The organism is Chryseolinea soli, from assembly GCF_003589925.1.
GTDB lineage: Bacteria > Bacteroidota > Bacteroidia > Cytophagales > Cyclobacteriaceae > Chryseolinea > Chryseolinea soli.
In genome coordinates, this window is sequence record NZ_CP032382.1 from 5,590,232 (window position 1) to 5,705,574 (window position 115,343).

General features: G+C 52.8%; 86 protein-coding genes (2 of these 86 running past the window's edge). 56 read left to right on the forward strand and 30 right to left on the reverse strand.

Annotated features, from left to right (window positions below):
• On the forward strand, nucleotides 1-823 hold the 3' portion of the coding sequence (locus D4L85_RS23570; protein WP_119756619.1) for an SAM hydrolase/SAM-dependent halogenase family protein. 83 nt of this gene lie to the left of the window's left edge; the window shows 823 of its 906 coding nt (coding positions 84-906); the start codon falls outside the window, past its left edge; the stop codon is at nucleotides 821-823.
• A 57-nt stretch (nucleotides 824-880) separates the two neighbouring features.
• Here the strand turns inward: D4L85_RS23570 and D4L85_RS23575 are convergent, their stop codons facing one another.
• Nucleotides 881-1,432: an NADPH-dependent FMN reductase gene (locus D4L85_RS23575; protein WP_119756620.1), complete on the reverse strand. Its 552-nt coding sequence runs from the start codon at nucleotides 1,430-1,432 to the stop codon at nucleotides 881-883.
• A 240-nt stretch (nucleotides 1,433-1,672) separates the two neighbouring features.
• Here D4L85_RS23575 and D4L85_RS23580 point away from each other — a divergent pair, with 240 nt between their 5' ends.
• The 7 genes from D4L85_RS23580 (at nucleotide 1,673) to bcp (ending at nucleotide 12,115) form a co-directional block, all read left to right on the forward strand.
• Nucleotides 1,673-3,691, forward strand: a complete 2,019-nt coding sequence (locus D4L85_RS23580; RefSeq protein ID WP_119756621.1) for a T9SS type A sorting domain-containing protein — start codon at nucleotides 1,673-1,675, stop codon at nucleotides 3,689-3,691.
• Between the two features lie 87 nt (nucleotides 3,692-3,778).
• On the forward strand, nucleotides 3,779-6,712 hold the full coding sequence (locus D4L85_RS23585) for a SusC/RagA family TonB-linked outer membrane protein (protein ID WP_228450598.1): 2,934 nt from the start codon (nucleotides 3,779-3,781) through the stop codon (nucleotides 6,710-6,712).
• A 3-nt stretch (nucleotides 6,713-6,715) separates the two neighbouring features.
• Nucleotides 6,716-8,035, forward strand: coding sequence for a RagB/SusD family nutrient uptake outer membrane protein (locus tag D4L85_RS23590; RefSeq protein WP_119756623.1), 1,320 nt, complete (start codon nucleotides 6,716-6,718; stop codon nucleotides 8,033-8,035).
• A 30-nt stretch (nucleotides 8,036-8,065) separates the two neighbouring features.
• Nucleotides 8,066-9,415, forward strand: coding sequence for a PKD domain-containing protein (locus D4L85_RS23595; RefSeq protein WP_119756624.1), 1,350 nt, complete (start codon nucleotides 8,066-8,068; stop codon nucleotides 9,413-9,415).
• Between the two features lie 10 nt (nucleotides 9,416-9,425).
• A complete protein-coding gene (locus D4L85_RS23600) occupies nucleotides 9,426-10,559 on the forward strand; it encodes a PKD domain-containing protein (RefSeq protein ID WP_228450599.1) in 1,134 nt (377 codons plus the stop codon).
• A gap of 78 nt (nucleotides 10,560-10,637) precedes the next feature.
• On the forward strand, nucleotides 10,638-11,480 hold the full coding sequence (locus tag D4L85_RS23605) for a cyanophycinase (protein WP_119756626.1): 843 nt from the start codon (nucleotides 10,638-10,640) through the stop codon (nucleotides 11,478-11,480).
• A gap of 158 nt (nucleotides 11,481-11,638) precedes the next feature.
• On the forward strand, nucleotides 11,639-12,115 hold the full coding sequence (gene bcp, locus D4L85_RS23610; RefSeq protein WP_119756627.1) for a thioredoxin-dependent thiol peroxidase: 477 nt from the start codon (nucleotides 11,639-11,641) through the stop codon (nucleotides 12,113-12,115).
• A gap of 227 nt (nucleotides 12,116-12,342) precedes the next feature.
• Here the strand turns inward: bcp and D4L85_RS23615 are convergent, their stop codons facing one another.
• Complete coding sequence (locus D4L85_RS23615; RefSeq protein ID WP_119756628.1) at nucleotides 12,343-12,681, reverse strand: ArsR/SmtB family transcription factor; 339 nt, start codon at nucleotides 12,679-12,681, stop codon at nucleotides 12,343-12,345.
• 400 nt (nucleotides 12,682-13,081) lie between these two features.
• Here D4L85_RS23615 and D4L85_RS23620 point away from each other — a divergent pair, with 400 nt between their 5' ends.
• From D4L85_RS23620 to D4L85_RS23630, 3 genes are all read left to right on the forward strand, one after another.
• Nucleotides 13,082-14,161 carry an efflux RND transporter periplasmic adaptor subunit gene (locus D4L85_RS23620; protein ID WP_119756629.1) on the forward strand — a complete coding sequence of 360 codons (1,080 nt, stop codon included), beginning with the start codon at nucleotides 13,082-13,084 and terminating at the stop codon, nucleotides 14,159-14,161.
• Between the two features lie 80 nt (nucleotides 14,162-14,241).
• Entirely contained in the window at nucleotides 14,242-17,331 is a 3,090-nt protein-coding gene (locus D4L85_RS23625) for an efflux RND transporter permease subunit (protein WP_335621948.1), read from the forward strand.
• A gap of 30 nt (nucleotides 17,332-17,361) precedes the next feature.
• Nucleotides 17,362-18,696 carry a TolC family protein gene (locus tag D4L85_RS23630; RefSeq protein ID WP_160143949.1) on the forward strand — a complete coding sequence of 445 codons (1,335 nt, stop codon included), beginning with the start codon at nucleotides 17,362-17,364 and terminating at the stop codon, nucleotides 18,694-18,696.
• Nucleotides 18,697-18,856: 160 nt separating this feature from the next.
• On the opposite strand, the gene D4L85_RS23635 is transcribed toward D4L85_RS23630, so the two are convergent.
• Nucleotides 18,857-19,825, reverse strand: a complete 969-nt coding sequence (locus D4L85_RS23635) for a sugar phosphate isomerase/epimerase family protein (RefSeq protein ID WP_119756632.1) — start codon at nucleotides 19,823-19,825, stop codon at nucleotides 18,857-18,859.
• 243 nt (nucleotides 19,826-20,068) lie between these two features.
• On the opposite strand from D4L85_RS23635, the gene D4L85_RS23640 reads away from it, so the two are divergent.
• From D4L85_RS23640 to D4L85_RS34650, 7 genes are all read left to right on the forward strand, one after another.
• Nucleotides 20,069-22,165 carry a glycoside hydrolase family 20 zincin-like fold domain-containing protein gene (locus D4L85_RS23640; RefSeq protein ID WP_119756633.1) on the forward strand — a complete coding sequence of 699 codons (2,097 nt, stop codon included), beginning with the start codon at nucleotides 20,069-20,071 and terminating at the stop codon, nucleotides 22,163-22,165.
• A gap of 15 nt (nucleotides 22,166-22,180) precedes the next feature.
• Nucleotides 22,181-24,586, forward strand: coding sequence for a sialidase family protein (locus D4L85_RS23645; RefSeq protein ID WP_119756634.1), 2,406 nt, complete (start codon nucleotides 22,181-22,183; stop codon nucleotides 24,584-24,586).
• 14 nt (nucleotides 24,587-24,600) lie between these two features.
• Nucleotides 24,601-27,015 (forward strand): beta propeller repeat protein, encoded by a 2,415-nt coding sequence (locus tag D4L85_RS23650; protein ID WP_160143950.1) that lies wholly within the window; start codon nucleotides 24,601-24,603, stop codon nucleotides 27,013-27,015.
• Nucleotides 27,016-27,097: 82 nt separating this feature from the next.
• Nucleotides 27,098-27,445, forward strand: a complete 348-nt coding sequence (locus tag D4L85_RS23655) for a hypothetical protein (RefSeq protein WP_160143951.1) — start codon at nucleotides 27,098-27,100, stop codon at nucleotides 27,443-27,445.
• A gap of 39 nt (nucleotides 27,446-27,484) precedes the next feature.
• A complete protein-coding gene (locus D4L85_RS23660) occupies nucleotides 27,485-30,649 on the forward strand; it encodes a SusC/RagA family TonB-linked outer membrane protein (RefSeq protein ID WP_119756637.1) in 3,165 nt (1,054 codons plus the stop codon).
• A gap of 19 nt (nucleotides 30,650-30,668) precedes the next feature.
• Complete coding sequence (locus D4L85_RS23665) at nucleotides 30,669-32,114, forward strand: RagB/SusD family nutrient uptake outer membrane protein (protein ID WP_160143952.1); 1,446 nt, start codon at nucleotides 30,669-30,671, stop codon at nucleotides 32,112-32,114.
• Nucleotides 32,115-32,210: 96 nt separating this feature from the next.
• The gene (locus D4L85_RS34650; RefSeq protein ID WP_174236169.1) at nucleotides 32,211-32,708 is read left to right on the forward strand and encodes a hypothetical protein; all 498 of its coding nucleotides are present in this window, start codon (nucleotides 32,211-32,213) and stop codon (nucleotides 32,706-32,708) included.
• On the opposite strand, the gene D4L85_RS23675 is transcribed toward D4L85_RS34650, so the two are convergent.
• The 4 genes from D4L85_RS23675 to agaR all read right to left on the reverse strand — a co-directional run bounded on the left by D4L85_RS23675 (nucleotide 32,668) and on the right by agaR (nucleotide 36,913).
• The gene (locus D4L85_RS23675) at nucleotides 32,668-33,558 is read right to left on the reverse strand and encodes a Nif3-like dinuclear metal center hexameric protein (protein ID WP_119756639.1); all 891 of its coding nucleotides are present in this window, start codon (nucleotides 33,556-33,558) and stop codon (nucleotides 32,668-32,670) included. The two genes, D4L85_RS34650 and D4L85_RS23675, sit on opposite strands and share 41 nt — an antisense overlap.
• A 185-nt stretch (nucleotides 33,559-33,743) precedes the next feature.
• Nucleotides 33,744-35,126 (reverse strand): Gfo/Idh/MocA family oxidoreductase, encoded by a 1,383-nt coding sequence (locus tag D4L85_RS23680; protein WP_119756640.1) that lies wholly within the window; start codon nucleotides 35,124-35,126, stop codon nucleotides 33,744-33,746.
• Nucleotides 35,127-35,178: 52 nt separating this feature from the next.
• Nucleotides 35,179-36,039 (reverse strand): DMT family transporter, encoded by an 861-nt coding sequence (locus D4L85_RS23685; protein WP_119756641.1) that lies wholly within the window; start codon nucleotides 36,037-36,039, stop codon nucleotides 35,179-35,181.
• A 94-nt stretch (nucleotides 36,040-36,133) separates the two neighbouring features.
• Entirely contained in the window at nucleotides 36,134-36,913 is a 780-nt protein-coding gene (gene agaR / locus D4L85_RS23690; RefSeq protein WP_073129828.1) for a transcriptional repressor AgaR, read from the reverse strand.
• A gap of 320 nt (nucleotides 36,914-37,233) precedes the next feature.
• On the opposite strand from agaR, the gene D4L85_RS23695 reads away from it, so the two are divergent.
• Nucleotides 37,234-37,830: an RNA polymerase sigma factor gene (locus D4L85_RS23695; RefSeq protein WP_160143953.1), complete on the forward strand. Its 597-nt coding sequence runs from the start codon at nucleotides 37,234-37,236 to the stop codon at nucleotides 37,828-37,830.
• A gap of 308 nt (nucleotides 37,831-38,138) precedes the next feature.
• Here the strand turns inward: D4L85_RS23695 and D4L85_RS23700 are convergent, their stop codons facing one another.
• Complete coding sequence (locus D4L85_RS23700; RefSeq protein WP_119756643.1) at nucleotides 38,139-41,249, reverse strand: DUF5107 domain-containing protein; 3,111 nt, start codon at nucleotides 41,247-41,249, stop codon at nucleotides 38,139-38,141.
• A gap of 331 nt (nucleotides 41,250-41,580) precedes the next feature.
• Here D4L85_RS23700 and D4L85_RS23705 point away from each other — a divergent pair, with 331 nt between their 5' ends.
• From D4L85_RS23705 to D4L85_RS23750, 10 genes are all read left to right on the forward strand, one after another.
• Nucleotides 41,581-42,741, forward strand: coding sequence for an SIS domain-containing protein (locus D4L85_RS23705; RefSeq protein ID WP_119756644.1), 1,161 nt, complete (start codon nucleotides 41,581-41,583; stop codon nucleotides 42,739-42,741).
• 59 nt (nucleotides 42,742-42,800) lie between these two features.
• Entirely contained in the window at nucleotides 42,801-43,748 is a 948-nt protein-coding gene (locus D4L85_RS23710; protein ID WP_119756645.1) for a carbohydrate kinase family protein, read from the forward strand.
• Between the two features lies 1 nt (nucleotide 43,749).
• Nucleotides 43,750-44,571 carry a class II fructose-bisphosphate aldolase gene (locus D4L85_RS23715; RefSeq protein WP_119756646.1) on the forward strand — a complete coding sequence of 274 codons (822 nt, stop codon included), beginning with the start codon at nucleotides 43,750-43,752 and terminating at the stop codon, nucleotides 44,569-44,571.
• A gap of 9 nt (nucleotides 44,572-44,580) precedes the next feature.
• On the forward strand, nucleotides 44,581-45,657 hold the full coding sequence (locus D4L85_RS23720) for an amidohydrolase family protein (RefSeq protein WP_119756647.1): 1,077 nt from the start codon (nucleotides 44,581-44,583) through the stop codon (nucleotides 45,655-45,657).
• 31 nt (nucleotides 45,658-45,688) lie between these two features.
• Nucleotides 45,689-47,176 (forward strand): hypothetical protein, encoded by a 1,488-nt coding sequence (locus D4L85_RS23725; RefSeq protein WP_119756648.1) that lies wholly within the window; start codon nucleotides 45,689-45,691, stop codon nucleotides 47,174-47,176.
• Between the two features lie 53 nt (nucleotides 47,177-47,229).
• Nucleotides 47,230-49,362, forward strand: coding sequence for a pyrroloquinoline quinone-dependent dehydrogenase (locus tag D4L85_RS23730; RefSeq protein WP_228450601.1), 2,133 nt, complete (start codon nucleotides 47,230-47,232; stop codon nucleotides 49,360-49,362).
• A 121-nt stretch (nucleotides 49,363-49,483) separates the two neighbouring features.
• Entirely contained in the window at nucleotides 49,484-50,386 is a 903-nt protein-coding gene (locus tag D4L85_RS23735; RefSeq protein WP_119758912.1) for a sugar phosphate isomerase family, read from the forward strand.
• On the forward strand, nucleotides 50,383-51,420 hold the full coding sequence (locus D4L85_RS23740) for a carbohydrate kinase family protein (protein WP_119756650.1): 1,038 nt from the start codon (nucleotides 50,383-50,385) through the stop codon (nucleotides 51,418-51,420). The genes D4L85_RS23735 and D4L85_RS23740 overlap by 4 nt, the downstream gene beginning before the upstream one ends.
• Nucleotides 51,421-51,423: 3 nt before the next feature.
• Nucleotides 51,424-51,735 carry a hypothetical protein gene (locus D4L85_RS23745; RefSeq protein ID WP_119756651.1) on the forward strand — a complete coding sequence of 104 codons (312 nt, stop codon included), beginning with the start codon at nucleotides 51,424-51,426 and terminating at the stop codon, nucleotides 51,733-51,735.
• Between the two features lie 72 nt (nucleotides 51,736-51,807).
• Nucleotides 51,808-52,788 carry a glycoside hydrolase family 43 protein gene (locus D4L85_RS23750; RefSeq protein WP_119756652.1) on the forward strand — a complete coding sequence of 327 codons (981 nt, stop codon included), beginning with the start codon at nucleotides 51,808-51,810 and terminating at the stop codon, nucleotides 52,786-52,788.
• Between the two features lie 33 nt (nucleotides 52,789-52,821).
• Here D4L85_RS23750 and D4L85_RS23755 read toward each other — a convergent pair whose 3' ends face one another.
• On the reverse strand, nucleotides 52,822-53,649 hold the full coding sequence (locus D4L85_RS23755; RefSeq protein WP_119756653.1) for an MBL fold metallo-hydrolase: 828 nt from the start codon (nucleotides 53,647-53,649) through the stop codon (nucleotides 52,822-52,824).
• 283 nt (nucleotides 53,650-53,932) lie between these two features.
• On the opposite strand from D4L85_RS23755, the gene D4L85_RS23760 reads away from it, so the two are divergent.
• Genes D4L85_RS23760 through D4L85_RS23790 form a run of 7 tightly spaced genes read left to right on the forward strand, consistent with a single transcriptional unit; the run spans nucleotide 53,933 to nucleotide 60,658 of the window.
• Complete coding sequence (locus D4L85_RS23760; RefSeq protein ID WP_119756654.1) at nucleotides 53,933-54,547, forward strand: TetR/AcrR family transcriptional regulator; 615 nt, start codon at nucleotides 53,933-53,935, stop codon at nucleotides 54,545-54,547.
• A gap of 47 nt (nucleotides 54,548-54,594) precedes the next feature.
• A complete protein-coding gene (locus D4L85_RS23765) occupies nucleotides 54,595-55,863 on the forward strand; it encodes a TolC family protein (RefSeq protein WP_119756655.1) in 1,269 nt (422 codons plus the stop codon).
• Nucleotides 55,864-55,881: 18 nt separating this feature from the next.
• Nucleotides 55,882-56,766: an HlyD family secretion protein gene (locus D4L85_RS23770; RefSeq protein ID WP_119756656.1), complete on the forward strand. Its 885-nt coding sequence runs from the start codon at nucleotides 55,882-55,884 to the stop codon at nucleotides 56,764-56,766.
• 5 nt (nucleotides 56,767-56,771) lie between these two features.
• Nucleotides 56,772-57,683 carry an ABC transporter ATP-binding protein gene (locus D4L85_RS23775; protein WP_119758913.1) on the forward strand — a complete coding sequence of 304 codons (912 nt, stop codon included), beginning with the start codon at nucleotides 56,772-56,774 and terminating at the stop codon, nucleotides 57,681-57,683.
• 1 nt (nucleotide 57,684) lies between these two features.
• Nucleotides 57,685-58,425: an ABC transporter ATP-binding protein gene (locus D4L85_RS23780; protein WP_119756657.1), complete on the forward strand. Its 741-nt coding sequence runs from the start codon at nucleotides 57,685-57,687 to the stop codon at nucleotides 58,423-58,425.
• A gap of 11 nt (nucleotides 58,426-58,436) precedes the next feature.
• On the forward strand, nucleotides 58,437-59,543 hold the full coding sequence (locus tag D4L85_RS23785) for an ABC transporter permease (protein WP_119756658.1): 1,107 nt from the start codon (nucleotides 58,437-58,439) through the stop codon (nucleotides 59,541-59,543).
• Entirely contained in the window at nucleotides 59,540-60,658 is a 1,119-nt protein-coding gene (locus D4L85_RS23790; RefSeq protein ID WP_119756659.1) for an ABC transporter permease, read from the forward strand. The genes D4L85_RS23785 and D4L85_RS23790 overlap by 4 nt, the downstream gene beginning before the upstream one ends.
• A gap of 18 nt (nucleotides 60,659-60,676) precedes the next feature.
• On the opposite strand, the gene D4L85_RS23795 is transcribed toward D4L85_RS23790, so the two are convergent.
• The 3 genes from D4L85_RS23795 to D4L85_RS23805 form a co-directional block, all read right to left on the reverse strand.
• Nucleotides 60,677-61,504 carry an SdiA-regulated domain-containing protein gene (locus D4L85_RS23795; protein WP_119756660.1) on the reverse strand — a complete coding sequence of 276 codons (828 nt, stop codon included), beginning with the start codon at nucleotides 61,502-61,504 and terminating at the stop codon, nucleotides 60,677-60,679.
• A gap of 153 nt (nucleotides 61,505-61,657) precedes the next feature.
• Nucleotides 61,658-62,425 carry a phosphatase PAP2 family protein gene (locus D4L85_RS23800; protein WP_160143954.1) on the reverse strand — a complete coding sequence of 256 codons (768 nt, stop codon included), beginning with the start codon at nucleotides 62,423-62,425 and terminating at the stop codon, nucleotides 61,658-61,660.
• A gap of 222 nt (nucleotides 62,426-62,647) precedes the next feature.
• Nucleotides 62,648-63,520, reverse strand: coding sequence for a glycosyltransferase family protein (locus D4L85_RS23805; protein ID WP_119756662.1), 873 nt, complete (start codon nucleotides 63,518-63,520; stop codon nucleotides 62,648-62,650).
• 690 nt (nucleotides 63,521-64,210) lie between these two features.
• Here D4L85_RS23805 and D4L85_RS23810 point away from each other — a divergent pair.
• The 3 genes from D4L85_RS23810 to D4L85_RS23820 all read left to right on the forward strand — a co-directional run bounded on the left by D4L85_RS23810 (nucleotide 64,211) and on the right by D4L85_RS23820 (nucleotide 66,517).
• Complete coding sequence (locus D4L85_RS23810; RefSeq protein WP_119756663.1) at nucleotides 64,211-65,023, forward strand: phytanoyl-CoA dioxygenase family protein; 813 nt, start codon at nucleotides 64,211-64,213, stop codon at nucleotides 65,021-65,023.
• A gap of 6 nt (nucleotides 65,024-65,029) precedes the next feature.
• Entirely contained in the window at nucleotides 65,030-65,809 is a 780-nt protein-coding gene (locus tag D4L85_RS23815) for an SDR family NAD(P)-dependent oxidoreductase (protein WP_119756664.1), read from the forward strand.
• A gap of 63 nt (nucleotides 65,810-65,872) precedes the next feature.
• Nucleotides 65,873-66,517 (forward strand): phosphatase PAP2-related protein, encoded by a 645-nt coding sequence (locus D4L85_RS23820; protein ID WP_119756665.1) that lies wholly within the window; start codon nucleotides 65,873-65,875, stop codon nucleotides 66,515-66,517.
• Between the two features lie 54 nt (nucleotides 66,518-66,571).
• Here the strand turns inward: D4L85_RS23820 and D4L85_RS23825 are convergent, their stop codons facing one another.
• The 6 genes from D4L85_RS23825 to D4L85_RS23850 all read right to left on the reverse strand — a co-directional run bounded on the left by D4L85_RS23825 (nucleotide 66,572) and on the right by D4L85_RS23850 (nucleotide 72,064).
• Complete coding sequence (locus D4L85_RS23825; protein WP_160143955.1) at nucleotides 66,572-67,030, reverse strand: hypothetical protein; 459 nt, start codon at nucleotides 67,028-67,030, stop codon at nucleotides 66,572-66,574.
• Complete coding sequence (locus D4L85_RS23830) at nucleotides 67,003-67,476, reverse strand: Dps family protein (protein ID WP_119756667.1); 474 nt, start codon at nucleotides 67,474-67,476, stop codon at nucleotides 67,003-67,005. The genes D4L85_RS23825 and D4L85_RS23830 overlap by 28 nt, the downstream gene beginning before the upstream one ends.
• A gap of 96 nt (nucleotides 67,477-67,572) precedes the next feature.
• Nucleotides 67,573-68,253, reverse strand: a complete 681-nt coding sequence (rpiA, locus tag D4L85_RS23835) for a ribose-5-phosphate isomerase RpiA (RefSeq protein ID WP_119756668.1) — start codon at nucleotides 68,251-68,253, stop codon at nucleotides 67,573-67,575.
• A 190-nt stretch (nucleotides 68,254-68,443) separates the two neighbouring features.
• Complete coding sequence (egtD, locus tag D4L85_RS23840; RefSeq protein ID WP_119756669.1) at nucleotides 68,444-69,439, reverse strand: L-histidine N(alpha)-methyltransferase; 996 nt, start codon at nucleotides 69,437-69,439, stop codon at nucleotides 68,444-68,446.
• A gap of 15 nt (nucleotides 69,440-69,454) precedes the next feature.
• Nucleotides 69,455-70,615, reverse strand: coding sequence for an ergothioneine biosynthesis protein EgtB (gene egtB, locus D4L85_RS23845; protein ID WP_119758914.1), 1,161 nt, complete (start codon nucleotides 70,613-70,615; stop codon nucleotides 69,455-69,457).
• A gap of 60 nt (nucleotides 70,616-70,675) precedes the next feature.
• The gene (locus tag D4L85_RS23850; protein ID WP_119756670.1) at nucleotides 70,676-72,064 is read right to left on the reverse strand and encodes a mercuric reductase; all 1,389 of its coding nucleotides are present in this window, start codon (nucleotides 72,062-72,064) and stop codon (nucleotides 70,676-70,678) included.
• A 335-nt stretch (nucleotides 72,065-72,399) separates the two neighbouring features.
• Between D4L85_RS23850 and D4L85_RS23855 the strand changes: the two genes are divergently transcribed.
• Together D4L85_RS23855 and D4L85_RS23860 are read left to right on the forward strand one after the other, a co-directional pair.
• Complete coding sequence (locus D4L85_RS23855) at nucleotides 72,400-78,825, forward strand: HAMP domain-containing protein (RefSeq protein ID WP_119756671.1); 6,426 nt, start codon at nucleotides 72,400-72,402, stop codon at nucleotides 78,823-78,825.
• A 9-nt stretch (nucleotides 78,826-78,834) separates the two neighbouring features.
• Nucleotides 78,835-80,079: an ATP-binding protein gene (locus D4L85_RS23860; protein ID WP_119756672.1), complete on the forward strand. Its 1,245-nt coding sequence runs from the start codon at nucleotides 78,835-78,837 to the stop codon at nucleotides 80,077-80,079.
• On the opposite strand, the gene D4L85_RS23865 is transcribed toward D4L85_RS23860, so the two are convergent.
• Both D4L85_RS23865 and D4L85_RS23870 read right to left on the reverse strand, forming a co-directional pair.
• A complete protein-coding gene (locus tag D4L85_RS23865; RefSeq protein WP_119756673.1) occupies nucleotides 80,080-80,475 on the reverse strand; it encodes a response regulator in 396 nt (131 codons plus the stop codon).
• A gap of 215 nt (nucleotides 80,476-80,690) precedes the next feature.
• Nucleotides 80,691-81,806, reverse strand: coding sequence for a sensor histidine kinase (locus D4L85_RS23870; protein WP_119756674.1), 1,116 nt, complete (start codon nucleotides 81,804-81,806; stop codon nucleotides 80,691-80,693).
• 314 nt (nucleotides 81,807-82,120) lie between these two features.
• Between D4L85_RS23870 and D4L85_RS23875 the strand changes: the two genes are divergently transcribed.
• Together D4L85_RS23875 and D4L85_RS23880 are read left to right on the forward strand one after the other, a co-directional pair.
• On the forward strand, nucleotides 82,121-83,446 hold the full coding sequence (locus D4L85_RS23875; RefSeq protein ID WP_119756675.1) for a cytochrome ubiquinol oxidase subunit I: 1,326 nt from the start codon (nucleotides 82,121-82,123) through the stop codon (nucleotides 83,444-83,446).
• The gene (locus tag D4L85_RS23880; RefSeq protein WP_119756676.1) at nucleotides 83,443-84,462 is read left to right on the forward strand and encodes a cytochrome d ubiquinol oxidase subunit II; all 1,020 of its coding nucleotides are present in this window, start codon (nucleotides 83,443-83,445) and stop codon (nucleotides 84,460-84,462) included. The genes D4L85_RS23875 and D4L85_RS23880 overlap by 4 nt, the downstream gene beginning before the upstream one ends.
• Nucleotides 84,463-85,134: 672 nt before the next feature.
• Here the strand turns inward: D4L85_RS23880 and D4L85_RS23885 are convergent.
• Entirely contained in the window at nucleotides 85,135-85,872 is a 738-nt protein-coding gene (locus D4L85_RS23885) for an SDR family oxidoreductase (protein ID WP_119756677.1), read from the reverse strand.
• 296 nt (nucleotides 85,873-86,168) lie between these two features.
• Here D4L85_RS23885 and D4L85_RS23890 point away from each other — a divergent pair, with 296 nt between their 5' ends.
• Nucleotides 86,169-88,310, forward strand: a complete 2,142-nt coding sequence (locus D4L85_RS23890) for a M3 family metallopeptidase (RefSeq protein ID WP_119758915.1) — start codon at nucleotides 86,169-86,171, stop codon at nucleotides 88,308-88,310.
• Nucleotides 88,311-88,379: 69 nt separating this feature from the next.
• Here D4L85_RS23890 and D4L85_RS23895 read toward each other — a convergent pair whose 3' ends face one another.
• Entirely contained in the window at nucleotides 88,380-88,742 is a 363-nt protein-coding gene (locus D4L85_RS23895; protein WP_119756678.1) for a DUF1987 domain-containing protein, read from the reverse strand.
• 183 nt (nucleotides 88,743-88,925) lie between these two features.
• The gene (locus D4L85_RS34520; RefSeq protein ID WP_160143956.1) at nucleotides 88,926-89,087 is read right to left on the reverse strand and encodes a hypothetical protein; all 162 of its coding nucleotides are present in this window, start codon (nucleotides 89,085-89,087) and stop codon (nucleotides 88,926-88,928) included.
• Between the two features lie 171 nt (nucleotides 89,088-89,258).
• On the opposite strand from D4L85_RS34520, the gene D4L85_RS23900 reads away from it, so the two are divergent.
• The gene (locus tag D4L85_RS23900; protein WP_160143957.1) at nucleotides 89,259-91,862 is read left to right on the forward strand and encodes a GH116 family glycosyl-hydrolase; all 2,604 of its coding nucleotides are present in this window, start codon (nucleotides 89,259-89,261) and stop codon (nucleotides 91,860-91,862) included.
• 440 nt (nucleotides 91,863-92,302) lie between these two features.
• On the opposite strand, the gene D4L85_RS23905 is transcribed toward D4L85_RS23900, so the two are convergent.
• Nucleotides 92,303-94,156, reverse strand: coding sequence for a CPBP family glutamic-type intramembrane protease (locus D4L85_RS23905; protein ID WP_160143958.1), 1,854 nt, complete (start codon nucleotides 94,154-94,156; stop codon nucleotides 92,303-92,305).
• 245 nt (nucleotides 94,157-94,401) lie between these two features.
• Here D4L85_RS23905 and D4L85_RS23910 point away from each other — a divergent pair, with 245 nt between their 5' ends.
• From D4L85_RS23910 to D4L85_RS23920, 3 genes are read left to right on the forward strand one after another with little or no spacing between them, the layout of a single operon-like run.
• Entirely contained in the window at nucleotides 94,402-94,974 is a 573-nt protein-coding gene (locus tag D4L85_RS23910) for a dihydrofolate reductase family protein (protein ID WP_119756681.1), read from the forward strand.
• A 54-nt stretch (nucleotides 94,975-95,028) separates the two neighbouring features.
• Nucleotides 95,029-95,655, forward strand: coding sequence for an ABC transporter ATP-binding protein (locus tag D4L85_RS23915; RefSeq protein ID WP_119756682.1), 627 nt, complete (start codon nucleotides 95,029-95,031; stop codon nucleotides 95,653-95,655).
• On the forward strand, nucleotides 95,655-96,782 hold the full coding sequence (locus D4L85_RS23920; protein ID WP_119756683.1) for a hypothetical protein: 1,128 nt from the start codon (nucleotides 95,655-95,657) through the stop codon (nucleotides 96,780-96,782). The genes D4L85_RS23915 and D4L85_RS23920 overlap by 1 nt, the downstream gene beginning before the upstream one ends.
• Nucleotides 96,783-96,841: 59 nt before the next feature.
• On the opposite strand, the gene D4L85_RS23925 is transcribed toward D4L85_RS23920, so the two are convergent.
• Together D4L85_RS23925 and D4L85_RS23930 are read right to left on the reverse strand one after the other, a co-directional pair.
• The gene (locus D4L85_RS23925; RefSeq protein ID WP_119756684.1) at nucleotides 96,842-97,537 is read right to left on the reverse strand and encodes a LytR/AlgR family response regulator transcription factor; all 696 of its coding nucleotides are present in this window, start codon (nucleotides 97,535-97,537) and stop codon (nucleotides 96,842-96,844) included.
• Nucleotides 97,534-98,610 carry a sensor histidine kinase gene (locus D4L85_RS23930; RefSeq protein WP_119756685.1) on the reverse strand — a complete coding sequence of 359 codons (1,077 nt, stop codon included), beginning with the start codon at nucleotides 98,608-98,610 and terminating at the stop codon, nucleotides 97,534-97,536. Before D4L85_RS23930 ends, D4L85_RS23925 begins: the two co-directional genes overlap by 4 nt.
• 187 nt (nucleotides 98,611-98,797) lie before the next feature.
• On the opposite strand from D4L85_RS23930, the gene D4L85_RS23935 reads away from it, so the two are divergent.
• From D4L85_RS23935 to D4L85_RS23970, 8 genes are all read left to right on the forward strand, one after another.
• Nucleotides 98,798-99,502, forward strand: a complete 705-nt coding sequence (locus D4L85_RS23935) for a dioxygenase family protein (protein WP_119756686.1) — start codon at nucleotides 98,798-98,800, stop codon at nucleotides 99,500-99,502.
• Between the two features lie 89 nt (nucleotides 99,503-99,591).
• Nucleotides 99,592-100,206, forward strand: a complete 615-nt coding sequence (locus D4L85_RS23940) for a cupin domain-containing protein (RefSeq protein WP_119756687.1) — start codon at nucleotides 99,592-99,594, stop codon at nucleotides 100,204-100,206.
• Between the two features lie 338 nt (nucleotides 100,207-100,544).
• On the forward strand, nucleotides 100,545-102,194 hold the full coding sequence (locus D4L85_RS23945) for a carboxylesterase/lipase family protein (RefSeq protein WP_119756688.1): 1,650 nt from the start codon (nucleotides 100,545-100,547) through the stop codon (nucleotides 102,192-102,194).
• A gap of 43 nt (nucleotides 102,195-102,237) precedes the next feature.
• A complete protein-coding gene (locus D4L85_RS23950) occupies nucleotides 102,238-103,755 on the forward strand; it encodes a carboxylesterase/lipase family protein (RefSeq protein ID WP_119756689.1) in 1,518 nt (505 codons plus the stop codon).
• A gap of 254 nt (nucleotides 103,756-104,009) precedes the next feature.
• Nucleotides 104,010-105,305: a CitMHS family transporter gene (locus D4L85_RS23955; RefSeq protein ID WP_119756690.1), complete on the forward strand. Its 1,296-nt coding sequence runs from the start codon at nucleotides 104,010-104,012 to the stop codon at nucleotides 105,303-105,305.
• Complete coding sequence (locus D4L85_RS23960) at nucleotides 105,302-106,624, forward strand: acyclic terpene utilization AtuA family protein (protein WP_119756691.1); 1,323 nt, start codon at nucleotides 105,302-105,304, stop codon at nucleotides 106,622-106,624. The genes D4L85_RS23955 and D4L85_RS23960 overlap by 4 nt, the downstream gene beginning before the upstream one ends.
• On the forward strand, nucleotides 106,621-106,920 hold the full coding sequence (locus D4L85_RS23965; RefSeq protein ID WP_119756692.1) for an AtuA-related protein: 300 nt from the start codon (nucleotides 106,621-106,623) through the stop codon (nucleotides 106,918-106,920). Before D4L85_RS23960 ends, D4L85_RS23965 begins: the two co-directional genes overlap by 4 nt.
• A 242-nt stretch (nucleotides 106,921-107,162) precedes the next feature.
• A complete protein-coding gene (locus tag D4L85_RS23970) occupies nucleotides 107,163-110,636 on the forward strand; it encodes a ThuA domain-containing protein (protein ID WP_119756693.1) in 3,474 nt (1,157 codons plus the stop codon).
• A 95-nt stretch (nucleotides 110,637-110,731) separates the two neighbouring features.
• On the opposite strand, the gene D4L85_RS23975 is transcribed toward D4L85_RS23970, so the two are convergent.
• From D4L85_RS23975 to D4L85_RS23990, 4 genes are all read right to left on the reverse strand, one after another.
• Complete coding sequence (locus D4L85_RS23975; RefSeq protein WP_119756694.1) at nucleotides 110,732-113,122, reverse strand: carboxypeptidase-like regulatory domain-containing protein; 2,391 nt, start codon at nucleotides 113,120-113,122, stop codon at nucleotides 110,732-110,734.
• On the reverse strand, nucleotides 113,119-114,105 hold the full coding sequence (locus tag D4L85_RS23980; RefSeq protein ID WP_119756695.1) for a FecR family protein: 987 nt from the start codon (nucleotides 114,103-114,105) through the stop codon (nucleotides 113,119-113,121). Before D4L85_RS23980 ends, D4L85_RS23975 begins: the two co-directional genes overlap by 4 nt.
• Nucleotides 114,080-114,580: an RNA polymerase sigma factor gene (locus D4L85_RS23985; protein WP_119756696.1), complete on the reverse strand. Its 501-nt coding sequence runs from the start codon at nucleotides 114,578-114,580 to the stop codon at nucleotides 114,080-114,082. Before D4L85_RS23985 ends, D4L85_RS23980 begins: the two co-directional genes overlap by 26 nt.
• A 124-nt stretch (nucleotides 114,581-114,704) precedes the next feature.
• A protein-coding gene (locus tag D4L85_RS23990) for a M23 family metallopeptidase (RefSeq protein ID WP_160143959.1) crosses the window boundary here: on the reverse strand, nucleotides 114,705-115,343 show its 3' portion. 492 nt of this gene lie beyond the right edge of the window; 639 of the gene's 1,131 nt are visible here — the last part of the coding sequence; its start codon lies beyond the right edge, outside the window; its stop codon occupies nucleotides 114,705-114,707.

The window sequence follows — 115,343 nt, forward strand, 5'->3', positions numbered from 1 at the left end:
TCAATCCGATTTTGGTCTGAAAGACGGGGCCGTGGGCGCTATGAAAGGCGTGGCCATTTCCGTTTCCGACGACCTGCGGATCTTCGATCTTACCCACGAGATCCCGGCCTATAACATTTGGGAGGCCGCCTACCGGCTCAACCAGGCCGCGCCGTATTGGCCGAAGGGCACCGTGTTTGTTTCCATCGTCGATCCCGGGGTTGGGTCGGACCGTAAGTCGGTGGTGTTAAAAACCAAGACCGGCCACTTCGTGGTCACCCCCGACAACGGCACGCTAACGTTGGTGGCCGAGTCGCTCGGCATCGAAGAACTGCGGGAGATCGACGAGGCCAGGAACCGGCTGAAGAACAGCAACCAATCCTACACCTTCCACGGACGTGACGTATACGCCTACACGGGCGCACGATTAGCGGCCGGGGTGATCACCTTCGAGGAAGTTGGTCCCAAGTTGAACAGCGACGTGGTGCGGATGGCCTATCAGAAACCGGTTTTTGCAAACGGAGAGATCCGCGGCAACATTCCCGTGCTGGACATTCAATACGGCAACGTCTGGACCAACATCGACGGCGCGACGTTTGAAAAGTTGGGTGTAAAAAAAGGGGGATCCGTAGGGGTGGAGATCTATAACGACAAGCGCCTGGTGTACGAAGGTAAAGTGCCCTTTGTAAATACATTTTCCGGTGTCAAAGAAGGGGAGCCCTTGGGGTATCTCAACAGCCTGCTGAACTTCTCGCTGGGCATTAACCTGGGAAATTTTTCAGAGAAGTATAAGGTATTCTCCGGCCCGGAGTGGTCGGTGGTGCTTCGCGCAGCAAAGCCATAAACGCACGAAAGGCTGGCTCCTGGATTCTGGCTCCTGAATTCTGGCTCCTGAATTCTCTCAGTCGTGTAACGAGAGCGCTTCGGCTTTGTAAAGTTTCGCCTCGCGGATGATGGCGGTTAATACCGAAGTGAGTGCCCGCAAGGTATCCGCATCCGCGACCTCACCGTTCTTCAGCCTTGCGCGAATAAAAGAGATCAGCAAACGGGCATCGTCGGCCACGCGCGCCGACAGGGCTTCGAGGGTGTAGAGTAACGCGGCGTGTGCTTTCTCGCCGCCTGTCGAGGCCGTGATCAGCGCCACGGGCTTGTTCATCAGTTCGGCGGACGATACGGTCCAATCCAATGCATTTTTCAACGCACCCGGCACACCGAACGCATACTCCGGCGTGCAGATGAGAACGCCATCCGCAGCTTTGAGTTGATCGCGCAGATCTTGTACGGCGGGCGGTGTTATTTCGCTGTCGTCGAAGAGTGGCAACTTTCCCAGGCCATCATATACTTGAAAGTCGATGTCGCTGGGCACAAGCCGTGCCAGGTGCTTCACGACGATGTGGTTGGAAGAAGTTGCCCGAAGGCTTCCGACAATCGCGAGGATCTTTATTTCTTTCATGGATAAAATATTTTTGACTGCGGCGACGCAACGTTAACGCCGTGCATGCTGTGGGTTGTATCTGCGATAAACTGGGTGTGCTGTTTAAAAGTTCATGAACGGAACGTCTTCCCATCAGAATGTTCGATATAGGACACTTCAAAAAAACGGTGACCACGCCACCTGATTTAAAACCTATTGTATAATTAATACTTTGCTCACACAGGGGTAATACCTATTATGCATGTGTAATTGGAGCCTATGCGGGGATTTTACCGGATCACTGTCATTGTATTATTATGTCTGCCCATTTCACTCGCCGCGCAAGGCAAGCTGGTCCTCATCGGCGGCGGGTCGGAGAGTGAGGGCGGATGGAGCGACGCGCCCTATCGCTGGGTCGTTGATCATGCCGCCAACAAAAAGGTGGCCGTGATCAGCTATGCTGACGAAGATAATTTCATTCCCGACTATTTTGTATCGCTCGGCGCCGCGGAAGCCACCAATATAAAGATCGATAGCCGTACCGTTGCCGATCTCCAAAGCACCTATGATCTCTTGATGACCTACGACGCCTTCTTTTTCAAAGGCGGAGATCAATCCATCTATTATACCCAGTTCAAAAACACAAAGACCATGCAGGCCGCCATCGACAAGTTCCATGCGGGCGGGGTGATGTCGGGTACATCGGCTGGGATGGCCATTTTATCCGGGGTGATGTATACCGCCGAAAATGGATCCGCCTACCCGGACGAAACGCTGGCCAATCTCTATAATAAGAACGTCACGCTGGCAAACGACTTCCTGGCGTTCCTTCCCGGTTTTCTTTTCGACTCTCATTTTACCGAGCGCGGGCGTATAGGCCGCCTGTTACCCTTCCTGGCACAGTGGTATCTCAACAAACACGAGTTGATCACGGGCCTTGGTGTGGACGACCGCACGGCCCTTTGCATCGACCCGGATAGAAAAGCCGAGGTGTTCGGAACTGGGACGGTATCGATCTACAACGGATCAGCCTACACGGCGTTTAAAGATGAAATGCCCGTGGCCGACTCTATTCACGCCATCCAGCTTCTGCACGGCCACCGGATCGACCTGACCACATTCGAAATTCTGGAGGGCCCGACCGACGTTGTCTCACCCCAGCCTAGCGATGAAACGGGAAATTATGCCGTGGCCCTCAGCGGCGGCGGCGAGGTGAGCGAGAACAACGACCTTTTGAATTTCCTGGTGAAAGAGAACGGACAACTTCACGACACCGTGGTGGTCGTAACCGCCCCGGGAAAAGGCAAAACGTTTATTCAAAAAATAAAGGACTTGGGTGGAGGCGCAACGCTGGTGGAGACCGCGGCGGCGTCCAACGACATCAGCCAGATGGCCTTGCGGAATATCATCCGCCGGTCAAAAAAGATATTGTTCGTAGAGAACGACAACGGCCTGTTGTTCAATTTCCTCTCGGCGGGCCCTACCGGAACACTGCTAAACCGTCACCTGCGCAGGAATGGGATGGTCGTCGCCTTTGCCGGGGAAGACAGCCGGTATGCCGGACACTCGTTCACCACCAATCACCGCACCGATGGATATGCCGCGTATTACGGCAGGCTTTCCTATCAGAAGGGCCTGCGGCTTTTGCCAACGTCGGTCATCATGGCCAATACTTTCGACCCCGCCACGACGGATTACTATGAGAATACGACGGCGGCGGTCTCTTATGCAGTAGTGGCCGATAGTGCACGCTATGGCATTTATCTCAACAAAAAAAATTATGTCAAATTCTATCAACAAAATGGGCGCAACCATTTCAAGGCCATGGGCGATCGATCCGTATTAATACTGATGAATCGCAGTACAGGAGCAGCGTTGGCATCACAACCCGTGAACGCTGGTGGCCCGGCGCGCGACTATGCCGGATTTGCTTCCATGCAATATGTGCTACTGAATGGCAACGCCGTGTTGGATGCCGGTGTTCCCGTTCCGTCGACGGATGCGCCCTACGCATTCGAATATCCTGTGGTTGGGGTGGACAATGAATTCGGGCTTTCCGCGCTTCAGGTGTTTCCTAATCCGTCATCAAGTGGTATATTTAATTTGTCGCGGGACATTTCCGCTTCCCGGAATCTGGAGCTTTCCATTGTGGACATTGTGGGCAGGACATTACTCGAACAGCATGGCGGCAGCCTGGAGCAGGCCGTCGACCTATCCGGTTTTCCGGATGGTGTATATCTGCTCCGGATCGACAACGGGAAAGAAATTTCTTCTATGAAAGTGATCAAGCAACGATAAGAACGGCTTCATTGTCTTTTAGACTTTTAAGGAATAGATAACAATAAACAACTACAACAATAACGGTTCATTAAACCCCCGATGCTTATGAGGAAAACGCTACTGTTTTTAATTTTTTCATTTTTATCCTGGTGCTCCCTGGCCCAGCAACGCACGGTTCACGGCAAGGTGACCAGTGCGGACGACGGCACGGGCCAACCCGGGGTAAACGTGGTGGTAAAAGGTACCCCTAGGGGCACCGTGACGGATTCGGATGGTCAGTATACGATTGCCGCCGATCCGAACGATATCCTGGTGTTTACATTCATCGGCATGTTGCCGCAGGAAACTACCGTGGGCTCGCGCGAGGTGATCGACGTGGCCATGCAATCGGATATCCGGCAACTCTCGGAAGTGGTGGTCGTGGGGTACGGAACCGAGCAGAAGCGATTGATGACCGAAGCCGTTGGTGTGGTGAAATCAGACGCGATCAAAGATCTTCCGGTGCCCACCGTCGATGGTGTGTTGCAAGGACAAACCACGGGCGTACAAGTGAGCCAGAACTCGGGTACACCCGGTGGCGCCATGTCGGTTCGCATTCGCGGAAATACGTCGCTGAGCGGATCGGGGCAACCCCTTTATGTTATCGACGGTATTCCGATCATCACGGGCGACTATGCTCAGATCGGCTACGAAGGTCAGGGGATCAACGCGTTGTCGGATTTGAACCCAAACGATATTGAATCCTTGAGTGTGTTGAAAGACGCCGCAGCGTCTGCCGTGTATGGTGCGCGCGCTTCCAATGGGGTTGTGCTCATTACGACCAAGCGTGGGAAGACGGGCAAGTCGACCGTGAACTTCAATATGTACAAAGGCTTTCAACAAGTTTGGAACCGGCTCGACATGCTCAATGCCGCGCAATGGAGAGACTATCGCAAGGATCTTACCGGCGTGGAGCTCCCCGACACAGGAGTCGACGTGGACTGGCAGAAGGAGATCTTCCGCACGGCGCCCATGTCAAACTATGAGCTGTCAACCACCGGTGGCAACGACCGGACTAAATTCTTTATCTCTGGAAATTATTTTGATCAGGATGGTATCCTCATCGGTACGGCCTTCAAACGGGTCAACGCCCGGATCAATGTCGATCATAAAGTGACCGACCGCCTGAACGTGGGCACGAGCATAGGCCTCACGTATTCCAAATCCAACCGTGTGGAAGGTGACGCCTCGTTGCATGGCCCTCTCCCCAACGGTATCTCTACACCTGCGGTGATTTCGGTCTATAACGCGGACGGCACGTATAACCAAAGCGGCCCCTATTCCAACGCCGTCTCCATCGCGAACGAAGCAACCAACGAGAACTTCACCTATCGCACCCTGGGCAACGTATTTGCCGACTACCGCATCCTTCCCGGGTTGACGGTGTCCTCGAAGTGGGGTGTCGATTTCTATAACCTTCGCGAACACGCGTTCGAGTTCAACACCGTGCAGGGACAGAAATATAACGGTCTTGGTTTCGAGACCTATACCAACGTGCTCAACATCGTCAGCAACAACATGCTGCGGTATGAGACATCGTTCGGCCAGCACAACCTCGATGCGGTGGTGGGTTATAGTTTTGAAAAAAGAGAGACGCGCAACTCCTACATGCGCGGTCAGGACTATGCGGACGAGAACCTGCAATACATCAACTCGGCCGCCACAAAAGTGGATGTTACCGCCAGCGCGCTGGACCACGGGTTGCGTTCGTATTTTAGCCGCATAAACTATAACTACAACGGCCGTTACATGGTGTCGTTGTCGGGAAGAATTGATGGCTCGTCCAACTTTGGCCCAAACCACAAGAATGGTTTCTTCCCCGCAGCTTCTGTAGCGTGGCGCATGGCGGAAGAAGATTTTATAAAAGACAACCTGTCGGTGGTTTCGGAGTTGAAATTGCGCGCGAGTTACGGACTGTTGGGTAATGAAGACCTGACGCCCTTTTCGTACCAGGCCATGTATGGCACCGCGTCGTATCACGGTGCGCCTGCCATATACCCCAACCAAATCCCCAACCCAGACCTGAAATGGGAAAGCACTGCCCAGTTTGATGTGGGCGTAGACGCTGGTTTGTTCGAAGACAGGGTGACGCTGTCCTTCGATTATTATAACAAACAGACCAAAGACCTCTTGCAATCCAGACCCGTGCCACCCACGTCGGGATTTCCCGGCGCGTATCAAAACGTGGGTGCTTTGGAGAACAAGGGAATCGAGATCAGCCTCGGCTACAACAATCGCTTCGGCGATCTGCAATGGACTTCGCGGTTGAATGTCTCTGCAAACCGGAATAAAGTGACCAAGCTTTATGGAGGTCAACCGCTGGATGATGCCGGCCGTGGTGGAAACCGCATTATGGAAGGACAACCCATCGGTGTTTTTTATGATCTCAAATCCCTGGGAGTAGATCCCTCTACCGGCGATATCGTTTTTGCCGACACCAATCACGACGGAGAGATCACAACCGATGACCGTACCGTGGTCGGTAATCCCAATCCGAAATTCATCGGTGGCTTTACCAACACGTTCAACTACAAGAATTTTGACCTCAGCATTTTCCTGCAATGGTCGTATGGCAACGACGTTTTCAATGGTTCACGCCTGTACCTGGAATCGTTACAACGCGGCGATAACCAAACCACCGCCGTCTTGCGCCGGTGGAAAAAACCGGGTGACATCACCGACATTCCCCGCGCCACATCCGATCCGGTTGCGGCCGCAAACAACGTGCGCGTATCGTCGCGCTTTATCGAGGATGGATCGTATTTGCGAGTGAAGAATGTTACGATAGGCTATACGTTGCGGAGCAAATTCTCGGATAAGGTCATGCTCTCCAGTTTGCGCATTTATGCCAGCGCACAGAACCTCTTCACGTTCACCAAATACAACGGACTGGATCCCGAGGTGAACTACAGCGGCAATGACATCACGGTGGTGGGAACAGACTTCTTTACTTTCCCACAAGCCCGTGCCATCACGTTTGGTCTTAATCTTAAATTTTGACGCATGAAAAAGCTACTTATACTCATCACGATACTATTGCCGCTGGCTTCATGCGATGTGCTCAACGTAGACTCGCAAAGCGCGGTGCCCGAAGAAAAAGCGATCAAGGATAAAAAAGGAATTGAGAAAGGGATCCTGGGTGCCTACACATCGTTTCAGGAACTGGGCTACTATGGCCGGTCCTACATTATCTTTTCCGATCTCGCCGCCGATAACCTCGAACAACCCGTGGATGGAACGGCAGCCAGCTATACGCAAATCGATAACAACGTCGTGTTACCGGAGAATGCAGGTATCGCCGATATCTGGTCCGGGGGTTACGAAGGCATAAACATCGCCAACAACATCATCGCTAAAGTTCCCGAGATGACCGACATGACCGACGCCGAAAAGAACCAGGCGTTGGGCGAGTTGTATTTTATCCGGGCTTTCAATCACTTCAGCCTGGTGAATTGGTTTGGCGCCATTCCGGTCAAGACCGAGCCCACAACAGGCGCGACGGGGTTGGATGTGGCGCGCGATCCTGTAGCAAAGGTCTACGACCAGATCATCGCCGACCTGACGTTTGCAGAACAGAACCTGGCGGCGGGCGGCACGAAAGTGCGTGCATCAAAATATGCCGCCACCGCCTTGCTGGCACGCGTGTATCTCTACAAAGGCGACTATGCCAATGCGAAGACAAAAGCCACCGACGTGATCACAAATGGCGGATACGACCTCTTGGACTATGCGGACGTATTTACGGATGAATCGGCCGAATCGATTTTCGAGATCGACTTCACGGAACTCAACCGGAACCGTATCGCGGAATACAATTTTCCCAAAACACTGAATGGAAGAAGGGAAGTGGCGCCGACAGCCTCTATTTTGGCAGCCTATGAAACGGGCGATGAGCGCTTCGCGGGCTCGATTGCTTTCGCGGGAACGTTGGCCTATCCCATCAAGTATGACGATCTGAGTCTTGGGGCCGACAACGTCATCATCCTGCGGTTGGCAGAAATGTATCTCATCCGCGCGGAAGCGGAAGCTGAGCTGCAAGGAAATGTCAGCAACATACAGGGTGACATCAACGTGATCAGGACCCGGGCCAAGCTGCCCGACACATCGGCTTCGTCATTTGCCGATCTGCTGCGGGCCATCGAAAAGGAGAGAAGAGTGGAGTTCGCTTTCGAAGGCCACCGGTGGTTTGACCTGGTGCGCACCGGAAGAGCCGTAGAGGTTTTGTTGAGCGTGAACAACGTGAACCAAACCCTTTGGCCCATTCCTTTATCGGAGATCTTGACCAACACAAACCCCGGCATGACGCAAAATCCCGGCTATTGATAAACTGAACCTGAAAAAATAACATAGCATATGAAATCAAAAATATACGCATACCTCGCGCTCTTCCTGATGTTTGCCAGCGTGCTTTCCTGTAAAGACGACGACGATGCCGTGCCCCAGGCTGCGGCCACGTTCACGGCCGATAAGTCCACCGCGCAAGTGGACGAGAGCATCCAATTCACAAACAACTCGGAAAATGCTACCGCTTTCAAATGGAGCTTTGGCGATGGCACGACATCGAAGGAAGTCTCGCCAAAGAAGTCCTACCAAACCTCGGGTACCTACCTGGTGAGCCTGGTGAGCACCGGGGAGGGGGGATCGACGATTTCCAACCTCACCATCACCGTGGTGCCGACGTCGCTCTTCACAGTGGAAACGGAGGACGATCTGGTGGCGCTCACCCCAGTTCAATTCACAAACGCTTCCAAAGGCGCCACTTCCTACTTGTGGTCATTTGGCAACGCGGCCGGTTCTACTTCCACAGCGGAGAATCCGACCTTCACCTATCTGAAAGCCGGAACGTATAAAGTGACCTTGAAAGCAACCAGCACGGAGGGGTCCACGACCTATGAAAAACAGATCACGGTAAAAGCAGCTGTTTCGGAAATTTACTTTTCGGAAATAAGCAATGAACTGATCAAGAAGCTGGCCTTGGATGGATCGGGAACGGTGACCAATTTCCTCGATGTGGCCGGAATGGCCGGTGTAGGTCTCGCCTATGACGACGTTCATGGCAAGATCTACTTCAGCGACTTCAATGCCACCGACGAAGGAAAGATCTGGAGCGTAAACCTGGACGGCACAGAATTGACCCCCATTGCCACAGGGCTGGTTGAACCCTATGGCATCGCCCTGGATGTGGCCGGTGGAAAAATCTATTGGGTAGACGAAGAAGACGCCAACGGCGACGGACACGTTTCGAGAGCCAACCTGGACGGCAGTGACAAGGAAGATATCGTGACGATGGCCAGTGCGCAATTTCGCGCCGTAGCCCTCGATCTGAAAAACAGCAAAATGTATTTCTATGAAGTGAACAACGAAGATCTCTACATGTCCGACCTGGATGGCGGCAACGCCACGCCGATCCTTTCCGGCGTGTACGGCTATGCGATCCTGGTGGACACTGAACACGACAAGATCTACTTCGATGAACAGAACGACGCGCAACTGAAGCGGGCCAACCTGGATGGTAGCAACGTAGAGATGGTGGATGATAATGGCACCCGCATTTACGGTATGGCCATCGACTCGGAAAAAGATAAATTGTATTGGTCGGGAAGAGACTCGGGTACGATCGAGGAAGCCGACCTGGATGGTGCCAACCAGGTGACATTGAAGTCGGGATTGGCAAGTCCGCGGGGAATATTCTTAAGAAAATAAGCTACGACGCATGAAGAAGATACTCTATACATTTCTAATCGCGATGGGTCTCGCAGCGACAAACAGTTGCTCCGACGACAGCTTTCCCGTGCCGCCGGCCAGCACGGTGCCAAAGTTCACCTTCACGATCGACAACGATGCGTTTGCCCCGGCCACCGTCGCGTTTACGAATACTTCCATCGTTCCCGAGCGCGCCGGAACGGTAGCCTATACGTGGAATTTTGGCGATGGCACGTCCTCGACCGAAGCCAGCCCGGTGCACGAGTTTAAAGCACCCGGTGCTTACCAGGTAAACCTCGTGGTGGTAACCTCCGGGTCGCTGGAAATCAACGACGTGAGCCAGACCATCGTGGTGAAAGATCCCAACGCCACCGGCGTTCCGCTGTTCTATGCAGACGATGGCACCACCGTATACACCGCCCTGATCAACAGTGGCGCACCCGTACCCACGTCGATCGGCGTCACCACGCTGGATTCGTATGGCATGGTAGTGGATACGGCGAACAATAAACTGTACGTTGCCGACTTCAACGGCAAGAACATTCTCGTGTCGGACCTTGATGGCAAAAACATGAAGGTCTTTCGCTCCAACATCGGCGAGCCCGATGCGGTGGTGATTGACTACGATGCTAAAATGCTCTACTGGGATACCTCCAGCGGCATTCGTCGCGCCAAGCTGGGCGTAGACGATGTCAGTGAGTTCGAGGATTTCGTGACGGGACAAGCCAATGACCCGGAAGGTATCGCGATCGACCCGGTGACCAAAGCCCTGTTCTGGAATAACTACGATGGCAATGTGTGGACCAAGAACCTGAACGGCACGGGCGAGAAATCCATCGTGACCACCGGTGGAGGCGGTGCCGTCATCGTGGTGGACAACAAGATCTATTTCGATGATTACGTCGCGTCAGGCGATATTCAATTGCGCAGCGCAAACCTGGACGGCACCGGCGTCGCCACGCTGGCCACGACGATATCGAAAGTGGTGTACGGCTTGGCATACGATGGCGATGGCGAGAAAATTTATTGGGTTGACCGCGGCAACCACAAGATCATGCGCGCCAACCTCGATGGCTCATCGCCTGAACTTTGGCTCGCCACCACGGGAAGCCCTCAGGGCCTCGCGATTGGAAAGAAAAAATAAATGAAGAAACCTGTTTGAAATGTTCATGCCCCGGCGAAAGCTTTTGGGCGTGAACATTTCTTCTTTAAGCACATGGGTATGAGAAAAATTTTTGTTTGTTTATGCATCGGTCTTGGTGTGGTTACCGCAGCCTTCCCACAAGCCAAACCCCCGAAAGGAAAACTCTTTATCATCGGCGGCGGATCGCGTTCCGATGCCATGGTCGACCGCATCATCAAAGAGGCCGGTCTCCAACAAGGCGGTTACGGCATCATCCTCCCCATGTCAAGCGAGGATCCCGACTCTGCGGTGTACTATGCCAATCAGCAATTCATCAAGCAGGGCATACGGACGGTGTATGGTGTCATCTTCCGCAAGGGAGAAACCTACAGCGCCCAAAAACTGGATTCGGTGAGGAATGCAAAACTCATTTATATTTCCGGTGGCGACCAGGTCCGGTTCATGGGTGTGGTGCAGGGTACGGACATTGAGAAAGCCATCCATGACGCCTACAACAAAGGAAGCCTGGTCGGCGGCACCAGCGCCGGCGCGGCGGTCATGAGCAAGATCATGATCACCGGCAACGAACTGAAGCACCCCGACTATGCTTCCACGTTCCGCAACATCGAACCTGCCAACATTGAAACCAAACCCGGTTTGGGCTTTATCGAAAACGCCATCATCGATCAGCACTTTGTAAAGAGAAGCCGCTATAACCGGCTGATCAGCGCGATCATTGAATTTCCTGAAGCCAAAGGGATTGGCATTGATGAAGCGACAGCTATTCTCGTGTCGGGCAACACCGCCGAAGTGGTGGGAGACTCGCAGGTGATTGTGTTTGAAAATCCGAAACGGTCCAAGATAGAAAAGGGAGGTAAGTTGAGTGCCAAGGGGATTGTGATGAACATTTACCTGGCGGGGGAGACCTTCAGCTTGAAGTAGGGCTGCAATTTTTTTACCGCAAAGGCGCAAAGACGCAAAGAGAGGCGCAAAGTGGATTTGTGGCGCTGTGTCTTGCTGGGAAAACGTCGTATCTTCACTCACCCAAACGGAACACCGCTATGAAAACAAAAATTGCAACCCTCATTTTATTCAGCCTTATGACGCTCACCAATTTTGCCCAAACCAAATTGAAAGCCGGCGACAAAGCCCCCGACTTCACCGCCACCGACCAGGATAACAAAACCATCACGCTCTCCACCTACAAAGGCAAGAAAGTGGTTCTCTACTTCTACCCGAAAGACCAAACCCCCGGCTGCACCGAAGAAGCCTGCAACCTCCGCGACAACATCGCCGAACTGGGCGACGCCGGCTATGTCGTGCTGGGCGTGAGCACCGACGATGAGCTTTCACACAAAGAATTCCAAAAGAAATACAACCTCCCGTTCTCGCTAGTGGCCGACAAGGACAAGTCCATCAATCAGAAATACGGAGTCTGGGTGGAAAAAGAACGGGACGGAAAAAAATTCATGGGCACAGCCCGGACGACGTTTCTCATTGACGAGAACGGGGTGATTACGAGTGTTATTGATAAGGTGGATACCAAGGGGCATGCTTCGCAGATATTGAAACTTTGAGCATTCAGTAGTCAGTAGCCAGTAGCCAGTAGTCAGTAGCTAATAGTCAGAAGATGTCGGTAGTGGGTTGCAAGCACTTCGCATTCGAGGGCTTTGCTGTTGGTTATGTATATCGATTTAGAGTAGACAACGTCTTAGATTAGACAACGTCGTGCCGATCAGATTGCTGATGACACTCCTAACAAACCATTCAGACGGCTGATGGCAGAAATATTAGCGCCTGGCTACTAAATTCTGAATTCCAACTCCTGGCTCCTGGCTCCTGGCTTCTGGCTCCTCGAATTAGTCTCCTCTTTCTTCAATCCCCCCAAAAAATCAATAAACTCATCCAGAACCTCCTCGTTCAACCGATACTTCAAATTCCTTCCTTCCTTCTCTGCTAAAATGAGATCATTATCCGTGAGCTGCTTAATATGGTGACATATCGAAGGCTGTTTCAAGTCGATGATGTCCATGATATCGGTGCAATACAGACAGTCGTCTTGCTTTTTGATCTCTTGCAGGATCAGTAAACGGTTGGGATCAGCGAGCGCTTTCGCGATTTTTTCAGCTTTCTTGGGATTCATAAGCCTCTGTTTCGGTCAAAATTAAATATTTATTTATTTAAATACGTCAATTCGTTAAAAGAGTTGAGTTTCTGTGGTTTAGCGTGAACCTTATAGGCAAGGACAAACGGACGCAATCGTTGTAGGGCGGCGCTTGTTCTCCATGCCCGGGGAAAAATTTTCGAATTTTTATAACCCTGGAACTAAAACTTACGTACTACGATTTATAGAAATATTTAAATATATCAATGCAAAGATTTTTATTCAACCTAAAACAAGTTTGCCATGAAACACAAAAACGCTCCCCACCTCCATTGTAGTCACCGAATGCCCGTCACGTCGTGTTGACGGGAAGAAGCCATAGGCTGTTCATTTTTTTTATTCAGATATCAACCATTCCAAATAATTTATTTAAGTCATCATGAAAAGTACATACAATCGTCATCGCATTGCCGGTGTCTGGTCGTTGCTGGGATTCGTTTTTGTTTCGGCAATTTTGGCCGGATGCACTTCGCAGGCTGCCGAAAATAAGGCCGCTGCTCCATCCAAATCCATCCCCGTCGGTACGCCGGTCGACGCCGTGGTCATTCAACCTGGCGTGGTAAAAGAATCGCTGGAAGTAACCGGTACGCTGATTGCCAATCAGCATGTGGACCTGGTGAGTGAGCTTACGCGCAAAGTCATTCGTGTCAACGTGAAGGAAGGTAGCTTGGTAAAACAAGGTACGTTGCTGTTCCAATTGGACGATGCCGACCTGCAAGCGCAGCTGGAACGTTTCCATCAGCAACAAAAACTGGCCCAATTGAATGAAAAGCGTTTGAAAGACCTCATCGATCACGATGCCGTGATTCAACAAGACTACGACGAAGCGTTGACCAACCTGAAAGTGCTCGACGCCCAAATCCAGGAACTGGAAGTCACCATCAGCAAAACCCGCATCGTGGCACCGTTCGACGGCCAGGTTGGGATGATCAACATCCACACGGGCGCCATTGTGTCGGTGAATACATTGCTTACGAGTATCGAAGACAACAGCGTTGTGAAAGTGGAGTTCTCCGTGCCTGAAAAATACAGCCGCATCATTGTGGAAGGCAGCGAGCAAACGTTCACCATCACGTCCGATGAAAAGGAACATACGGCTCGTGTCGTAGCACGCGAGTCCAGCCTGGATGAAGCCACACGCACGTTGCGTGTTCGCGCCGTCGCTGCTAACCCTGGTCACGTATTGTTGCCCGGCCAGAGTGCAAGATTAAACCTTTCCCTGAATACATCGGGTGCTGCGCTGACGGTTTCGTCCCAAGCGCTGATGCCTTCTTCGCAAGGTTATAACTTATATGTAGCACGGAAGAATACGGTCACCCTGGTGCCTGTACAAATCGGTCAGCGCAGTGCTGCATCGGTGGAAATTCTTTCAGGTCTGCATCAAGGCGATACCGTCATCACCAGCAACTTGCTGCGCCTCGTGCCCGGCGTGCCGGTGAATTTCGTGTCGTTGAAATAATTTACCCCTTTCTTTTTTTACAGTAATTCCAAGACTTACAAATGAGTGCTATTTCACAAATCAGTATATCGCGGCCGGTTTTGGCTGGCGTAATGTCGGTGTTGCTCGTCCTCTTTGGGATCGTGGGCTACACCTTCCTGGGAACACGGGAGTATCCCGTGACGGATTCGCCCATTGTGACGGTGACCACCGTTTATCCCGGGGCCAGCGCCGACATCATCGCGTCGCAAGTAACCAAACCGCTGGAAGAGGCGATCGCAGAAGCCAATGGCATCCGCGCGCTGTCTTCCACATCCAGAGAACAAGTTAGTATCATCACGGTTGAATTCAACCTGGACGCCGACCTCGAGGCGGCCGCCAACGATGTGCGCGACAAAGTTTCGAAGTCGCGTCAGCAATTGCCCGCCGACATCGAACCCACCATCGTGGAGAAAACAGGTCCCCCGGATTTCCTCGTGTTCCTTACGGTACAGAGCGACACCAAGAGCCTGGAAGATGTGACGGACTTTGTTAACATCAACATCAAAGAAAGATTGCAATCCATTCCCGGCGTGCGCCTGGTGGATAGCTACGCCGGCCGCAAGCGCTCCATGCGTCTCCGCATGGATCCCGTGAAGCTGGCGTCGTATAAGTTGACACCGTCCGATGTTCAAAACGCATTGCAGCGCGAGAACGTCGATTTACCCAGTGGCCGTATTGAAGGACAGAATACCGAAGTTACCCTTCGCACCTCGGGCCGGTTGGTCACTGAAGACGACTTCAACAACATGATTATCGTAGAGAATGAAGGCGCCATCGTTCGTTTTAAAGACATCGGTTCCGCCATCATGTCGTCGCAGAACGAGCGCACGGCAATGATCGTAGGAGAGGGGAACACCGCTCGCTACGGCGTCGGTACCGGCGTACAGCCACAACGTGGTGCCAACTCCCTGGCCATCGTGGACGAGTTTACAAAACGTTTTGACGAAATTGTAAAAAGCGCTCCCAAAGAATACATCATTTCCCTGGGTAAAGATTTTACGGTACCCGTGCGCAACTCGCTGAACGAAGTGGAAGAAACCTTGTTGCTGGCCTTCGGATTGGTGGCCTTGATCATTTTCATCTTCCTTCGCGACTGGCGCAGCACGCTGATTCCCCTTGTGGCCATTCCAGTTTCCATCATCGCAGCGTTCTTTATCATGTACATCGGCGATTTCTCCATCAACGTGTTGACGTTGCTCGGATTGGTACTGGCCATCGGGTTGGTGGTGGATGACGCCATCGTGGTATTGGAAAATATTTATAGTAAGATCGAACAGGGCATGAGCCCTATTGAAGCGGCGCGCAAAGGCTCGGATGAGATCTACTTCGCCGTGATCTCCACGACCATTACGCTGGCCGCCGTGTTCCTGCCCATCCTATTCCTTGGCGGTATCACCGGTCGGTTGTTTAAGGAATTTGCCGTGGTGGTAGCGGGCTCCGTACTGGTGTCGGCTTTCGTGGCCCTTACCTTGTCGCCGATGATGAGTGCTTACTTATTAAAGCGTGACGCATCACAAGGATGGTTCTACCGCAAGACTGAACCTTGGTTTGAAGCCTTGAACCGCGGCTATGAAAGATCGTTGCATGCCTTCTTCAAATTCCGTTGGCTGGGCTTCATTGCGTTGATCGGTTCGTTTGCCATCGCGTATTTCTTGTTGCCCACCTTGCCCTCGGAACTCGCACCGTTGGAAGATCGCTCTATGATCGGTTTGGCCGTGATTGCGCCCGAAGGCACTTCCTACGAAAGCATGGAAGAGACCATGAAGGAGATCAACATGTATGTGTCTGACTCCGTGCCGGACTTGAACGGCAACCGGACCTATGCCGGCATCGCCGCCTCCATCGGTACGCTGGTGCAACCCGTGAACGGTGGTTTCCAATGGGTGTTTTTAAAAGATCCCAAGGACCGCGCGAGCGGATTATCCCAGCAACAGATCTACCAAAAGCTGGTGGCTGCTTCCGGAAAATTCCGGAACGTGATCATCATCCCCATCCAGATCCCCACCATCGGTGGTTTCTCGAGCTCGCAACCCTTGCAATACGTGGTGCAGGCACCTGACCTGAAGAGTCTCATGGATGTCATGCCGAAGTTGATGGGCCAGGTATATCAAAGCCAGAAGCTGAGTTTCCAGGACCCTGACTTCAAGATCAACCGTCCGGAGATCGGCATCACCATCGACCGTGACCGCGCAGCCCAGGCCGGCATCTCTACACAGGAAGTGGGTCGCACATTGCAATTGGCGTTGAGCGGCAGACGCTATGGCTATTTTATCTTCAACGACCGTCAATATGAAGTGATCGGCCAGTTGGATCGCCGCGAACGCGCGGCACCGGCAGACCTGCGTTCATTGTTCCTGAAAGCCAGCAATGGCGAGATGGTGTCGCTGGACAACCTCGTGAAAATGAACGAGACCGTGAGTCCTCCTGCCATTTACCGCTACAACCAATCGTATAGCGCCACCATATCGGCCACTCCCGCCCCCGGCGTAAGCTTGGGTGAAGCGATCGCTGAAATGGACGGCATCACCAAAAAAGTGTTGCCCGCCGGTTTCAGCACAGCCTTGGCCGGACAAAGCCGCGACTATGCGGAAAGCAGCTCGAGCCTCATCTTCGCCTTCATCTTTGCGATCGTGCTCATCTACCTGGTTTTGGCTGCTCAGTTCGAAAGCCTCATCGACCCCTTCATCATCTTGTTGACGGTGCCGATGGCGTTGACGGGCGCGTTGCTGAGCTTGTGGCTCACCGGACAATCCATCAACATCTTTAGTGAGATCGGGATCATCATGCTCATCGGGTTGATCACCAAGAACGGTATCCTCATCGTGGAATTTGCCAACCAGCGGAAAGAGGAAGGAGCGTCAGTTTCGGAGGCTGTTTTACAAGCTGCCGGTTCGCGCTTCCGTCCCATCTTGATGACCACGCTGGCCATGATCTTCGGTACGCTGCCGATCGCGCTCTCGCTGGGCACGTCGTCGGGTAGCCGACAGTCGTTGGGTATTGCTGTAGTTGGCGGGTTGGTTTTTGCCGGTCTGCTCACACTCTACGTGATCCCTTCGGTATACTCATATTTCTCACGACCCTATGCGAAGAAAGCCGAACCGCACCCCAGACCATCCCAGCCCGGCACGGAAGAGGTAGTTGTCGCCTGAGTTCACACACCCCACATTATTTGCATGTTTATGAAATCAAAATATTTGAAATATCTTCCGCTCTTCGTTCTTGCGCTCGCGGCCAGCCCGGCCGTAGCGCAGGAGCAACCGTTGTCCTTGCACGACGCGGTTTCGCAGGCCATGGCCGAGAACCCCGAATTGAAAGCGAGCAAGCTCGACATCGACAAGGCACAGCAACAATTCATCGTGTCGCGAAGCTTGTTTTTGCCTACGGTGAATGCCACGCTGGCAGTCAACCATTATTTCCAGCTTCCGGCGTTCTTCGGTTTTAACGGAACCGAACCGGACGGAAAAATCTCCTATGGAAGGTTTGGTGGCGACGACCAGGGAACGGCAGCCGTAACGGCGATCCAGCCCCTGTACAATCCGTTGGCATTTCCCTCTGTGCAGCGCTCGCGTCTGCAGGAACGTGAAAGCAGCATTGCGCTTTCGGGAAAACAGACGGACGTCGTATCGCAAGTGAAGGAGACCTATTTGCAGCTGTTGGTGTTGAACGAACGGTTACGCCTGCAGCAAGAGAGCATCAGCCGAAACCAACGGGCCTTGAAGGATTCGCGGTCCCTGTTGTTGCAAGGCAAAGCCCTTCGGGTGGACACGTTGCGGGCCTATACTTCGGTGAAGAACCTGGAGCCCGAGCTGCTAAAAATTTCCTACGCCATCGAGACCGGCAAGCTTCAGCTCAAGGCGTTGATGGGCATGGACTCTACGAAGCAGATTCTCCTGACGGATTCATTAGTGGTACCGTCTCCGGGCTCACTGCCGTCGGAAACAGAGGTATACGAAGCTGCCCTTGGCGGCAACGCATCGTACCGGGTCCTGGCCCTGCAAACGCAAGTGCAGGAACAACAAATGAAAATAGCATCGGCAGCGCGTAAGCCTTCCGTAGCCGCGATAGGGCAATACCAGATGCAAACGCAGACCAATTCCCTTGACTATGGCACGGCGCACTATCCGACCAGCTCCTTTGTGGGTCTGCAGGTTTCTGTGCCGCTCTTCAACGGCTTTGGAAACACGGCCCGCGTGAAGCAAGCATCCTTGGCTCAGTCGCAGGCGACGCTCCGGTTGAACGACGCGCATGAACATCTTCGCGCCAACGTACACAAGGCGGTGGCGGATTGCCAGGCCTCTATCGAGCGGATCCAAACGGCGGTGGTCGTGAACGAAACGGCCAAGCTCAGTTATGACATGATCCAGTTCCGCTATTCCCGCGGCGTTTCATCGCGCCTGGAGCTGACGGACGCTGAACTGGCCTTGACACAATCCCAGTCCAACTACTTGGAGGCTGTCTACGATTACCTCTCAGCGCGGATCGCTTTGTTCCGCATCATGGGACAAGTGGAGTAAACGTTTCTAAAATTTAGCAAAATAATAACCCCGGGTTTTCACACGAAGCCCGGGGTTATTTATGTTGCGCGATCTTGAAATGATGGGAGGGGAGGTTGTCTTTTTCAGTGAGTGTCATCAGAGCTCCGTGCTTAACACTATGGGCTCTTGATCAAACGACTCACATTTCCTGAATCATCTTCCGGAATGCGAGAATGTCTTTGCGCATGGCGGCCAATACCTTATCCCGGCTCATCGTAATGGTGAAAGCTCCGTTCTCTGCTCCACCAAGATCATATTCATAGTGCAGTGATACGGGGACGCTCACATTGTTTTGCTTTAACAGGGCAAAGTACTTTTTGAAGTCGATGAGGCCTTCTCCGGCGGGCATGGTTTGCAATGCCCACTTGCCGTCTTTTATGCCCCATACAAAATCTTTCAGGCAGATGGACCGGATGTAGGGAGCAATCAATTTAAAACTGATAGGCCAGGCGTTGAATCCTTCTACGTGGGCGTGAAGAATATCGTATTGTGAGCCGAGCCAGGGAGAATTTATTTCCTGCAGAATGCGATGCAGGTCCCAGATCGGTGCGCCGAAGTACAGACCGGAATGATTCTGGTACTCGCCGGAGATGCTGTACTTGGCATTGAGGTCGGCCAATTTTTGAAATTGCTCACGCTTGGCTTTGAGATTGTCTTCTACGCTTTTTTTCTCGTCATAGGTCAGCCACCCCGTGCGGTAGTGGCGGATGCCAAGGCCGCTGGCTGTTTTTAGAATTTTTTCCGTGTGCGGCTCGTCAACGGCGGTGATGGCGGTGGTCATCATATACATTTTGAGCCCCGCTTTTTTTATCGCCTCTACAGCTTTGGGCAGATCGGTTTCTACATTTTCGGGGAGCACGTGTCCCTGCGGGCGCACGGTGAGGTCCACACCGTCGAAGCCGAGGTCGGCGGCCACTTTGGCCATCTCGGTGTAGTCGAGCCACTGCAGATTTTTTGAAAAGATGCTTATCTTAAATGCTTCGTCGGCTTTGGGTGGAAGCGTGGTGGGCTGGTCAATACGCGAAGCCTCCGCGACGTTCCAGGCGGTGGATATTCCCGCAGTGGCCAGGAGTGATTGGGCGATGAAGTTTCTTCGTGAGGTTTGCATAAGAATAATGGTAAGCGTGTGAAGTTATAAAAATAACCGGTTCACGTTTAAGTTCGGGCGCACAATTCGTCGATGGGTTCATCTCGTGCGGGGCGCGCACTACCACTCAACCTCGAAATATGCTGATGAAATAAATTTTCGGAATGTGCGAAAGTGGCTCCGGCTTTTTGATGAGAAATAAAAGATTCCAGTCTCCTCCAATGGAAGGTGAGACCGGAACCCGGCGTTATACCTGCCCCTTATATGTATCTAAAATCGATCATTCCATTTTGTGTACTTGTCCTGGTTCTCACCACCACGGCAATGGCAGCCGACCTGGCCGACTTCCAACAGCACTTCAGGATCCTTCCCCAGCCGCAGAAGACAGAGATGCGCTCTGGAAAAGGTCTGTTGCCCTCGGCGTTGCGCGGTGTGTACCTGCTTAACGTGGTGGAGAGACCGGTGATGTCGGGAGCCTTAGCGAGTTTGCCGTTGCGAAAAAATGGGGGCGAAGGCATCGTCACACTCCAACTTCAAGAAGACCTGGCCGTGCCCTCGAATGAGGGTTATGTGCTGGAGGTTTCCGGTGGACAAGTGACCATCCAAGGCCGGCAAGCCGCCGGATTATTTTACGGGATCCAGACCCTGATCCAACTGATCGAAGACGCCACCGACCAGCAAATCGAAATCCCCGCCTGCCGCATCACCGACTACCCGGAGATCGCTTACCGTGCGATCCATCTCGACATGAAGCACCACCTGGAGACCGGGCACTATTACTATAGCATCATCGATAGGCTGGCCAACATCAAAGTCAACGCGATCATTATTGAGTTTGAAGACAAGCTGCGCTATCGCAAGGCCCCCGTGGTGGGTTCCGCCAACGCGGTCTCCATCGAAGAGTTTGCCGCCATCAGCCGGTATGCGCAGGAGCGACACATCGAGATCAGCCCGCTGATACAAGGGCTGGGGCACGCTTCATTCATCCTGAAGCATGAGGAATATAAGAAGCTGCGGGACGATCCCGCGTCGGACTGGGTGTTTGACCCGCTCAATCCCGAGACCTATGACTTACAATTTGCGCTATATGAGGACGCGATAAAGGCAACCCCTTACGGCAAATATCTGCACGTTGGTGGCGATGAAGTGGGCTCGTTAGGGAAATCCGATCTCAGCAAAAAGTCCGGCATGAAACCGCTGGAGCTTCAAATGTACTGGCTGAAGAAAGTAACCGAGTTCGCCCTTGCACACAACCGCATTCCCATCTTCTGGGACGACATGGTTTTCAAACTTGCCGACCTGTATCAAACCACCTACGACGATAAAATGCCCACGGCAAAAGTGGACGAGCTTTGGAAGAACAACCAGGCAACGCTGGACAAGAACGTTCCACTTTTCCCAAAGAATTGTGTGTACATGCGCTGGAACTATGACACCCCTGCGATACCGGGCAACCGCCGGGCTATTGACTGGTATAAGGCGCACAACCTGAAAGTAATGGCAGCCACTTCTGCCCAACCCATCTATCCCATGCTGCCCCGCAACCGCTCGAACTTCAATCCCATAAAGGACTATTGCAGCCTGACCTCGGAAAAGAAAATGGACGGCATCCTGTGTACGGCCTGGGATGATTGTTCCGTTCACTTTGAAACCATCTGGCGCGGCATCTACGACTTTGGATTGTTCAGTTGGAACTACGAAGACATTTCGGAACCACAAGCGCACACCCTCTTCCGGCAGCGCTTCTATTCCCCGGCCATGGCCGACGCCTCGATGGATTTTCAGAATGCATTGGAAGACGCTCTTCCGTTTTGGGAGACGGCCTTGTTGAAAGAAGGCGATCGTGATAATTATCACAAGGACTTCAAATTGGTCGACCTGCCCGACGCTTCGAAGCCCGGAGCGTGGAGTGCGGCAAATAAGAACAAGATCGAAGGCGCAAGGAAAGCCGTTCAAAAGTACACCGCCATCAAAGAGAAGATCAAAAAGGCGCAGGAAGTGTCCAGCCGAAATCAGTATGCGCTGGCCGTGATGGAGCAGATCAACGAATTGCAGATCTACTCGGCCATGCAGCTGCTTTTGCTGGAGCAATACGACAATGCCGCCAAGGGCACGCGGAAAACGTCACTTGCCCAGGTGAAGACCTTCACGGAGAATTTTGAAAAGCTCCGCACGCAATTTGAGAACGTGTATGGCGAGACCCGCATCCTCGGAAATCCCGAAGGCTATCAACTCGATTCCAATTTCCATCATCACCTGGCCAACGGCACGAACAACACCGACTGGATGTACGTGTACGAGTTGGCCATGAATAAGAAGGTGGAAGAATGGATGTCGCGCCAGGTGTTGACCAACGATTAAACCCATAAATCCCCAATGAAACAAACCATCGGAAGCATACTTGTCTATGCTGTCGTCATTGCATTGACCAGTTGCCGCCAACCGGCAAATGAAAATAAGGCGCAAGCCGAAACGAAATGGGAAAAGCTTGGACCCGGAGGAGGAGGTGCCACGTATATCCCCACGTTCGCCTATGACACGCCCGATCATTTCCTGGTGCGTTGTGATATGACGGGATCATATCTTACCCGGAACGGAGGTTTTTCCTATGACCAGATCAATTTCGCCAACGGCGCCTCATCCTATGCCTACGATCCCAACGATCCGAACACGGTCTACATCGGCGGCAAAACGCTGAGTCGCTCCAGCGACGGCGGAAAGACCTGGGAACAGATCTTCCCCTTAAAAAAAGATGTGAAGAAAGAAATGTTTGAAGGCGATCACGGGGAGTATTCCATTGAGACAACCGACACTACCTTATACAATCGAAAAAACGGACACATCGGCTCCATCCGCCTGGATGCCCGCCAGCCTGATGCATTGTATTTCAGCATGGGCGCTGCGTTCTTTTATTCGGATGATCGCGGCAAGACGCTGAAAAAAGAACAACTGCCCCAGCGGATCGATTTCATATATGCCCCGACGGATAAGGGATCGAACAGTGTTTTAGTCTTCACGTCCGGTGCTGTCCACACGTTCAATACAACGACCCACACATTCGAGCACCAGAACCTTCCGAAAGAAATGGCGCCTGCATTTTCGTTTACCGGTGGTGTGGTGGCCAAGGGCGACAAGACCCTTCTCTATGCTTTGCATCACGATCCGAAAGAAGAAATACAAGAAGAGTTTGGACACAGCGAGGTTTGGACGTCCGAGGATTTGGGTGGCCATTGGACGCGATTGATGAACCCGGAACTGATAAACGACAACGTAGGCATCAAGCCCAGCTATTCGATGATCGCTTGCGCGGAAAATGATGCGGAGAAAACCTATCTCGTCACCAATCGCTACGAAGAAAAGAAAGCGGGTAACAAAATGATCTACTGGTATGGCGCCATGAAAACGGCCGATGCCGGAAAGCATTGGGATTGGGTGTGGAAAGGCGGCGGAGGCTCCGGCCAATACGGTGTAAAGGATGGGGTGGGAGTGACGAACCTGAAAGATGCCTGGGCCGAGAAAGCCTTTGGCGGCGAATACATCCGGCTCATGGACGTGGGCGTCTATCCAAAGGACGGTAACGTAGCCGTGGTCACAGACTGGTATCGCGTGATGAAGACCACCGATGGCGGAAAAACCTGGAACGAGATCTATAGTGCACCCCAATCCGACGGCACGTTCATCAGCCGGGGCTTGGACGTAACCAATGCTTATGGTGTACACTTCGATCCCTTTGACAGCAGCCACATTGCCATCAGCTATACCGACATTGGTTACCATCATTCCTACAACGGCGGCAAGAGCTGGCTGCGGTCGACGGAGGGTGTACCGACCGAATGGATCAACACCTGCTATTGGATGGTCTTTGATCCAAAGGTGAAAAATAAAGTGTGGTCCGTGTGGTCGGGTCTGCACGATTTTCCCCGCGGAAAAATGACACGCTTTTCAGGATGGAAGTCGTACGGCAAAGGCGGTGTTTGCGTTTCGCTCGACGGCGGCAAGACCTGGAAGCCTTCCAACGAAGGCATGGGTTTTGACTCACCGTCCACCTGTATCGTTATGGATCCCAACACGCCACCGGATCAGCGTACCTTGTATGTGAGTGTCTACGGCAAAGGAGTTTATAAATCCACCGACGATGGCAAAACGTGGAAGCTAAAGAACAACGGCATCGGCGACAACACTTGCGCGTTTGAATTGACGTTGGCCGGTAATGGGAATTTATACCTCACCGTCAGCCCCACGCCCATGCATAAAGATGGAAAGAACGGAAGAGAATTTTACTCCGGCGAAGTCTATCGCTCCACCGATGGCGCGGAAACCTGGACGCGGTTGAAGATCAACGACGGACCGCTATTCCCCAACGGCATGGATTATGATCGCGAGCATCCCAACCGCATCTATCTCGCGGGTTGGTCAGACCTCGACCTGGCCGACCTTATCGGAGGTGCTGTGGCGCGCTCGACCGGAGGCAATGAACGGATAAAAATACCCGGCGGGATATTCATGTCGGAAGATGCCGGCGATACGTGGACCTCGATTTTCGATGAGAAGGAATATGTATACGATGTCACGGTGGATACCTATCACCCGGGAAGATTGTATTGCAATACATTCAACCAAGCGGCCTATCGCAGCGACGACTATGGCAAGACCTGGAAGAAAATCAAGGGCTACGACTTTCATTGGGGGCAGCGTGCCATCGTGGATCCTCACCATCCCGAACAGATCTACCTCACCACATACGGTTCCAGCCTATGGCACGGAACTCCTGAAACAGAATAAAGATGAACATGAACATGAAGATGACACGCGTTCCGTTGGGATTTTTTAAGATCGTAAGTGTACTAATTTTTGGGGCACTAATAGGCTGCCGCTCGACGCCCGATACTCCCGCAACAGAAAAGGAGACTTATAATAAAAATCCAAACGGGCGAAACGATGCCTGGGGGTTTACGGGCTACGGGGGCGGAGGGGCTATGTTCTTTCCGGCAGTAAGTCCCTTTAATACCAACCATGCTTTGGTGGCGTGTGACATGACCGGGTCGTTCATTACCGAGAATGGCGGCGTGTCCTGGCGTATGTTTAACCTGCGCGGACCGGTGCATTATTTTGTGTACGATCCGTTGGATTCCAATGTGATGTATGCCAACTCCATCGGGTTGTTCAAAAGTATGGATAAGGGCAAGACCTGGAGCCTGTGGTATCCGGCACCTTCCGAAGTCGACGGCGTTGTGTCGAAAGGAGATCATGCCTCCGAGGTGCTCGTGACCAAAGACAGCACGCGGAGAAATGTGTTGGCGCTGGCGATCGATCCCGAGGATTCTAAAAAATTATATGCCGCCATTTCCATCGACAAACAAACGGGATTTTATACATCTGTAGACGGTGGCCTGCAGTGGAAAAAGGAGAAAGACATTGACGATCATGTAAAGAATGTATTTGTCGTTCCCAAATCTTCACCGGACAGCCGGACGATTTACATTGCCGGAGCCCAGGGGGTGACGGTACGTGAAAACGGCACCTGGAAGACCAACCCAGCCCCAAAAGGTGTGACACAACTAACGACGTTCACCGGTGGATATGATGAAGCGAAAAATGTGTTTGTGCTCTACGCTATGGCCGGGAAATCTTATTTTGACCCCGAAGGAAAAGCATCCGGAATTTTTTATTCCCCCGATGGCGGCGCCACGTGGACAAATCGTGAAGCTGGGATCTTGTCTTACCGCATGAAAGGCGCAGCGCTACCCGAGTACCGGACCCTTGCCACCAGCGCCCTGCACCCGGAAGTGGTATACGTTTCCTACCGGGATCTGGAAGTACATGCCGACACCACCTGTCTCGGCGTAGCCCGCAGCACGGACTTTGGCGTGACGTGGACATTGGCATGGAAAGATAAATTGACAAAAGAACACAACTACCCTTCCACCAATTTTTCGGAAGAATGGATCAACGAGCGATTCGGACCTACCTGGGGAGAAAATCCTTTTTCCATCGGCGTTTCGCCCACACATCCTGAAGTATGCTATGGTACCGACTTCGGTCGCACCGTAAGGACGACCGATGGTGGCAAGACCTGGGAACAAGTATATACCAACAAGAAAGACGGCGGCTGGACATCGCGGGGTTTGGAAGTGACCACAGGCTACGGGATCATGTTTGACCCGTCCGACCTAAACCATGCCTTCATCGCCAACACCGATGTGGGTTTGATGGAAAGCCACAATGGAGGAGCAAGCTGGCAGAGTGCAACCCGGAACAACGGCGTGCCCCGTGCCTGGCAAAACAGCGTGTATTGGCTGACGTTTGACCCGGAAGTAAAGGGAAGAGCCTGGAGCGTCATGAGCGGCACACACGATCTGCCCCGCCCCAAGATGTGGCGGCGCACGGGTGTGAAAAACTATCAAGGGGGCGTGCTGATGACGGAAGACGCCGGCAAGACCTGGCAGATCATCAGCAATGATATCGGCGAAGGAGCGATGACGCACATCCTGTTCGATCCCACGAGTCCAAAAGAAAAGCGCACGCTCTATGCCTGTGCCTTTGGAAAGGGCGTCTACAAATCAACCGATGGTGGCAAGACCTGGCAGCAAAAAAACAAAGGCATCGAAGGCGCCGAACCGTTTGCCTGGCGCATTACGCGACGGGATTCGGATGGCGTGTTGTTCCTGGTAGTGTGCCGCAGGGGCGAAGACGAAAGCATCGGGACCCCCTTGGATGGTGCGCTCTATCGCTCTGACAACGGCGCAGAAACCTGGACAAAAGTTTCTTTGCCGCCAACCACCAACGGACCGATGTGTTTAATGACGACAGCAAAAAGCAACCGCCTGTTGCTCGCCGCATGGGGTAGAAATAGGAAGGCTGCGTTCGCTTCCGATATCGGCGGCGGCATTTTTGCTTCCGGCGACGATGGGAAGACCTGGCAGGCCGTGTTGCCCGGCGACCAGCACATGCATGATATTACCTATGACAAACGAACAGATACCTACTATGCTTGCGGATTCAACGGCTCTGCCTATCGCTCGGAGGATGAGGGATCGACGTGGACACGCATAAAAGGCTACAACTTCAAATGGGGCAAACGTGTTGACATCGATCCGGTGGATTCCACCCAGGTCTACATCATCACGTTTGGCGGCGGCGTATGGCATGGCCCGGCAAAGGGTGATGAGCGTGCGGTTGAAGACATTGTGCCCGGGCTGGTACGGAAATAAATAAACGATTAGTGTTTTAGGTTGAGGGGGCTCTGTAGGGGAGTCCCCTTCTTTTTTACCCCAAAAATATCCCCGGGGAACGATGAGAACTACGGTCGCCCGGACTCTTCCCAGTATCACGCCAACCCTACGCACGATGGAGGTATCCAAATACACAGTAAAAGACCTGTTGCTGAACGAATCGTTTCAGCGGTGGGTGCTCAACCCGGATGGGGACGGTCGGTCGATGTGGGAATCGTGGCAACACCTGCATCCCGGGCATTTCGAACTGCTGGAAGAGGCGCGAACCATCCTGTTGCAGCTCCGCGACCGGGTGGAACAGGAGATCGATGCCGATGAGCATGAAGTCTGGAACAGGCTGAAACAAGGCCTGGATGAGGACGAAGAAAAAACTTTGCCCTGTCTGACGCAACCCGTACACAAATCTTAACTACCAACTCTACCAACAACAAAACCAAACAAGAAAACTATGATGGAACGACTACACAACACAGGCAAAGCCTTTCTCCTCGTGTGGCTTTGCATGCTTTGCATCGCGGCCCGGGCCAATGAGCCGCCCAAGACCACCGCGGCTACGGTGGCCCTGGAAAAAGCAATCAGCGGCAAAGTGACCGGCGACGGCGAAGCGCTTCCCGGCGCGAGCGTCGTGGTAAAAGGAACCGCCATCGGTGCGACCACCGATGCAGAAGGAAGCTTCAGGCTTTCGGTTCCGGATGACGCCACCACCATCGTGGTATCGTATATCGGCTACGTATCGCAGGAAATTGCTATTGGGTCTCAAACGGTCTTCAACATCGCATTGATCGCGGATGTGGCTACCCTGGGCGACATCGTCGTGGTAGGGTATGGCGTGCAGAAGAAAAGCGATCTCACCGGCGCCATCGCCAGTGTGAAAGGTGACGAACTGGCGCAGTTACCCACACAGCGTGTAGACCAGGCGTTACAAGGCCGCGCGGCAGGCGTTATGGTGTTGAACCAAAGCGGCGCACCTGGCGGTGCCACGACCATCCGGATCCGGGGTTCAAGCTCGATCCTGGGGAGCAACCAACCCCTCATCGTGATCGACGGTCTGCAAGGCGGCGATCTCAACTCGCTCAACCCGAACGACGTGGAATCGATGGAAGTGTTGAAAGATGCTTCCGCGACAGCCATCTACGGTTCACAAGGTGCCAATGGCGTGATCCTGGTGACCACGAAAAAAGGAAAAAAAGGACACCCTGTGGTGAACTATAGCTACAACCTCGGCGTGCAAAAATTGAGAAATAAGCTCGACGTGATGAGTGGCGGCGATTTCGCACGCACCATTAATGACTTCAAAGCTTCGCAGGATCAACCCGGCAACGTGGTGATCACACCGACCCCCGTATTCACGGCTGATCAAATTGCCGGCTATGATAAGGCCGGTTTTGGTACCGATTGGCAGAATGAAGTATACCGGTCGGCGGCCATGCAAAATCACCAGCTTTCGGTGAGCGGAGGCGGTGAGAACGTGCAATACTTAGTTTCGGGTGGCTACTTGAATCAGCAAGGTATTCTCCTCAACTCCGCTTTCAAGCGCTTCAGCCTTCGTGCGAATGTAAACGTAGACATTACGAAATGGGCAAGCTTTGGTTTGAGCTGGGCTGGTATAAAGGAAACCGGCAACACCCCGCCGTTCGGTGAAGGCGCGGCCATCATCGATCCCCTGGGACAGGTGGTGAGTGTGGCTCCGCGGTGGAACGCCACCATTCCCGTGTACGATGAAAACGGCAACTACAGCAAGCACCCTTCCGGTTATGGCGAGCCCAACATGTGGAATCCCGTGGCCAGCGCCAAGGAAGCTTACACGGAAAACAACTCCATTCGCAACAACATCAACGCCTTCCTCGATTTCAAGATCGCCAAGGGCCTCACGTTGCGCATCACCGGTGGCGCCATCACCCGAAACCAGAACAACTTCCGTTACCTCAATAACAACACGTTTGCCGGTTTTCAGAGAAACGGACAGGGCAACGTGGACGACAACATGTATACCCGCTATCAAAACTCCAACATCCTTACGTACGATAAAAGCGTGGGACGTCATCACTTTGTGATCACAGGTGTGGCCGAACAGCAGGTAGAGCAAAACAAAGGCATGTCTGTCTTTGCCAACGATTTCCTGGTAGACCAAGCCGGGATCTATGACCTGGGAGGAGCGAGTTCCGTGGTGGCCTCGTCCTTCAATACCAAACGCGTCATCAATTCATTCCTGGGGCGTGTGAATTATTCCTTTGCCGATAAATATTTGCTGACCGCCAGCTATCGCGCAGACGGTTCGTCGGTATTCGGAGCAAACAATAAATGGGGTTACTTCCCCTCGGCATCCGTTGCCTGGAGAATTTCGGAAGAAGGATTTTTGCAAGACGTGGATGCCGTGACCGACCTGAAGCTGCGCGCCAGCTGGGGTATTACGGGTAACCAGGCCATCTCACCCTATGCTTCGCTTTCGCAGCTCCAAGCTACCGCCGACACCCGCTACCCGTACAACGGTGGCAGCGTGACCGACATCGGAATGGATATTGTGCGTGCGGCCAACCCAAACCTGAAGTGGGAGAGCACAACCCAAACCGACATCGGACTTGACCTCGGCTTGTTTAACGGCCGGTTGAATTTGACGGCCGACTATTATGTGAAAACCACGGAGGACTTGTTGCTGAGCCGCCAGTTGCCCACCTACACGGGCTTCCCTAACATCATCGACAACGTTGGCTCTACACGTAACAAAGGCATCGAGCTTTCGATCGGCGGCGATCCGCTGGTGGGCCCGCTGCGGTGGAATACCAGTTTCAATATTTCCGGCAACCGGAGCAAAGTGTTGAAGTTGACGGATGCCAACAAGTTGCCGTTCCGTACTACCCCTGGCGCGGGCTATGGCATCAGTACCAACGCCAACACCGCGCTACTCTATTTGCAGGAGGGACAACCCTTTGGTCAAATGACCGGCTGGGTCACCGAGGGAACCTGGAGCGAATCGGACCGCGACAAAGCCGCGGCCTATGGACAGTTGCCCGGCGACATCAAATACAAAGATGTGAACGGCGATGGCTTTATCAACAACAAAGACCTGACCGTGATCGGCAACGCGTTCCCGAAATTTATCTTCGGATGGAACAACCGTTTCTCTTTTAAGAATTTCGATCTCTCTTTCCTCATCCAGGGCGTGCAAGGCAACGACTTGTTCAACCTCAACCGGGTGCGCTTGGAAAGACCAGGCGAAGGCACCAGCACCGCGCTGCTGAACCGCTGGACACCCAGCAACCAGGATACCGATGTTCCCGCATTCACCAAACAAAGCGAGCGCAAAGCCGCCGGATTGACTAACAAGGTGACCGTGGGTGACCAACGTCTGAGCCGCTGGGTGGAAGATGCTTCTTACATCCGCCTGAAGAACATCACGTTCGCCTACAACTTCCCGCAAGCATTGACGCGAAAAGTGGGGATGAACCGTTTGAGACTCTATGTGTCGGGCCAGAACCTGTTCACCATCACCAAATACACAGGCTACGATCCGGAGGTGAGTTCATTTAACACGAACGATGCCAACATTGGTGTTGACTTCGCCAATTATCCGACTTCGAAAGTATATACCATGGGTATCGATCTAACTTTCTAACCGTACGAACATGAACAACATGAAATCACTAAAAAAATATATCGCGCCGTTGTTGCTCACGGGAGTGTTGGCCTGTCAGAGCCTCGACGAAGATCCGAAAGGCTTTACCTCGCCCGATAATTATTATGCCACCATCCAACAAGGTGAAGCCGCGCTCACAGCCTCTATGAATGCCTTGTGGAACGCCTGGGGAGAGGGCTATTCCTACGGCTATGGCAACTTTATCTACGACGACCAATTGCTGGACGGCGACATGGTCATCCCCAACGACTTTGGAAGCTCGCTATGGGATCAGCACTACAAAGCACTCAACAATGTGAACGGTGTCCTGCGTGCCATTAAGAAGGGCAACTTTAAGGGAATTGATCAAGGCGAGATCGACGGGCTGGAAGCGCAAGCTAAATTTTTGCGCGGCTACAACTATTTTGCCCTCGTACGTTTGTTCGGCGACCTGCCCCTCATCACGGAAGATACTCCGGACCCCGTAACCAGTCCCATCAAACAGCGGACGCCCATTGCTACGGTCTATGATCTTATCGTCAGCGACTTTGAATATGCCATCGCCAACCTGCCCACAAGTTGGGATGGACAGCCGGGCAAACCCACCGCCGGCGCTGCGAAAGGATTGCTCACGAAAGTTTACCTGACCATGGCCACCGCTCCCTTGAATAAAACGGAGAATTACGCCAAGGCAAGAGACTTGGCTGCAGACCTGATGGACGACGGTACGTATTCGCTGATCCCGAATGTGGAGGACGTTTTCAAACCTGAAAACAAATACGGCCCCGAAGTGATGTGGGGTTTCAACTCCACTTCCGACGACCCCGCCACGGATGCGCACATCTGGACACCATCCGTGATGGACGGATGGGGCGACGCCAGCCTCGATCCCACCTGGACCGACGAGTGGCTGAAAACCACTGAACCCCGCCAGGACGCCTACCTGATCCTGGAATTCGACGGCATCCCGTACACCGACTTTGATGAACAGCGCCCCTTCGTGAAGAAATTCACCGTGCCCTACATCACACAAGACGAATACGAAAGCGGCCAGACCACGGCAAACCTGCCCATCATCCGCTATGCCGACGTGCTGCTCATGTATGCAGAAGCCGCCAACATGGCCGCCGGTGGCCCGACACCCGAGGCGTATGAAGCGATCAACCAAGTTCGGCGGAGAGCCTTCAACTTGCCGCTCGATGCACCAAACGCAACGTCGGACCTGGCTGCTGGTTTATCCAAGGAGGCCTTTGATGATGCTGTAATTGACGAGCGCAATCACGAACTGAGCTTCGAATACGACCGCTGGTTCGACCTCATTCGCAAGCGGTTGTTGATCAAGGTAAACGAGGTGAACCACCCCGACTATCTCCCAAACATTACCGACGACGATTACCTCTACCCAATCCCAACGTACGACGCAAAAATTCTTGGCAGTCAGAACCCGGGTTACACGGGGGAATAATTTGAGTGATTGGCTTTATGAAAAGCTCTGCTTCCTTCGGGGGCAGGGCTTTTTTTATGGAGGGAAATTCAGGAGCCAGAATCCAGGAGCCGGGAGTTGTTTAATCTAGGCCCGCGAAGTGGTCGTATTTATACCTGGTGGAGAAAAAATAAAAAACCTGACCTGGAAAATGAAAAACCTCCTGAGGAAAATGAAAAACCTCCTGGGAAAAACGAAAAACCTCCTGAGGAAAACGAAAAATCTCCTGAGGAAAATGAAAAACCTCCCGAGGAAAATGAAAAACCTCCTGAGGAAAATGAAAAACCTCCCGAGGAAAATGAAAAACCTCCTGAGGAAAATGAAAAACCTCCTGAGAAAAACGAAAACCTCCTGAGGAAAACGAAAAATCTCCTGAGGAAAATGAAAAACCTTCTGAGAAAAATGAAAAACCTCCTGGGAAAATGCAAGAATCGGATCAGGAAAATGAATAACCCAACTAAGAGAAAAGAAAACGAAGTAAAAAAATCTTATCCAAGATTCAATAAACGGTGTCAGTTCATTCGAACAGCACCTCTTACGCAAACAAAAACGGATTCCCCGTCGGAATATGCGTAACCTTGATACCCGGAACCATAGGCTGCAAAAAGGGAACCATCCATTCTAATCCCGGCTCTTCACTCACCGCATGGCCGAGTACGATAAGCGAAAGCTTGTCGCCTTTCAATCGGGCATCGCGGACGTACTCCGCAGTTTCCCATTCGCTGAGTTCGCCGATGATAAGCAAGTCAGGTTTTTCGGTTTCGATGCCTTGGATGTGGCTTCTGCCGCCGGAAGCACCGGGAAGCAGGAGGATGCGTTGACAACTTTGATCCATATCGCCGATGACACGCACCGTGGGGATGCCGAGTTTTTGTTTGGCGTTGGCCACGATGTCTTTCAATTTCAGGAACGGGATCGTGAAGACACGGGGATTTTTTTCGTCGTAATATTTTTCATAGCCCAGCGCTTTCATCACGCCCATCCGAACCCCGTCGGGAACATGGCTGTGGATGTAGTCGTGGAAGCGCCAGACGGCGATGTTGTGTTTTTCCAGGAGGTCTCGTTTGTATTTATACACCTCATCCTGTTCCAGCCATGCCGTCTCGTCGAGGTGGTTGTAGAAGGTGGGTTCGTGGACAATGATAAAATTTACATTGGTGGCGATGGCCTTGCGGATGACTTCCACCGTGGCAAACATGGTGGTAATGATGCCCGTCACTTTCTGAGAGGCGTTGCCCGACTTCAACGTGTCTACCGTCTTGGCAAACGGTGCACCGGGAATGGTTTTCAGAATGAGGTCGATCACTTCGCCAACGGTAGGGGCGGATTGTTGTGCGAAGGCTTCGCTTGTGGATGCGCCGAGCAGCACCGTGGCGCCGATGGCCTGGGATACGGTAGTTAAAAATTCTCTTCTTCCGGTAGTCATAAGGGTGGTGTTATTCCGTAGCGTAAGATAAGGTTAAACCGCAAAGACGCAAAGGCGCAAAGTCAGCGCAAAGAATTGTAATTGTTTTCTTTGCGCTGACTTTGCTGGCCCGCCCGCCGACTTGCCGGTCGTAGCTTTAGCGATGACGGGGAGCTTCAGCGAAGGTGAGGCGTTAAAACTGCATTTTAGTACTCTCCGTGAACCCCAAAGATAGGCTTCCGCGTCTTCCACTTCCCCTTCGTAAAATCCGGGATCTCCTGCAACTGCCCTTTCTCCTGGATCGACTTTTCGCTTAGCGGTGTGATGGCATACCACGTGGCCAGATCATACACATCCAACGGAAATTCCACGTCCCGTTTGATACACTCGATAAAAGCGTTATCCACAAAAAAATCCATCCCCCCATGCCCCGACTCGGTCGACAGCGCCGAATACTTCTTCCACAACGGGTGATCATATTCTTCCAGATACGGTTTGGGATCTTCCCATTTATGATGCGGGCTCTTATCTTCAAAATGAATAAACCCTGCCTCCGGTTCACCGGCATGAAAATCCTGCCACAAGCCATTGGTGCCTTGCACGCGGAAGCCCAGGTTATAAGGACGCGGCAGCGACGTGTCGTGGGTCAACAGGATGGTCTCGCCGTTCTCGCATTGGATTTGCGTGTTCACAATATCACCTTGCTTGAACACGACCTTTGCATTGGGATGGTTGGGCCCGCCTTTGGGATTTTTCACAATGTAGTCGTGAAGTCCCCGGGCTTTGGTCGCGATGGAGGAAAGCCGCGCGAGACGGTTGCCGCGATTGATGTCGATCATGTTGGCCACGGGCCCGAGACCGTGCGTGGGATAGAGCTCGCCGTTCCGGTTCACATAATGCTGCGTACGCCAACGTGCTTCGCTAAAACCTTTCTCACCGAAGTCGACACCGGGTTCGTCGGTTTGACCGGTGGTGAAAAGCACGCCGCGAAGGTCGTGCTCGTAGCCGCCTTGCAGGTGAAGGACCTCGCCAAATCTTCCCTGTCGCACCATGTTCAGCACGGCCATGATGTCGCGGCGATAGCAAACATTTTCCAGCATCATGAACGGGGTCTTTGTCTTTTCATACGCATTTACAAAGTCCCAGCAATCCTGCAGCTTGATCGCGCCACACACTTCCATAGCCGTGATCTTCCCGGCTTCCATGGCATCGACGCCGTGTTGCAGGTGCCACTCCCAGGGCGAGCAGACATAGACCGCATCCACGTCGGTGCGCTTCAGCAGGTTGCGATAGTCGTAAGGACCCTTGCCATATTCGACGGCGGCCTTCTTATTATATTTTTGGATAAGCGCCTGGGCCATTGCCATCATCTTTGGATCGGGGTCCGCCATGGCCACGATCTCTACATCGGTACGCTTGAGCAATTCCTGCATGTGATCCTGGCCGCGCAACCCCACAGCGATCATCCCAATCCTGACGGTGGTGCGCTTTTCTTCAGCAAGCGCTTGGAACATGCCCACACCGGGCAGGGTGAGGAGTGACCCTGCTGCGGCAGTTTGTTTTAGGAAGTTTCTTCTACTGTATAACATATTATTTTATTGTTTCGAATTCTTTGTGTTTCGTGTTAGTCCCTCACAACGATTAATCCGACAAGAGATAAATTCCGATCATCGCGAAAACCATGCCCACCGAAAGGACTGCTCCGGGGATCACGCCATATAAGATGAGCGAGAGCACGACGGTGATCAGCGGAGAAAGCCCCGTCATCGGCGTAACGATGATCGCTTTGCCATAACGAAGCGCATACACGAGCGTGAGCGCCCCGATGGCGTTGAGCACATGGATGATGCTGGCGAGATATGGCCCCTTGAAGCCCCAATTGACAGGCTTCGAAAAATCCGTCATCATCACTGCCACAGGAATCAGAAGGACCGCCGTCGCCATCATGTAAAAGAAGATGCTCTCCGCCTTCATCACGTTGTTTGAGAATTTCATCACATAGGCCTGCAAGCCCCAGAGAATAAAAACGCTGATCGACAACAGCAACCACCCATAGCCTGACGAACCGTTGCCGGACGCCGGCTGATAGGAGAGGAGTAAGATCGCGGCCAGTGAAATGACGATCCCGATCCAATGTCTGCGCGTTGCCGTTTCTTTTAAAAACACGAGCGATAAAAAAATGGTCAGGATCGGGAACAGCGAAATGAGCGGGAACACAATATAGGCCGGACCTTCACGCAACGCCTGAAACAAGATCAACTGACCACCCGCACCCAGCAGTCCGATGGTGGACCCCAGAAAGATGGAACGGAGATCATACTCCAGTTTCCATTGGATAAGATAGAGTGCTACCAGCGAACACGGGATCATGGTAAGCGCCCATACGGAATAGCCTAGCGTGGCAGGAAATCCTGCTTTCTCTGGAATTTCAATTAGTGCGCCCCATGCGCCCCAAAAAACGGTGGTGATGATCGCATAGAGCAACCAGGTCTTCTTTGCCATAAGATTAAATATAAAACAATGATACGAAAGTACATTATTTATTTAAGCTTATGTTTTAGCGGAATATGGATTTAAGCGTCTTTTTTTGCGGGTTCTATACGGTAATGACTTCCACGCCGGCGTCTTGAAGGCGTTTTTTGTCGTCGGGGGTGATGTTGGTGTCCGTGATCACTTTGTCGATTTGCTCAATGGAACAAATGAAAGCGAGGCTGCGCTTTTTGAATTTGCTGGAATCCACCAGCAGGATCACCTCTTTCGAGATCTCGATCATGATCTCATTGAGGCGGGCTTCTTCCACATTGGGCGTGAACACGCCTTGTCGCGTGTCGAAGCCGTCGACGCCTAGAAAAGCTTTATCGACATTAAAGTTGCGCAGGCTTTTCTCCGCCAGCGGCCCCACCAGCGAAAGCGAGTTTTTCCGCAGGTAGCCACCCGGCATGATCATGTTGATGTTGGGCTTGGTGATGAGCTGGTTGGCGATGTTGAGGGCGTTCGTGATCACCGTAAGATCCTGTAGATCAGGGAGATTCCGCACTAATTCTGAGGTGGTAGACCCCGAGTCGATGATGATCGTGTCCGACTCGGTGATGAGTTGGGCGGCCACTTTGCCAATGCGGGCTTTTTCCTGGAAGTTGATGCGGCTCTTGTCGGCCAGGCGCTGGTCGTTGGCCACGCCGGTCTCGAACTTCAGGGCGCCGCCGCGGGCGCGGATCAGTGTATTCTTTTGCTCGAGTTGGTCCAGGTCATTGCGGATGGTCACTTCGCTAACGCTGAACAACTTGCTCAGCTCTTCCACAAACACTTCGCCTTTTTCCGAGAGCAAATGAAGGATCTCTTTTCGCCTGCCAACGGTACTGTCTCTTTTCTTGGCCATGAGGTTAGGTTTATACAAAAGTAAAGATAGTAAATACGGTAACTTATTTTATAAGCTCAATTTGCCCCTTATCCTTATGATCCTTCGATAGGTTTATGATCAAAAACCACGTTTATTTCAATCGTTATCGGAAACAGCGAATAAATGTTTCATTTCCTTATTTTTTCCTAAAAAAATGTTTTCGATTTGTATTCGAAATGAAAAATAAAATTTTATTTTTGTTTAGTAAGTAAACGAAATATAAGATGGTGGCCTTTCGCCGTAACCAAATCGAATATTTCGGGTTACGAAGGAAATAGAAAGCTAAACCCCCTGTGCCTATGAAAGCAAAACCTGTATACACAACCGAATGTGAGAAGGACTGTGACGAGGTGATCTGGGGTGATTTTCGCAATGGAGACAAGTCGGCTTTCGCCACGCTCTATCACCGCTATTTCAAAACGCTCATTCAACACGGCCTTCGTGTCTCGGGCGATAAGGACCTGGTCAAGGATTGCATCCACGACCTGTTCATGGAGATCTGGAAGAACAAACTCAATTTGTCCACCCCCGACTCGGTGAAAGCTTATCTCATCAGCTCGCTGCAACGCAAGGTTATACGCCAACTGAAAAAGATCCGCACCCGCGAAAACGGTGTCCTCCAGTGGCCCACACTCGACTTTGTTCACTCGAAAGAAGACCAGATCATTTCAGAGCAACGCAAGGAAGAACAACGCCGCAAGATCAGCCGGGCATTAGAAGTCCTGACCAAAAGACAAAAGGAAGCCGTATACCTGAAATTTTACTCTAACCTCAGCTACACCGAGATCGCCAATCTGATGGCGATCAGCACCGAATCGATCTACAACCTCGTCTCCAAAGCCATGGACAACCTCCAGGGCGAACTCACCAAACTGCCGGAACACAAATTTCAATAACGACATAGTTTTGGGTTAAAAAGGAAAGACCCGCGGATGAACATCAGCCTTGTTCACCGCGGGGATTTTCATTTATGGGGAGGGATAATAAACGAGTCGCATAATGAGTCCCATTCATTTATGGGTGTTATAAACGTACCACTCGCCGTTGTTGGTGTTCTTCACCAACAACATTGGTGTGCGATAACATTATCATGCGGAAATCATTCAAGCGCGACAATAGGCGACATCAAGATGCGTTGACCCATTTTGTTTGACTCACGCCCTAAACTTGTTGGTGAAGAACACCAACAAGGGCGACCGAGAATTTAGATGCTTAAGGCCTTCAATTTTTCAATGATCAAAAAATAAGGATTCCCTTTCAGCGCTGTCTCCGCAGATTGCTTGCTGCTCGTGTCACCTTTGGCAATGGCCACCACCCAGCGGTGTGCGGGGCGTTGTGAGCCAAGGGTATTGAGCTTTTCAAGCCATGCCTGGGTTGCGGCCTTGTCGCCTTTCTGTTGCCATACCCACAGCGGTAAAATGTTGTTGAGTGTCGGCTCCAGCGGTTGTTGATTGGAATATTCCACGATCGCTGTTTGAAGTGCTTCTGCTTCTTTGCCTTTATTCATTTTTTGCAAACAGAAGGCCTCCGCATATTCCTGCATGCGGGTGTCGGCATCATAGGGTTTGCCAACGCCGAGGTTCTCGGGCCATGCCTTTGATTTCTCCAGCTTGGTCATGGCGTCGGCATATTTCTTTTTGCCGATCAGGTCGAGGGCCCAGAGCATGTAGGCTTGTTCGTAGACGTTCTTGCCGTCGCTGGAACCTTCAAAGGGTAGGATGGTCATTCCTTCCAGGGTTTTCACGCTGGCGGCATATTGGCCGTTGTTCAAAAGGGCTTTGGCGTATTGCAGGCCCAACGTGTAGTTGCCTTTGAACTTCTTGACCGCGGCGGTCGAGAGTGTCAGTGTTTTTTGATGATCCTGTTGGCCTTCATAGTATTCGATGAGCGTGCTCGTGGTCCTCCAGTCCTGGGGGGCCAGGCGTTGGGCGGTCTCCAGGTCGGCCAGTTCCTGTTTGGAGTCTTTTCCTTTTTGCAGGAAGGCGCGCGAGGTGTAGAAGGGCGCATAGTCGGGCGCGGAGCCGCAGGATTGAAACAGGCTTAGCGCATCTTTCTCGCGTTGAATGCCCCAATCGTTGAGGGCGAGATAATATTTGAATTTCCAGTGATCGCTCTTCTGCGTGGCCCACTGCAGCGGCTCCACGGTCTCAAGGCGGAAGGGAAAAACAAACGCAGGCGACTCGGCGGCGATGGAGGGCAAGGCTGAAGCATCTTTCTTCAGATAGGCTGCCCACAAATGTACCAACGGGTGGGCTGGCGCTTTGTCAAGAACTTGTAGGGCATCGTCTGCGAGGCCCAGTGATTGATATTGCAGCGCGACCTCCAGGTAGGTTTGATAAGGGAATTCATTTTGAATAGTGGCTTTGAACTTAGCGAGGTTGTCGGGTGTGTTGTGCAGCAGGTACTTTTCAAAATCGGCAAAGTGATCAAGCGCGTCGGCTGTGAGCAGGGTCTCCAGGATCTTGTCGGCTTCGGTCGCCCGGTTTGTTTTTCGGTAGAGGATGGTCAGGCTGTGCAGGGCGTTGAAATTATACCGGTTAAAGTCTAACGATTGTTGTGCATATTGTTCTCCGAGGGTGAGGTCGCCGCGTTGTATCTCGATCGCTGCCATCTGCGCATAGGCCGGCGAGCGGTATTCGGCAGAGCGCGCGGCCCATCCGAACGTTTCCAACGCATTCAGCAGATCCCCTTGCGCCCGGTAGTTGACGCCGGCGTAGTAATTCACGCCCGGATCATAGGCATCCAGTTGCAAACCCAAATTGCTGTAGTATAGCGCGGAATCAAATTGATGACTGCGGTAGTACAATTCGGAAAGGGCGGTCACGGCACCGATGTGCTGTGCGTCTTTGGCCACGCAATTCAACAAGAGTGTTTTCGCGCCTTTGTAGTTCCGCGATTCTTTTTGCTCCATGCCGGCATAATATAAATAGGAGGCACTGGAAGGATCGGCCTTGAACATAGAAGCAAAGGGCCGTTTGATAAGATTTTTATTTTCCGAACTATAGCGCAGGTCCATGCCTTCCACGACTACCTCAAAGGGAGCTTTACTGTCCAGCGACACCGAAGTCTGGATCACTTCCATGGGGTTGAGCGATTTACTTTCCGTGTGGATGACTTTCCCGTTGGAGGTAACGATGATCTTTGCCTGCGAAGTCGCCAGGGCATTCACGCCGATGGAGAGCTTTCCCTGGTCGCGCGTCACGTGCAACACACCTTGGGGTGAAACGTCGCTGAGGCCGCCGATGTCTTTCACGGGGAACCACAATTCCTGCCAACGGTCGGTCATGCCGGGGGAAAAGGGAACTTGGGTGATCGGTGTACGCAGGGATGAGGCCTGGAACTGGTTGAACATACGGCCGGCCTGGAACTCCATATACTGACCATCCGTGTCCGTAAGCAAGTCTTCCCAAATGCCACCATTGCGCGACAGTGCCCAGAGCCACAGTTTGTGTCCAGGCATGTCGTTGTAGAGCGCCCAGTGGCCAAAGCCGAAATTCGATTTGTGATAGTAGCCGCCCATGAAGTCGGTGTATTCGCCCACGATGTGTGAGGAGCGGTGGGAGCCGAAGTTGCTGTTGGCATATTTCGAGATGTCGCGGCCCGCCGCATCGACAGGCCAGGGGCCGTTTGCGCCGTCGTGGCCCAGCTCTTCGTCGCCGGGATAAAAGAACTCGAGGTCATCCGAAACCACGGCTGCTCCGGTCATCCAGTTGTAGTACGATTGCGTGATCGGCGTGGGGTTGTTCCAGAGGGCGTGCGTTTCAAAATAGGCTTTGTCTTTGGGGAGCCTGATCTCTACGCGCCATTGCGTGCGCGAGGGGAGGTCCATGGTCCCGACAAAACAGCTCACGCTGCCGTCGGCATTTTCTTGTGTTTTGTAATCCACGGGATTCGTCGTGGCGGGTGTATGGCCGATGTAGCCGAAGTTGAATTCGATGCCGCCGCTGGTCCAGGGGCCGCGCATGGAGATGTTGCGGAACTTCATCACCTCATTGCGATAAATGAATTCCTTGCCGGTCGACTTCTCGATGGCACCCCACACTTTGCCACCCACTTGAGGGAGGATGTACACTTCGATATAGTCGTTTTCCAGTTTCACCACTTTCCATTTCTGTTTCTGACCGGTGACGCTATAGCCATCGAAGGAGTGATAAGGATAGATGCGATTGCTTCGCTCCGCCAGGATCGGCACGGGGCTGGGTTCGCCGAAAGGGTAGGTGAGGAACTCTCTTTCGGATTCGGTGACCACAGCTTTTTGTGCCGTCACCAGCATCGGGAAAGCGAAAAGAAGGAAAAGGAAAATGCGAATGCTCATAAGTTAAAAGTGCAGGGCTAGGTTGAATGTTAAATAATGGGATGCCGGTAAAAGCATTTTCCGCCAAGGAAATAAAGACGCAAACCTTCTCCTGTGCCGGTGAAAGCCGTAAATTCATAGGGCTGGAGGGGCAGAAATGGGCGTTTTTCTTTCATAAGTTGAAAATAACCTTTAACAAGCCTTAAATGAAATAAATCACACTTCAAAAGGTTTAATGTTATCGAATAGTAAATAAAGGAAAGTTTTGAAGTATAAAAAAGCAATAAAACGAAAGTATAATTTATTTTTATTGCTACTTTTGTTCTGTCACGACTAAAAAAGACAAGGACATATGAAATATTTGGGGATAGAGGCATCTGACCTCATCAAATCAGGGGGGATACACACGGCTAAAGAGATCTGCCAGCAGCCGGAGCTGTGGAAAAAAACATTTGAAGAGATTAAGCGTCAGGAAGCTGCCATCGCGAAGTTCATGGACGAGGCGTTGGCCAATACCAAGCGTATCATTTTAGCCGGCGCCGGCACCAGCGCGTTTATCGGCCTTTCATTGCGCGGTGTCTTTCAACGCAACTCCGGCATCGCCACGGATTGTATCGCCACGACCGACATCGTTTCGCATCCAAAAGATTATCTCACGCCCGAGATCCCGACGTTGCTCATTTCGTTTGCACGTTCGGGAAACAGCCCCGAAAGCGTGGCGGCCATCGCGTTGGCCGACGAGATCTGTAACACTTGCTACCACCTCATCATCACTTGCAACGCCGAAGGCAAACTGGCGCACTACTCATCCAAATCCCGCCACTACATCTTTAACCTTCCACCCGAATCCAACGATCAAAGCCTGGCCATGACCAGCAGCTATTCCACCATGTTGCTGGTGGGGTTGCTCATCGCGAAGCTGAAAGATCTGAAAACGGCAGAGCGCAGTGTGGACACCGTTATCAAATACGGCCGCAAACTGATCGAGCTTTATGCCGGTGACTTCCGGGAGATCGCCAAAAAGGATTTTCACCGCGCCGTGTTTCTCGGTTCGGGCCCCTTCTTCGGAACAGCAACCGAATCGCACCTGAAGCTACAGGAATTCACCGACGGCAAAGTGATCTGCAAGAACGATTCTTACCTGGGCTTCCGTCACGGACCAAAAGCCGTGGTGGACGAAAACACGTTGGTGGTATACTTACTGACGAACAACGCGTATGCCTATCACTACGAAAGAGATCTCATCCTGGCGATGAAGAAAGGAACACCGCCGTTGCTGGAGATCGGTATTTCGGAGTCGGAGATCAAAGACATCAAGTTGCAGCATGCGTTTCAGCTTTCGGAAAACGGCAAGTCGGTAGAGGAGGAGTTCCTGGCGGTGTGCTACATCATACCGGCGCAATTGCTGGGCTTCTTCAAGTCGTTGGCCTCGGGTCTGATGCCCGATGCACCGTCGGCCACCGGCGCCATTACGCGCGTGGTGGAAGGGGTGAACATCTATTCACTCACATAAAAGCCCTTTGGAAAATGCAACGGTCTTTCTATACTGGCTTTTAATTCCCGAAAAGAACTATGGAGAAACATTTCGATGTACTGGTGGTGGGCGAACTGAATGTGGACCTGATCCTGAACACCATCGACAAATTCCCCGAGATCGGCAAAGAAGTGCTGGCGCATCAGATGACACTCACGCTGGGCAGCAGCTCGGCGATCTTTGCCAGCAACCTCAGCACACTGGGAACGACCGTGACCTATGCGGGCAAGATCGGCCGCGATAACTTTGGCGATCACATTATTTCCAGCCTGCAGGCAAAGGGCGTAGACACCGGCAATATCATTCTCACCCCACAACACAACACCGGTGCCACCATCGTGTTGAATTTTTCCGAAGACCGCGCAATGGTGACCTACCCGGGGGCGATGAGCCACCTCACGCTGGAGGATATCTCCACGGAAAAGCTTCTCCAGGCGCGACACCTGCATTTAAGCTCCATCTTTCTTCAGCAAGGCATCCGCAAAGATATCGTCGCCCTCTTCCGCCAAGCCAAGGCCCTGGGCCTCACCACCTCGATCGACCCGCAATGGGACCCTTCCGAAACGTGGGACCTCGATCTGAAAGCCTTGCTTCCACACGTTGACATTTTCATGCCCAACACCGCCGAATTGAAAGCCCTCACAGGCATAGCCGATCTGCAAGAAGCGTTGGCTTACATTCGCGAATTCGGCAATGCGTTCGTGGTAAAAAACGGCAGCGAGGGCGCCTACCTCTGGGAGGGTCAATCACTGTATCATCAACGCGCCTTCCGCAACACGTCCGTGGTAGACAGCATTGGCGCGGGCGACAGCTTTGATGCGGGCTTCATCCATAAATTTCTGCAACAACGATCGTGGCAGGAATGCCTGGAGTTCGGTGCGCTCACGGGAGCCATCAACACCACACGTCATGGAGGGACAGGTGCGTTTGAAAATCTGAACCTGGTCAAGACCATCGCACAATCTACTTTTAACTATACTTTTTAAAATGCGGCTACAAGACAAACTGAAAGCACTGGGACAAAACGGCAAGGCGTTGCTGGCTACAAATTTCTATAATTTTGAGACGCTTTCCGGCGTGCTGCAGGCGGCAAAGGCAACGAACAAGTCCATCATCCTTCAATTGTCGGAAAGCTCCATTCAATATCTTGGGTTGCGCGTAGCCGCCGGGTTGGCGCGTACGGCTTTGGAAGAATATGGAGTGGAAGGGTGGCTTCACCTGGATCATGGGAGCTCGCCAGAAATGGCCCACCGCTGTCTGGATGCCGGGTTCGATTCGGTCATGATCGATGCCAGCGAAAAGCCTTTTGAAGAAAATGTAAAGATCACGTCATCCGTCGTAAAACTGGCGGAAAAATATAACGCCAACGTGGAAGCGGAGTTGGGATACGTGGCGAAGCTGGGACAGGTGCAGAAGGTAAGCCAATATACACAACCGGAAGAGGCGAAGCGATTTATCGATGAAACGGGCGCGCATGCCCTGGCGATCGCGATTGGTTCGGCACACGGCTTTTACAAAGAGACGCCGCAATTGCAACTGGAATTGTTGTCCGCCATTCACGCCGCCACACCGGCAGCATTGGTGTTGCACGGGTCGTCGGGCATTCCGGAAGGGCAGATCCGCGAAGCCGTAAAGCGGGGCATCACCAAGGTGAACCTGGCTACGGAGACAAAGAATATTTTTATGAAAACGCTGCAGCAGGTACTGGAAGGCAATGATGAAATAGATTTGCGCAAGATCTTTCCGCAAGCCACGCAGTCGGTGGTGAAGCTGATCAGCGAGAAATTGGAAGTGGTTTCCCCTAACTAAAATTATACCATGACAATTGTAAAACGATTTGGCGTCTGGCTGCTTTTTATAGCGATGGCGGCCCAGGCGCAAAACCCTGATGAACTGCTGCTAAAAAATTATCGACCGAAGTCCATTTATAAAATTCCGGTCACCAAGATCGAGAAGGCAAAGTTTCCGGTCATCGACATGCACTCGCATCCTTACGGCAAAACCAAAGCCGATATTCAGGAATGGGTCAAGACGATGGACAAATTTGGGATTGAAAAAACGCTCATTCTCTCGTATGCCACCGGCGCCCGTTTTGACTCCCTCTACCAGGTGTATTCTGCCTTTGGCAATCGCTTCGAAGTGTGGTGCGGGTTCGATCACACAGGCTACCTGGAACCGGGTTGGTCGGAGCGCGCTGTTAAAGAACTCGAGCGGTGTGCGCGCTTGGGGGCCAAGGGCGTAGGGGAGTTGGGGGACAAAGGGCTGGGTGAATTCTACTCGTCTCCGACCAAGGGATGGGGTATGCACATCGATGACCCGCGCATGAAACCCCTTTGGAAAAAATGTGCCGAGCTGAAGTTGCCCGTGAACGTTCACGTGGCGGAACCCATGTGGATGTACGAACCGATGGACTCCACCAACGATGGTCTGATGAATGCGTATGAATGGAAAGTGGACCAGACAAAGCCGGGCATCCTAAGCCATGCGCAACTGATCAAAACCCTGGAGAACGCCGTGCGCGACAACCCCGGCACGACATTCATCGCGTGCCACTATGCGAACTGCGAGTATGATCTCAGTATTCTCGGTAATCTTTTCGACAAATATCCGAACTTGTATGCCGACCTCGCAGCCCGCTATGCAGAAACGGCCACGATACCGCGGTATATGAAAGCCTTCTTTGAAAAATACCAGGACCGCATCGTCTATGGCACAGACATGGGGGCGAGCCCGGACATGTATGCGTTTACGTTTCGCATCCTGGAGTCCAACGACGAGCATTTTTATGCGAATGGCCAGACCGGCTACCATTGGGCCCTGAGCGGGTTTGGGTTGAGCGACGCGATTTTGAAGAAAGTGTACAAAACAAATGCGATGAAAATTTTAAAGCGATAATGGTGTCGATGGTTTAAAGAAGGAAAGAACGATGGAGCGGAACAACTTGAAAAGGATCATCTTCCCCCGTGGCTTTGCCGTGGCCATTGATGATTTGGGATGGAATGAAGGCAGCAACCTTTCGCGCTGCATCCCTTCCGGTCCTCATCGTGCCGGCGTGAAACGCTTATTCGATTTGAACGATTATACCTACGTCGTGGAAGTGGGCAAAGCAGTTGGCGCCCGCATTCAAAGCCTTTTCATCCTGAGTGAAATGGATCGCGAAAACGTTTTGGCTAAATATCCCACCACCACCTACCAGCGCGAGAAATGGAATAACAAAAGCCGGGTGAGCGACAAGGAATTTGCGATCATGGCCTATGTGAAAGAACAGGCCGCCTTCATGGAGTTTGGCCTCCACGGCACCGGTCATGAATATTGGGCTGGGGATGGCATTCAACGCCGGGCGGAGTGGTATAACCTGATCGACCGCAAGCCCTGGCCGGAGCACGACCTCCGGACACACATCCAGGGCTTCACCGAGATCATGGCCCAGTACAACATCACGCCCCAATACGGCCAGTCCTTCCCCGAGAGCTTCGTGCCCTGCGCCTACAGCTATTACTGGAATCCCAAAGGCGAATATAGCCTGGGAAAATTGCTGACCGAAGCCGGCGTCAAGTATGCCAACACCGACTTTGCACAGATCCCCGAACTCTCGCCTCCATCCGAAACCAACGGCGGCGGTTTCGACCACGGCACACATGTGATCAATCGCATGAACTACGGCAACCTTTGGTACGAGCTGCAATCGCTTCCCAAAGTACTCGTCGAAATGCAAAGCACCGACATGGTAGAAAGCCACTGGGTGAACTGGTTGGCACAAGACGATTTTATTCAAGCCGATGTGACAACGCAGTGGATCAACTATTACAAAAGATTCCAGAGGCAGGAAGACCGCTACATCGCCAAGAACACCGAGCAGTTGCACTCGCAATGGCTCTATCGCCGGTATACGCAAGTAACGGAAACGCATGAAGGCTCCGTGGCAATCGACAACAGTGAGATGCCAAAAGAAGCCTATGCCCGGGACATACTGGGAAACATGGTGCTGAAAATCCAGTTGAAAAAAGGAGAACATGTGTCATCGGCGACACTCAACGGTGAGATCATCCCGGCATACTATGAAGAGGAGGGGTTTGCCTTTTTATATCTCCCGCAGCTGGCACCACAAAAGTACGAACTGACCTATGCGCTCGGCGCACAATCCATGCCGGTACATATTTTTCACGACGGCACATACAACCTGTACGCCATACGCCCGAAAGGGAGCGGGCTGCGCATCGACTTGAAAATGTATGGTGAACAAACCGTGAAAATCAGATGCCCTAGACCCGAGACCGTCGCCGTGCTGGGAAGAGGTCTGGAGATGAAAAGTTTCGTGCACGACGGTGCGTATCTGCACGTCACCGTGCGCGCGTTGGACATGCAGGGTTCGCGGGGTGATATGAAAATTCAGTACGCAACAAACGTATTTTAAATCTTTTGCGGGGTTTTACTGACCCCAGTCTTCGAGCCGTAAAACCTATCGCTATGCCAAGAGATCGTTCGTTTTCGATGCCTGCCTTCGTTTTTTTTATCCTGGTGATCGCCACGGCGTGCAGGAACAACCGCGAGGCGCACACAACATGGTCGGTCTATCGTGGCGATGTGGGCAGCACGGGCTATTCGACGCTGGATGAGATCACACCGGAAAATGTGGATCAATTGGAAGTGGCCTGGACCTATCATACCGGGGATGCACGGGAAGAGAACCGGTCGGCTATTCAATGCAATCCCATTATTGTGAATGGCAAGATGTATGTCACCTCGCCGCAGCTGAAACTCATTGCGCTTGACCCCGGCACGGGAAAGGAACTGTGGAAATTCGATCCCTTCATGAACAGCGAGGCAACGGGCGTCAACCGTGGCGTGACCTATTGGGAGAAGGGAACGGACAAACGGATATTTTTTTCAGCGGGCCCCCATCTCTATGCGCTCAACGCCGACAATGGCGGACTGATCCCGACCTTTGGCGTCGCCGGCCGTATCGATCTGCGCGATGGTTTAGGTAGAGACCCCGGCACACTGGCGGTGTGGGCAACATCCCCCGGCATCATCTTTGGCGACTTGCTCATCCAAGGCACGGCGCTTGGCGAAGGCTATGATGCGGCCCCGGGCTTTGTACGCGCTTATGATGCGGCCACCGGCAAGATTGCCTGGACCTTTCACACCATTCCCCAACCTGGAGAATACGGCTACGAGACGTGGGATAAGGATGCCTACACGCAAGTGGGGGGCACCAACAGTTGGGCTGGGATGAGCTTGGATGAAAAGCGCGGTCTTGTATTTGTTCCCACCGGATCGCCCGCATTCGATTTTTATGGGGGCAACCGGAAAGGAGAGAACCTCTTCGGCAATTGCCTCATCGCCCTGGACGCCAAAACCGGGACACGCAAATGGCACCACCAACTGGTGCACCACGATCTGTGGGACTACGACCTTCCCGCGCCGCCAACCCTGGTGACGCTACACAAGGATGGAAAGGACATCGATGCCGTGGCCCAGGTCACCAAGATGGGCATGGTCTTTTTGTTTGAACGGGAAAGCGGCGAGCCTGTATATCCCATCGAAGAAAGACCCGTACCCAAGTCGGACCTGATGGCGGAAGAGACCTGGCCCACCCAGCCCTTCCCTGTAAAACCATTGCCCTTTGTGCGGCACACGTATACCGAAAACGACATCACCGATATTTCGCCGGCTTCCCACGACTTTGTGAAAGCAAAGATCACCGGTGCGCGTATGGGAAGCATTTATACGCCACCCAGTACCGACGGCGTGGTGCAGTTTCCCGGCACGCGGGGTGGAGCAGAATGGGGCGGCGCTTCGTTCGATCCGGAGACCGGTGTCTTATATGTGAACGCCAATGAAATCCCGCTGCTCATCAAAATGAAAGCGATGGAGATGTCGGGCGGACAGTTGCTGGCCTCGGCGGGTGAAAAAGTGTATACGTTGAACAACTGCACGATGTGTCATGGAGCGGACCGCGCGGGCACCGGTGTTTTTCCATCGCTGCAAAATCTGGCTAAACGAAAAACAGAAGACGAAATACGCAGCCTTTTGAAAACCGGACGGGGGCAAATGCCCACTTTCCCGAATATCTCGGCGACGGATAAAGATGCGCTCATCGCGTTTTTGTTTGATAAAAAAGATGCCGCGCCCAAACCTGCAAACACACCATCCCAATCCACCACGTACCGCTATGTGCACGACGGCTGGAACGCGCTCACCGATCAAGAAGGCTACCCCGGCGTGAAACCGCCGTGGGGCACGCTCAACGCCATCGACCTGAACACGGGCGATCGTCTCTGGCAGGTTCCCTTAGGCGAATACCCCGAGCTGATAAAAAAAGGGATCCCGCCAACCGGAACGCAAAACCTGGGCGGCACGATGGTCACCGCCAGCGGACTTGTATTTGTCGGCGCTACGCGGGATGAAAAATTCAGGGCGTTCAACAAAAAAACGGGGAAGATGGTGTGGGAATATAAATTGCCTGCGGGAGGCTATGCGACCCCGGCTACGTACAGCATCAACGGCAAACAATACATCGTCATTGCGGCAGGCGGTGGGGGCAAAGTGGGTTCGCCTTCCGGCGATGCCTATGTGGCCTTTGCGTTGAAGAAATAAAAATCCGGAATACAACCCGAAGGATCTTCACGACAGCAGGCAACCCGAAAAATATTTTTTCTTTGAATGAGAAATTTCCGCGTTGCGCCTCTTCAAAGAAGACCAGATCAAAACAGACAGCATGACCTCAGAGATAACAGCAGCGGAACTTTATACATGGTGCCGCATTCCGTGCGACCAATTGGAAACGCACCCCTTGCGCAAAGTTCCTTTCCGGCTCGTGAACGACTCTCAACACATGGGCATCGTCATGGCGCGCGAACTTGCCGACGAGATCCAAAAGAACAACGTAAATAACCAACCTACACGCGCGATCATTCCGTGTGGTCCCGCATGCTGGTATGCACCGTTCACCACGTTGATAAATGAAGCGAAAATTTCATTGAAGAACTTCGTGGTCTTCCACATGGACGAATGCCTTGACTGGCAGGGCCGCGAATTGCCAAAGAAACATCCCTATAATTTCAGGGGGTTCATGGAGAAACATTTTTACGATCCCGTCCACCCGTCCCTGGCCGTTCCCTTGGAGAACCGGCATTGGCTCAACGCCTACAACATTCCGGAGGTGAAGGAAAAGATCGAACAAGCCCCCATCGACATCACCTATGGCGGGTGGGGACAAGACGGGCACATAGCCTACAACCAGGCGCGCCGCCATCCGTTCCACAAGATCTCCATCGACGACCTGCGGCACTCGACCATCCGCGTCCAGGAAAATAATATGGACACGATCATTGCGTTGGCCCAGCGCACGTTTGGCGCAGCCTACCAATTTGTTCCGCCGATGTCGGTGACGTTGGGGGTGAAGGAATGTCTTTCGGCGAAAAAAGTCCGGTTGTATAGCGACACGGGCAAGTGGAAACAGACGGCGCTCCGGGTGGCCTTGTTTGGTCCTTTAACGCCGGAGTATCCCATCACGCTTTGCCAGGAACATCCCGATGTGCTGATCACCGCCACGATAAAAACCGCGACGCATCCTATTAGTGAAAACCCCGACTGGGATCTGGGCTTGTCTTCTTTATGAAGCCGTTGACATTCCATACCCATCAACTGAAATACACCGGCCTGATCGGCACGGGAGGGATTGGTTCTGGGAAATTTTTTCAACTGAACGGTGCGCATACATTGGGACGCGAAGAAAGCCGCAGCGGCCACTTTCTCGATATCCAGGATTACTGTAAACAACACATTATTTTACATTACATAAAAGTGTTGCTGGGCGACCGGTTCAACGTGATCCCTATTGGCAAAGTGGGAGAGGACGATACGGGCCACAGGCTTTATCACGAAATGAAGACCACCGGTTTCGCGATGGACCACGTTCAAAAAAGAGCCGATGCTTCCACGCTCTTTTCGTTTTGCTTCTATTATCCCGATGGCAGTGGCGGCAACCTGACCACCGACAATTCTGCCAGTGCACAAGTTTCCATAACCGACATCACCCAAGCAATGCCGGAAATCAAAGCCCTTGGAAAAAAGGGATTGGCGATGGCCGCGCCGGAAGTACCCTTAGCAGCCAGACAAGCGCTGTTAACGCTCGCCCGGGAACTCGGTTTGTTTTGCGCAGCATCGTTTACTTCCGAAGAACTAAAGCAAATGGACACTTCGATATTTGCTGGCATCGACCTGCTGGCTATCAATATGGATGAGGCCCGTACGCTGGAGGGAAAGGGAGAGACGACGCGTGACGTGGAAGTAGTGGAACACGTCATCGCCAAGCTTCGGCGTCATCATGATCGTATGCTGATCTCCATTACCGGCGGTCGGTCGGGAAGCTGGTGCTGGGATGGCGCGCAGTTGTCCCACGTACCCTGTCTTCCCGTTGAAGCGAAAAGTACGGCAGGGGCGGGCGATGCATTTTTTTCGGGATTGCTTTGTGGACTTGCGCTGAACTTGCCGTTGCCGGAAGCCCAGGGCCTGGCGACATTGCTTGCCGGAATGAGCGTAACTTCGCCGCATACGATTCACAAGGGCATCGACCGGATCTCGCTAAAAACATTCGCCGAAGAAACCGGCTTCACCCTCACAACGTCTATCCAAAACCTATTAAACGACTGAACTATGGGAGTCATCCTACGCATCATCCAACAATTCGACCCTGCCTACGAAAGAGAATTCATGGCCCTTGAAAAACAATTCGACGCGTTGGAGAAGCGACGCCCCGACTACCCGAAAGGAAAACGCATGCAGCCCATCTCCGGTGGCGAGCCGGCGCACACGCTGATCTGGCAATACGAATTTCCAGACATGGAAACAGCCTATAAGACCCTGAACTTTTTCGGCGGCGACGATGGCCACGAAGATCTTTTCCGGCAGCAGGTGGCGTTTATCCGGCTTGTAAAAATCGAATTCTACAAATCGCTGGACTTCTAGACGCTAACCATCACGGTTTGTAAAAGGGGAAGAGTGGTTTATCTTTAACGTTTGGAGATAAACCCCTTTCGCATGCGCAAGACCGCTCTGTTTTTCCTGCTTTTAGCGACCAGCTCATTCCTATTTGCCCAGCCCAGACCTAAGAAGACTTCAGGCAACCCGTTGTTTCCCGGCTGGTATGCCGACCCGGAAGGCGTTATCTTCGGCAACACCTACTGGATCTATCCCACCTACTCCGACGTGTTCGACCGCCAGGTGTTCTTCGATGCGTTCTCATCGCCCGACCTGGTTCATTGGACCAAACACGAGCATATTCTCGACACCGCCCGGGTGAAGTGGGCGCGTCGTGCCCTGTGGGCACCGGCCGCCGTGGAGAAAGACGGGAAATATTATTTGTTCTTCGGTGCCAACGATATTCAGAGCGACGCTGAAAACGGTGGGATTGGGGTGGCCGTTGCCGATCAGCCGCAAGGCCCTTTTCAGGATCTGCTGGGCAAACCCCTCATCGGGAAATTTCAAAACGGTGCGCAACCCATCGACCAGTTTGTTTTCAGAGACAAAGATGGCACCTACTATATTATCTATGGTGGCTGGCGCCATTGCAACATGGCCAAACTGAATGACACCTTCACTGCCATTGTTCCCTTTGAAGACGGAACAAGTTTCAAGGAAATTACTCCGCAGGGGTATGTCGAAGGCCCGGTGATGTTCATGAAAGATAACCGGTATTATTTCATGTGGTCGGAGGGAGACTGGGGCGGCCCCGACTACTCCGTGGCCTACGCCATGGCCGACTCGCCCTTCGGACCTTTTAAACGGATCGGCAAGATCCTGCAGCAGGATGCGTCGGTGGCACGCGGCGCGGGTCATCATTCCATCATGCATGTGCCTGGCGCGAAGGACTGGTATATCATTTATCACCGGCGGCCGCTCAGCGAGAAAGACGCTAATCATCGCGAGACCTGCATCGAAGTCCTGCAGTTTGATCCGAATGGACTGATCAAGCCCGTGCGGTTAACCGTTGCGGGAGTGAAGCCCCAAATCATAAAATAGCAGTGGACGTAGTGTCGCCGAACAAAGGCGATCTCAGAAAAGCGCGAGTTGGCTTGCCGTATCCGGTTGTGCCTTCTTCTCTGTCAATTGTATGGGCTTTGTGATCCGGAACACCGGCGTTTCCTCATAGCGCGTGGCAATAACGATCTTGGTGTTGCGGGCATTGCGCCGGAACAAATCTTCCACGATCTGCGGGTGATTGTTGTGCTTCGATAAATGCGACAACAACAGGTGGCTCATGTATTCCGGACGATGGTGCGTGAACAGGCGCAGCGCCTGGGCGTTGGAGAGGTGTCCGCGTTCGCCGCGAATGCGATTCTTCAAGTGGATAGGGTAGCGGCCGTTGTCCAGCATCTCGTCGTCATAGTTGGTTTCCAGGAAGGCGGCGTGGCATTGCTGGAAATGGTAGATCACATGCTTGCACGGCGTGCCGATGTCCGTGAATACGCCCACCTTCACTTGTCCGTCCGTTACCGTAAAGCTGTGGGGGTCGCAGGCGTCGTGCAGTTTGGGAAAGGCGGTGACCGACAAGGTGCCGATGGCCATGGGGCTGTAGGCGGCAAAGGGCTGGATCAGGTGCTCGGCCATCTTCAGTTTGCCTTCGTGTAGCGTAGGCGTGGTAATGTAGGCCGGGATGTTGAATTTCTTGACCAGTTGTGTGAGCCCATGAACGTGGTCGGCGTGTTCGTGGGTGACGAAGATGGCGCGTACTTTCCGCATGTTCAGGCCGAGGCGTTTCATGCGCTTCTCTGTTTCGCGGCACGAAATGCCGGCATCCACCAACACCGCATCGCTATCGTTCCCGATGTAGTAGCAATTGCCGTTGCTTCCCGAATTTAAAGATGAAATGTACAGGGCCATAAGACGCGACAAGTTAGCAATAGCACCACACTCTATTTTCAACTTCCATGATAAAAATTTCCGACAGACGAAGCCGCTCGTCGTGCGAGCTTGTCGGTGGGCTCTGGACCAAAACGATCCTCCCTGAGATTAAACGGGGATAGAAAATCAACGTTTTAAAAATTAGTAAGTCATTTTAAATCAGATAGTTATGCGTGGATATAAAAAATATTTAATCATTTGATTAAAATATTTGACTAAATCCGAAACCAGGCTTTACCTTTGTCGTACAATTGCATCAGACATGGCCAAAAAGAAACCAGTAGAAGCCGACGTTTCCACGGAAGAAAAGATTAAGGAAGCCGCCCGTAAGGTGTTCACCCAAAAGGGATTTGCGGCCACGCGCACGCGCGACATTGCCGAAGAAGCCGGCCTCAATCTGGCGTTGCTGAACTATTACTTCAGGAGCAAACAGGCGTTGTTCGATATCGTGATGATGGAAAAGTTGCAATTACTGTTTGGCAATATCTTCCCGGTATTGAACGAGGAGGTCACGACGCTGGAAAGGAAGGTGGAGCAGGTGGTGCATGCCTATGTGGACATGCTCAGCGCCAACCCAGACCTGCCGCTTTTTGTGCTGAGTGAAATTCGGGCCGATCCCGAGCGGTTTGGCCAGCGCATCCAAGCGGGCAAAATTTTGCGCGATTCGTATTTTATCAAACAATTGCGGGAGCGACGTCCCGACCTGCACCCCCTCCAGTTTGTGATGAGCCTCATGGGCATGACCCTCTTCCCGTTTATCGGGCGGCCGGTACTGCAGGCCATCGGCTCGCTGAGCGCGAAAGAATACCAAGCCCTGATGGAGGAACGGAAGACGCTGATCCCCAAATGGGTGGCGGCCATGCTGAAAGTGAAGTAGTTTTTTTTGACCCGGAATTAATCAAATGATTAAAACAAAAAAATAATATGACGACGATCTCCACCTTGCGATCCCTGGTCATGGTTGCGCTGCTGCTGGCCTCGCTGGCCGGCCACGCCCAGTCGCTCACCCTCGACGAATGTTATGCGATGGCCGAGCAAAACTATCCGCTCATCCAGCAGCGCGAACTGATTGTGAAGAGCAAGGAGTACTCCCTCAACAATGCCCAGAAAGGTTACCTGCCGCAATTGGCGATCAATGGCCAGGCGACGTATCAATCCGATGTGACGCGGGTTCCTATCGATGCGCCAGGGTTCCGTGCGCCCCTCATCAGCAAAGATCAATACAAGATCTACGGCGAGGCCACCCAGACGTTATTTGATGGCGGCGTCATCCGCGAGCAACAAGCCAACCTGGAAGTGAATGCAAAAATAGATGAACAAAAATTGGAGGTGGAGCTCTATAAATTGAAGGATCGCGTGAACCAACTGTTTTTTGGAGCCTTGATGATCGGTGAGCAATTGAAACAAAACGACCTGCTCATCCAAGACCTGCAGAATGGCATCGCCAAAACCGATGCGGCAGTGGCCAATGGTACAGCACTCAAAAGCAGCCTCAACGTTTTGAAGGCGGAGTTGCTCAAGGCCAGGCAGCGCGCCGTGGAGCTGAATGCCACCCGCGTAGCCTACACCGACATGCTGGGACTGTTCATCAACCGCCCGTTGGGCGACAGCGCAACGCTGGTGAAGCCAGCGGCTCCCGTGGTGGAACAAGAGATCCGCCGTCCCGAAATGCAGTTGTACGCCTACCAGGATCAGAGCACGGAAGTGCAGTACAAAATGCTGTCGGCGCGCAACCGTCCCAAGATAAGTCTCTTCTTGCAAACCGGTTTTGGCCGTCCCGCCCTGAACATGCTGGACAACACTTTGAAAGGCTATTACCTCGGAGGCATTCGCCTGAATTGGTCGCTCGCCGGGCTGTATACCAGCAAGGGCGACCGGGCCCTCATCGACCTCAACAAAAGGAACATCGACGTACAACGGCGCACCTTTCTGTTCAATACGAACATGACCTTGCAACAACAAAACCGCGAAGCCGCCAAGTATCAACAACTGCTGGCGTCGGACGACGAGATCATCGCGCTGCGCGTGAGCGTGAAGAACGCCGCTTCGGCCCAATTGGAGAACGGCGTGATCGACACCAACGACTACCTGCGTGAAGTGAACGCCCAAGACCAGGCGCAACAGGGCAAGATCCTTCATGAGATCCAATTTCTCCTGGCCCAATACAATCAGAAAACCACTACCGGTAATTAACCTTTATAACATTTCCATATGAAACGAATCGCATACCTCGCCGCCCTTTTGATCACGGCCTGCACAGGACACAAAAACGACTTCGACGCCTCCGGCACCTTTGAAGCGGTGGAAACCATCGTCTCCGCCGAAGCGACGGGCACCCTCAAGATGTTCAACGTCGAGGAAGGCCAGGACCTGAAGGCCGGGGAGATCGTGGGTGTCATCGACAGCGTACAACTGTATTTGAAGAAAAAACAAATGCAAGCCCAGATCGGCGCTGTGCTGAGCCGGAAGCCCAACGTGGCCAAGCAACTGGCCGCCCTGCAAGAGCAGTTGAAGCAAGCCGAGCGCGAACAACAACGCCTCACGCGCCTGGTGAAGGCCGACGCGGCCACGCAAAAACAATTGGATGACGCCACCACACAGGTGGACGTGGTAAAGAAACAGATCGAAGCGCAACAATCATCGTTGGGCATCACCACGTCGAGCCTGACCGAAGAGGCATCGCCTATCTTTGTGCAGGTTGCCCAACTGGAAGATCAACTGGCCAAATGCAAGATCGTGAACCCCGTCAACGGCACGGTGCTGACAAAATATGCGGAAGCCAATGAAATGGCCGTCGCGGCAAAACCGCTGTATAAGATTGCAGATTTGTCGACCATCATCCTGCGCGCCTACATCACGGGCGACCAGTTCGCGCAAGTGAAACTCCATCAAAACGTGAAGGTGCAGGTCGACGATGGCAAGGGAAATTACAAAGGATACGCCGGCACCATCGAATGGATCAGCGATAAGGCGGAGTTCACCCCCAAGACCATCCAAACCAAAGACGAACGTGCCAACCTGGTGTATGCCGTGAAGATCAACGTGAAGAATGACGGCTTTTTGAAGATCGGCATGTACGGTGAAATAAAATGGTGATGTCCATGGAAGCCGTCATCGTCAATGCGCTCTCGAAAACCTATGGACAGGAAGCCCCGCGCGCGGTGGACAACGTGTCGTTCACGGTGAGCAAGGGCGAGCTGTTCGGACTGATCGGTCCCGATGGTGCCGGCAAGACCAGCATCTTTCGCATGCTCACCACCGTGCTGCTCCCCGACGGCGGGTCGGCTTCGGTGGATGGCCTGGACATTGTCAAAGACTACAAAGAGATCCGTAACCGGGTAGGGTATATGCCGGGAAAATTTTCCCTCTATCCCGACCTCAGCATCGAAGAGAACCTTGATTTTTTTGCCACCGTGTTCAACACCACGGTAAAAGAAAATTATGATCTCATCAAAGACATCTACGTTCAGATCGAGCCTTTTAAAAAGCGGAGGGCTGGGAAATTGTCGGGTGGTATGAAGCAAAAACTGGCGTTGTGCTGTGCCTTGATCCACAAGCCTTCCGTGTTGTTCCTGGACGAGCCCACCACGGGCGTGGACCCGGTTTCGCGCAAGGAATTTTGGGAGATGCTGAGGCGACTAAAAGAACAGGATATCACCATCGTCGTGTCGACACCCTACATGGATGAAGCGACGCTGTGCGATCGTATCGCCCTCATTCAAAATGGAAAGATATTGGGCATCAACACGCCGGCCAACATTGTGGCTTCCTATCCCGACACGCTCTACGCCCTGCGCGCGGAACCGATGTATGCGCTGTTGCAGGCCGTCGAACGCTATGCGCACACGCTCGACAGCTATGCCTTCGGAGAATATATGCACGCGTCTTTCACAGGCGACGTGCGGGAGGAAGACGTGAAAACCTACCTCCGCCAACAAGGCATCGCGGACGTGGAAATGAAAAAGACAACGCCCACCATTGAAGACTGTTTTATCAATAAACTGAAAAACTGATATGGCCGAAACCGTCATAAAAACCGATAAGCTCACGAAGCGTTTTGGTGATTTTATTGCCACCAACAGCATCACGTTCGAGGTGCACAAGGGGGAGATCTTCGGTTTCCTCGGGGCCAACGGTGCGGGAAAGACCACCGCCATGCGCATGTTGTGCGGCCTCTCTAAACCCTCGTCGGGGAGTGCACAGGTGGCGGGGTTTGATGTATATAAACAGACCGAACAGATCAAGCGCAACATCGGCTACATGAGCCAGAAGTTTTCGCTTTATGAGGATCTCACCGTGTTGGAGAACATCCGTTTCTTCGGCGGCATTTACGGGTTGAGCAACGCCGACATCAAAACCAAAAGCGAAACACTCCTGGCACAACTGGGCATGGAAGACGAAGCCAGGAAATTGGTTGGCTCTTTACCGCTGGGATGGAAGCAAAAGCTCTCTTTCTCCGTGGCCGTGCTGCACCGACCCAAGATCGTTTTCCTGGACGAGCCGACGGGCGGCGTAGACCCCGTGACCCGCCGGCAATTCTGGAACCTCATCTACGCCGCCGCACAAGACGGCATCACCATTTTTGTGACGACGCACTACATGGACGAAGCCGAATACTGCAACCGTATTTCCATCATGGTCGATGGAAAAATTGAAGCCCTCGACACCCCGCGTGCCCTGAAGCAACGCTTCAACACCACCACGATGGACGACGTGTTCTACCAACTGGCCCGTGGCGCCAAACGAAACGAATAACCCCGACACCCGTGAAACAATTTTTAACCTTTGTCCGGAAAGAATTTGCACACGTGCTGCGCGACCGGAAAACGCTGCTGATCCTTTTCGGCATGCCCGTGGTACAGATCCTCATCTTTGGCTTCGCACTGACCAGCGAAGTGAAGAACTCGCGCGTGCTCATCGTGGATAACGCCAACGACGTGGCATCCCGACAACTGCTGACCAAGATCGAAGCGAGCCAGTATTTCGAAGTGGATCGCTCGGTCATGAGCCCCCTGCAAATGGAGGCCGCCTTCCGCGAAGGGGAAATCAAGATGGCCATCGTGTTCCCCGCCAACTTCAACGAAGACCTGCTGCATCAAAACCAGGCCCACGTGCAAATCGTGACCGACGCATCCGATCCCAACACGGCCACGTCACTTACCAATTATGTATCGTCCATTATCCAGGATTACCAGGCCAGCCTCAACCAAACGCTGTCCGTTCCGTTGCGTATCCTTCCGGAAACGCGTTTCATTTACAATCCTCAACTCAAGGGCGTCTACAACTACGTGCCGGGCGTGATGGCGTTGGTGTTGATGCTCGTCTGCGTGATGATGACGGCCGTGTCCATCGTCCGCGAAAAGGAGACGGGCACGATGGAAGTGCTCTTGGTGTCGCCGTTCAAGCCGGTATTGGTTATTCTTTCCAAAGCGGTGCCTTACCTCATCCTCTCCCTGGTGAACGTGGGGACTATTTTGTTGATGAGCATTTTTGTGTTGGACTTGCCCGTGGCGGGAAATCTATTGCTGCTGCTGGCAGAGAGCACGCTGTTCATCATCACGTGTCTGACACTGGGCATTTTTATCAGCATCAAAACGAATTCACAACAAGTGGCCATGCTTATCTCGCTCATGGGCATGTTGCTGCCCACGATGCTCTTCAGCGGGTTTATGTTTCCGATCGAGAACATGCCCTGGCCCTTGCAGATCATTTCCAACATCGTGCCCTCGAAATGGTATTACCTGATCGTGAAAGCCGTGATGATCAAAGGCCTGGGCTTTAGCGCCATCTGGAAGGAGACGCTGATCCTCGCCGGCATGACGCTGTTCCTGTTTGTTGTCAGCCTCAAGAACTTTAAAATACGCCTCGCATGAGAACGATCTTTTTCCTGCTGCAGAAAGAATTCAAACAGATCTTCCGGAACCGGGCCATCCTGGTCATGATCTCGGTCATGCCCGTCGTGCAACTCATGGTGCTGCCACTGGCGGCCAACTATGAAGTGAAGAACATCAATCTGTGCGTGGTAGATCACGACCACTCCACAACGTCTCAGAAACTGATCAACAAGATTACCTCCTCCGGCTATTTCAAACTCACCGGAAACGCCTCCTCATTCCACGAAGCCTTTCCGCTCATGGAGTCCGACGCGGCCGACCTGATTCTGGAAGTGCCACAGCATTTCGAGCGCAACCTCGTGCGCGAAGATGAGCAGAAGCTTTTCGTGGCGGTCAATGCCATCAACGGCACAAAGGCCAACCTGGGAGGGGCCTATCTGGGTTCCATTATCCGGGACTACAACCGTGAGATTCGGTTGGAGTGGAATGTGCCGGGACGTTTCAATGCGGCCCCCCTGATCGACATCTCGTCGTCGAATTGGTTCAATCCCTTGTTGAACTATCGCGTGTTCATGGTGCCGGGCATATTGGCTATCCTGGTGACCATGATCGGTGGATTTCTGACAGCCCTGAACATCGTGAAAGAAAAAGAGGTTGGCACCATCGAACAGATCAACGTAACCCCCTTGCGTAAACATCATTTCATCCTGGGGAAACTCATTCCGTTTTGGGTGTTGGGCAATGTGGTGTTCACGCTGGGCCTGCTGGTAGCCTGGGCCATCTATGGGATCGTGCCGGTGGGAAATTTGATCGTGCTGTATGTTTTTGTGGGCGTATACCTGCTCGCGGTGCTGGGCTTTGGTTTGCTGGTGTCCACGGTCTGCGAGACGCAACAGCAGGCGATGTTCATCATGTTTTTCTTTATGATGATCTTCATCCTCATGGGCGGACTCTTCACACCCATCGACAGCATGCCGGAGTGGGCGAAGCTCATTTCCCGGTTTAACCCGGTGAGCTATCTCATCAGCGTCATGCGCATGGTGGTGTTAAAGGGAAGCGATCTGTACGACGTGCGGATTCACCTCGGCATTGTAGCACTGTTCGCCGTGGTGTTGAATGGATGGGCGGTGTTGAACTATAAAAAGACAAGCTAACATCATCACCGTTAAGCCTTACCGCACAAAGGCAAAACGCATGATGTTGCCGTTCTGGATCTCGTTCCCTTCGTTCGAAATATACAAGTGCCCGACATCGTCGAAGGCAATGCCTTCCGGCTGATTGAAGTACTTGGGATCTAACGCATAGGCCGCTTTTGGCTTCCAGCCCGCATCGGCGATCAGCAAGGTCTTATGCACCGAGGAGAGGATATACCATTCTCCCGTCAACGGATGAAGGGCCAGCGCCGAGGGTTGAAACGCACGCCTCACTTTGCCGGCCAACGAGGACATCCCGCTAAGGTCGATCTGGAAGGATGTTACCTTCGACCCCGAGCTGTCGGCCAGGTCGAGCGTGTAGCCTTTGATGATGTGCTTTTCCTTCCCGCATTTTTTGCAGAGCGTATACAACTTGTTATCCGTTTCCAGGGCGCAGAGGCTTTCGTATTCGCCTTTCGGAAACACGTTTTCCCACTTCCGGGCTTTCACCTTTTTTTGTTTGATGCTGTCGGAGAAAGAGAACAGCGTGCCATCGCTGCGCAGGGTGTAGATCAGGTTTTTGTAGACGGCCACGTCTTCGAAGTCGCCGTTCTTGGAGAACTTGGTGGCATAGGCTTTCTTCTTGTCGATGGGGAAGAAGAACAGGCGGCCGTCTTCGTCGTTGATGGCCAGCACCGTGTCAGGGTTGCCGTGATGGAAGGCGATGCCGGAGATCTCGAGCAACGATTCGCGCATAATGATCTTTTCCGGCGCCGAGAAGTCGTAGCCGGGTGGGCTGTTGTACCGCTTTAGTTCGCAAGAAAAGAGCAGCAGCAAACAGAGGGCGGAGAGGAGCCCATATTTCACAGAATGTGTTGTCTTGTTCCTCACGGTGTGCGAAGGTACTATTCAGGGGTCAAATCACCAGAAAAAAATTGCCGCTAGAAAAGTGACAGAGCGTGTTGTCCTGCATCCCGGCGACATTCAGGATCAAGGTTGACGGCCATTAAACGGAACGCATTAGTTAAACCTGTACCCGATGTAGAGTCCAGGTCCCTTGGCATAGGTGGGCACAACGGTGAGGTTGCTGTTCTTATTTTTCCAGTGGTAGCGATGGGTCAGGTAGGCGATGTTCGTGGAGAGTATACCAATGCCGGCCCCGGCAAACACATCAGACACCCAATGGCGGTTGTTCATAATGCGCATGGCACCCACGGTGGTGGCCATGCCATAGGCGCCGATGGTATACCAGACGCTCTGATCGCCATACTCTTTTGCCATGAACGTGGCCGTGGCAAAAGCCTGGGCGGTGTGGCCCGAAGGAAATGAAAATTCGTCTTTACCGTCGGGACGTTCTTCGTGTGTGATCGATTTGAACGAGAAGGTGAGGGCTGCCATGATCATCTCCGATTTTACCAGCAACAGCGTCCGGTTCCGGAAATCGTTTTTCCCTTTCACCCCCGCGATGTTCAGTCCGTAGACGATCGCCACCGGTGCGTGCATGAGGTAGTTGTCTACCTTGCTGTGAAAGTTGGGCATGATGTTGTTGCGCTCCTCCCGGATCTCGTAGCGGTTGATGACGTCGTCGCTTTTTGCGGAATAGACACCCAGTCCGATCAGGAGGGCAGGTACTTTTACGGCGTGGAGCAGCCGGTATTCTTTTTTGGCTTGGGGAGCATCTTCCTGTAGCTGCAGGTCCGGAGCCGGTTCGCTGGGTTGTGGCTTGATCTGGGCGAGAGCACCCGACGAAAGGCAAAGGGCGGCAATGAGCAGAGAGGAAAACTTCATAACCTCGAAAATAACGATTTTTAATGTGATTGCAAAAGTAGTGCAATCGACACCGGCCGGCAACGACATTTCAGTTTGAAAAGCACGAGGGTGGAATTGATGCCACGTTTTGCTGCGTGGCCTATAAAATATTAACTCGTGTTCAATTTGTTGAAATTACAAGCATTTACATGCCATCCCAATCCTGCCCGGCATACCCGGCATTCAAAGACTGACCCAATCTCACACGATCACATAGTTGCGGTATTCCCCCAGGCGGCGGCCGGTCGTCTTCTCGACCCATTCCTTGACACGGTCTTTCAGGCTGAGGCGGACACGGCTTTCGTCGAACACGAAATCCCAGGTCAGGTTGGCGATGCGGCGGTGCATAACTTGCGGGTGGGTGTCCTGGAACCGCTCGAGCCGATCGATCTCCGAGTAGTCGAACTCGCTGGTGCGGGGGATGTTCTGGTCGATCCACTCGTCGCTGTGCCAGTAGCGGTTAAACGACACCTGTTTGTTTTGCATGGCCTTGGGCTCGCGAACATAGCCGTAGTGGAAGATGGACGCGGGGATGTGTTTCACCTTCAGCTTCCGGTTGGGCAGGATGCGGAAGCCCTGGGCATCGCGGTAGGAAAAGATGTCTTTCCGGTTGCGGATCACACGGACTTCACGGCGATACCAGCGGTAGGAGGTGCCCACATAATCGTAGGAACCATAAAAATGTACATAGTCAAAAAGCAACCCTTCGACTTCGTGATCGTCTTTGTAGCGTTGCATGTTTTCGCGCACGGCGTCGATATACTTTTCGTGCATCACTTCGTCGGCCTGGATGTAGAAGGCCCAGTCGGCGGTGGGGTCGATGGCCCGGAAGGCTTTGTCGGTTTCGATGGCGAGCACGCGGCCATTATCCCGCACGTTGTCGTCCCACACGGTTTCGATGATCCGGATCTTGTCGGAGGGAATCGAACGGATCAACTGCAACGTGTCGTCGTCGGAGTTGCCCACGGCGACCACCATCTCCGTGCACAAAGGCAGGATGGACTGTATGGCTTCAACGACCGGATAGTCGTATCGTATCGCATTGCGTACAAATGTAAATCCACTCACTTTCATGGGGGGCACAGGGGGTAAATGAGAGGGTACGCAAATTTCGATATTTATCGTGAAGTAGTCACGTAATTTTTTTTCTTTTCTAGTGTTGATCAACGAATAAATGTGTAATACCGGCGTCCTCGGTCAGGCGTTTTTTCTAAGCGTTGCCAAAACGAAAATGTCGCCTGGAAATTTCAATCGTGTGTCTGAAGAGCTCGGTCAATCGCGAAAGTTTTGGGAGGATTGAGCAAACTTTTTTTAAGCGGTTTTACGGGCACGGTGAATGGAGTATTTCTTTACTCACAGGGGAGACTTTTCAGACGGGTCACAGGTTTTGTCGCTGATGGATGAACGGATTGGTGTTCCAACCAGGAACAGATTTTTTAAGGAAGGGGTCGATGGAGTCTGGTCCCATGAGGTACATGAATCGCTCCCCCTGGTGAGGAAACTTTGAGCGCCGGAATTCGTTTTATTACCACAAATACCGGGCAAACGGACGGGCAAGGCAAAACCCATAAAATTAGCGATCTCATCCCGGTAGTATTTGAAGGATTGAATAAAATATAGTTATATTAATGTTACGTTTCTATTCAAAAAATACGTTTTAGGAAAAGTACCCCCCAAACGACTAGCCGGCCAGCGGGCAACGACGAGTGTCTTATGGACGGTGTTCGAAATGAAACTATTCAACCACCACGGTGCTTTTGAACTATGGAAAATTATCCGCGCTTTGAATTTTCAGACCCCCTGGGGAGCGATCCCTTGGAATTTTTTGCCAAACATGGATTTTTGCATTTCAACAATTTCATCTCCCGCGAAACGGTGAGCGATATCCGGGCGGAAATCCGTGTGATCGAAGACAAATTTGTGGAGCGGCAAGTGGAAAAGATCAACGGCGTTCCGATCAAATACGGGACCGACGTCGATGGACGCAAATTTATCCAACGCTTCCCTTTCAGTTCGCAGCAGAGCCCGCTCCTGAACGAGTTCCTGCAAGACCCCCGCCTCCAAGCCTTGTTTCCCCTGCTGGGCGACGATGCCGAAAATCCGCGGGTGGGCCACAACGAAAAGGACGGTCTGGTTGTCAATCACTATATCAACACCGAACTCAGCAAATTCATACGGATGGGCTGGCATACCGATTGCCTGCGCGACGTCTTTTATGGCAAGAAGATCATGCCCATGCTCAACGTAGGCATTCACCTCACCGACGCCAAGCCCGGCCAGGGAGGATTGCGTATCTTGCCGGGGACACACAAACAAACGATCTTCGGCGTGCTCTTTAAAAAACCATACTTCCTGGATCACCGCCCCGACAAGAACGAGGTCGGACTGCAAACCAGGGCGGGCGACCTCACGGTGCACGACGGCCGGCTTTGGCACCGCGTGGCGCAATCGACCGTCATGGGGGAGCAGAGCCGCCGCCAGGTCATGTATGTACCCATCATCAGCGGCGCGTATGCTATCAAGAACGAGAAAAGTCCGACGCTGATCTATCAGCATTTTCAAAACATGGTGAGGTAGCCGGGAATGAAGCAAGCGATCATTACGGGCGCCAGCAAAGGCCTGGGAAAAGCCTTGGCTTTAGAGATGGCCTCCCGCGGATACGAAACCTTATTGGTGGCCCGGTCCGCCCCGTTGCTCGAGACCCTGGCCGCCGAGATCTCCAGCCGGTTCAACGTGAAGGTGCACACCCTTACACTCGACCTGGCCCAAAACGAAGCCTCCCAAACCGTCTACGAATGGTGTCAGGGCGCGTCCTTCCAACCCACGGTGTTGATCAACAATGCGGGCTATGCCTGTTGGGGATATTTTCATCGACTGCCCTTGAGCAGCCAGTTGCCCATGCTCGACCTGAATGTGCAGGGCATGGTGTCGCTGACCCATCGCATCCTCCCGATACTCCAAAAGCAACCCCAGGCCTACATCCTCAACGTATGCAGCACATCGGCATACCAGCCCGTTCCCACGATGGCGCTATACGCTGCAAGCAAAGCATTTGTGCGGTCCTTCACGCGGTCGTTGCGTTACGAGCTCCGGAAGGGACCCGTATCCGTCACTTGTTTGAGCCCCGGGCCCATGGCCACGAACTTTATTGCCCAGGCCAACATGCAGGCGATGCAGGCGACAGCGCAGAAGTTCGAGATGAAAGCCGACGACGTCGCGCGCCGCGGGGTGAAGGCCATGTTTGCCGGCCGGGCGGAAGTCATTCCCGGGTGGATGAATGCCCTGAGTGTGGGCTTTTCCAAAATCTTACCGGACGCGCTGTTGGAACGGATTGCCAACAACTTGTATGAATCAAAACTATAAATTCCGGAAATCCTTACCTTTGCGAGCTTGAAATTTCCATTGGCAGATTAGATATCTATAGATGTGAAAAAGAACTGGAAATATGCGTGGGGATCGCCCGCTTTCAGAACCCATTTCATTCTGACCTTAGTCGCGGGCATTGCACTGGCGATCTTCGCCGATCGTTTCTTTCCCTTCATCCAACAACGCCCCGGCCACCTCATCGGCGATCCTGTGCTCGACTGGCTCCCGTCGTATGACCTGTCCGCTTATATTTTTGCACTGCTGTACGTCGGGGTTATTATCGCCATCGGCACGGCCGTGAAGACCCCCGAAGTTTTGCTCACCGGCTTGCAGGCCTATGTGCTGCTCAGTTTCATGCGCATGTGTACGTTGTATTTCATCCCGTTGGAGCCGCACCCTGGTATCGTGGTGTTAGAAGATCCCTTCATCGGCTTTTTCTTTTACGACAATGGCGTGATCACTAAAGATCTTTTCTTTTCGGGACATGTCTCGGCCATGTTACTACTCTGCCTCACGGCCACGGGACGGAACCTAAGGATGTTCCTGGCCGCCGATGCCCTGGCGATGGCCATCTGCATGTTGTTCCAACACGCGCACTACACCGTGGACATTCTTGCCGCTCCGCTCTTTGTCTTGCTTTGCGTCTACATTGCCGGACGCCGGACGGTAACGACCGAGGCCGTTGCCGTAAGAAACGAATCGTGAACCGCCCTCCGCCCTTGTTGGTGAAGAACACCAACAAGGGCGAAGAGGGTTTGATCAATTAAAAATGGCCACCAGCAGATAGGTCGCCGTGCTAAGTAGCATGACTGCAAAAAAGATTCCACTCCAGAGCCGAAGGACTAGCTTGTTCCAAAAATAGGTCAACGCGTCCTCGTTTTTTTCTTTTTTGAATTTGTCCGCCAGCCCTTTAGTCCTCAGCCATTGTATTACCGCGTATAGGGATACCGCTGTTCCGATGACCTTCACAAATCCAAAGGATTCCAAATGGAAGAAGATCAATATGTCTCCTACGAGGAACAATAGAAATCCTATGTAAAAAATCAGTCTTGGGGTGGGAGTCATGTATTTATTTGATTCTTCGCGGCTATTTCGCCGGGCGTCCGAAACTTGTTGGTGAGGAACACCAATGAGGGTGGCAGGTAACTGTTGTTGGCGCCGAACACCAACAACAGTCAAATAAAATCGATCTATTTCAAATGCGACCGCAGCATCCACGCCATCTTCTCAAGACCTTCCATGAGGCCCGTGATATAATCGCTGGTGCCGGCGTCGCCGTATTCATTGGCAAAGCGGTTGATGTTTTCGCGGAGTGTGATGATGATGGTTTCGTGATCGGTGAGGAGCTCGCGCAGAAAGCCTTGAGAGTCATTTTTCTCGCGGACTTGTTCGGTGAGGTGGGTCAATTGCAGAAAGTCTTTGAGGGTAGAGGGGGCGTAGTGGCCCAGCGAGCGGATGCGCTCGGCCACGCCGTCCATGACTTCGTCCAGTTGGTTGTACTGGGTTTCGAAGAAGAGGTGCTGGCTATGAAAGTCGGGACCTTCTACGTTCCAGTGGGCGCGACGGGTCTTTGTGTAAAGCACAAAGATGTCGGCCAGTAGTTTGGACAATTCCTTGGCTACGCTTGCCAAGTTCTCTGCTTTGATTCCAATGTTCGTTTGCATACGTGTAGAGGTGATTTATGGGTTGGAAATATACTTAATTCGGTTTTGCGTTTAGCCGTGGCGTTGTTTGCGTTTAATTCAACACGGCTTCACAGTTCATTCATGTGGTTTTATTTCTTTCACCGTGCCATCGGCGTAGCCCGCGATCACGAGGTTCACCATGGTGTTGACAAACAAGCCGGTGGCCACTACGCCGGGAATGCTGCGGATGGCAGCGTCCAATTGCACCGGGTCTTCAATCGCGTTGAACTGGCAGTCGGCGGTGAAGTTTCCGTTCTCGCTAATATACTGTTGATTTCCGTTGCGCCGAAGCCGCGGCTCGCAGCCGAGGGCTTTGAGATGGTTTAGGGTGAGCTCCGCAGCAAAGGGCAGGATCTCTACCGGCAAGGGAAATTTGCCCAGGCGTTCGACGAGTTTGGACGAATCAACAATGACAATAAATTTCTTGCTGTTGTAGGCCAGGATCTTTTCGCGGGTGTGCGCGCCGCCGCCGCCTTTGATGAGGTGGCCGTGGCGATCGGCTTCGTCGGCGCCGTCGATGTAGAGGTCGATGCTATCGATGGAGTTGAAGGGAACGATGGGAATGTTCATGTCGTGGGCGAGTTTTTCGGAGCGTTCCGAACTGGCCACGGCCCGGATGGTGAGTCCCTGTTTTATGCGTTCGCCGATCTTTTGAATAGCATAGAACACCGTGGAGCCGGTGCCTAATCCTACCACCATGCCATCTTGTACATAGCGCGCCGACCATTCGCCGGCATGTCGTTTAGCGTCGTCCATACGGATTTGAAAAAGTGCGAACTAAAGGTAAGGGGTGGCGTGTAAAAAAAGGCTTGGCCGTTGAGAATTTTTACCGCCCACCTTCTCCGCCACTGGCGGATTCGGCGGACGAGCAAAGTCAACGTAATGCAGTAACTAGAAATTCTTTGCCTGCCCGCCTTCTCCGCCAGTGGCGGAGAAGGCGGGGTGGTTAAACGCATCTCCACACCACATCTACAAACCAGTGCCGGCTATCCTGGAATTGTTCAAAACTCCTAAACCCCGACCGCTCAGCCAGTTGCTGAATTTCCGTCAAGGAATATTTCTGAGAGATCTCCATAAACATCGGCTCGCCCTGCGCAAAGTGGATGGCGTGTGGCCCGATATGTACCCGCTGTTCGCGTTGACTCACCAGGTAGCTTTTGCAGGAGCCCGTTTCCGGGTCGTACATCGGATAGTGCACAAATTGCTCCAGGTTAAAGTCGGCTCCCAATTCGCGGTTGATGCGCTTCAGCAGGTTTAGGTTGAATGCCCGCGTGATGCCGGCTTTGTCGTTGTAAGCATCCAGGATGACCTGCGGATGTTTCTTCAAATCAAATCCCACCAACAACAAATCGCCTGGCGATAATTGCTTTCGCAGCGCTTTGCAAAACCCCAGCGCTTCTTGCGGGGGCACGTTGCCGATACTGGCCCCCATAAACAACACAACCTTTTGTTTGTCCGAGCGCAGTTTGGCTTCCTTCAACATGTCGAGGTAGTCGCCCGGCAATCCTTCCACGCGCATGCCCGGGAATTTGAGGGGCAACGTCTTCTCCAGGGTTTGGATGATGCTTTCGGAGATGTCGATGGGAAAATAGGTGTAGTCGATACCCCTGGCCTGGAGCTCGCCCAGCAGATAGCCCGATTTGGCTGTGTCGCCGGGGCCCAGTTCCACCAGGTCGAAGTCGGATGTATGGTTGCAGATCAGGGTGGCAATATCTTGTACCTGATGCTCGAATATTTCCTGCTCGCAGCCGGTCAGGTAATATTCCGGGCACTGCATGATGCGTTGAAAAAGCTTGTCGCCCTCGGCATCATAAAAGTATTTGGCGCTAAGCGATTTGGAGGATGCGGTGAGGCCGTGAATAACATCTCGATAGAATTCCTCGCGCGCGGCCTGCCGGTTCTTTAATCGGGTGTAGTGATCGGTTAAGAAAGGTATGGTCATAAAATTTGTTCGGGGTTATTGTGCCAGCCGGATGCCGGTGAGCTGCCAGCGCTGGTGCGGATGAAAGAAATTTCGATACGATATGCGGCTGTGGCCGGGCGGGGTGAAGGCGGAGGCCCCGCGCAGAACCTTTTGGTTCACCATAAACTTGCCGTTGTATTCTCCTACTGCACCCGGTGCCCGTGCAAAACCGGGATAGGGGAGGTAGGCACTTTCGGTCCATTCCCAACGGTCGCCCCAGGCAAAATTGGGCGCGGCCGCTTCCCATTCAAATTCTGTGGGCAGACGCTTACCGGCCCAGGCGGCAAATGCCGCGGCTTCGTAGTAGCCGATGTGTGTGACGGGTTGGTTTAGGTCGAGCGGAAGCAGTCCCCGCAGCGTGTAGCGGAACCAGGCGCCATCCTGTTTGTACCAATACAATGGGGCTACAATACCGTTGGCTCTCACCCAATCCCAGCCCTCGGCATGCCAGTGCGCAAAGTGGGTGTAGCCGCCGTCCTCCATAAACTCCAGATAGGCCGCGTGCGTGACGAGCGCCGGGGCGATGCTGAATGAAGGAAGAAATACTTTGTGACGGTTTAATTCATTGTCATAACAAAATGAATCACCCACGTGACCGATCTGATACATCCCTTCTTCCAGAGTGATGAAAGGGGCCGATGCGTGCGAGGGTGTCTCGCAAAATTCCAGCGTGTGATCCTCGGTGTATGCCGGCAACAGCGGATTGTGGCCGAGGATGTATTTGATGTCCGTCCACAACAACTCCTGGTGTTGTTGTTCGTGATGACATCCCAGGGTGATCAGGTCCATGATCGTCGTGGGCAGGGGTTCATTCATCCAGGCCATCATGGCGGCATCGACATGCTGGCGGTATTGATAGATTTCCGCCACCGTGGGCCGGCTCAGGTTTCCGCGTTGGGTACGGACCACGCGTGCACCAAGACTTTCATAATAACTATTGAAAACAAAATTGAAATTCGCATTAAATTCCTGGTAGCCCTCCCGGTAGGCTTTCAGCAAAAGGGTTTCAAAAAACCACGTGGTGTGCCCGAGGTGCCATTTGGGCGGGCTCACGTCCTCAACCGGTTGCACCACATAGTCTTCGGTTTGTAGCGGCGCGCATATCTCTTCCGTTAATTTGCGCACGCGTATATAGGTTTCCCGTAGTGTTCTCATCCCGGGCGATGATGCCATTATTTTTTCAGAAAGTAGCGCTTCGGTCATAAAAAAAACTTTTCAAACGTTGTCCAGGGTCATAAAAAGATTGTTGAGCGATTCCGAAAAAGTAGGGTGGGCAAAAATGCCGTCGCGAATTTTTTCGTAAGGGAGCTTTCCCATCATCGCCACCTCCAGCACCGACATGATCTCACCCCCGTTGGGTGCCAGGATGGAAGCGCCGAGGATTTCATGCGTGTCCTCGTCCACGATGGCTTTCATCATGCCACGCGTTTCTCCGGTCTCGATCCCGCGTGCCACCTGCGACATGCTGAGCTTGGCCACTTTGATGCGCCGCCCGTTCTCGCGGGCCGCTTTTTCGGTGAGGCCGATGCGGCCCAGCTCGGGGTCGGTGAACATGCAATACGGCACCAGCCGGTCCTGCACCGAAAGCCCAGCCTTGTCCAGCAAGTTGCGCGAAACAACGAGATAGTCATTGTAGGAAATGTGCGTGAAGGCCGGCCCCTCTCTCACATCACCGAGTGCATAAATTCCTTTTACGGAAGTTTCCAGTCGATCGTCGGTCTTTATAAAACCTTTTTTTGTGAGAACAATTCCGGCGCGCTCGGGTTTTAATTCACTGAGATTCGGGATGCGTCCGGAAGCAATCAGCCAGTGCGAACCGGTGATGGTTTGGGATGGGCCATCGGCGGACAATGTCAATTCCACCTGACCATCGGAAAGGCGTTTTGCTTTGGTGACCGTTGCCCCAAGGCGGATCTTAATGCCTTCCATTTCCAGGATATTTTTCAATTCGCCGGCAATGTCGTCGTCCTCTTTGTTGAGCAGCGCAGCGGAGCGATCCAGGATCGTCACCTGGCTGCCGAGGCGCCGGAAGAGTTGTCCAAATTCCATGGCGATGTATCCGGCGCCGAGAATAACGAGGTGATCCGGAACGGTTTTCAGGTCCATGATCGTAGTCGACGTGTAATAGGGCGTGTCATTCACCCCGTCGAGTGCGGGTATCTGTGGCGATGCGCCGGTATTGATGAAGATGAAATTGCCTTCCACTTCCGTGAACGTTCCATCGGGGTGATGAACGGTCAATTTTTTTTCGCCAGTGAAGCTGGCAGCGCCCGTGATGAGGTCAAGGCCGTTTGTTTTGCGGAGCCACTCTTCCAGGCGCGCGCGTTTGGCCGTTACGATCCTGTCTTTGCGTTGTATCACGGTGGCCATATCGACCACGGGAGAGGGCATCTGAATGCCCAACGCCGCCGAATGTCGTGCCAGGTAGGCTCTGCGGCCGGAAGCTATAAGCGTTTTGCTGGGCGTGCAGCCGTCGTTCACGCACGTGCCACCCACCCAACGCTTTTCGATCAGGGCAGTTTTCCATCCGGCCTTTGCCAATCGAGCAGCAAGGGGAGAACCGGCTTGACCCGATCCGATAATAACGGCATCGTATTTCATCATGGTTAGGGTTTGAGAAGCGTGCAAGATGCGAAAATTGCTCCGGTCGTGACTAAGCTCGATCCTCAAAAAGCGTTGTACAAAATAGCGTGCCACAAATTGCGTTGACTTAAAGGAGTTCAAGCATCGCTATCCGCGCGCCGGAAAGATGCTTGAGCATCAAGGTAAAATCGCAGTTTCGAATTTTCTTCGCGGCAGATGATGTCCGCGTCAAAGTAAAAGGCTAGTGTGGAAGCTGTGGAATTTATTACACACCTGATTTTTGATGAATTTAATTCGAGGTCCCGACGATGGAATTTGAGGGGCTTCTTCCTATTTTTAGAAATAAACCTCCAGCTATGAAGACGAAAGCCGCGGTGAAAGAGAAGCGCCCTACTGCCAAGAAGAATGCATCCAACGTACGCGTAAAGAAAAATGGTTCCAACGGTCACGCCACGGAAACTGCGCATGGCGATGGTCACGCGATATCGTCTGACCTGTCAGGCTCAAAAGAACTTCTCAGAGTCTTAACCGAAGTAAAAAATGGCAACTTTTCCGTACGCATGCCCATCGACGAAGTCGGGCTGAACGGAAAGATATACGACACCCTCAACGAGATCATTTCGCTCAACGAAAAGATGATGCAAGAGTTCACCCGCGCCGGCAACACCATCGGCAAACAGGGTAAGCTCACCCAGCGTATCGAGATCCCCAGCACAAAAGGCGCCTGGAGCGAAGGCGTGAACTCGCTCAACGTTTTGATCTCCGACCTTGTTCACCCCACGATTGAAATTGCACACGTGATCAGCTCGGTGGCCAAAGGCAACCTCTCGCAGGAAATGCCCGAAGAGATCGGTGACCACCGGCTCGAAGGAGAGTTTCTTCGCATTGCCAAAGAAGTGAACTACATGGTGAAGCAGCTCAACCTGTTCTCCATGGAAGTAACCCGCGTAGCCCGCGAGGTAGGTTCGGAAGGAAAGTTGGGCGGCCAGGCCAAAGTGAAAGGGGTAGGGGGCGTGTGGAAAGATCTCACGGACTCCGTGAATCACATGGCCGGTAACCTCACCAACCAGGTGCGGAACATCGCGGAAGTGACGACGGCCATCGCCCGCGGAAACCTCTCCAAAAAGATCACGGTAGACGTGAAGGGAGAAATGCTCGAATTGAAAAACACCATCAACACGATGGTGGATCAGCTCAACTCCTTTAGCTCGGAAGTAACGCGTGTGGCCCTTGAAGTAGGAACGGAAGGAAGACTCGGCGGGCAGGCCACCGTAAAAGGCGTGGGGGGTGTGTGGAAAGATCTGACCGACTCCGTAAACCAAATGGCCGGCAACCTGACCGCCCAAGTGCGAAACATCGCCGGCGTGACCACCGCCGTAGCCACGGGCGACTTGTCAAAGAAAATCACCGTAGATGCCAAAGGCGAATTGTTGGAATTGAAGAACACCATTAACACGATGGTGGATCAATTGAACTCCTTCTCTTCAGAAGTAACGCGTGTAGCCCGGGAGGTGGGTTCCGAAGGTCAATTGGGCGGTCAGGCCGACGTGCCGGGCGTAGGGGGAACGTGGAAAGATTTGACCGACTCCGTAAATCAAATGGCCGGTAACCTCACCAACCAGGTGCGGAACATCGCCGGCGTGACGACGGCCGTGGCCAATGGTGACTTGTCAAAGAAAATTACGGTAGACGTGCGCGGAGAAATGTTGGAGTTGAAGAACACGATCAACACCATGGTGGATCAGCTCAACTCTTTCGGTTCAGAAGTAACGCGTGTGGCCCTTGAAGTGGGAACGGAAGGAAAACTGGGAGGCCAGGCCACGGTGAAAGGTGTAGGCGGTATTTGGAAGGACCTGACCGATTCGGTAAACCAAATGGCATCGAACCTGACCGGCCAGGTGCGGAACATCGCCGGTGTAACCACCGCTGTGGCGAACGGCGACTTGTCAAAGAAAATCACGGTGGACGTACGCGGGGAAATGTTGGAGTTGAAGAACACGATCAATACGATGGTGGATCAGCTCAACTCGTTCGGTTCTGAAGTAACGCGGGTAGCCCTCGAGGTAGGTACGGAAGGAAAACTCGGTGGCCAGGCCACGGTGAAAGGCGTCGGTGGTGTTTGGAAAGACCTGACCGACTCCGTGAACCAGATGGCGGGTAACCTCACGGCCCAGGTGCGGAACGTAGCCGGTGTGACCACTGCGGTGGCCAAAGGCGACTTGTCAAAGAAAATCACGGTAGATGCGAAGGGTGAATTGTTGGAATTGAAAAATACCATCAACACCATGGTGGATCAATTGAACTCCTTCTCCTCGGAAGTGACGCGGGTAGCGCGCGAGGTGGGTTCGGATGGTCAGTTAGGCGGGCAAGCCAACGTACCCGGTGTGGGCGGAACGTGGAAAGACTTGACCGACTCCGTGAACCAGATGGCGTCCAACCTCACCAACCAGGTGCGGAACATCGCGGAAGTGACCACCGCCGTGGCAAAGGGCGACTTGTCCAAGAAGATCGCCGTGGACGTGCGGGGGGAAATGCTCGAATTGAAAAACACCATCAACACGATGGTGGACCAGTTGAACTCCTTCGGTTCGGAAGTAACGCGCGTAGCCCGCGAGGTAGGTTCCGAAGGCCAATTGGGCGGGCAGGCCGACGTGCCGGGTGTAGGGGGAACGTGGAAAGACTTAACCGATTCGGTAAATAAAATGGCCGACAACCTGACAAACCAGGTGCGGAACATCGCCGAAGTAACCACGGCCGTGGCCAAGGGCGACTTGTCAAAGAAAATTACGGTGGATGTGAAAGGTGAAATGCTGGAGCTGAAGGACACGATCAACACGATGGTGGATCAGCTCAACTCCTTTGCATCGGAAGTAACACGCGTGGCACGCGAAGTAGGATCCGAAGGAAAACTCGGAGGACAAGCCACCGTAAAAGGCGTTGGTGGTGTGTGGAAAGGTTTGACCGACTCGGTGAACCAAATGGCGGGTAACCTCACGGCCCAGATCCGTAACATTGCCAACGTGGCCATCGCCGTGGCCAATGGCGACTTGTCCAAAAAGATCACGGTGGACGTGCGCGGAGAAATTTTGCAATTGAAAGATACGCTCAACACGATGGTGGATCAGCTCCGCGGTTTTGCTTCGGAAGTAACCCGCGTGGCGCGTGAAGTGGGTACCGACGGTAAGTTGGGAGGCCAGGCCTTTGTGCCTGGTGTAGCCGGTACGTGGAAAGATTTGACCGATTCGGTGAACCAGATGGCGGGTAACCTCACCGACCAGGTGCGGAACATTGCCGGTGTGACCACCGCGGTGGCCAACGGCGACTTGTCCAAAAAGATCACGGTGGACGTGCGCGGAGAAATGTTGGAATTGAAGAACACGATCAACACGATGGTGGAACAGCTCAACTCCTTCGCCTTTGAAGTAACGCGCGTGGCCCGTGAAGTGGGAACGGAAGGAAAGCTCGGCGGCCAGGCCGAAGTGCGGGGCGTAGCCGGTACGTGGAAAGACTTGACCGACTCGGTAAACCAAATGGCCTCCAACCTGACCGGCCAGGTGCGCGGTATTGCCAAGGTAGTGACGTCGGTGGCGAAAGGAAACCTGAAACAAAAGCTGTCCATCAACGCCCTCGGCGAGTTGGCGCAGTTAACGGATACCATCAACGAAATGATCGACACGCTCGCGGTGTTTGCCGAACAGGTAACGACCGTGGCGCGCGAAGTAGGGGTGGAAGGTCGCCTCGGCGGACAAGCCAGCGTTCCCGGAGCATCCGGAACCTGGAAAGACTTGACGGAAAACGTGAACCAGTTGGCCGCCAACCTCACCACGCAGGTGCGTTCTATCTCGGAAGTGGCGTCGGCCGTAACGAAAGGGGACTTGACGCGAACCATCCGGGTGGATGCCAAGGGCGAGTTGGAGGCCTTGAAGGATACGATCAACCAGATGATCACCAACCTCCGCGAAACGACCCTCCGGAACCAGGATCAGGACTGGCTGAAATCGAACCTGGCCAAGTTCACGCAAATGTTGCAAGGTCAGAAAGACCTGAAGACGGTGACACGCCGCATCCTCTCGGAATTGGCGCAGGTGGTGTCTACGCATTATGGTGCATTCTACATTTTGCAGCAGGACGAAGAAATGGCGCAGGTGAAACTGAAGTTGTTTGCTGCCTATGCCTACAAGGAAGAAAAAACCATTCCCCGCGAATTTGCGATCGGCGAAGGCTTGGTCGGTCAGTGTGCGCTGGAGAAGGAGAAGATCTTGCTCACCAATGTGCCCCAGGGCTATGTGAAGATCAACTCCGGGTTGGGACGGGCGAAACCTTCCAACCTCATCATTCTGCCCATCGTGTTCGAGAACAATGTGAAAGCGGTGATCGAATTGGCGTCCCTGGATGTCTTCAACGAGACCCACCTCGACTTCCTCGACCAGCTCACGGAAAGTTTGGGTATCGTGTTGAACACCATCGAGACCAACACCCGCACGGAAGAGCTCCTGGCCCAGTCGCAGTCGCTGGCCGGCGAATTGAAAACCCAACAGGAAGAATTGCGCAGAACAAACGACGAGTTGCAAGACAAGGCGTTCCTGCTGGTGAAACAAAAAGACGAAGTGGAAGCGAAGAACAAGGAAGTGGAAGAAGCCCGGAAGTCGCTGGAAGAAAAGGCGGAACAGCTTACGCTTACCTCCAAATACAAATCAGAATTCCTCGCGAACATGTCGCACGAATTGCGTACGCCGCTCAACAGCTTGCTCATCCTGGCCCAGCAACTCTACGAAAATGCCGAAGGCAATTTGAACGACAAACAGATCCGCTACGCCAAAACCATTCACTCGTGCGGCGACGACCTGATCCAACTCATCAACGACATCCTCGACCTTTCGAAGATCGAGTCCGGATTTATTTCGGCCAACATTTCGTCGGTACGGATTGGTGAGATCGCTTCGTTTGTGGAGACCACCTTCAAGCCCATCTCCGAAGCGCGCAACCTCAAGTTCAAGATCGAAACCGATTACACCCTGCCCGCCACGATGGACACCGATATCCAGCGGCTCAACCAGATCCTGAAAAACCTCTTGTCGAATGCGTTCAAATTCACCGAGAAAGGAGAGGTGGCCCTCAAGATATTCGAAGCCCAGCGGACCTGGAAACCTGGCGTGGCCACGCTCGACAACGCGTCCACGGTGGTGGCCTTCTCCATCAGCGATACCGGTATCGGCATCCCGCAGGAAAAACAACTCATCATCTTTGAAGCCTTCCAGCAAGCGGAAGGGTCGACGAGCCGGAAATATGGTGGAACGGGTTTGGGATTGTCCATCAGCCGCGGCCTCGCCGAATTGTTGGGGGGAACGATCGAGTTGGACAGCGAAGCCGGACGGGGAAGTACCTTCACGTTATACCTGCCGCTGAACAGCCTCGCCAGCAGTGCTCCCCGGCAAGTGTCGGAAAGCATCAAGGTGATCCAAGAGCTACAACTGGACAACGACGGCAACCAGATCAACAACCTGCTCGGCAACCTGCGCATCACCAGCGAAGGTGTGGAAGCCCGCAGCATGGACATCGTGAACGAAATGATCAACGACTCCGGCGACGACCGCAGCCACATCCAGGCCAATGACAAAGTGATCCTGGTGGTGGAAGACGACCTGCGCTTTGGAAAGATCATGATCGAAAAAGCCCACGAGAAAGGACTGAAGGCCGTGGTGGCCACCAACTACCTCGAAGTTTTCGACTTCATCAACCGTTTCTCGCCCATTGCCATCACGCTCGACGTGAAGCTGCCCGACACCAGCGGTTGGAAAGTGATCGACTTGCTGCGCAACGACCTCACCTATCGCCACATTCCCATCCACGTGATCTCCGGGGAAGAGAACCGGGTGCTCGCCCTCAAACGCGGTGCGCGCAGCTTCCTGCTGAAGCCGCTGGACAATGACGTGCTCAACAACCTCTTCAGCGATATCATCACCTACGACCGCAAGGAAAAGAAGAGCATCCTGATCGTGGAAGACAATGAACTGGATTCGTCTCAGATCGCCAAGATCCACCGCGACGACAAAGTGGACGTCACCATTGCCGGCACCGCCCGCGAAGCGCTCGAACTGGTGCAGGCCGAAACGTTCGATTGCATCATTTTGGACTACACCCTGCCCGACATGGACGGACCGGAACTGTTGCACGAGGTGAGCAAAGCCAAAGCAGACCTTACCCCCGTCATTGTGTACTCCGCGAAGGATTTTAACAAGACGGAAATGAGCAATGTGAATCTCAACTCCAGCTCACATATCGTGAAAGGCGTGAACTCCATCGAGTACCTGCTGGAAGAGACGATCTCGCACCTGCACATCAATCATAAAACACTGGCACCCGAAAAGCGGCGCATCATCGAGAACATTCGTAACAAGGAGGATATCCTCACCGGGAAAAATATCCTCGTGGTGGACGACGACGTGCGCAACCTCTTTGCCCTCACCACGGTATTCGAGCGCTTCAACATCAATGTGATCACTGCCGAATCCGGAAGGGAGGCCATCAACATCCTCACCGAGAACCCGAAGATCGAAATGGTGCTCATGGATATCATGATGCCCGAAATGGACGGCTACGAGACCACGCAAAAGATCCGGCGCGAGCACAAAAACAACACGCTCCCCATCATTGCCGTGACGGCCAAGGCCATGAAGGGCGATCGACAAAAGTGCATCGAAGCCGGGGCCTCGGACTACATCACGAAGCCGGTGAAGATCGACCAGTTGCTTTCGTTGATGCGGTTGTGGTTTTGTAAATAAGAAATCCGTATGCAACCGAAGATATTGCTCGTAGACGATCGCGAAGACAACCTGCTCTCCATAGAAACCATTTTGGCGCCCAGCGGCTATCAGTTTGTGAAAGCAAACTCGGGACGACAGGCGCTGAAGGTGCTGTTGAGCGAGTTTGATTTTGCCATGATCCTCATGGACGTGAAGATGCCCAACCTGAACGGTTTTGAAACGGCTGCGCTCATTTACGAACGCGAAAAGCTGAAACACATTCCCATCATCTTCATCACCGCCAACAACTACGGCGACGAGAACATGTTCAAGGGTTACCAGTCGGGGGCCATCGACTATATTTTCAAGCCCATCAATCCGGATGTGTTGCGCGCCAAAGTGGGTGTGCTCATCGACCTGTACCGGAAAAACCGATTGTTGTTCGAACAGGAACAGAAACTCATCACCATCAACCGTAACCTGGAGCGCGAGATCAACGAACGCAAGGTCTCCGAGGAAAAGGTGCGGCAGCTCAACCACAAGCTGCTGGAAAACATTGCCAACCTGGAATCCGCCAACAAGGACCTGGAGCGGTTTGCGTTCATGGCTTCCCACGACTTGCAGGAGCCCTTGCGCAAGATCAGGATGTTCAGCGACCGGTTGTTCAGCAAATACCGCGACGTGCTCCACGAAGATGCCAAGATGGTGACCCGCATTCAGCAGGCAGCCGAACGCATGCAGGCCCTCATCGTCGACATCCTGGCGTTCTCAAAGATCTCCATCGACAAGTCCGCCTTTGTCATCAGCGACCTGAACGTGGTGCTAAAAGACTTGCTGGCCGAAATGGAAGAAGAAGTGCACGAAACCAAGGCCCGGATCTCCATCGAGCCGCTGCCCCCGCTCATGGTGAGCCCGACCCTGATGCGGCCCTTGTTCCAAAACCTGATCAGCAATGCATTGAAGTATCGCAGGAAGGATACGGAAGCCACCATCCGGATCCGTTCGGAAGTGAGCGTGGGCGTGAACGACCGCGACAAGAATTTAGTGAACCGGTATTGCCGCATTTTTGTGGAGGACAATGGTATTGGCTTTGACCAAAAGTATGCGGAAGAGATCTTTGGCATGTTCAGGCGGCTGCACAACAACGGTGACTACGCCGGTACGGGCGTGGGTCTGGCCCTCTGCAAAAAGATAGCCGAACTGCACAACGGCTATATTTCCGCACGCAGCAAAGTAAACGAAGGCTCTACCTTTATCGTTTCCCTTCCCATCCGACCGGAGGAAGTCGATTGATCACCAACGTGTCGCCAATATTTTTTCCAACGACGCGCAGAGGTCTGCAAATTTTGTAGGCTTGATCATATGGTGAACCGCGCCGGCGGCCTTGATCTCGGCGATATCGGCCTCCCCGAAAAAGGTGGAGTACATGATGATGGGAATGCCGTCGAGGTGGGGTTGTTTTTTTATCTCTTGCAAAACCTGCTTGCCGTTCAGGCGTGGCATATTCAGATCGATGAATAATAGATCGGGTTGGGCGGTGATGTCGTTACCTAACAGGACAAGTGCTTCTTCGCCATTATTGGCACAAAGGCAATGGACCGAAGTGTCGACCTCCTCAATAGCGTCCCTAAAAATTTCCTGGTCTTCCTTGTCGTCATCGACCAGGAGAATAGTACGGTAAAGACTCATGAAGCAAATGAGTTGAATCCGGAAAACAAGACAGTGAACAAGCCGAAAAAAATTATAAGTCTAAAGATATGCAAGAATCAAATTACGCGCTGAAAAGGCCTTATAATTATTCTTTGAACGGCTTTCGAAAACCGGAACCAGGTTTAGGATGGACAATACCATTCCACCACCGGCGAATGCGAGGATGAATACGGGGAATGTCCGGCGGGTAACCGCTAGGAGAAATTGGGCATTTCGATAACGAAGGTTGTGCCTTTCCGGATCTGAGAGTTGATCACCACGGTACCTTTAAGCTTGTCGACCGCCTCCTGCACAATATACAACCCCAAGCCGGCGCCGTCATTGTTGTGCGTGGCCCGGAAGAACATATCGAATACTTTTGAAAGGTAGGCCGGATCAATACCGATGCCGTTGTCTTCGAATTCCATGTGTGCCTTGTCTTTGGTCACCGTGATGGCAATGCGCAAAAAGGGCTGCGGTTTCTGTTCGTCGTAGTATTTGATGGCGTTGGAAATGATGTTGTTGAAGATCACGGAAAGACGGTATTTATCCGAAAACAACGCGTAGTCTTCTTTCACGTCGATCTGTTTCGCAATGCGCTGGGAGCCGGGCATGTACTGCATGCGCTCCAGGTTGTCGGTCACCAATTTACGGATGTCAATTTTTTCGATGGTCAGGTCCTGGCGCGCATTGCGGGAGTAGTCCAGGATCTCTTTGAGGGTATCGTCCAGCTTGTTCATGCTGGTTTCCATCATGCTGAAATATTCGTTAAAAAAATTGCCGCGTTTTTCGTCTTCTATACGGGCCAAATTGATCAAACCCAACACGGAGCGCAATGGTGCCCGCAGGTTGTGCGATACGCTGTAGACAAAACTGTCCAGCTCCTTGTTGATCTTCATCAATTCCTCGTACTGGCGGCGCATGGCATCGTTGGCGAGCATTTTGGCCGCCTCCGCTTCACGTTGCCGCACGGCGTTTATGATGGCCGACGGGAGCCGGGTTAGGTTGGACTTCAACACGTAGTCGTCGGCGCCTTGCTTTAAGGTGTTCACGGCAAATTCTTCCGATACGGCGCCCGTTACTAAGATGAACGGAATTTTCAAACCTGATTCCAGGTAGATAGCCAGGGCTTCTTGCGAGTTGAATTGGGGCAGAGAGTGGTCGGAGAGAATGACGTCTATCGGTTCTGTCTGCAGCGCGGCTATGAATTCTTCCCGGTTGTCGACGCGCTTTGTCGAAAAATCAAGGTTGGCATCACTTAAAATGTATTCAATCAACTCGAGATCATCCTCCATGTCTTCGAGGACAAGGATTCTTAGATTCTTTTCCATAAGAAAGTTGTAGGCGGTAAAGCAGCAACAATTTCTGTTCCCAATTTATAACGGCCTTTTTTCTACTGGAAATTGTGGAATCCCCGGTACGGATGAGTAAGGCTTTCCACAGAATGCGTAAAAACGAGCTAAAGCGTGACGAAAAACGCCCCTTTTTTTTTCCAACTTTTCCAGGCGAAACAGATCTCATCGGGGCGTCGCAATGCCATTCTTTTGGACGGTTATTTCCGGGTAGCGGTGGCTTTCTTTATTCGTGGAAAAGAATTATAAAAAATGTATCCATTCGGGTGTATTTTCGTGTACTAAAGTGCATTATGGACGACTTACTCGCAGCGCGTTTACAAATGGCCTTGTCGCTCGGGTTCCATATTATTTATGCATGCATCGGCATGGTCATGCCCTTCTTCATGGCGGTGGCCCACTACAAATGGATCACTACCGGCAACGAGATCTACGAGAACATCACGAAAGCCTGGAGCAAAGGCGTCGCGATCTTTTTTGCCACCGGCGCCGTTTCGGGTACGATGCTATCGTTTGAACTGGGGTTGCTGTGGCCTGTATTCATGGAGCACGCCGGACCAATTTTTGGCATGCCCTTCTCGCTGGAAGGCACGGCCTTCTTCGTTGAAGCCATCTTCCTGGGATTTTTTCTGTATGGTTGGGGTCGATTCAACAAGTGGTTCCACTGGTTCACGGGCGTGGTTGTGGGCGTTAGCGGGTTAGCTTCCGGTATTCTCGTGGTATCGGCAAATGCCTGGATGAATAGTCCAACGGGGTTCGATTATGTCGATGGTCAATACCTCAACATCGATCCCATCAAAGCCATGTTCAACGACGCATGGTTCACCCAAGCCCTGCACATGACCTTGGCCGCCATAGCTGCTACCGGATTTGCTGTGGCGGGTGTACATGCCCTCATGATCCTGCGGCAACGCAACATTGCCTTTCACCTGCACGCATTTAAGATCGCCGCGACATTTGGCGGCATAGCAGCGTTGTTGCAGCCCCTCAGCGGCGACCTTTCTGCAAAAGATGTAGCCACCCGGCAACCCGCCAAGCTGGCGGCGATGGAGGCGCACTATCACACGCAGCGATCGGCACCGCTCATCATCGGAGGCATCCCCAATCCGAAAACAAAAACGGTCGACTTCGCCATCGAGCTGCCCGGCATGCTCAGCTTCATGACCTACGGCAGCTTCGACGCCGAAGTGGCCGGTCTCGACAAGATCCCCGAAGCCGATCAACCCCCGGTGCCCGTGGTACACTACGCTTTTCAGATCATGGTAGGCATCGGTGGTTTCATGGTGCTGCTCGCCCTCACGTTACTCATCGCATTCCGCAAGCGCGAATGGTTTCAAAAAAAGTGGTTTCTCACGCTTTTTGCCCTGGCCACCCCGTTGGGTTTTGTGGCCGTTGAAGCAGGATGGACCGTAACGGAAGTGGGCCGCCAACCCTGGATCCTTCAAGGGATCATGCGCACCAAAGACGCCGTCACCCCCATGCCTGGCATCGCATGGACCTTCTATTTGTTCACGGCCGTGTACATCTCGCTCAGTCTCGTCATTGTATTCCTGTTGAAACGCCAGATCCAGATGGTGCCGCGCTTGTATGATGTTCAACCTTCAACCAAGCCGGTATGAGCTACGTGGTGATAACGTTTCTTTGGCTCTCGATACTCCTGTATTTTGTATTGGGTGGCGCCGATTTTGGCGCCGGCATTATTGAATTGTTTACATCGCCCCAACATGTTGGCCGCACCCGGCGCACGTTGTATCACGCCATCGGGCCCATATGGGAGGCTAACCATATGTGGCTGATCATCGCCATCGTTATTTTATTCGTGGGATTTCCGGTAATCTATACCCAGTTGTCCATCTACCTGCACATCCCGATGTTGATCATGTTGCTGGGCATCACCGCGCGCGGAACGGCGTTTGTGTTCCGGCATTACGATGCCGTGCGCGACGAGATGCAGGAGCTGTATAACCGCGTTTTTGTGTGGTCGAGTTTTATCACGCCCCTTTTCCTGGGCATCATCGCCGGCAGCACAGTGTCCGGCCAAATCCAACCCGATGCCAAGGATTTTCTGACCGCATACGTCTATGGCTGGCTCAATTGGTTTTCCCTCTCCGTGGGCTTCTTCACGGTAGCCCTATGCGGCTTCCTCGCCGCTGTATACCTCATCGGCGAAGCAGAAGACGACCGCGACCGCAGGGAATTCATTCGCAAAGCACGAAATGCAAACCTCATCGCCATCGCCTGTGGTGTGCTGGTGTTTGTGGCCGCCGAGATCGACAACGTGCCCCTGATGAAATGGGTGTTCAAAGACGCGGTAGGGCTGCTGGCCGTATCGGCCGCCACGGTGTCGCTGATCGCTTTGTGGGCATTGATAAGACGAAAAAGAAGGCTTGCGCTGCGGCTGCTGGTATCGTTCCAGGTGACGATGATTTTGCTGGCGATCAGCTACGCGCATTTTCCGAACATCATTATCATGGCCAATGGTGAAAGCTTGTCTCTCTATGAATACGAGGCGCCGGAGAAAACCCAGGTCGCGTTGGGTTGGGCGTTGTTGGTGGGAAGTTTGTTTATTTTGCCGGCGTTGTTTTATCTGTACTACAGTTTCCAGATCAAAAGGATGCGGCATTTTGAGGAGTGAGGGGACTGAGATGGGTGAGTGTGTGGAGCGTTACTCCATGGTTATGTTGCTAAATTGAGTTGAAAGCTTTAACAACGGAGGCAGTCAGTAAAGCCTTATTCAAGTAACGTTTGCCCAGTTCCACGCCTGGTCATGGTAAACCTATTTTACGACGCCCCGGGTTCTCACAAGCCCGTAGGGCTTCCCCATCATAACCCCCAGTGAAACTGGGAGTAACCAACGCCTTCATTTCAACCCTGTAAGGGTTACCCACGGCGTGATACACGTTTAAAGCGCGAAACACCAAGAGGACGGAAGTCACTGAACATCGATCCCACGAAAAGGGAAGCCCCTCCGGGGTTGATTACGGTTTATTTGCTAGCCCCGGGTTTCACCCGGGGTTATGATGGGTATGCCCTACGGGCATTTCCTACCGTGAGTGACAAAGTAACTGTCCATTGGAATTTGCTTCCGATCCTGGCATGAGAAAAAGCCGCACTCTTGAAACAAGCTTTTTATATATCGATAGTTTTTGACTCGTATAGATTGCACTACTGCTCAGAGTGATTAAACCAATGGCAGCTCTCCAAATTGACATCCAGCATTGCCATCACTCGAGAATGGAATCCGGTATCTTCTTTCCATGTGAGCCATCCCAGTACAAAAACGATTCCCAACCTAAACAATGATCCCTTAAGGATTCATCGCCAGCAAAGCTTCTGCAGGGGCGCTGCGGCTTAGATCATAAATGTAGGCGGTTTGACCGACGTGCACTTCATATGTGTTATTTTCTATGGCGTGTATCAGATCCGTTGCCACGGCAGCCGGGGGAATTCCGCGTTCGCCGCCGATTTCCTGGGAGAAGTCTGTGTTTACGAGGGGGGGCATCAGTTCAAAGACTTTCACGGCCGAGTTCTTCGCCAACGCGATGCGCAGCGATTGGGTGTAGGAGTGGAGTGCGGCTTTGCTGGCGCCGTAGGTGGCGGTGCGATGGTTTGGGGTGAGCGCAACAATGGACGATACGTTCACCACCGCCGCTTCTTGTTGTTCTTTCAGCAGGGGCAACAGGGCTTCGTTCAGGCGAATGATGGAGAGATAGTTGGTCAGCATTTCATCGCCGGCTTTTTCAAAAGTCCCCTGTCCTTCGGCGAGGTCCGACAGGTAGGCCCGCCCGGCGTTGTTGACGACGATGTTGAGGGAGGGAAATTCGGCGTAGAGCTTTTTTACCAATTGTTCTACATCCTTGCCGTTCGATACGTCGGACACGATACCTTGGGCGCCGGGAATTTGTGCGAGCGCTTTCTTCAGGCGCGCTTCGTCCCTGCCGGTAACGATCACCTGGTTTCCTTTGGCGGCGAAATGTTTTGCGATCTCCAGTCCGATACCCGCGGTGCCACCGGTGATCAGGATGGTGTTCTTTGTTGTTTTCATGGTTTGGGTTGATTGATGATTCCTGTTTGTTTGATTATCGTGGTCTTTGTTTCCGCGAAAGCGGCCTTTTTTTTATAAAAAAATACCAAACGGTATATTTTCTATTACACGGCTTCCCCGAAATTAGTTTACGCCGGCACGATTTATTTTCTAACGCGAGGGTTTTATTTCGACCGGAGATGTTCAACGGCAGCCGCTTAACCTCCGGGGCGTCCTGTTATGCTAATGTTACGTCCACCGTGGTGTTTTCGGGGAACTTGTATTACTTTGGGACCTTGTTAAACCCGACCAATGATATGAGACACCATTACCGGATTTCCTTGTTGCTGTTGTTTGCAGCGACGCTTTTTTCATGCAGTAAGCCCCAAAAAGAAACACCTGTTGCATCCGACGATAATCCCCTCCTGAAGGCATGGGAGGGACCCTATGGCGGACTGCCGCCGTTCGACAAGGTGGAACACAAGCATTTTATACCGGCCTTTGAAGCGGCCACCGCCGCCAACCTGGCCGACATCGACAAGATCACCGCCCAAACCGCCGCTCCGGATTTCGACAACACCATCCTGGCCCTGGAACAAGCCGGCAAGCCCTTCAGCCGCTTACAGACGTTTCTCAACATTTGGGCAAACAACATGAACGACAGCTCCTTCCAGAAGATCGAAAGTGAACTCACCCCCAGGCTGGCCGCGTTCAACGACCAGATCATCCAGAATGGAAAACTCTTTGCCCGCATCAAGACGGTCTATGAATCGGAGGCCCTCAAAAGCCTGACACCAGAGCAACAACGGCTCACCTGGCTGTACTATACCAACTTTGTTCATTCCGGCGCCCAGCTTGACTCCACGGCAAAACAACGCTTGTCCGACATCAACCAGAAGCTCGCCGCACTCTTCACCAAATTCAGCCAGCACGTGTTGGCTGACGAGAACGACCAATATGTGACCATCAGCAAAAAAGAAGACCTGGCCGGTCTGCCGCAAAGCCTCATCGACGGTGCTGCCGCCACCGCTGCGGATAAGAAACAGGAAAACGTCTGGCTGATCTCCAACACGCGCTCGTCGGTGGATCCGTTCCTGACGTTCTCCACCAACCGCGAGCTGCGCGAAAAAGTATGGCGCATGTTCATCAACCGCGGCGACAATGGCAACGCCAACGACAACAACGCCATCATCACCGACATCCTGCAACTGCGCGCCGAACGCGCTAAACTTTTGGGCTTTAAAACACATGCTCATTTGATGTTGGACAACAAAATGGCCAAGACACCCGAGCGTGCGATGGAGCTCATGGAAGAAGTGTGGAAACCCGCCGTCGCCCGCGTAAAAGTAGAAGTGGCCGACATGCAGGCGATCGCACAAAAGGAGGGAGCCAACATCAAGATCGCCCCGTGGGACTATCGCTTCTATGCCGAGAAAGTAAGAAAGCAACGCTATGACCTCGATCAAAACGAAGTGAAGCCCTACATGCAGCTTGACAAAATGCGCGAGGGCATGTTCTGGGCTGCCGGTGAACTCTTCGGATTTACCTTCACCCCGCTCGACAGTGTGCCGGTATATCACCCCGACGTAAAAGTTTGGGAAGTGAAGGACAAGACCAGTGGCCGCACCGTTGGCGTTTGGTATTTCGATCCCTATGCACGCCCCGGCAAGCGCTCGGGTGCCTGGATGAACACCTACCGCAACCAACACAAACTCGACGGCGGCATGTTGCCCATGGTATCCAACAACAGCAACTTCATCAAAGGCAAACCAGGAGAACCCGTCCTTATTTCGCTGGATGATGCTACGACGTTATTCCATGAATTTGGACATGCACTGCACGGACTCTCCTCTGATGTAACGTATCCATCGCTACAGTCTCCCAACGTCGCCAGTGACTATGTGGAATTTCCTTCGCAGCTGAACGAGCGCTGGTTCCTCACGCCGGAAGTGCTGAACACCTTTGCGCTCCACTATCAAACCGGCAAACCCATCCCCAAGGAACTGGTGGATAAAATCAGGAAAACCAAAAGCTTCAACTCCGGATTCACCACGGTCGAGTACCTGGCCAGCGCCCTCATCGACATGAAGCTCCACCTGGAAGGCGACAAGAAAATTGATCCCGACCAATACGAACGCGAAACCCTCACCGCCCTGGGCATGCCCGCCGAGATCGTCATGCGTCACCGCACCCCTCAATTCCTCCACATTTTCGCCGACGACGGCTACTCCGCAGGCTACTACAGCTACCTCTGGTCCGACGTCATCTCCGCCGACGCCTTCACCGCCTTCACCGAAGCCGGCGGCCCCTACGACAAAACGGTAAGCGACCGCTACAAACAGCACGTCCTCTCCGTTGGCAACACGATCGATCCCGCCGAAGGCTACAAACAATTCCGCGGCCGCGATCCCAAGATCAACGCCCTCATGGAAGTGAGAGGGTTTGCTAAACCGAAATAGTACAACGAGAAAAAAGCAAGAAGGCAAGGCGCCATCGCCTTGCCTTCTTTTTTTATGGCTTGGGATGGACTAACGTTCGCGGAATTCGAAGGGAATGTCTACTTGTTCGGAGAATTCGGCGCCGGCTTCTTGGACTTCTTCGTCGTCTGCGTAGGAGTGCCAGATGACGCGGATGGCGGGGATGGATTTGAGGGCGGTGAGGAGGTCGAGGAGTAGTTTGGAGGAGGCGGTGTTGAAGTAGTCGAGTTTGATGTGGAAGTCTGTGGTCGGATTGGGCGATTGGGCGTAGCGTTTGACCCAATCCATGATGGGATTGAAAAAAGATACGGCGTCTTCCGGGAGACAGCGGCCGGAGATCTCAAAGATGTTTTTGTCTTTGTTGAGGATCACTTGTGGTGTGTCGTCGCTGCTTTCCATCGTGAGGATTTCCATATTGCTCCAGTTAATGCCGGCCTTTATTTTCTTACTACTTCAATTCTTGTTAACGAGGTGGTCTTTTATGGATCGTCAAAGAAATTTTGCGGTGCAAATCTATTTCTGTCTGGAATGTAGCGCAACGGTGTGGCCACTCTAAATAACCGGTGGTCAAATTTCTTTCTACGGTAACAAAGGTATTTAGAATGCCGGGTTTGGAGAAACGATGTAATGAATGCGCTGGATTTTTTTTAATCCGAGGAAAACCAGGCCACGAATGTGGCGCCATGTTTCTATTTTGGCACATTCGTTCGAATGCGGGATCATGTTGCGATGCGTATCGGGGATGTTTGTTCTGGTCATTTTTTGCATTTTTCGGTGGCGATTGAAGAAGTGATTTAGTAGCTTTCCTTTAACCACCTGTTTGAATGTGCTTTAAACGTTCAGCGCATCGCTGTAATGCTCGACGTCAGGTTTCTATGCTGGGTTTTGTGGGGTGGTCAATGCTCTTTTAACAACCCTAAAACTACAACCATGAAGAAGTATTTCGTCGTTTTGTTGTGGAGCGCACTGCTCGCGCCGGTGGCCCAGGCCCAGAAATCATCGTGGCCGGTGTTAAAACATTATGAAAAGGAAGCGACCGACCGCATCGCCATGCCGGTGGGCGGTATTGGGACAGGCAACATTTCCATTGGGGGTAATGGCCAGTGGAAGGATGTGGAAATGATGAATAAGCCCGGCATTGGTTTTTACGGCTCAACCACTCCCAAACAAGCGCCGCTCTTCATGGTGTACACCGAAGATCCTGATGGCAAAAAAGAGTCGCGGGCCTTGGTGGGGCCGATCCCACCATACGAATACGCGGGTTCTGAAGGCAGCACAGCCCCCAACCACGGTTTCCCCCGGTTCGCGTCGGCCACGTTCGATGCAGCCTATCCGTTCGCGGTGGTGAACCTGGAGGATCCTGAAATGCCCGTTTCTGCCAAAGTCAAAGTATTCAATCCGTTTATCCCGGCGGATGCCGATGCCAGTGGCATTCCCGTGGCTGTCATTCGCTATGCGCTGACCAACAAGACCAGTGAACCCCTGACCGTGGCCGTGGCCGGCTCGCTCGACAATTTTATCGGCATGGATGGATTCAAAGTAGAATTCAATTCGTTTAATCGCGCCATCGTGCCGCAGGGAGCAAAGGATAACCGGAATGCCTTCCGGAAGACGGATCGCCTCGCCGGCATCTACATGACCTCCGACAGCGTGGACAAAGACGCGAGCACGTGGGGCACCATGGCGCTCACCACGTCTGAGATGGACAAGAACTATCGCATCAGCTATCGTACGGCCTTCAACCCCAAGGGATGGAACGCCAACATGAACGACATGTGGATGGATTTCGCCGACGATGGCGTTTTCAAAGACATCACATTCGACGAGCAGGAAGACAGTCCGCGCGCAGGACTGGCGGTGAAATTGTCGCTGGGACCAAACGAAACGAAGGAAGTGCAGTTTTTCTTGACGTGGCATTTCCCCAACCGAAAAGACTGGAACGACAAACAAACGGTGGGCAATTATTACACCACGCGTTATGCCGACGCCTGGGATGTTGCCGAGAAAACGCTCACGGCTTTGCCCGACCTGGAGCGAAAGACGTTGGAGTTTGTGACGCTGTTCCTGCAAAGCGACTACCCCGACGTGGTGAAAGAGGCCGCCCTTTTCAACACGAGCACCCTTCGCTCGCAGACGGCCTTTCGCACGCGCGATGGAAATTTCTTTGGTTGGGAAGGCGCTTTTGCGTCCACGGGTTCGTGTTATGGTAATTGTACACACGTTTGGAACTATGAGCACGCTACGCCTTTCCTGTTTGGCGAGCTTGCGAAAAAAATGCGCGAAGTGGAATATACCTATGGTTTGTGGGACGACACGGGGCTCATGAGCTTCCGTGTATCCCTGCCGTTGGAAAAGAACAAGAGTTGGAAGGCGGCCGCGGCCGACGGACAGATGGGCACGGTCATGAAAGTGTACCGCGAATGGCAGCTTTCGGGCGACGATGCGTTTTTGAAGAAGGTCTATCCGGGCGTGAAGAAAGCACTGGCCTTCGCATGGATCAAAGGCGGATGGGATGCCGACAAAGACGGGGTGATGGAAGGCTGCCAACACAACACGATGGACATTGAATACTACGGCCCAAACCCCGAGATCGAGTTCTGGTATCTCGGCGCCCTCAAGGCCGCTGGGGCAATGGCAAACTACGTGAAGGACAAAGAATTTGAAACCACCTGCAAACAGCTTTTTGTTCGCGGCAGTCAATGGACCGATGCTCACTTATTCAACGGCGAATTCTATATCCACCAGATCCAGCCCGTGGCCAGCAAAGAGGCTATTGCGCCGGGTTTGCTCATCGGTATGGGCTCGAAGGATCTGAAGGACCCGGATTTTCAGATTGGTGAAGGCTGCCTGGTGGATCAATTGGTCGGGCAGAACATGGCCCACATCTGCGACCTGGGATACCTGGCGAACCCCGAGCACGTGAAGAAAACGCTCCAAAGCATCCGTCGCTATAATTACGTGAAAACGTTTGGCGACCACTTCAACAACATGCGCTCCTATGCCCTGGGCAACGAGGCCGGTCTCATGTTAACGGCCTATCCCGATCCCTCCAAGCGTCCGGCCATCCCGTTGTCGTATTGGTCAGAGGCCTGGACTGGGTTGGAGTACACGGCCGCCACCGGCATGCTCTATGAAGGCATGCGCGAAGAAGCGCTCAGCACCATCACCGACGTGCGCGACCGCTTCAACGGCATTAAACGAAACCCTTTCAACGAAGAAGAATGCGGCAATCACTACGCCCGCGCGATGGCGAGTTGGTCGGCCATCGTAGCCCTCAGCGAATTTCACTACTCCGCCCCGACGGCAAAATTCACCATCACATCAACCCCGGGAAACTACTTCTGGTCCAACGGTTACAGCTGGGGAATGGCGCACGTAGCGCATGAGAACAACACGACCCAAGTGAAGATCGAGGTCCATGGGGGCACGCTCAAATTGAAAACTGTTGCTACCAAAGGGGCGGAAGCGACTTTGAAGAAAATGGTGGTGTTAAGTGAAGGGGGGGAGCAAACGTTAAATCTTGTGCAGAAATAATAAGGAGGGGGAATTCAGGAGCCAGAATCCAGGAGCCAGGAGCCAGAATTTTAGGGGGAAATGCTGTTTGTGCTTCTATTTCGATCGTCAGGATTTGCGAATTTTGTACGGTCGATCCATCATCGGCCCTCTGACCTTGATCGATAACTCTATCAGGAAATAATTGGGAGTCCGAACCTATAGGGACAGCGTCTTTGCACTTTTGTTTTGACGGCAAGCTCCACAGATTTTGTGTTCTCAATCTTTTAAACACATCTACCTTCTGTTAGATAGCTCCCCATAGGGAATTGGAATGTCAGACTTTAGACATCCGCAGCAAACGCATTTCGTGCTTTTATTTTTTACGTTCGCAATCACAGATCTTGCGCAGCCCATCTCCACCGCGCGTTCTAATATTCTCTAAACTGATTTTCTGGCTACTGGCTCCTGGCTCCTGAACTCTACCGCTGCAGATACAATATCGCCAAAAACGCCAAAAGATTATTCGTCACATGCAACGCTACCCCTGCTGTGAGACTTTGTGTTTTCCTCGCGAAATGTCCGGCCACCATGCCGAAGGCAAAGTAGAAGGGGATGAGCATTAGTTTTTGGTGCAGGATGGCGAAGGTGAGCGACTGTGCGATGTTGGCCCAGATGAAAGGGATGTTGCGTTGGCAGGAAGAAAGGAAGATGCCGCGAAACAGCACTTCTTCGTAGAAGGGCACTAACAACACGACAAACATAAAGCCCAGCACGGGATTGTAGAACCGGTTTATCGAGACGATGTTATCTACCACGGAGGCCATCACGGTCGAAGCTTCTTCGTTGAGGCTTATGCTGAAGGCGCCCAAAATGGTTTGATAGAACACGAGGCCGATGCGCAGCAGGAAAGCCAGTGCTATGCCCAGCCCAACCTGGCGGCGGATGAGGCCAAGGTTATAGCGCACGCGCGAAAAGAACATCCGGATGTCTTCCGGGTCGATGAGTGCGACGGTGTAGATAAACGAGATCGTACTGAAAAACAGCATCATGTCGGCGGAAGCTTTGTTGATCGGGCTGGTGTGTTGGGATACGATCTCTTCGCTGAAGTTGCTGAGGAAGCCGGAGTAGTCGAAGAGGAGGATAGACAGCAGGTCGCACAATAGTAACATTGAGCAGGCTACCCAGAAATGTCGCAGGCCCCAGTGGAACGATGTTTCGGGCGCGAGTTTGCCGCGTGCCCTGCGGATGGCGCCGATGTAATGGATGGGCAGAACCCACACGTAAGGGATGATGAACACCAGGGCGATCGTGCCGAAGAGTAGGAGGATGCGTCCGGCGTCGGCCAGGGACCATCCTGCACCCGGTGACCGGATAAAAAGCTCAAGCCGGTAAACGCCCAGCGGATCGTTCATGAATTGGTCGGCGACGAAGCGTTTGTAGGAGAAGGCTGCCGAATCGGCGGAGCCGTGGGAGAGGTCGTATTCCAGTAGTTTCTGGGCGCGTTCTGTGGTTTTCCACTGGTTTTGTTTGTAGTCCTGCAGCAGGTAGGCACGGGCTTCGTCGTGCAGGCCGTTGTCGATCATGGCTTGGGCGAGGGCGGCAAGGTCCTGGTGTGTCGAGGTGTCGCGGGCGGCAAGGCGGAACGCTTCGATGGCACGGGCGGGTGCGCCGAGGTCCAGGAGCATGCGGCCTTTTTGATTCAGGATCCATCCCATGTCTGTAGAGTCCAGGTGGTTGGCCAGCACGGCCACGGCGCTGTCGATTTGTTTGATGCCTTTGTAGGCACGCGCTTGCAGCAACGAGAGATCGAGTGTGTCGTTGCTGGCCATGGCGCGGGCGGCATAGAACAGCGCATCGCGATGGCCGTCGGTGTTGTCATATTGTTCGGCCAGTTGATTGTACACCTTCCAGCTATCGTTCTTCCACAGCGCAGGGTTGCTGTCGATCTCCCGGGTCAGGGTTTTGAGATAAGCGATGGCGGTGTCGCCATATAAAAATTCGGAGGGATAGAGGAGTACTTCCGGTTCTTTTACGAAAACGTTCAGCAGTTCGCGGGCGCACGCTTCGGCGGCTTCCGCGTTGGGGTTGTATTCTTCGTAGTCGTCATAGTAGGCCGTTTGAATGAACCGGCAGCGTTCCACGCGGGCGTGTGGGTCTTTGGGGTAGCGCCAGATAAAATCTTTGTATTGGTCCAGGATGTTTTGATACAACGAATCCTTGGCATTGCCCAGGCGTTCCAGGTGTTGTGTGTGGTCGACGGTGAAATTGGAAGATTGTGCTGCGGCGTAACGACAAGCGATTGCCGTGAGGACGAAGAAAAGAAGATGTTTCAAAGACATCGGGGTTATTGGGTCGAAGTTTAGCCTCGGGAAAACGGGTCTAAATAAATAAAAATTACCCGCCCAAATTCTTTCTTTCGGCGGATAATCTAACATGGCGGAAGGCAGCGTTTGAATGTGGATGGAGTATGGATGAAGGATGACGTGCGAAACCGGATCACCGAAAGCGCGGTATTCTTTGCGAAAAGCATGCATCCCCAATCTGAAATCAATACTTTTGAAAGACAAAAGACACCTCCATGAGCAAGATCATCCTCTGCATGCACACCACCCTCGACGGTTTTGTGGCCGGTCCCAAAGGCGAAATGGACTGGATCAACCTCAGTCCCGGGATGTTCGACTTCGTGGGCAAGCTCACCGATCGCGCTAACACGGCGCTCTATGGCCGCGTCACCTATCAAATGATGGACGGCTATTGGCCCACGGCTGGCGATCAGCCCAATGCCTCGAAACACGACATCGAACATTCGCAGTGGTACAACCGGGTAACGAAGGTGGTGTTGTCGCGTTCTATGAAAAACGAAAAGCGCGAGCGCACAAAATTTGTGGGCGACAATGTGTTGGAGGAAATCAGCAAAATAAAACAAAATGCCACCGGCGACATTCTCATCTTCGGCAGTCCCCGGGCGTGTCATACCCTCATGGCGCTCGACCTCATCGACGACTATTGGCCCTTTGTAAACCCGGTGTTGTTGGGGCAGGGTATACCGTTGTTCGATAAAATAAAAGACCGGACGCCGCTTCACCTGGTGGGGACGAAGACCTTTGCCGAGGTGGTGAGTTTGCATTATGAGCGGAAGCGCCAGGGGTAATTCCGATTCAAGAAAGTTTGTAATTCTATTTGCCGGACGGCGACATACTGGGCTATGTTGCAGATCAGGAATTTCAGGAAGGCCTATGGAAGGTTCACCGTGCTGAGCATTGACGAACTCGCGATCAAGCCCGGCGTTTTTTGGATCAAGGGTGCCAACGGTTCGGGTAAGAGCACGTTGTTGAAAGCCGCTGCGGGAATATTGGATTTCGATGGGGAGATCGTGTTGGGAGGGAAGATCAGTCTGAAAAAAGATCCGATCGAATACCGGCGGAGGGTGAATTTCGCGGAAGCAGAACCCGTGTTTCCTGAATTTTTGACCGGCAAAGAAATGATGCGTCTCTTTGCTTCGGCCAAACGTGCCCCTTCCCAGCAGCAAGACTATCTCGTCGACAGCATGCACATGAACGCCTATGTGGACGAGCCGCTCTCAACCTATTCCAGCGGCATGCTGAAAAAACTTTCCCTCGCCCTGGCTTTTCTGGGCAAGCCCGACGTGATCCTGCTGGATGAGCCGCTGATCACGATGGACACCGCATCTTTGCAGGTGTTGTATCGCTGGATCGAAGAAAAGCACCGCGACGAGAACGTAAGCTTCTTCCTGTCGTCACATCAACCGCTCGAAACCGTGTTGACCGATACCCTGATCGTGGAGAACCAAACTGTTACACCAAACGCCTGATGGTTTCGCCCCTTACCCGTGTGTTGACAAAAATATTTGTCAAAGGCTTCTACCGCGTGCATGCCGGTCTGCTGTTGTTTTTCTTTGTGACGTTGCTTACGTATGGATTCTTCATCAATGTGCTCAACGAAACCCACCTCACCCCGGCAGACCGCATTCTCAACAATCTGATCCTGGTACTGACGCTCCTGAGTTCGCCGCTGATGGTGATCGTCGTTTTTGTGGCGTGGTTCTTCTACACGGTGAAAAGCTGGGACTATGTGTTGGGCCAAATGACAACACCAGCGAACGAATTCTTGTACTACAGCAGCACGGCGATGCCCCGGCGCGGGCAGGCGGGGAGTTGGTTTGTGGTGCAGCTGCTGATCTCGGTGCCGATGATTGTCTATGCACTATTTTCAATCGTGGTGGGAGCGGTGTATCACTACTACCTGGTTCCTGTCATCATCGTTCTTTACATCGTATTGCTTTCGGGCGTTAGCGCGGGGTTGTATGCATATGTCATCAACCGGCGGATCCGGTCGCAGAAGGGATCGTGGCTAAGCGGGTTGGTGCGGGGGTGGGATAAACCGTTCTTTAGTTTGTTTCTGTATGCCGTGATGGACAAGTTGAAGGTGGCCTTTGTGGTCACCAAACTGTTGTCGGCACTGGCCATTATCGGAGGGTTTCACATTCTTACCGACGTTCGCGAGGATACGCGTGCAGCAGGGATGGTTACGTTGGGCATGGTGATGGCGCATGCGTTGCTGCTCTATCAATCGTATCGCTTTGAACATACGGCCTTGCGCTTTTCGCTTAATTTTCCTTATCGCAAGATCCAGGTATACGTCAGTTGGGGATTGACCTATGCGTTGCTCACCTTGCCTGAGATCTTGTGGCTATTCACCCGCTTCGAAGCCGGGCTGGCCTGGGGACTCCTACTTTTTCATGTGAGCGCCGGCCTCCTGGTCCGCAGCATCCTCTATCGCACCGCCCTCGACATGAAAAAATTCATCTACGCGGTTTTCTATTTCTTCATCCTCTCCTTTGCCGCCATTGTCTTAAAACTACTCTGTCCGCTTGTGATCGTCACACTGGCAACCTCGTGGATCGTCTTCCAAAAATACTATTACAAACAGACCCCCTGAATACGCGCCGAAGCTTTAGCGAAGGGGAGGCGGGTCAACGATGCATTTCCTCCTTATCATTAATTCCCAAAGACCTTCATAAAATCATCTTCGTAACTCACACCAATCGGAATTTCCTTCCCGCCCTTTAACAAAATGATCTTATTCCGCACGGATTCGATCTTTGAAAGCGGCACAATAAAAGACCGATGCACCCTGATAAACTCCTTCGCCGGCAATTTTGAAGCGATCCCCTTCATCGTCATCCGGCTGAGGATAGTCTTCCCGTTGTCCAGGTTGATCTTCAGATAATCCGCGAACCCTTCCACATAGCCAATCTCCGCCAGGGCGATCTTCACCAGGTTATACTCCGACCGGACAAACACATGTTTCTCTATCGCCGAGGGTTGCTGGTGCAAATAATTGAAATAGTCGCGCGCCTTCGTTACGGCCGCCGTGAAGCGCTCCAGCGAATAGGGTTTGAGCAGATAGTCCACAGCGCTCAGTTCGAAGCCTTCCACCGCATATTGCGCATGGGCCGTGGTGAAGATCACCATCGTTTGTTGCGGCAGGCCTTTGTAAAATTCGATGCCCGAAACAGCGGGCATGTTGATGTCGAGGAACAACAGGTCGACGGGATAACTCTCCAGGTGTTTGCGCGCTTCCGCGGTTTGGGTGAATGTTTTTTCGAGTTTTAGAAAATCAACTTGTTCGCAGAAGCTTTCCAGGATCTCCAACGCGAGGGGTTCATCATCGATGGCAATGGCGGATATCATGTGAAACGGAGGGTTAGTTTGATGCGATAGTGGAGCGGATCTTCGTGAACGGCCAGCGTGTAGTTCCGGCCGTACAACGACTCCAGCCGGGCGCGGGTATTCTCGATGCCCACACCGCTTTTCGCGTGTTGTTCGTGGTCGATCTTCAGCTTTTGATTTTCTACGTTCAATTCCACAAAGTTGTCGTTCACGTCGATGTGAATGTTTATAAACGAATCCTGATCGGGATTCACGCCGTGCTTGAATGCATTTTCAATGAATGGCATCAGCACCAGCGGTGCGACTTCCTGATCGCGGATCACTCCCGTTACGCGATACGACAGGTTCATGTTTTTCGTGAGGCGTAGTTTCTGCAAGTCAATATAGTCATTCGTGTAATTGATTTCCCGCTCCAGCGGCACAAACTCATGGCGTGTTTCCGTGACCACATAGCGCATCATTCCCGACAGCTTTAGGATGGTCGACGCCGTGGTGGGCGATTTCTCGCGAATGGCCAATGCATAGATGTTGTTCAGCGTGTTGAAAAGAAAATGCGGGTTGATCTGGTTCCGCAAGGTGGACATCTCTGCCTTGAATTTCAGGACCTCCGTGTCGAACAGTTTCATTCTCACCCGGAGGAGGATCGAGAACAGGATCACCGCAATGTATAGAAAGATGTTGTGTTTCACTTGCGTGAGAAAGGAGGCGTCGCTGCGCATGGGCGGTAAGGCAGCCGGTACGGCCGAAATCGTGTGGGTATCTATCGGGCCACGCATGCCGCGCTGCATGTGTTGTGGCGGATCCCACGGAACGTAACCGGTCATGAGCGAGGGCAGCAGCGTGATGATGAGAAACCCCAGCAAAATGAGCACCCCATACCAAAATGTTTTTCCGCGAAAGTAAATTTTTGGGATCAGCAGGTAAAAGTTCAGGTAAAAGATGATCAGCATGAGCCCGTCGGCCAGGAAATCGCGCATCGTGGCCGGCGACAACAGGGGCATGCCGGGAGGGCGTGGCGAGAGGAAGAGGGGGATGATGAGAAACGCCAGGCACCCCAAAACATGCCAAACGATCGTGATATATTTTTTTGTCATAGACCTTACATGGCTTTGATAACGGATTGATTACGCTGTAAAACTATCACTCCCGCATCCGTTTCCGCACGGTGTTCTTCGTCACATCTGCGCTGTTCGTCGCAAAGTTGCTCCGGACTGCATTTGGCGCGGGTTATGTCCCGTTACTTTGCCATATCAATCATCACAAATTAACAAATAACGCTCTATGCAAAGGAAGGAATTTATTAAGCGGTTGGGTTTTGGTAGTCTCATGGTGCCCCTGGTTGTGGCCTGCGGAAAGGATGACGACCCCACACCGGCAACCGACACCACCACGACCAGCGGAACCTGCACCGTGTCGCCGTCGGAAACCGCGGGTCCGTTCCCCACAAAGACACCGGCCGACCTGGTGATGGTCGACATTCGTTCCGACCGCACGGGCATCGAGATGACGGTGACCATTACCATCCAGAACAGCAACAACAGCTGCGCCGCCCTGGCTGACGCCATCGTCGACATTTGGCATTGCGACAAGGATGGTTATTATTCTGAATATGGTGGATCGGGCATGCAGAGTGTCGATTACCAATCCGTTCACTTCTTGCGCGGCCGGCAGTCTACCAATAGCGACGGCGTGGTGGCGTTCAAGACGATCTTCCCCGGCTGGTACAGCGGGCGTGCACCCCACATCCATGCGCACATCTACGACTCCACTGGTAAATCGCTGCTTGTAACTCAAATTGCTTTTCCCACAGACGTCTGCAATACCGTCTACACGACGGCCACCAACTTCTACACGAAAGGTACGCAAGATACTTCCAACGCAAGCGACAACGTATTTAGCGATTCGATCGCAAACGAAATGTCCACCGTGACCGGAAGCGTAGCCGATGGCTTTGCATTGACCCATACGATTGTGGTTAGCGCATAACAAAATAGTCAACGACTAAAGAGAAAAAGAATATGGAGCTGGAGGCGATGATTTATTTGGCGGAAAAGAGGGGGTGTACTCAAACGCAAGTGCACCGCAGCTTCCATTCTTTTAATTTTGCAACCTATCAATTGGCGCATCGTCAGCCGTTTGGCGCGCTGCGGGTATTCAATGACGAAACCTTGATGCCGGGAGCCAGCATCACGTATTCGTTGACCGATGATCATCTCGTGCTTTTACTGCCTGTCGCCGGAGGCATCAACTTCGAGATGGGAGGGGGCACGCAATTCGTAGAAGCCGGCGAAACGGCTTGGATAAATGGGCGCAAAGGTTCGGTGCTCACCATCAACAACCCCTATGAAACCGGGGCCGTAGATTTTATATCGGCGTGGATCGCGCTGCCCGAATTAAATGATCAGCTGCCCGTTACGCTGCCGTTTGACCTCACCACGACCAACACCCTGCACACGCTGTTTGCCTCACCTCAAATCAAAGCCCACATCGGCAAATTCACGGGCCGCGCGGACGCCACCTTCAAAACAAGCGAAGGCAACACCCGTCTTTTTGCCTTTGTCCTGGAAGGTGCTTTCGAATTCACAGAACGCCTGCTCCTGCACCGCGATGGCCTTGCCTTAAATGCCGTCACCGAAGCCGACTTCGAATCCCTTTCCGACGGCGCGATCCTATTGATCCTGGAAGTGTAGTCAACACCCCGCATCTCAAATTTCACACCCCTGGTGATTTTACTTCTTGGAAGAGTCGAATGCAGTCAGGGCTAAAGCCCTTGATTGGATATGGCTTATGTGCCCCGGACTAAAGTCCGGGGGTTATTCATTTTATTATGCCCGTTCACGCTTCGAAAGATGTGTGCTAGACTAGGCCTTTAAGCCCGGTCAAAAAGTAATCCTTTGCCCGGGCTTTAGCCGTGACCACACACGCTGGTTACACCTGAAGGCGACCGTCCCTTTTTCATTTGGAATTCAAAAAGCTTTGTGTAATATTGACACAAAGAAAATTTTATTGACCTCTAGCCCCATCCCCTATGAAACTACCCGTACTGGCTTTTACAGCACTGCTCCTCCAATTTGCGTCCATCCTCACCTTTGCACAGAAAGCGACTTCCGGCCTGCCGCTCGTCACCGGAAATGACGTGGCGGTGACCCAAACCGAGTCCGGTAAGGTGCGGGGCTACATCCACAACGGCATTTATACCTATAAAGGAATACCCTACGCGCAAGCTGAGCGCTTCATGCCACCCTCCAAACCCAAGGCCTGGGAAGGCATCCGCAGCTCACTCGCCTACGGACCGGTTTGCCCCCTCATGGACCCCACAACGTCGGTCATGGACGAATCTGAGTTTGTCTTCCACCACGACTGGGGTTATCCCAACGAAGACTGTCAGCGCGTGAACGTGTGGAGTCCTGGCATTGCTTCGGCCAACGACACGAAGAAGAGACCGGTCATGGTATGGCTTCATGGTGGCGGGCACACCGCGGGCTCGTCGCAAGAGCTGCCTTCTTATGATGGTGAGAACCTGGCCAGAAAAGGTGATGTCGTGGTGGTTTCGGTAAATCATCGTTTAAATATCCTGGGCTTCCTGGACCTGTCGGCCTATGGTGACAAATACAAATCGTCGCCTAACGTGGGCATCATGGACCTGGTGGCGGCGCTGGAATGGGTGAAAGCCAACATTGCCAACTTTGGTGGCGACCCTAACAACGTTACCATCTTTGGGCAGTCGGGTGGGGGAGGAAAAGTGAGCACGCTCATGAATGCTCCCGCGGCCAAAGGATTGTATCACAAGGCCATCATCCAAAGCTGCGGCCTCGGGTTGAGGTTCACGGAAAAAGAAATCAGTTCGCGTGTCACCAAAGCGGTGCTTGCTGAATTGAAATTACAACCCACGCAAGTTGATTCGTTGTTGAAGTTGCCTTACGCCGTGCTGGGAGCGGCGGGCAAGAAAGCGTATGCCAAGATCAACGCCGAACTGAGGGCAGAAGGAAAAGATGTGGGCTTTTTTGGCATAAGCTTCGGACCCGTTCACGACGGCAACTACCTGCCCTACCAACCTGCCGATGCACAAGCGAAGTCCATCGCCGCAGGCGTTCCCTTGCTGATCGGCTCCGTCAAAAATGAAGTCATGACGTCGTTGTTCATGCCCAACCTGCGTGGCGGCTCCCTGGCCGATGTGAAGGCCCACTTGCAAAAACTATACGGCGACAAAACCGAAGCCTACCTTGCCGCCGTGAAAAAAGCATATCCCGCCGACACACGTCCTACCGACCTGTTAGATGTGGACGACATGTTCCGGAGAACCGCTGTGCGAATGGCCGACCTCAAAGTAGCCGCCGCTTCAGGCCCGGTATACATGTACCTGTTCGCGTGGCAGTCGCCCGTCATGGAAGGCTTTTACAAAGCCGTGCATTGTATGGAGATCCCCTTTGTGTTCGACAACATTGCGCGCTGCGAGGAAATGACCGGGGGTGGAAAAGATGCCCATGCCTTGGCCGAAAAAGTGAGCCAGGCCTGGATCAATTTTGCGCGCAACGGAAACCCCAATCACAAGGGACTTCCTACGTGGCAACCCTACACGCCGGCAAACGGCGCGACCATGATCTTCGACAATCAATGCGTGGAGAAATACCACCACGATAAAGAGTTCCTGGCCATCACTCCGGACAGAACCCTTTAATTGTACGATCGTGCGTCATTATAAAATAGTTTACAGTGTACTAATGGCCGTCCTCTGCGCAGCCTGCTCCACAAAAGAGCAGGCGCGTCAGGACGTATGGAGTGTTGTGAAGACGGAAGGCGGGTTGATCTCGGGAACGCTAAAGGATAGTGTTCATATTTTCAGAGGCATTCCTTTTGCCGCACCTCCCGTGGATGAACTCCGGTGGCGTGAGCCACAACCGGTGAAACCCTGGGCCGACACCCTGGCCTGTGTGGCGTTTGGTGCCAGTCCCATACAAAATGATCCCAAGCCGTTCATGATGTGGTCGGAGGAGTTTATCACACCCGCGAAACCATTGAGCGAAGATTGTCTTTTCCTCAACGTCTGGACCGCTGCCAAATCGCCGGAAGAAAAACGACCGGTATTGGTGTGGATCCACGGCGGAGCTTTTTTGTCGGGATCAGGAGCTTGTCCGGTGTATGATGGCGAGGCGCTGGCAAAAGCAGGAGTCGTGTATGTCACCATCAACTACCGGCTGGGTGTCTTTGGATTCATGGCCCATCCCGAACTCACGGCCGAGTCGGAGCACGAGAGTTCCGGCAACTATGGGTTGCTGGACCAGGTGGCGGCTTTGCAATGGATCAAGAACAACATCGCTGCTTTTGGCGGCGACCCTTCCCGCGTGACGATCGCCGGGCAGTCGGCCGGTTCTATGGCCGTGCAATCGCTGGTAGCCAGTCCGTTGGCGAAGGGTCTCTTTCACGGTGCCATTGCCGAAAGCGGCGCCATGACCGGCCGGCCATCGATGCCGCTGAACGAAGCGGAAAAGACGGGGGTGGCGTTGTTGAAGAAAATCAATTCGGAATCCATTGACGCCTTGCGCAGTTTATCCGCCGACAGCCTTTTGGCATTGGCCAACACCTTGCCCTTTGGTTCATTCTTTCCCATTGTCGACGGCTATGTGTTGCCGGCCGATGTGAAGTCGATCTTCCAGAACAAACAACACAACGATGTGCCCGTGGTGGCCGGGTGGGTGACGGGCGATGCCGACCTCGTGTTGGGGAACATTCAATCGCCAACCCAATTCAAGGCATCGGCGCAAACCCGCTATGGCAACCGCAGTGCCGAATTCCTGAAGCTCTTTCCTGCCGAAGATGAGGCGGGCGCCAAAGTATCACAGCGCAAGCTGGCCTTGCTCCAGTTTGCAGGCTATCCCGATCGCGCGTGGGCGTTATCCAATCAGCACAACACGTACGTGTATGAATTTACCTACGTGCCCACCGATAAACCGGGCTTCCCCAACTACGGGGCGTTTCATACTTCCGAAGTTCCTTTTGCGCTGCACACGCTGAAACTTTGGGACCGTCCTTGGGTGGAAGCGGATCTGCAGGTGGAGGCATACATGTCGTCGTATTGGATCAATTTTGTGAAGACAGGCGATCCCAATGGAAAGGGTCTTCCGGAATGGAAAAAATATGAAGCCACCACGGGCAATGTCCAGGAACTGGGCGCTGTCTCCGTGGCCGGGCCGGGAAAGTATGCGGCAGAATTTGAATTTATAAAATCCATAAACCCATAAAGAATACCCGATAAAGCACACGGCGAAGTAGCTCCATTCACCAGGGCAACAAAGACCTTATAAGATTTCCAGCTGGCTCCCCGGAAATGCAAAGGGAAAATGGAATACGTCGCCGGCTTTATCATCTTGCGTCCCGGAGATGGGTTGGCCGGAGACGCCCTCCTTCGCTGAAGCTCCCGTCTTTCGCTAAAGCTACGACGGGCAAGCAGGGATACGAAAGATTGAAAACTGTAATGCACTAAAAAATAGATCTCATGCTCTCGCTCTTCGGGTTTGCCACCATTGCCATTTTTCTTGTACTGATCATCACGAAACGACTGTCGGTCATCACGGCGTTGGTGCTTGTTCCGATTGTCTTCGGCTTGTTCGCGGGTGTTTCCGTGAAGGAACTGGCCGAGATGATGCTGGGAGGGATCAAGCAAGTGGCACCCACCGGGATCCTGCTCATGTTTGCCGTGCTCTACTTTGCCGTCATGCTCGACGTAGGATTGTTCGACCCGGTGATCGCGTTCATCATCCGCCAGGTGAAAGGCGATCCGTTGCGCGTGGTGATTGGCACTGCCTTGCTCACTATGATCGTGCACCTCGACGGCGATGGCACGGCCACGTTCATGATCGTGATCTCCGCCTTTCTTCCCATCTATAAAGAACTGAAGATGGATCGCCTTGTATTAGCCGGCATTGTCGCGTTGGCCGTGGGCCCGATGCATCTCGTGCCTTGGTCGGGCACGTCGGCGCGTGCTATGGCTACACTGAACTCAAATGCTACGGAGCTCTTCAATCCCAACATTCCGGCCATGATCGGCGGCGCCCTCTGGGTGATCGCGGTGGCCTATATTCTGGGGCGCAGAGAACGAAAGCGGTTGGGAAAAGTCCACCTGGACTACGATCACCATACTTCTCTTACGGATGAACAGCGATCGCTCCGCAGACCCAAGCTGATCCTCGTCAACGCGGTCATGACCGTTTCGCTCATCGTTATTCTAATGAAAGGCTGGGTGCCCACACCGGTGTTGTTTGTGATCGCCAGTTGCCTGGCACTGCTCATCAACTATCCAAAACTAAAAGATCAACAACGCGTGATGAAAAGTCACGGTGCGAACATTTTTATGGTGTCGAGCATGATCTTCGCGGCGGGAATTTTCTCCGGCATTCTTACCGGCTCCAAGATGATCGATGCCATGGCTTCGTCGTTGGTGTCACTGATTCCCGAACAGCATGCGTCGTTGCTCCCGGTATTGACGGCCATCACGAGTATGCCTTCGAGCCTGCTGTTTACACCGGATGCTTATTATTTCGGCGTGGTGCCGGTGTTGAGCGAAGCAGCACAACACTACCAGGTGAATCCCCTGGAGATCGGGCGCGCGGCGTTGCTGGGACAAATGACGGTAGGCTTTCCGTTGAGCCCCTTAACGGCGTCGACGTTTTTGCTGGTGGGCTTATGCGAAGTGGACCTGGGCGATCATCAGAAATTTGTTTTCAAATGGGCCATGGGCACCACCCTGGTGATGACGCTCGTGGCGTTGCTAACCGGATCGATACACTTATGAAAGAAAAGATCAGGATCGGATGTGGCGCAGGATTCTCCGGCGACCGGCTTGACCCCTCGCTGGTTTTGGTGGAGCGTGGAGGATTGGATTACCTGGTGTTGGAATGCCTGGCCGAGCGCACTATTGCCCTGGCACAAAAAAGAAAACGGCAGGATCCGTTGCAAGGCTACGACCCGTTGCTGGAGCGAAGGATCGAGTCGCTGCTCGTTCCCCTTTTGCAAAACAAGGTGCGGCTCATCACCAACATGGGAGCCGCCAACCCGCTGGCTGCTGCACAAAAAATTATCGAGATCGCACGACGCAAAAATGTGAAGGTGAAGGTAGCGGCGGTTACCGGCGATGACGTGCTGGACAAGATCGATCCGCAAGACAAAGCGTTGGAGACCGGCCGGCCTTTGGTGGATTCCGGTCCGCTGCTGTCGGCCAATGCATATTTAGGGGCGCCAGGCATCATCGAGGCAATCCAGCAGGAAGCCGACATTATTATCACCGGCCGCGTGGCAGACCCGTCGTTGTTTATTGCGCCGATGATCGTTGGTTTTGGCTGGTCGATGGATCACTATGACCTGCTCGGCAAGGGCACGGTGTTGGGCCACCTCATGGAATGCGCCGGGCAAATCACCGGTGGCTACTTTGCGGATCCCGGAAAGAAAGATGTTCCCGGCATGGCTGTGCTGGGTCATCCGTTCGTGGATGTCTGGCCGGATGGTCAGGGCATTATTGGAAAAGTCGATGACACCGGAGGTATCATCAATTTGCAAACGGCCAAGGAGCAATTGCTCTATGAGGTGGTGAACCCGTACGAATATTTTACACCCGATGTTATTGCTGATTTTACATCGGTGCAATTGACCGACCTGGGTGGCAACCGCGTGCAGGTTGCCGGCGGCAGTGGAAAACAAAAGCCTGACACCTATAAAGTAAGTGTAGGCTACCAAGCCTTCCATCTCGGCGAAGGAGAGATCACCTACGCGGGATCAAATGCTGTAGCGCGCGCCCGGCTGGCGGGAGAGATTGTGCGGGAGCGATTGAAGGACGAATTTCCGGAACTGCGGATCGATCTCATCGGTCAGAATTCCGTGCACGACGACCGGCTTCACCAAGCGAACACACCTTATGAAGTACGGCTTCGCGTTGCCGGCAAATCGCCTTCGTTTCAGCAAGCGTCGCGCGTTGGCGAGGAGGTGGAAGCCCTGTACACCAATGGACCCGGTGGTGGCGGAGGTGTGAGAAAATATGTGCAGGAGGTGGTGGGCATCGTATCCACCCTGATCCCACGAAACAAAGTGACGCATCACATAACCTTGTTAACGGCATGAAACTCTACGACATCGCCCACAGCAGGGCAGGAGACAAGGGCAACACGCTCACCCTGTCGCTCATCGCCTACCGCTTAAAAGATTATCCGCTCCTTTGCGAAAAGGTGACGATCGAAAAGGTGAAAGAACACTTCAAAGACATCGTGAAAGGCGACATCGTCCGCTATGAGCCTCCCAATATAGCGTCGTTGCTCTTTGTGTGTCACGACGCCCTCGGCGGCGGCGTCACCACATCGTCGCGAATGGATGCGCACGGCAAAACGCTAAGTTACGCTTTGTTACAGATGGAGATCTAAGCGCGGTATAATCCGTCTGGCGCCTTTTGCACAGAATACCTTCGTTTCCTTTCAGAAATTCGAGCTAACCTTATCGATTTCTTTGCTTGCCCGCCGACTTGCCCGTCGTAGCTTTAGCGAAGACGGGAGCTTCAGCGAAGGAGCGCGCGCAAACCCACCATCACCGTCCACCCCAATCCTCGTTGCAATTTCCCGAATTAACTTTATATTGTGTCAAAGTTACACAATAGTTTTTCCACACTATGACCCAAAAAAACGTAAGCTTATTCACCATCCTCCTGATGTTTCTGGCGCTGTCGTGCAGCAAACCAAAACACGAGGTCCGCATCCTGGTCTTCACCAAAACTGCGGGATTCCGTCACGAGTCCATCGGTGCGGGAATTGAGGCCATAAAGACGATGGCCAAAAAACACAACATCGCGGTGGACACCACCGAGAACGCGGCCAACTTCAACGAAGACAACCTGAAGCATTACAACGCTGTGATTTTTCTGAGTACCACTGGCGACGTGCTCAACCAGGAACAACAAAACGATTTTGAACGCTTCATCCAGGCGGGTGGAGGATACTTGGGCATACACGCCGCCACCGACACGGAATACGATTGGCCGTGGTATGGCAAACTGGCCGGTGCCTATTTCACCAGCCACCCCAACAACCCGAACGTGCGGACGGCCGATTTCCTGACGGTTGATCACAAACATCCCGCCTCGGATTCGCTGCCCGACAAGTGGCAGCGCACCGATGAATTTTACAACTTCAAAAACATCAACCCCGAGATCCATGTGTTGGTGAAGATCGATGAAACGTCCTACGAAGGCGGCACCAACAACGGCGACCACCCCATGGCATGGTATCACGAATTTGACGGCGGCCGTGCCTTCTACACTGCGATGGGCCACACCGACGAAAGCTTTCAGGATCCGCTGGTGCAGCGACACATTTGGGGCGGCTTGCAATACGTGCTGGGTGGCGACAAACCCGTGGAGCTGGACTATAAACTTGTGAAAACGAAACGCGTGCCCGAAGAAAACCGGTTCACCAAAATTGTGCTGGACGAAAAACTGGAAGAACCCGTAGAACTCGCCGTGCTTCCCAACAGCCAGGTTCTTTTTGTGGAGCGAAGAGGCAACGTGAAACTTTACGATCCCACCGAAAACAAGACCAAGCTGGTGACAAAGATCGCGGTCAGCACAAAATATAAATTCAAAGACGGCGGCCAATCCGAAGCGGAAGACGGCTTGCTGGGGCTGGCCATCGACCCGAAGTACAGCGAGAACCATTGGATCTATCTCTACTATTCCCCGGCCGGCGACGAGGCGAAAAACATTTTGACGCGCTACGAATTCAAAGACGGTAAGCTCAACGAGGAGTCGAAGAAAGTGATGCTGGAAGTGAAGACACAACGCGAGCAATGCTGCCATACCGGTGGGTCTATTGCCTTCGATGCCAACGGAAACTTATTCCTTTCCACAGGCGACAACACGAGCCCGCGCAACACGGCGTATGCGCCCATCGACGAACGTCCGGGAAGAAGCCCGTGGGATGCCCAGAAAGGTTCGGCCAACACCAACGACCTTCGCGGCAAAGTGATCCGCATTCATCCTGAGGCTGACGGAACCTACACCATTCCCGAAGGAAACCTCTTTGCAAAAGGTACGGAGAAAACACGTCCCGAGATTTATATGATGGGCGGAAGAAACCCTTACAGAATTTCCATCGACAAACACACCGGCTTTCTCTATTGGGGCGATGTGGGACCGGATGCCGGACAAGACTCGGTGGGCCGCGGAACCAGAGCCTACGACGAAATCAACCAGGCCCGCAAGCCCGGATTTTTTGGATGGCCTTATTTTGTAGGCGACAACCAAGCCTACTACGAGCGCGATTTTGCCACGAAGAAAGTGGGTGAGAAATTCAATCCTGAAAAACCGATCAACAACTCCCCGAACAACACGGGGCTTACGGAGTTGCCACCCGCACAGAAGGCGTTTATCTGGTATCCTTACGACGAGTCGAAAGAGTTCCCGCTGGTGGGCAAAGGTGGACGGACCGCCATGGCCGGCCCGGTATTTTACGCTTCCGATTTCAAAGGCGCGAAGAGAGCTTTCCCGGATTATTACGACGGCAAACTCATTATTTATGAATGGATGCGCGGATGGGTAATGGCCGTGACCATGGACAACGAAGGCAACTACGTTTCCATGGAGCGCTTCATGCCCAGCCATCGCTTTAGCAATCCTATGGATATGGACTTCGGCCCCGATGGCGATCTCTACATGCTGGAGTATGGCACCGCCTGGTTCCAGGGCAACGACGACGCCCGCCTGGTGAAGATCGAATACAACGGCGGCAACCGCGCGCCGATGGTGCAGATGGCCGTGGACAAGCCGCAAGGCGCCGTGCCCATGACCGTGAAGCTGACCTCGACGGGAACAAAAGATTATGACCACGACGTGCTGAAATACACCTGGAAGATCAGCGACAGCGCCGGCAAAGAAGTGGCCACCAAGAACGAAGCCGACATGGACTACACGTTCGACAAACCCGGTAGCTACAAGGCCACGCTTGAAGTGGACGATGGAAAAGGAGAGAAGACCACCCGCGAGCTGGAAATTCAAGCAGGCAACGAACCGCCCGTAGTCACCTTCGACATCACCCGCGGCAACCAGACCTTCTTCTTCCCCAACCAATCGTTCGACTATGAAGTGAAGGTGAGCGACAAGGAAGACGGCACACTCGACAACGGCATCGCAGCCGACCAGATCTCGGTCAACATCGATTACCTGGCGCAAGGGTTTGACAAAACCCAGATCGTGCAAGGCCACCTCGACGCCGACGACAACGCGCAATTCATCAAAGGCAAAGCGTTGATGGAGAAAAGCGATTGCAAGTCGTGTCACTTGATCGATAAGAAATCCATTGGCCCGATGTATATGGATGTGGCCAAAAAATACAAAGACGATCCCAAGGCCGCCGACCGCCTGGCCAAGAAGGTGATCGACGGAGGTGGCGGTGTTTGGGGCGAAGTGAACATGGCGGCCCACCCGCAGATCTCGTTGCCCGATGCCAAGGAAATGGTGAGCTATGTGTTGAGCCTGGGATCGCCCATCGTAAAAACGTCATTACCCGCGAAGGGTACCTACGTCACCAAACTTGAAAAAGGTGAGGGTGCCGGCGGCGTATACCTCATCCGTGCATCCTACTCCGACAAAGGTGCCAATGGCTTGCCTCCGGCCCGTGCTGAAAAAACGCTGACACTCCGAAGCGCCACCATTGATGCCGGCAGCGCCGATAGCAATGATGGCATCCAAAAGTTCAAGCTTCCCGACACGCCCTTCACGATGATGATCGGTCAGAAGCACAACTCCTATATAGGCTTCAAACACTTCGACATGACGGGTGTGGACGCGGCGACATTTGTCGCCTCAGCGCCCAAGCAATACGGCATGACCGGTGGTACCGTGGAGGTGCGCATCGACAGTCCTACGGGTGAAGTGATCGGCGAATCTTCTGTCATTGTCCCCACGGTCAGCGCCGGCTCCAGCCCCGCGGCACCGACGATTGCAGTGGCGAAACTGAAACCGGTCTCCGGTTTTCACGATGTATATTTCCTGTACAAGAATGAAAAAGCAGCCGGTGGCCAGATGTTATATGTGTTGATGCAAATCAATTTAAGCTACAATCCGAAGAGCTCGGCGGTGGCGATGAAATAGGATCTCAAAGAAACTTGTTGGTGTTGTGCCCGGGCAACGTGGCACGACATCAACGGGGTTTCTGAGGGAGACGTGTTGATCTGTGCCGTTGACTATTATTTTAGAAAATTACGCTTGACATAGTTGTAAAACCTGCTCTCAAATTCGCTTTCGCTCAGACCAAACGTTTTTTTAACATCGCCATTCTCGGAAAGCAAATTCAGTAAGCCTTCCTCTTCCCAGGTAGTCTCTATAAATTCGATCAGGAGAAAGCCAACATCGTATATCTTGCCATTCCCGTCCACATCATTCAGCTCTTTCAGGGTCGGGTATGGTCCCGTGCGCAGATATTCAAATTTTTCAGGAGCATAAAATTGTTGTGCCACATAGCTGGCCATGCCTTCGAAGAGCCAGGCTGCGTCGTCGGTTGTCTCAAACTGGCTGATATTGGACGCGCTCATGCGGGCGATGAATTGATAGTGCACACAATGCGCAAACTCGTGGACTGCGGCTTTAAGCAGGCTTTCACGTGTGTGATAGCTTCCGGGGTGACCGGGAGAAACCATTTTGAATAATTCCTCATCCACCGCCATGCCAACGTCGCTGTCGGGTGCTCCTGTACGCCCGATCGCAAAATGATAGTTCTCCACACCGGGATAGACCTCCACGTGAATCGGTCGTGGCAAACTGTCGATACCAAAACTACCCAGCACCCGCGCATAATTTTTTTCCACAACGGAGGCTACGTCTTGAGCACTCGCCGAGTCCCCGGCAAGGAAATGGATCACAAAGTGTTTGGTCGGGAGCGTACGGTTAAGGGGCGGATATTTTGGCGCGAAGAGTTTGTTGTCATCTCCAGGATGAGAAAAGACTGCCCTAGGAGAATTCGAGGTGCTCGCCGTTACTTGTTGGCACAATATCGAGTCTCGCACCAGGAGGGCATGATCGCTTTTGTAAGGTTGATACCGTCTCCAGAAATTCATGTCAAGCCCGTATTTTTTATTTTTCCGTGCGATGGTCTCAAACGCATTTTCCATCGTAGCATCCGGCGGAACGGCATTGATCCCATCCCAAAATGCGAACTGATAAAGATATTCCCAGTTGCGTTGATCTTTCGGGCTAAGCACTTCGGAACTGTTGAAGGGTTTAACATTCCCGGTCTGAATGTCGGTCACGACGACGTCGCCGGTCAAAAGGATGTCGGCAAAGAAATCCGTTTTTGGTTTCACCAAGCTGGCATTCCAGCTCACGCCAATGCTGGCGGGATACCATTTGCCTTGCCAGGCCTTGTAGGTGGTGATGGACTTTTGACCAAGAACGGCGCAACGGGAGTAGCCAAAAAGGGCCGCCGCTGCTTTCGAAGTTCCAAAGAATTTTGCGTGCTTTATGCCCTTGGGGCTAAGTTCCGTTTCGGTGCGGACAAACGCGAGGCTTTCCATGTCGATATAGAATTTTCCTTTGTACAGTGCTTTGTTTTTGTAGGCATCTTTTTGATCGAATGAAATGACATACACTTCCCGGTCATCCAGCAGGCTTGTTCCTAGCAGTTCGAAGTCGTGTTGTTTTAGAAAATTTGACCCGGGAAATTCGTCGCTATTATTTTGTGTTTTCAGATCGGCAGAAAAGATGATGTCTGTGCCGAGGCCAATTTCGAATCCGGTCCAACGGATAAAGGTCTGCAAGATGCTCTGAATGGCATGGAAGTCTTTCACCCGTCGTCCTTTCACGACCTTGATCTGCCGCTCTGCCGAAGGGGCAGCGGATTCGCGGTACGCCTGGTAAACTGTCTCACTCGCTTCTACTGGATCACCGTCCTGGACGGCGAGGTCCCGTATAAAGTACGTATATTTAACTTTTCCCGTATCGTAGTTCTCCTGGATGCGGGCAATGGCTTCCTCGAGAATGGAATGCCCGGTTTTTGAAGTGACCACAACCGTGTTGAGCTGCGTTGTCTCCGGCTCCAACCGTATCAGCAACGAATTTTCATCATTTGATACAGAGAGATGATGTGACCGGTAGCCAACATACGACACGGTTATTTTGTTGCTGCGATGCTGTGCCGGGATATGTAAAACGAACGCTCCATCGTCATTGGTGGCCACACCCAGACTGGTTTGATCGAGCCGTATGGATGCCAGGGGTAGGGGAGTTCCAGAGCGGTTGTCCAGAACCTTTCCATCTACCACGATATCGCTATCTGCGTTGTTTTTGTTTCTCAGTACAATCTGTTCGCCCACCATCTTGTATTCAACGTTCGCCTGTTTGAAGATTTTCTCCAGGGCATCATTCAAACGAACCTGTTCGACGGAAAGCGTTATCTTTTTATTCAGTCCAACCCGTTCCCGGCTATAGGAAAATTTTAGATCATACTGCTCGCCCAATTCCGAAAGCACGCGCTCAAAGGGGACATTCTGAAAGGAAATAGAAATTTCCCTGTTGAGGTCCTGGGCCACCAGGCTGGCCCATAACAGGATTTGAAATGATACGACGACCAGGAGTGTTCTCATTGTTCTTCGCAATTTTGCCCCGATAAAATATACTTTCCGTCCTGGAAGGAATGGCGAATGTGCAGACTATAGTCGATCACGTCGAGAACCTCTTCGGCGGTAGCGTTTTGAAAGGTTGCTTTGAAGTGGCAATGGAGCAGCACCGGATCTTCGGCTTCGAACGGCGCATGGAAGTAATGTTCCAGATCACGAAGGACATCTTGCATGGCGGTGTCTTCAAACACAAGCTGCCGCGTTTTCCATGCGTTGGCGTTCGGATTTGATGCCATGGTTTCAACCTGATAGCGCCGTAAATCGAAACGCGCGCCTTGCCCCTGTTGTACATCAACTTTTTGAGTTGCCCCGAAATGAGCACGTCCATGTGTGACGTCGAGCGCTATGATCTTTTCGTTATCATAACTTCTCAGGTTAAACGCGGTACCCACTACCGTTGTGGAAACTTTTCCGGTGTGCACTATAAATGGCCTTGACGTATCGCTGTGCACTTCAAAATAAGCTTCTCCTTTTAACCAAACATTTCTTTGCCGTTGCTGAAAGTTGTTGGCGTATTGCAGTTCCGTCATTTCATTTATCCACACCACCGTGCTGTCCGGCAGAACGATCCGGGTTTGCTCTCCGGCCTTTGTTCTCACGGTATGTATGCTCCTCGCGTTTTTCTCTGCCAGAAAATACCAACCCAAACCAAGCGCAACAATAACGACGGCAGCTATTCGAAACAGCAGGCGGAAATGGATGGCTTTCGTCGCTGGCTTATCCATCCAGAGTGACTCCACCGGGTTGACAAAGGCTGCGCTAGGCTCTTCTTCTTTTTTAGTTTTAAAATAAGTGAATTGTGCCTGCCCGGGGTCGGATAATGTATGGATAGGGGAACCGTTGTAATGGGCGAAAAGAGTCTCTTCTTCCTCCAACGAGGTTTCACCACGGTAATATTTCGAGATCAGATCGTCCAGCTGTTCTTTATTCATGGCCGCGATGTTTTTCATATTGTTGACGGAGCGTTATCCGTGCCCGCGACAAAGTAACGCGCACGTGATCCACACGCATTCCGGTTACTTCGGCGATTTCATTTATTTCAAGTCCTTCAATGCTTCGTAAATGAATAACCGCGCGCTGAAGTTCGGGCAGTTTTTTCACCAGGTGTTCCAGATACGCCACCGCTTCGCGAGCCTCCAACTGACCGTGGAGATTGACGTCAGCGGCGATCGTTACGAGTTCGGCATCCAGCATGTCGCGTTTCGCGCTTTTCAATTTGTCGAGACATTGGTTGCGCGTCATTTGCAGGGCGTAGGCCTTCAGGTTCACCACTGCGCCCAGGGACGCTCTTTTTGTCCATAGCTTCAGAAAGATCTCTTGCACACAATCTTCCGCGTCCTGGGCATTGGCCAGCAGCGATTTGGCAAACCGGTACAAGGCACCTTTTAACGGCAGAACGTTGTTTTTGAATTCTTCTGAATGCATCCGGGTAGTAGACGGTGAAAATCGAAAAACATAACAGGAAGAAACGTATTTTTTCAGGATTGCCAAGCGGGCGCTGGCAAGCGGAAACGGGACGAATTGCAGCCCTGGTGAAAAAGGGCTGACCTCAAGGTTGAAACATGATCACCGTGTTTGGCCCGGGATGTTCCTTCACCACTTTCTTATTCTCCGAAGGTGTCCATGGCTGCTCGCCAAGTCCAGCAGGATCGGTGTAGGCGCCCAACAAACTAAACGTATCGATCACAAACGGAACGCCTTCCGCACCCAGCGGCGAGTTTCGATCCGCCACGTGAAAGTGCAAGTGGGGACCGGTGGTCTGACCGGTGAAGCCAATGGCGGCGATCACATCGCCTTTCCTTACGCGTTGGCCTGACTTCACGGTGATGCTACCCGGTTTAAGATGTTCGTAGAATACGACCCGGTTGTTGTCGATGGCGATGGCAATATAATTCCCCGTGGCTCTCGACGAAGGATAGTCGGGGTGTGCCGACAAGGTGAGGCTCTCCATAAAATCGATGCGGGTAGCCACCACCACGCCATCGCTGGCGGCCAGCACGGGTGCGCTGTAGCCATACCAATTTCGCGTCGAGTCGCTGTTGCCGTTCGAGAAATGTCCTTGTTGGTCGGGCATGATGAAGTCGATGGCAAAGCGGCCGGGGATGTGTTGTTCGCCGTCGGTGGTAAACATCACGCGGCGGTGCCCGCGTTCCCAGGAGGGCTCATAAATGGCCACCCAAGGCCCGCC

Bases quoted from the DNA above. Each gene is read 5' to 3' on its own strand.
- D4L85_RS23745 (WP_119756651.1), top strand. From the start codon at position 51,424: ATGGGAGTCATCCTACGCATCATCCAACAATTCGACCCTGCCTACGAA.
- D4L85_RS23770 (WP_119756656.1), top strand. From the start codon at position 55,882: ATGAAACGAATCGCATACCTCGCCGCCCTTTTGATCACGGCCTGCACA.
- D4L85_RS23615 (WP_119756628.1), bottom strand. From the start codon at position 12,681: ATGAATCCCAAGAAAGCTGAAAAAATCGCGAAAGCGCTCGCTGATCCC.
- D4L85_RS23750 (WP_119756652.1), top strand. From the start codon at position 51,808: ATGCGCAAGACCGCTCTGTTTTTCCTGCTTTTAGCGACCAGCTCATTC.
- D4L85_RS23880 (WP_119756676.1), top strand. From the start codon at position 83,443: ATGAGCTACGTGGTGATAACGTTTCTTTGGCTCTCGATACTCCTGTAT.
- D4L85_RS23850 (WP_119756670.1), bottom strand. From the start codon at position 72,064: ATGATGAAATACGATGCCGTTATTATCGGATCGGGTCAAGCCGGTTCT.
- D4L85_RS23860 (WP_119756672.1), top strand. From the start codon at position 78,835: ATGCAACCGAAGATATTGCTCGTAGACGATCGCGAAGACAACCTGCTC.
- egtB (WP_119758914.1), bottom strand. From the start codon at position 70,615: ATGAGAACACTACGGGAAACCTATATACGCGTGCGCAAATTAACGGAA.
- D4L85_RS23865 (WP_119756673.1), bottom strand. From the start codon at position 80,475: ATGAGTCTTTACCGTACTATTCTCCTGGTCGATGACGACAAGGAAGAC.
- D4L85_RS23580 (WP_119756621.1), top strand. From the start codon at position 1,673: ATGCGGGGATTTTACCGGATCACTGTCATTGTATTATTATGTCTGCCC.
- D4L85_RS23800 (WP_160143954.1), bottom strand. From the start codon at position 62,425: ATGAAGTTTTCCTCTCTGCTCATTGCCGCCCTTTGCCTTTCGTCGGGT.
- D4L85_RS23605 (WP_119756626.1), top strand. From the start codon at position 10,638: ATGAGAAAAATTTTTGTTTGTTTATGCATCGGTCTTGGTGTGGTTACC.
- D4L85_RS23705 (WP_119756644.1), top strand. From the start codon at position 41,581: ATGAAATATTTGGGGATAGAGGCATCTGACCTCATCAAATCAGGGGGG.
- D4L85_RS23715 (WP_119756646.1), top strand. From the start codon at position 43,750: ATGCGGCTACAAGACAAACTGAAAGCACTGGGACAAAACGGCAAGGCG.
- D4L85_RS23655 (WP_160143951.1), top strand. From the start codon at position 27,098: ATGAGAACTACGGTCGCCCGGACTCTTCCCAGTATCACGCCAACCCTA.
- D4L85_RS23755 (WP_119756653.1), bottom strand. From the start codon at position 53,649: ATGGCCCTGTACATTTCATCTTTAAATTCGGGAAGCAACGGCAATTGC.
- D4L85_RS23780 (WP_119756657.1), top strand. From the start codon at position 57,685: ATGGCCGAAACCGTCATAAAAACCGATAAGCTCACGAAGCGTTTTGGT.
- D4L85_RS23965 (WP_119756692.1), top strand. From the start codon at position 106,621: ATGAAACTCTACGACATCGCCCACAGCAGGGCAGGAGACAAGGGCAAC.
- D4L85_RS23695 (WP_160143953.1), top strand. From the start codon at position 37,234: ATGAAAGCAAAACCTGTATACACAACCGAATGTGAGAAGGACTGTGAC.
- D4L85_RS23740 (WP_119756650.1), top strand. From the start codon at position 50,383: ATGAAGCCGTTGACATTCCATACCCATCAACTGAAATACACCGGCCTG.
- D4L85_RS23960 (WP_119756691.1), top strand. From the start codon at position 105,302: ATGAAAGAAAAGATCAGGATCGGATGTGGCGCAGGATTCTCCGGCGAC.
- D4L85_RS23970 (WP_119756693.1), top strand. From the start codon at position 107,163: ATGACCCAAAAAAACGTAAGCTTATTCACCATCCTCCTGATGTTTCTG.
- D4L85_RS23920 (WP_119756683.1), top strand. From the start codon at position 95,655: ATGGTTTCGCCCCTTACCCGTGTGTTGACAAAAATATTTGTCAAAGGC.
- agaR (WP_073129828.1), bottom strand. From the start codon at position 36,913: ATGGCCAAGAAAAGAGACAGTACCGTTGGCAGGCGAAAAGAGATCCTT.
- D4L85_RS23600 (WP_228450599.1), top strand. From the start codon at position 9,426: ATGAAGAAGATACTCTATACATTTCTAATCGCGATGGGTCTCGCAGCG.
- D4L85_RS23760 (WP_119756654.1), top strand. From the start codon at position 53,933: ATGGCCAAAAAGAAACCAGTAGAAGCCGACGTTTCCACGGAAGAAAAG.
- D4L85_RS23925 (WP_119756684.1), bottom strand. From the start codon at position 97,537: ATGATATCCGCCATTGCCATCGATGATGAACCCCTCGCGTTGGAGATC.
- D4L85_RS23985 (WP_119756696.1), bottom strand. From the start codon at position 114,580: ATGCATTCAGAAGAATTCAAAAACAACGTTCTGCCGTTAAAAGGTGCC.
- D4L85_RS23775 (WP_119758913.1), top strand. From the start codon at position 56,772: ATGGAAGCCGTCATCGTCAATGCGCTCTCGAAAACCTATGGACAGGAA.
- egtD (WP_119756669.1), bottom strand. From the start codon at position 69,439: ATGACCATACCTTTCTTAACCGATCACTACACCCGATTAAAGAACCGG.
- D4L85_RS23685 (WP_119756641.1), bottom strand. From the start codon at position 36,039: ATGGCAAAGAAGACCTGGTTGCTCTATGCGATCATCACCACCGTTTTT.
- D4L85_RS23590 (WP_119756623.1), top strand. From the start codon at position 6,716: ATGAAAAAGCTACTTATACTCATCACGATACTATTGCCGCTGGCTTCA.
- D4L85_RS23640 (WP_119756633.1), top strand. From the start codon at position 20,069: ATGTATCTAAAATCGATCATTCCATTTTGTGTACTTGTCCTGGTTCTC.
- D4L85_RS23660 (WP_119756637.1), top strand. From the start codon at position 27,485: ATGATGGAACGACTACACAACACAGGCAAAGCCTTTCTCCTCGTGTGG.
- D4L85_RS23630 (WP_160143949.1), top strand. From the start codon at position 17,362: ATGAAATCAAAATATTTGAAATATCTTCCGCTCTTCGTTCTTGCGCTC.
- D4L85_RS23935 (WP_119756686.1), top strand. From the start codon at position 98,798: ATGCAAAGGAAGGAATTTATTAAGCGGTTGGGTTTTGGTAGTCTCATG.
- D4L85_RS23585 (WP_228450598.1), top strand. From the start codon at position 3,779: ATGAGGAAAACGCTACTGTTTTTAATTTTTTCATTTTTATCCTGGTGC.
- D4L85_RS23725 (WP_119756648.1), top strand. From the start codon at position 45,689: ATGGAGCGGAACAACTTGAAAAGGATCATCTTCCCCCGTGGCTTTGCC.
- D4L85_RS23900 (WP_160143957.1), top strand. From the start codon at position 89,259: ATGAAGAAGTATTTCGTCGTTTTGTTGTGGAGCGCACTGCTCGCGCCG.
- D4L85_RS23620 (WP_119756629.1), top strand. From the start codon at position 13,082: ATGAAAAGTACATACAATCGTCATCGCATTGCCGGTGTCTGGTCGTTG.
- rpiA (WP_119756668.1), bottom strand. From the start codon at position 68,253: ATGGACGACGCTAAACGACATGCCGGCGAATGGTCGGCGCGCTATGTA.
- D4L85_RS23635 (WP_119756632.1), bottom strand. From the start codon at position 19,825: ATGCAAACCTCACGAAGAAACTTCATCGCCCAATCACTCCTGGCCACT.
- D4L85_RS23720 (WP_119756647.1), top strand. From the start codon at position 44,581: ATGACAATTGTAAAACGATTTGGCGTCTGGCTGCTTTTTATAGCGATG.
- D4L85_RS23815 (WP_119756664.1), top strand. From the start codon at position 65,030: ATGAAGCAAGCGATCATTACGGGCGCCAGCAAAGGCCTGGGAAAAGCC.
- D4L85_RS23945 (WP_119756688.1), top strand. From the start codon at position 100,545: ATGAAACTACCCGTACTGGCTTTTACAGCACTGCTCCTCCAATTTGCG.
- D4L85_RS23650 (WP_160143950.1), top strand. From the start codon at position 24,601: ATGAAGATGACACGCGTTCCGTTGGGATTTTTTAAGATCGTAAGTGTA.
- D4L85_RS23790 (WP_119756659.1), top strand. From the start codon at position 59,540: ATGAGAACGATCTTTTTCCTGCTGCAGAAAGAATTCAAACAGATCTTC.
- D4L85_RS23710 (WP_119756645.1), top strand. From the start codon at position 42,801: ATGGAGAAACATTTCGATGTACTGGTGGTGGGCGAACTGAATGTGGAC.
- D4L85_RS23855 (WP_119756671.1), top strand. From the start codon at position 72,400: ATGAAGACGAAAGCCGCGGTGAAAGAGAAGCGCCCTACTGCCAAGAAG.
- D4L85_RS23910 (WP_119756681.1), top strand. From the start codon at position 94,402: ATGAGCAAGATCATCCTCTGCATGCACACCACCCTCGACGGTTTTGTG.
- D4L85_RS23735 (WP_119758912.1), top strand. From the start codon at position 49,484: ATGACCTCAGAGATAACAGCAGCGGAACTTTATACATGGTGCCGCATT.
- D4L85_RS23870 (WP_119756674.1), bottom strand. From the start codon at position 81,806: ATGGAAAAGAATCTAAGAATCCTTGTCCTCGAAGACATGGAGGATGAT.
- D4L85_RS23700 (WP_119756643.1), bottom strand. From the start codon at position 41,249: ATGAGCATTCGCATTTTCCTTTTCCTTCTTTTCGCTTTCCCGATGCTG.
- bcp (WP_119756627.1), top strand. From the start codon at position 11,639: ATGACGCTCACCAATTTTGCCCAAACCAAATTGAAAGCCGGCGACAAA.
- D4L85_RS23885 (WP_119756677.1), bottom strand. From the start codon at position 85,872: ATGAAAACAACAAAGAACACCATCCTGATCACCGGTGGCACCGCGGGT.
- D4L85_RS23680 (WP_119756640.1), bottom strand. From the start codon at position 35,126: ATGTTATACAGTAGAAGAAACTTCCTAAAACAAACTGCCGCAGCAGGG.
- D4L85_RS23915 (WP_119756682.1), top strand. From the start codon at position 95,029: ATGTTGCAGATCAGGAATTTCAGGAAGGCCTATGGAAGGTTCACCGTG.
- D4L85_RS23805 (WP_119756662.1), bottom strand. From the start codon at position 63,520: ATGAAAGTGAGTGGATTTACATTTGTACGCAATGCGATACGATACGAC.
- D4L85_RS23675 (WP_119756639.1), bottom strand. From the start codon at position 33,558: ATGACTACCGGAAGAAGAGAATTTTTAACTACCGTATCCCAGGCCATC.
- D4L85_RS23930 (WP_119756685.1), bottom strand. From the start codon at position 98,610: ATGACAAAAAAATATATCACGATCGTTTGGCATGTTTTGGGGTGCCTG.
- D4L85_RS23575 (WP_119756620.1), bottom strand. From the start codon at position 1,432: ATGAAAGAAATAAAGATCCTCGCGATTGTCGGAAGCCTTCGGGCAACT.
- D4L85_RS23810 (WP_119756663.1), top strand. From the start codon at position 64,211: ATGGAAAATTATCCGCGCTTTGAATTTTCAGACCCCCTGGGGAGCGAT.
- D4L85_RS23955 (WP_119756690.1), top strand. From the start codon at position 104,010: ATGCTCTCGCTCTTCGGGTTTGCCACCATTGCCATTTTTCTTGTACTG.
- D4L85_RS34520 (WP_160143956.1), bottom strand. From the start codon at position 89,087: ATGACCAGAACAAACATCCCCGATACGCATCGCAACATGATCCCGCAT.
- D4L85_RS23980 (WP_119756695.1), bottom strand. From the start codon at position 114,105: ATGAAAAACATCGCGGCCATGAATAAAGAACAGCTGGACGATCTGATC.
- D4L85_RS23875 (WP_119756675.1), top strand. From the start codon at position 82,121: ATGGACGACTTACTCGCAGCGCGTTTACAAATGGCCTTGTCGCTCGGG.
- D4L85_RS23890 (WP_119758915.1), top strand. From the start codon at position 86,169: ATGAGACACCATTACCGGATTTCCTTGTTGCTGTTGTTTGCAGCGACG.
- D4L85_RS23665 (WP_160143952.1), top strand. From the start codon at position 30,669: ATGAAATCACTAAAAAAATATATCGCGCCGTTGTTGCTCACGGGAGTG.
- D4L85_RS23975 (WP_119756694.1), bottom strand. From the start codon at position 113,122: ATGAGAACACTCCTGGTCGTCGTATCATTTCAAATCCTGTTATGGGCC.
- D4L85_RS23950 (WP_119756689.1), top strand. From the start codon at position 102,238: ATGGCCGTCCTCTGCGCAGCCTGCTCCACAAAAGAGCAGGCGCGTCAG.
- D4L85_RS23595 (WP_119756624.1), top strand. From the start codon at position 8,066: ATGAAATCAAAAATATACGCATACCTCGCGCTCTTCCTGATGTTTGCC.
- D4L85_RS23765 (WP_119756655.1), top strand. From the start codon at position 54,595: ATGACGACGATCTCCACCTTGCGATCCCTGGTCATGGTTGCGCTGCTG.
- D4L85_RS23895 (WP_119756678.1), bottom strand. From the start codon at position 88,742: ATGGAAATCCTCACGATGGAAAGCAGCGACGACACACCACAAGTGATC.
- D4L85_RS23645 (WP_119756634.1), top strand. From the start codon at position 22,181: ATGAAACAAACCATCGGAAGCATACTTGTCTATGCTGTCGTCATTGCA.
- D4L85_RS23730 (WP_228450601.1), top strand. From the start codon at position 47,230: ATGCCAAGAGATCGTTCGTTTTCGATGCCTGCCTTCGTTTTTTTTATC.
- D4L85_RS23830 (WP_119756667.1), bottom strand. From the start codon at position 67,476: ATGCAAACGAACATTGGAATCAAAGCAGAGAACTTGGCAAGCGTAGCC.